116 protein-coding genes, 1 tRNA gene and 1 other RNA gene (2 of these 118 only partly in view) are annotated in these 110,770 nt (G+C 57.6%); 66 read left to right on the forward strand and 52 right to left on the reverse strand.

Features of this window, described 5'->3' with window-relative positions:
• Positions 1-500 carry the start of a M24 family metallopeptidase gene (locus tag ACR0DH_RS04335; protein WP_480547404.1) on the reverse strand. It extends 667 nt beyond the left edge of the window, so 500 of the gene's 1,167 nt are visible here — the first part of the coding sequence; it begins with the start codon at positions 498-500; the stop codon falls past the left edge of the window.
• On the reverse strand, positions 500-1,192 hold the full coding sequence (locus ACR0DH_RS04340; protein WP_480547406.1) for a metal-dependent hydrolase: 693 nt from the start codon (positions 1,190-1,192) through the stop codon (positions 500-502). Before ACR0DH_RS04340 ends, ACR0DH_RS04335 begins: the two co-directional genes overlap by 1 nt.
• A 59-nt stretch (positions 1,193-1,251) precedes the next feature.
• On the opposite strand from ACR0DH_RS04340, the gene ACR0DH_RS04345 reads away from it, so the two are divergent.
• The gene (locus ACR0DH_RS04345; protein WP_480547408.1) at positions 1,252-1,929 is read left to right on the forward strand and encodes a ceramidase domain-containing protein; all 678 of its coding nucleotides are present in this window, start codon (positions 1,252-1,254) and stop codon (positions 1,927-1,929) included.
• Here the strand turns inward: ACR0DH_RS04345 and ACR0DH_RS04350 are convergent.
• The 3 genes from ACR0DH_RS04350 to ACR0DH_RS04360 all read right to left on the reverse strand — a co-directional run bounded on the left by ACR0DH_RS04350 (position 1,910) and on the right by ACR0DH_RS04360 (position 3,592).
• Positions 1,910-2,599 carry an SGNH/GDSL hydrolase family protein gene (locus ACR0DH_RS04350; protein WP_480547410.1) on the reverse strand — a complete coding sequence of 230 codons (690 nt, stop codon included), beginning with the start codon at positions 2,597-2,599 and terminating at the stop codon, positions 1,910-1,912. The genes ACR0DH_RS04345 and ACR0DH_RS04350 overlap by 20 nt on opposite strands.
• A 118-nt stretch (positions 2,600-2,717) precedes the next feature.
• Positions 2,718-3,281, reverse strand: coding sequence for a DUF4202 domain-containing protein (locus ACR0DH_RS04355; protein ID WP_480547412.1), 564 nt, complete (start codon positions 3,279-3,281; stop codon positions 2,718-2,720).
• 152 nt (positions 3,282-3,433) lie between these two features.
• Positions 3,434-3,592, reverse strand: coding sequence for a hypothetical protein (locus tag ACR0DH_RS04360; RefSeq protein WP_170531829.1), 159 nt, complete (start codon positions 3,590-3,592; stop codon positions 3,434-3,436).
• A gap of 228 nt (positions 3,593-3,820) precedes the next feature.
• Between ACR0DH_RS04360 and gatC the strand changes: the two genes are divergently transcribed.
• From gatC to ACR0DH_RS04400, 8 genes are all read left to right on the forward strand, one after another.
• Complete coding sequence (gatC, locus tag ACR0DH_RS04365) at positions 3,821-4,108, forward strand: Asp-tRNA(Asn)/Glu-tRNA(Gln) amidotransferase subunit GatC (protein WP_039536649.1); 288 nt, start codon at positions 3,821-3,823, stop codon at positions 4,106-4,108.
• 3 nt (positions 4,109-4,111) lie between these two features.
• Positions 4,112-5,599: an Asp-tRNA(Asn)/Glu-tRNA(Gln) amidotransferase subunit GatA gene (gene gatA / locus ACR0DH_RS04370; protein ID WP_480547414.1), complete on the forward strand. Its 1,488-nt coding sequence runs from the start codon at positions 4,112-4,114 to the stop codon at positions 5,597-5,599.
• A 38-nt stretch (positions 5,600-5,637) separates the two neighbouring features.
• Positions 5,638-6,342, forward strand: a complete 705-nt coding sequence (locus ACR0DH_RS04375) for a hypothetical protein (RefSeq protein WP_480547416.1) — start codon at positions 5,638-5,640, stop codon at positions 6,340-6,342.
• Positions 6,326-7,051, forward strand: a complete 726-nt coding sequence (locus tag ACR0DH_RS04380) for an N-acetylmuramoyl-L-alanine amidase (RefSeq protein WP_480827780.1) — start codon at positions 6,326-6,328, stop codon at positions 7,049-7,051. Before ACR0DH_RS04375 ends, ACR0DH_RS04380 begins: the two co-directional genes overlap by 17 nt.
• A gap of 12 nt (positions 7,052-7,063) precedes the next feature.
• Positions 7,064-7,463: RNase P RNA component class A (gene rnpB, locus ACR0DH_RS04385), an RNA gene on the forward strand.
• Positions 7,464-7,581: 118 nt separating this feature from the next.
• Entirely contained in the window at positions 7,582-8,289 is a 708-nt protein-coding gene (locus ACR0DH_RS04390; RefSeq protein ID WP_480547420.1) for a DUF533 domain-containing protein, read from the forward strand.
• A 125-nt stretch (positions 8,290-8,414) separates the two neighbouring features.
• Entirely contained in the window at positions 8,415-8,582 is a 168-nt protein-coding gene (gene rpmG, locus ACR0DH_RS04395; RefSeq protein ID WP_005630270.1) for a 50S ribosomal protein L33, read from the forward strand.
• Between the two features lie 207 nt (positions 8,583-8,789).
• On the forward strand, positions 8,790-9,296 hold the full coding sequence (locus ACR0DH_RS04400) for a hypothetical protein (RefSeq protein WP_480547422.1): 507 nt from the start codon (positions 8,790-8,792) through the stop codon (positions 9,294-9,296).
• 130 nt (positions 9,297-9,426) lie between these two features.
• Here ACR0DH_RS04400 and ACR0DH_RS04405 read toward each other — a convergent pair whose 3' ends face one another.
• Together ACR0DH_RS04405 and ACR0DH_RS04410 are read right to left on the reverse strand one after the other, a co-directional pair.
• Entirely contained in the window at positions 9,427-10,206 is a 780-nt protein-coding gene (locus ACR0DH_RS04405) for a Bax inhibitor-1/YccA family protein (RefSeq protein WP_170531842.1), read from the reverse strand.
• A 183-nt stretch (positions 10,207-10,389) separates the two neighbouring features.
• Complete coding sequence (locus tag ACR0DH_RS04410) at positions 10,390-10,599, reverse strand: YjiS-like domain-containing protein (protein WP_480547424.1); 210 nt, start codon at positions 10,597-10,599, stop codon at positions 10,390-10,392.
• 127 nt (positions 10,600-10,726) lie between these two features.
• Here ACR0DH_RS04410 and ACR0DH_RS04415 point away from each other — a divergent pair, with 127 nt between their 5' ends.
• Positions 10,727-11,608 carry a LysR family transcriptional regulator gene (locus tag ACR0DH_RS04415; protein WP_480547426.1) on the forward strand — a complete coding sequence of 294 codons (882 nt, stop codon included), beginning with the start codon at positions 10,727-10,729 and terminating at the stop codon, positions 11,606-11,608.
• A 6-nt stretch (positions 11,609-11,614) separates the two neighbouring features.
• Here the strand turns inward: ACR0DH_RS04415 and ACR0DH_RS04420 are convergent, their stop codons facing one another.
• Positions 11,615-12,571, reverse strand: a complete 957-nt coding sequence (locus ACR0DH_RS04420; RefSeq protein WP_480547428.1) for an NADPH:quinone oxidoreductase family protein — start codon at positions 12,569-12,571, stop codon at positions 11,615-11,617.
• Positions 12,572-12,892: 321 nt separating this feature from the next.
• Between ACR0DH_RS04420 and ACR0DH_RS04425 the strand changes: the two genes are divergently transcribed.
• The 3 genes from ACR0DH_RS04425 to ACR0DH_RS04435 all read left to right on the forward strand — a co-directional run bounded on the left by ACR0DH_RS04425 (position 12,893) and on the right by ACR0DH_RS04435 (position 15,553).
• On the forward strand, positions 12,893-13,264 hold the full coding sequence (locus ACR0DH_RS04425; protein WP_480501238.1) for a helix-turn-helix domain-containing protein: 372 nt from the start codon (positions 12,893-12,895) through the stop codon (positions 13,262-13,264).
• Between the two features lie 50 nt (positions 13,265-13,314).
• Entirely contained in the window at positions 13,315-14,106 is a 792-nt protein-coding gene (gene hisN / locus ACR0DH_RS04430; RefSeq protein ID WP_480540414.1) for a histidinol-phosphatase, read from the forward strand.
• A gap of 112 nt (positions 14,107-14,218) precedes the next feature.
• A complete protein-coding gene (locus tag ACR0DH_RS04435) occupies positions 14,219-15,553 on the forward strand; it encodes an 8-oxoguanine deaminase (protein ID WP_480547430.1) in 1,335 nt (444 codons plus the stop codon).
• Here the strand turns inward: ACR0DH_RS04435 and guaD are convergent.
• Positions 15,550-16,836, reverse strand: coding sequence for a guanine deaminase (gene guaD, locus ACR0DH_RS04440; protein WP_480547432.1), 1,287 nt, complete (start codon positions 16,834-16,836; stop codon positions 15,550-15,552). The genes ACR0DH_RS04435 and guaD overlap by 4 nt on opposite strands.
• A 139-nt stretch (positions 16,837-16,975) precedes the next feature.
• Here guaD and mgtE point away from each other — a divergent pair, with 139 nt between their 5' ends.
• Positions 16,976-18,370: a magnesium transporter gene (gene mgtE / locus ACR0DH_RS04445; RefSeq protein WP_480540420.1), complete on the forward strand. Its 1,395-nt coding sequence runs from the start codon at positions 16,976-16,978 to the stop codon at positions 18,368-18,370.
• Positions 18,367-18,930: a 5-formyltetrahydrofolate cyclo-ligase gene (locus ACR0DH_RS04450; protein ID WP_480547434.1), complete on the forward strand. Its 564-nt coding sequence runs from the start codon at positions 18,367-18,369 to the stop codon at positions 18,928-18,930. The genes mgtE and ACR0DH_RS04450 overlap by 4 nt, the downstream gene beginning before the upstream one ends.
• Here the strand turns inward: ACR0DH_RS04450 and ACR0DH_RS04455 are convergent.
• Positions 18,927-19,154, reverse strand: a complete 228-nt coding sequence (locus ACR0DH_RS04455) for a putative hemolysin (RefSeq protein WP_480547436.1) — start codon at positions 19,152-19,154, stop codon at positions 18,927-18,929. The two genes, ACR0DH_RS04450 and ACR0DH_RS04455, sit on opposite strands and share 4 nt — an antisense overlap.
• Positions 19,155-19,242: 88 nt before the next feature.
• Here ACR0DH_RS04455 and ACR0DH_RS04460 point away from each other — a divergent pair, with 88 nt between their 5' ends.
• From ACR0DH_RS04460 to ACR0DH_RS04470, 3 genes are all read left to right on the forward strand, one after another.
• Entirely contained in the window at positions 19,243-20,055 is an 813-nt protein-coding gene (locus ACR0DH_RS04460) for a TIGR00282 family metallophosphoesterase (protein ID WP_480547437.1), read from the forward strand.
• A 76-nt stretch (positions 20,056-20,131) separates the two neighbouring features.
• Positions 20,132-21,910 carry an SLC13 family permease gene (locus ACR0DH_RS04465; RefSeq protein ID WP_480547439.1) on the forward strand — a complete coding sequence of 593 codons (1,779 nt, stop codon included), beginning with the start codon at positions 20,132-20,134 and terminating at the stop codon, positions 21,908-21,910.
• Between the two features lie 97 nt (positions 21,911-22,007).
• Complete coding sequence (locus ACR0DH_RS04470) at positions 22,008-22,739, forward strand: YbaY family lipoprotein (protein ID WP_480547441.1); 732 nt, start codon at positions 22,008-22,010, stop codon at positions 22,737-22,739.
• An 8-nt stretch (positions 22,740-22,747) separates the two neighbouring features.
• On the opposite strand, the gene ACR0DH_RS04475 is transcribed toward ACR0DH_RS04470, so the two are convergent.
• The 4 genes from ACR0DH_RS04475 to ACR0DH_RS04490 all read right to left on the reverse strand — a co-directional run bounded on the left by ACR0DH_RS04475 (position 22,748) and on the right by ACR0DH_RS04490 (position 27,875).
• Positions 22,748-24,409 (reverse strand): FAD-binding dehydrogenase, encoded by a 1,662-nt coding sequence (locus tag ACR0DH_RS04475; RefSeq protein ID WP_480547443.1) that lies wholly within the window; start codon positions 24,407-24,409, stop codon positions 22,748-22,750.
• An 11-nt stretch (positions 24,410-24,420) separates the two neighbouring features.
• Positions 24,421-25,278 carry a bile acid:sodium symporter family protein gene (locus ACR0DH_RS04480; RefSeq protein ID WP_480540434.1) on the reverse strand — a complete coding sequence of 286 codons (858 nt, stop codon included), beginning with the start codon at positions 25,276-25,278 and terminating at the stop codon, positions 24,421-24,423.
• 73 nt (positions 25,279-25,351) lie between these two features.
• Positions 25,352-26,086 (reverse strand): glutamine amidotransferase, encoded by a 735-nt coding sequence (locus ACR0DH_RS04485; protein WP_480547445.1) that lies wholly within the window; start codon positions 26,084-26,086, stop codon positions 25,352-25,354.
• Positions 26,087-26,102: 16 nt separating this feature from the next.
• On the reverse strand, positions 26,103-27,875 hold the full coding sequence (locus tag ACR0DH_RS04490; protein WP_480547447.1) for an SLC13 family permease: 1,773 nt from the start codon (positions 27,873-27,875) through the stop codon (positions 26,103-26,105).
• Positions 27,876-27,986: 111 nt separating this feature from the next.
• Between ACR0DH_RS04490 and ACR0DH_RS04495 the strand changes: the two genes are divergently transcribed.
• Together ACR0DH_RS04495 and ACR0DH_RS04500 are read left to right on the forward strand one after the other, a co-directional pair.
• Positions 27,987-28,727, forward strand: coding sequence for a YebC/PmpR family DNA-binding transcriptional regulator (locus tag ACR0DH_RS04495; protein ID WP_480540440.1), 741 nt, complete (start codon positions 27,987-27,989; stop codon positions 28,725-28,727).
• 149 nt (positions 28,728-28,876) lie between these two features.
• Complete coding sequence (locus tag ACR0DH_RS04500) at positions 28,877-30,178, forward strand: MFS transporter (RefSeq protein ID WP_480547449.1); 1,302 nt, start codon at positions 28,877-28,879, stop codon at positions 30,176-30,178.
• Here the strand turns inward: ACR0DH_RS04500 and ACR0DH_RS04505 are convergent.
• Complete coding sequence (locus ACR0DH_RS04505; RefSeq protein ID WP_480547451.1) at positions 30,164-30,853, reverse strand: nitroreductase family protein; 690 nt, start codon at positions 30,851-30,853, stop codon at positions 30,164-30,166. The two genes, ACR0DH_RS04500 and ACR0DH_RS04505, sit on opposite strands and share 15 nt — an antisense overlap.
• Positions 30,854-30,857: 4 nt before the next feature.
• Positions 30,858-31,775, reverse strand: a complete 918-nt coding sequence (locus ACR0DH_RS04510) for a LysR family transcriptional regulator ArgP (RefSeq protein WP_480547452.1) — start codon at positions 31,773-31,775, stop codon at positions 30,858-30,860.
• Between the two features lie 86 nt (positions 31,776-31,861).
• Here ACR0DH_RS04510 and ACR0DH_RS04515 point away from each other — a divergent pair, with 86 nt between their 5' ends.
• From ACR0DH_RS04515 to ACR0DH_RS04530, 4 genes are all read left to right on the forward strand, one after another.
• Entirely contained in the window at positions 31,862-32,461 is a 600-nt protein-coding gene (locus ACR0DH_RS04515) for a LysE/ArgO family amino acid transporter (RefSeq protein WP_353011449.1), read from the forward strand.
• A 40-nt stretch (positions 32,462-32,501) separates the two neighbouring features.
• Positions 32,502-33,410, forward strand: a complete 909-nt coding sequence (locus tag ACR0DH_RS04520; RefSeq protein ID WP_480547454.1) for a DMT family transporter — start codon at positions 32,502-32,504, stop codon at positions 33,408-33,410.
• A gap of 170 nt (positions 33,411-33,580) precedes the next feature.
• Positions 33,581-35,089 (forward strand): choline-sulfatase, encoded by a 1,509-nt coding sequence (gene betC / locus ACR0DH_RS04525; RefSeq protein WP_480540450.1) that lies wholly within the window; start codon positions 33,581-33,583, stop codon positions 35,087-35,089.
• A 113-nt stretch (positions 35,090-35,202) separates the two neighbouring features.
• Positions 35,203-35,442: an HP1242/YdcH family protein gene (locus ACR0DH_RS04530; RefSeq protein WP_170531892.1), complete on the forward strand. Its 240-nt coding sequence runs from the start codon at positions 35,203-35,205 to the stop codon at positions 35,440-35,442.
• Between the two features lie 73 nt (positions 35,443-35,515).
• Here the strand turns inward: ACR0DH_RS04530 and ACR0DH_RS04535 are convergent, their stop codons facing one another.
• Together ACR0DH_RS04535 and ACR0DH_RS04540 are read right to left on the reverse strand one after the other, a co-directional pair.
• A complete protein-coding gene (locus ACR0DH_RS04535; protein WP_480547456.1) occupies positions 35,516-36,916 on the reverse strand; it encodes a helix-turn-helix domain-containing protein in 1,401 nt (466 codons plus the stop codon).
• Between the two features lie 65 nt (positions 36,917-36,981).
• Complete coding sequence (locus ACR0DH_RS04540; protein ID WP_353011443.1) at positions 36,982-38,187, reverse strand: multidrug effflux MFS transporter; 1,206 nt, start codon at positions 38,185-38,187, stop codon at positions 36,982-36,984.
• Between the two features lie 182 nt (positions 38,188-38,369).
• On the opposite strand from ACR0DH_RS04540, the gene ACR0DH_RS04545 reads away from it, so the two are divergent.
• The 4 genes from ACR0DH_RS04545 (at position 38,370) to ACR0DH_RS04560 (ending at position 40,986) form a co-directional block, all read left to right on the forward strand.
• Positions 38,370-39,902 carry an acyl-CoA carboxylase subunit beta gene (locus ACR0DH_RS04545; protein WP_170531898.1) on the forward strand — a complete coding sequence of 511 codons (1,533 nt, stop codon included), beginning with the start codon at positions 38,370-38,372 and terminating at the stop codon, positions 39,900-39,902.
• Positions 39,903-40,013: 111 nt separating this feature from the next.
• Positions 40,014-40,499: a DUF6497 family protein gene (locus ACR0DH_RS04550; RefSeq protein WP_480852343.1), complete on the forward strand. Its 486-nt coding sequence runs from the start codon at positions 40,014-40,016 to the stop codon at positions 40,497-40,499.
• A 2-nt stretch (positions 40,500-40,501) separates the two neighbouring features.
• Positions 40,502-40,642 carry a hypothetical protein gene (locus tag ACR0DH_RS04555; RefSeq protein WP_480547460.1) on the forward strand — a complete coding sequence of 47 codons (141 nt, stop codon included), beginning with the start codon at positions 40,502-40,504 and terminating at the stop codon, positions 40,640-40,642.
• A complete protein-coding gene (locus tag ACR0DH_RS04560) occupies positions 40,636-40,986 on the forward strand; it encodes a hypothetical protein (protein ID WP_480540460.1) in 351 nt (116 codons plus the stop codon). The genes ACR0DH_RS04555 and ACR0DH_RS04560 overlap by 7 nt, the downstream gene beginning before the upstream one ends.
• Positions 40,987-41,057: 71 nt before the next feature.
• On the opposite strand, the gene ACR0DH_RS04565 is transcribed toward ACR0DH_RS04560, so the two are convergent.
• Positions 41,058-42,215 carry a DcaP family trimeric outer membrane transporter gene (locus ACR0DH_RS04565; protein ID WP_480547462.1) on the reverse strand — a complete coding sequence of 386 codons (1,158 nt, stop codon included), beginning with the start codon at positions 42,213-42,215 and terminating at the stop codon, positions 41,058-41,060.
• Between the two features lie 650 nt (positions 42,216-42,865).
• Here ACR0DH_RS04565 and ACR0DH_RS04570 point away from each other — a divergent pair.
• The 3 genes from ACR0DH_RS04570 to ACR0DH_RS04580 all read left to right on the forward strand — a co-directional run bounded on the left by ACR0DH_RS04570 (position 42,866) and on the right by ACR0DH_RS04580 (position 46,091).
• Positions 42,866-43,069, forward strand: coding sequence for a hypothetical protein (locus ACR0DH_RS04570; protein ID WP_170531909.1), 204 nt, complete (start codon positions 42,866-42,868; stop codon positions 43,067-43,069).
• A 116-nt stretch (positions 43,070-43,185) separates the two neighbouring features.
• A complete protein-coding gene (locus ACR0DH_RS04575; RefSeq protein WP_480547464.1) occupies positions 43,186-45,231 on the forward strand; it encodes an acetyl-CoA carboxylase biotin carboxylase subunit in 2,046 nt (681 codons plus the stop codon).
• Positions 45,231-46,091: a hypothetical protein gene (locus ACR0DH_RS04580; RefSeq protein WP_480547466.1), complete on the forward strand. Its 861-nt coding sequence runs from the start codon at positions 45,231-45,233 to the stop codon at positions 46,089-46,091. The genes ACR0DH_RS04575 and ACR0DH_RS04580 overlap by 1 nt, the downstream gene beginning before the upstream one ends.
• A gap of 151 nt (positions 46,092-46,242) precedes the next feature.
• Here the strand turns inward: ACR0DH_RS04580 and ACR0DH_RS04585 are convergent, their stop codons facing one another.
• The gene (locus ACR0DH_RS04585; RefSeq protein ID WP_480547468.1) at positions 46,243-46,695 is read right to left on the reverse strand and encodes a DUF4174 domain-containing protein; all 453 of its coding nucleotides are present in this window, start codon (positions 46,693-46,695) and stop codon (positions 46,243-46,245) included.
• 168 nt (positions 46,696-46,863) lie between these two features.
• Between ACR0DH_RS04585 and scpA the strand changes: the two genes are divergently transcribed.
• The 6 genes from scpA to ACR0DH_RS04615 all read left to right on the forward strand — a co-directional run bounded on the left by scpA (position 46,864) and on the right by ACR0DH_RS04615 (position 52,316).
• Entirely contained in the window at positions 46,864-48,990 is a 2,127-nt protein-coding gene (scpA, locus tag ACR0DH_RS04590) for a methylmalonyl-CoA mutase (RefSeq protein WP_480547470.1), read from the forward strand.
• Between the two features lie 103 nt (positions 48,991-49,093).
• Positions 49,094-49,696 carry a VOC family protein gene (locus tag ACR0DH_RS04595; protein WP_480540472.1) on the forward strand — a complete coding sequence of 201 codons (603 nt, stop codon included), beginning with the start codon at positions 49,094-49,096 and terminating at the stop codon, positions 49,694-49,696.
• Entirely contained in the window at positions 49,693-50,181 is a 489-nt protein-coding gene (locus tag ACR0DH_RS04600; RefSeq protein WP_480547472.1) for an N-acetyltransferase family protein, read from the forward strand. The genes ACR0DH_RS04595 and ACR0DH_RS04600 overlap by 4 nt, the downstream gene beginning before the upstream one ends.
• Positions 50,182-50,226: 45 nt before the next feature.
• Positions 50,227-50,907 carry a TerB family tellurite resistance protein gene (locus ACR0DH_RS04605; protein ID WP_480547474.1) on the forward strand — a complete coding sequence of 227 codons (681 nt, stop codon included), beginning with the start codon at positions 50,227-50,229 and terminating at the stop codon, positions 50,905-50,907.
• Positions 50,908-50,911: 4 nt separating this feature from the next.
• Positions 50,912-51,904 carry an endonuclease/exonuclease/phosphatase family protein gene (locus tag ACR0DH_RS04610; protein ID WP_480547476.1) on the forward strand — a complete coding sequence of 331 codons (993 nt, stop codon included), beginning with the start codon at positions 50,912-50,914 and terminating at the stop codon, positions 51,902-51,904.
• A 37-nt stretch (positions 51,905-51,941) separates the two neighbouring features.
• On the forward strand, positions 51,942-52,316 hold the full coding sequence (locus ACR0DH_RS04615; protein WP_480547478.1) for a hypothetical protein: 375 nt from the start codon (positions 51,942-51,944) through the stop codon (positions 52,314-52,316).
• 8 nt (positions 52,317-52,324) lie between these two features.
• On the opposite strand, the gene ACR0DH_RS04620 is transcribed toward ACR0DH_RS04615, so the two are convergent.
• From ACR0DH_RS04620 to ACR0DH_RS04635, 4 genes are all read right to left on the reverse strand, one after another.
• On the reverse strand, positions 52,325-53,869 hold the full coding sequence (locus ACR0DH_RS04620; protein ID WP_480540482.1) for a Ppx/GppA family phosphatase: 1,545 nt from the start codon (positions 53,867-53,869) through the stop codon (positions 52,325-52,327).
• Positions 53,870-53,918: 49 nt separating this feature from the next.
• A complete protein-coding gene (locus ACR0DH_RS04625; protein WP_480547479.1) occupies positions 53,919-54,608 on the reverse strand; it encodes an HdaA/DnaA family protein in 690 nt (229 codons plus the stop codon).
• Positions 54,609-55,685 (reverse strand): AI-2E family transporter, encoded by a 1,077-nt coding sequence (locus ACR0DH_RS04630; RefSeq protein WP_480547481.1) that lies wholly within the window; start codon positions 55,683-55,685, stop codon positions 54,609-54,611.
• Between the two features lie 94 nt (positions 55,686-55,779).
• The gene (locus ACR0DH_RS04635) at positions 55,780-57,144 is read right to left on the reverse strand and encodes an FAD-dependent oxidoreductase (RefSeq protein ID WP_480547483.1); all 1,365 of its coding nucleotides are present in this window, start codon (positions 57,142-57,144) and stop codon (positions 55,780-55,782) included.
• 168 nt (positions 57,145-57,312) lie between these two features.
• On the opposite strand from ACR0DH_RS04635, the gene proS reads away from it, so the two are divergent.
• Positions 57,313-58,653, forward strand: coding sequence for a proline--tRNA ligase (gene proS / locus ACR0DH_RS04640; RefSeq protein WP_480547485.1), 1,341 nt, complete (start codon positions 57,313-57,315; stop codon positions 58,651-58,653).
• A gap of 39 nt (positions 58,654-58,692) precedes the next feature.
• Here the strand turns inward: proS and ACR0DH_RS04645 are convergent, their stop codons facing one another.
• The gene (locus tag ACR0DH_RS04645) at positions 58,693-59,049 is read right to left on the reverse strand and encodes a hypothetical protein (RefSeq protein ID WP_170531935.1); all 357 of its coding nucleotides are present in this window, start codon (positions 59,047-59,049) and stop codon (positions 58,693-58,695) included.
• 363 nt (positions 59,050-59,412) lie between these two features.
• Here ACR0DH_RS04645 and ACR0DH_RS04650 point away from each other — a divergent pair, with 363 nt between their 5' ends.
• Together ACR0DH_RS04650 and ACR0DH_RS04655 are read left to right on the forward strand one after the other, a co-directional pair.
• On the forward strand, positions 59,413-60,708 hold the full coding sequence (locus tag ACR0DH_RS04650) for a lipoprotein-releasing ABC transporter permease subunit (protein ID WP_480547487.1): 1,296 nt from the start codon (positions 59,413-59,415) through the stop codon (positions 60,706-60,708).
• Positions 60,701-61,387 (forward strand): ABC transporter ATP-binding protein, encoded by a 687-nt coding sequence (locus ACR0DH_RS04655; RefSeq protein WP_480547489.1) that lies wholly within the window; start codon positions 60,701-60,703, stop codon positions 61,385-61,387. Before ACR0DH_RS04650 ends, ACR0DH_RS04655 begins: the two co-directional genes overlap by 8 nt.
• Here the strand turns inward: ACR0DH_RS04655 and ACR0DH_RS04660 are convergent.
• Positions 61,371-61,808, reverse strand: a complete 438-nt coding sequence (locus ACR0DH_RS04660) for a DMT family transporter (RefSeq protein ID WP_170531941.1) — start codon at positions 61,806-61,808, stop codon at positions 61,371-61,373. The two genes, ACR0DH_RS04655 and ACR0DH_RS04660, sit on opposite strands and share 17 nt — an antisense overlap.
• Positions 61,809-61,900: 92 nt before the next feature.
• On the opposite strand from ACR0DH_RS04660, the gene ACR0DH_RS04665 reads away from it, so the two are divergent.
• Positions 61,901-62,302: a c-type cytochrome gene (locus ACR0DH_RS04665; protein WP_480547491.1), complete on the forward strand. Its 402-nt coding sequence runs from the start codon at positions 61,901-61,903 to the stop codon at positions 62,300-62,302.
• A 3-nt stretch (positions 62,303-62,305) separates the two neighbouring features.
• Here the strand turns inward: ACR0DH_RS04665 and ACR0DH_RS04670 are convergent, their stop codons facing one another.
• Together ACR0DH_RS04670 and ACR0DH_RS04675 are read right to left on the reverse strand one after the other, a co-directional pair.
• Positions 62,306-62,992, reverse strand: a complete 687-nt coding sequence (locus ACR0DH_RS04670; protein WP_480547493.1) for a hypothetical protein — start codon at positions 62,990-62,992, stop codon at positions 62,306-62,308.
• 41 nt (positions 62,993-63,033) lie between these two features.
• Positions 63,034-63,696 (reverse strand): DNA-3-methyladenine glycosylase I, encoded by a 663-nt coding sequence (locus ACR0DH_RS04675; protein ID WP_480540500.1) that lies wholly within the window; start codon positions 63,694-63,696, stop codon positions 63,034-63,036.
• Between the two features lie 157 nt (positions 63,697-63,853).
• Between ACR0DH_RS04675 and ACR0DH_RS04680 the strand changes: the two genes are divergently transcribed.
• The 4 genes from ACR0DH_RS04680 to ACR0DH_RS04695 all read left to right on the forward strand — a co-directional run bounded on the left by ACR0DH_RS04680 (position 63,854) and on the right by ACR0DH_RS04695 (position 65,309).
• Positions 63,854-64,375 (forward strand): DUF2478 domain-containing protein, encoded by a 522-nt coding sequence (locus ACR0DH_RS04680; RefSeq protein ID WP_480547495.1) that lies wholly within the window; start codon positions 63,854-63,856, stop codon positions 64,373-64,375.
• A 105-nt stretch (positions 64,376-64,480) separates the two neighbouring features.
• Positions 64,481-64,566: transfer RNA gene (locus ACR0DH_RS04685), tRNA-Leu, on the forward strand.
• A 98-nt stretch (positions 64,567-64,664) separates the two neighbouring features.
• Entirely contained in the window at positions 64,665-65,042 is a 378-nt protein-coding gene (locus ACR0DH_RS04690) for a rhodanese-like domain-containing protein (RefSeq protein WP_480540504.1), read from the forward strand.
• 78 nt (positions 65,043-65,120) lie between these two features.
• Entirely contained in the window at positions 65,121-65,309 is a 189-nt protein-coding gene (locus ACR0DH_RS04695) for a hypothetical protein (RefSeq protein ID WP_480547497.1), read from the forward strand.
• Here ACR0DH_RS04695 and ACR0DH_RS04700 read toward each other — a convergent pair whose 3' ends face one another.
• Complete coding sequence (locus ACR0DH_RS04700; RefSeq protein ID WP_480547499.1) at positions 65,310-66,110, reverse strand: alpha/beta fold hydrolase; 801 nt, start codon at positions 66,108-66,110, stop codon at positions 65,310-65,312.
• Between the two features lie 47 nt (positions 66,111-66,157).
• Here ACR0DH_RS04700 and ACR0DH_RS04705 point away from each other — a divergent pair, with 47 nt between their 5' ends.
• The 4 genes from ACR0DH_RS04705 to ACR0DH_RS04720 all read left to right on the forward strand — a co-directional run bounded on the left by ACR0DH_RS04705 (position 66,158) and on the right by ACR0DH_RS04720 (position 68,277).
• Positions 66,158-66,532 carry a hypothetical protein gene (locus ACR0DH_RS04705; RefSeq protein WP_480547501.1) on the forward strand — a complete coding sequence of 125 codons (375 nt, stop codon included), beginning with the start codon at positions 66,158-66,160 and terminating at the stop codon, positions 66,530-66,532.
• A 52-nt stretch (positions 66,533-66,584) separates the two neighbouring features.
• A complete protein-coding gene (locus tag ACR0DH_RS04710; protein ID WP_480547503.1) occupies positions 66,585-67,175 on the forward strand; it encodes a TetR/AcrR family transcriptional regulator in 591 nt (196 codons plus the stop codon).
• A gap of 91 nt (positions 67,176-67,266) precedes the next feature.
• Positions 67,267-67,950: a PspA/IM30 family protein gene (locus ACR0DH_RS04715; RefSeq protein ID WP_480547505.1), complete on the forward strand. Its 684-nt coding sequence runs from the start codon at positions 67,267-67,269 to the stop codon at positions 67,948-67,950.
• A 42-nt stretch (positions 67,951-67,992) separates the two neighbouring features.
• Entirely contained in the window at positions 67,993-68,277 is a 285-nt protein-coding gene (locus tag ACR0DH_RS04720; RefSeq protein WP_170531961.1) for a hypothetical protein, read from the forward strand.
• A 125-nt stretch (positions 68,278-68,402) separates the two neighbouring features.
• On the opposite strand, the gene glyA is transcribed toward ACR0DH_RS04720, so the two are convergent.
• Positions 68,403-69,698, reverse strand: a complete 1,296-nt coding sequence (gene glyA, locus ACR0DH_RS04725) for a serine hydroxymethyltransferase (RefSeq protein ID WP_480547507.1) — start codon at positions 69,696-69,698, stop codon at positions 68,403-68,405.
• 168 nt (positions 69,699-69,866) lie between these two features.
• On the opposite strand from glyA, the gene ACR0DH_RS04730 reads away from it, so the two are divergent.
• Complete coding sequence (locus tag ACR0DH_RS04730) at positions 69,867-70,628, forward strand: NAD kinase (RefSeq protein WP_480547509.1); 762 nt, start codon at positions 69,867-69,869, stop codon at positions 70,626-70,628.
• A gap of 256 nt (positions 70,629-70,884) precedes the next feature.
• On the opposite strand, the gene ACR0DH_RS04735 is transcribed toward ACR0DH_RS04730, so the two are convergent.
• The 3 genes from ACR0DH_RS04735 to ACR0DH_RS04745 all read right to left on the reverse strand — a co-directional run bounded on the left by ACR0DH_RS04735 (position 70,885) and on the right by ACR0DH_RS04745 (position 76,815).
• Positions 70,885-72,324 carry an amidase family protein gene (locus tag ACR0DH_RS04735; protein WP_480547511.1) on the reverse strand — a complete coding sequence of 480 codons (1,440 nt, stop codon included), beginning with the start codon at positions 72,322-72,324 and terminating at the stop codon, positions 70,885-70,887.
• 76 nt (positions 72,325-72,400) lie between these two features.
• Positions 72,401-74,290 (reverse strand): propionate-CoA ligase PrpE, encoded by a 1,890-nt coding sequence (gene prpE / locus ACR0DH_RS04740; protein ID WP_480547513.1) that lies wholly within the window; start codon positions 74,288-74,290, stop codon positions 72,401-72,403.
• A 251-nt stretch (positions 74,291-74,541) separates the two neighbouring features.
• On the reverse strand, positions 74,542-76,815 hold the full coding sequence (locus ACR0DH_RS04745; RefSeq protein WP_480547515.1) for an NADP-dependent malic enzyme: 2,274 nt from the start codon (positions 76,813-76,815) through the stop codon (positions 74,542-74,544).
• Positions 76,816-77,000: 185 nt separating this feature from the next.
• Between ACR0DH_RS04745 and ACR0DH_RS04750 the strand changes: the two genes are divergently transcribed.
• The 7 genes from ACR0DH_RS04750 (at position 77,001) to upp (ending at position 83,387) form a co-directional block, all read left to right on the forward strand.
• Positions 77,001-77,705, forward strand: coding sequence for a hypothetical protein (locus ACR0DH_RS04750; RefSeq protein WP_480547517.1), 705 nt, complete (start codon positions 77,001-77,003; stop codon positions 77,703-77,705).
• Positions 77,668-78,771, forward strand: coding sequence for a cupin domain-containing protein (locus ACR0DH_RS04755; protein WP_480547519.1), 1,104 nt, complete (start codon positions 77,668-77,670; stop codon positions 78,769-78,771). The genes ACR0DH_RS04750 and ACR0DH_RS04755 overlap by 38 nt, the downstream gene beginning before the upstream one ends.
• Before the next feature lie 91 nt (positions 78,772-78,862).
• Positions 78,863-79,255: a cytidine deaminase gene (locus ACR0DH_RS04760; protein WP_480547521.1), complete on the forward strand. Its 393-nt coding sequence runs from the start codon at positions 78,863-78,865 to the stop codon at positions 79,253-79,255.
• 4 nt (positions 79,256-79,259) lie between these two features.
• A complete protein-coding gene (locus tag ACR0DH_RS04765; RefSeq protein WP_480547523.1) occupies positions 79,260-80,567 on the forward strand; it encodes a thymidine phosphorylase in 1,308 nt (435 codons plus the stop codon).
• Entirely contained in the window at positions 80,564-81,775 is a 1,212-nt protein-coding gene (locus tag ACR0DH_RS04770; RefSeq protein WP_480547525.1) for a phosphopentomutase, read from the forward strand. Before ACR0DH_RS04765 ends, ACR0DH_RS04770 begins: the two co-directional genes overlap by 4 nt.
• Entirely contained in the window at positions 81,772-82,758 is a 987-nt protein-coding gene (locus ACR0DH_RS04775) for an adenosine deaminase (RefSeq protein ID WP_480547527.1), read from the forward strand. The genes ACR0DH_RS04770 and ACR0DH_RS04775 overlap by 4 nt, the downstream gene beginning before the upstream one ends.
• Entirely contained in the window at positions 82,755-83,387 is a 633-nt protein-coding gene (gene upp / locus ACR0DH_RS04780; RefSeq protein WP_170531985.1) for a uracil phosphoribosyltransferase, read from the forward strand. Before ACR0DH_RS04775 ends, upp begins: the two co-directional genes overlap by 4 nt.
• Before the next feature lie 6 nt (positions 83,388-83,393).
• On the opposite strand, the gene ACR0DH_RS04785 is transcribed toward upp, so the two are convergent.
• Positions 83,394-84,407 carry a hypothetical protein gene (locus ACR0DH_RS04785; protein ID WP_480547529.1) on the reverse strand — a complete coding sequence of 338 codons (1,014 nt, stop codon included), beginning with the start codon at positions 84,405-84,407 and terminating at the stop codon, positions 83,394-83,396.
• Between the two features lie 128 nt (positions 84,408-84,535).
• Here ACR0DH_RS04785 and ACR0DH_RS04790 point away from each other — a divergent pair, with 128 nt between their 5' ends.
• From ACR0DH_RS04790 to ACR0DH_RS04800, 3 genes are all read left to right on the forward strand, one after another.
• Complete coding sequence (locus ACR0DH_RS04790) at positions 84,536-85,471, forward strand: DMT family transporter (RefSeq protein WP_480547531.1); 936 nt, start codon at positions 84,536-84,538, stop codon at positions 85,469-85,471.
• Positions 85,468-86,124, forward strand: coding sequence for a sulfotransferase family 2 domain-containing protein (locus ACR0DH_RS04795; protein WP_480547533.1), 657 nt, complete (start codon positions 85,468-85,470; stop codon positions 86,122-86,124). The genes ACR0DH_RS04790 and ACR0DH_RS04795 overlap by 4 nt, the downstream gene beginning before the upstream one ends.
• A 178-nt stretch (positions 86,125-86,302) precedes the next feature.
• A complete protein-coding gene (locus ACR0DH_RS04800; protein WP_480540539.1) occupies positions 86,303-87,076 on the forward strand; it encodes a Hint domain-containing protein in 774 nt (257 codons plus the stop codon).
• 53 nt (positions 87,077-87,129) lie between these two features.
• Here ACR0DH_RS04800 and ACR0DH_RS04805 read toward each other — a convergent pair whose 3' ends face one another.
• The 7 genes from ACR0DH_RS04805 to ACR0DH_RS04835 all read right to left on the reverse strand — a co-directional run bounded on the left by ACR0DH_RS04805 (position 87,130) and on the right by ACR0DH_RS04835 (position 94,649).
• On the reverse strand, positions 87,130-89,331 hold the full coding sequence (locus ACR0DH_RS04805) for a 3-hydroxyacyl-CoA dehydrogenase NAD-binding domain-containing protein (RefSeq protein WP_480547535.1): 2,202 nt from the start codon (positions 89,329-89,331) through the stop codon (positions 87,130-87,132).
• Complete coding sequence (locus ACR0DH_RS04810; protein WP_480547537.1) at positions 89,324-89,812, reverse strand: cupin domain-containing protein; 489 nt, start codon at positions 89,810-89,812, stop codon at positions 89,324-89,326. The genes ACR0DH_RS04805 and ACR0DH_RS04810 overlap by 8 nt, the downstream gene beginning before the upstream one ends.
• Positions 89,812-91,023 carry an acetyl-CoA C-acetyltransferase gene (locus ACR0DH_RS04815; protein WP_480547539.1) on the reverse strand — a complete coding sequence of 404 codons (1,212 nt, stop codon included), beginning with the start codon at positions 91,021-91,023 and terminating at the stop codon, positions 89,812-89,814. Before ACR0DH_RS04815 ends, ACR0DH_RS04810 begins: the two co-directional genes overlap by 1 nt.
• Positions 91,024-91,034: 11 nt before the next feature.
• Positions 91,035-91,673, reverse strand: a complete 639-nt coding sequence (locus ACR0DH_RS04820; RefSeq protein WP_480547541.1) for a glutathione S-transferase family protein — start codon at positions 91,671-91,673, stop codon at positions 91,035-91,037.
• A gap of 113 nt (positions 91,674-91,786) precedes the next feature.
• Positions 91,787-93,568 (reverse strand): acyl-CoA dehydrogenase C-terminal domain-containing protein, encoded by a 1,782-nt coding sequence (locus ACR0DH_RS04825; protein ID WP_480547543.1) that lies wholly within the window; start codon positions 93,566-93,568, stop codon positions 91,787-91,789.
• Between the two features lie 45 nt (positions 93,569-93,613).
• Entirely contained in the window at positions 93,614-94,015 is a 402-nt protein-coding gene (locus tag ACR0DH_RS04830) for a MerR family transcriptional regulator (protein WP_170532003.1), read from the reverse strand.
• Between the two features lie 265 nt (positions 94,016-94,280).
• Complete coding sequence (locus ACR0DH_RS04835; RefSeq protein ID WP_170532005.1) at positions 94,281-94,649, reverse strand: MerR family transcriptional regulator; 369 nt, start codon at positions 94,647-94,649, stop codon at positions 94,281-94,283.
• Between the two features lie 113 nt (positions 94,650-94,762).
• Between ACR0DH_RS04835 and ACR0DH_RS04840 the strand changes: the two genes are divergently transcribed.
• The 3 genes from ACR0DH_RS04840 to ACR0DH_RS04850 are packed head-to-tail and all read left to right on the forward strand — an operon-like array spanning position 94,763 to position 97,021.
• Complete coding sequence (locus ACR0DH_RS04840; RefSeq protein ID WP_480547545.1) at positions 94,763-95,182, forward strand: PaaI family thioesterase; 420 nt, start codon at positions 94,763-94,765, stop codon at positions 95,180-95,182.
• 1 nt (position 95,183) lies between these two features.
• The gene (locus ACR0DH_RS04845; protein ID WP_480547547.1) at positions 95,184-95,702 is read left to right on the forward strand and encodes a PaaI family thioesterase; all 519 of its coding nucleotides are present in this window, start codon (positions 95,184-95,186) and stop codon (positions 95,700-95,702) included.
• Between the two features lie 2 nt (positions 95,703-95,704).
• Positions 95,705-97,021 (forward strand): MATE family efflux transporter, encoded by a 1,317-nt coding sequence (locus ACR0DH_RS04850; RefSeq protein WP_480547549.1) that lies wholly within the window; start codon positions 95,705-95,707, stop codon positions 97,019-97,021.
• Here the strand turns inward: ACR0DH_RS04850 and arsC are convergent.
• Genes arsC through ACR0DH_RS04870 form a run of 4 tightly spaced genes read right to left on the reverse strand, consistent with a single transcriptional unit; the run spans position 97,018 to position 99,177 of the window.
• Positions 97,018-97,359, reverse strand: coding sequence for an arsenate reductase (glutaredoxin) (arsC, locus tag ACR0DH_RS04855; protein WP_480547551.1), 342 nt, complete (start codon positions 97,357-97,359; stop codon positions 97,018-97,020). The two genes, ACR0DH_RS04850 and arsC, sit on opposite strands and share 4 nt — an antisense overlap.
• Positions 97,356-98,414 carry a quinone-dependent dihydroorotate dehydrogenase gene (locus tag ACR0DH_RS04860; RefSeq protein WP_480547553.1) on the reverse strand — a complete coding sequence of 353 codons (1,059 nt, stop codon included), beginning with the start codon at positions 98,412-98,414 and terminating at the stop codon, positions 97,356-97,358. The genes arsC and ACR0DH_RS04860 overlap by 4 nt, the downstream gene beginning before the upstream one ends.
• The gene (locus ACR0DH_RS04865) at positions 98,411-98,842 is read right to left on the reverse strand and encodes a DUF1330 domain-containing protein (RefSeq protein WP_480547555.1); all 432 of its coding nucleotides are present in this window, start codon (positions 98,840-98,842) and stop codon (positions 98,411-98,413) included. The genes ACR0DH_RS04860 and ACR0DH_RS04865 overlap by 4 nt, the downstream gene beginning before the upstream one ends.
• Positions 98,839-99,177, reverse strand: coding sequence for a DUF952 domain-containing protein (locus tag ACR0DH_RS04870; protein WP_480547557.1), 339 nt, complete (start codon positions 99,175-99,177; stop codon positions 98,839-98,841). The genes ACR0DH_RS04865 and ACR0DH_RS04870 overlap by 4 nt, the downstream gene beginning before the upstream one ends.
• Before the next feature lie 109 nt (positions 99,178-99,286).
• On the opposite strand from ACR0DH_RS04870, the gene ACR0DH_RS04875 reads away from it, so the two are divergent.
• Together ACR0DH_RS04875 and mnmH are read left to right on the forward strand one after the other, a co-directional pair.
• The gene (locus ACR0DH_RS04875; protein ID WP_480547559.1) at positions 99,287-100,870 is read left to right on the forward strand and encodes a bifunctional metallophosphatase/5'-nucleotidase; all 1,584 of its coding nucleotides are present in this window, start codon (positions 99,287-99,289) and stop codon (positions 100,868-100,870) included.
• A gap of 144 nt (positions 100,871-101,014) precedes the next feature.
• Positions 101,015-102,067, forward strand: a complete 1,053-nt coding sequence (gene mnmH, locus ACR0DH_RS04880) for a tRNA 2-selenouridine(34) synthase MnmH (protein WP_480540565.1) — start codon at positions 101,015-101,017, stop codon at positions 102,065-102,067.
• On the opposite strand, the gene selD is transcribed toward mnmH, so the two are convergent.
• Genes selD through ACR0DH_RS04915 form a run of 7 tightly spaced genes read right to left on the reverse strand, consistent with a single transcriptional unit; the run spans position 102,058 to position 110,147 of the window.
• Positions 102,058-104,217: a selenide, water dikinase SelD gene (gene selD / locus ACR0DH_RS04885; protein ID WP_480547561.1), complete on the reverse strand. Its 2,160-nt coding sequence runs from the start codon at positions 104,215-104,217 to the stop codon at positions 102,058-102,060. The genes mnmH and selD overlap by 10 nt on opposite strands.
• 5 nt (positions 104,218-104,222) lie before the next feature.
• Positions 104,223-104,609, reverse strand: a complete 387-nt coding sequence (locus ACR0DH_RS04890) for a Na+/H+ antiporter subunit G (RefSeq protein WP_480498967.1) — start codon at positions 104,607-104,609, stop codon at positions 104,223-104,225.
• A 7-nt stretch (positions 104,610-104,616) separates the two neighbouring features.
• Positions 104,617-104,886 carry a K+/H+ antiporter subunit F gene (locus tag ACR0DH_RS04895; RefSeq protein WP_170532030.1) on the reverse strand — a complete coding sequence of 90 codons (270 nt, stop codon included), beginning with the start codon at positions 104,884-104,886 and terminating at the stop codon, positions 104,617-104,619.
• Positions 104,883-105,380, reverse strand: coding sequence for a Na+/H+ antiporter subunit E (locus tag ACR0DH_RS04900; protein WP_480547915.1), 498 nt, complete (start codon positions 105,378-105,380; stop codon positions 104,883-104,885). Before ACR0DH_RS04900 ends, ACR0DH_RS04895 begins: the two co-directional genes overlap by 4 nt.
• Entirely contained in the window at positions 105,380-106,921 is a 1,542-nt protein-coding gene (locus ACR0DH_RS04905) for a monovalent cation/H+ antiporter subunit D (protein ID WP_480547563.1), read from the reverse strand. Before ACR0DH_RS04905 ends, ACR0DH_RS04900 begins: the two co-directional genes overlap by 1 nt.
• Complete coding sequence (locus tag ACR0DH_RS04910; RefSeq protein WP_480547565.1) at positions 106,918-107,277, reverse strand: Na+/H+ antiporter subunit C; 360 nt, start codon at positions 107,275-107,277, stop codon at positions 106,918-106,920. The genes ACR0DH_RS04905 and ACR0DH_RS04910 overlap by 4 nt, the downstream gene beginning before the upstream one ends.
• Positions 107,277-110,147 (reverse strand): monovalent cation/H+ antiporter subunit A, encoded by a 2,871-nt coding sequence (locus ACR0DH_RS04915; RefSeq protein ID WP_480547567.1) that lies wholly within the window; start codon positions 110,145-110,147, stop codon positions 107,277-107,279. The genes ACR0DH_RS04910 and ACR0DH_RS04915 overlap by 1 nt, the downstream gene beginning before the upstream one ends.
• A gap of 221 nt (positions 110,148-110,368) precedes the next feature.
• On the opposite strand from ACR0DH_RS04915, the gene ACR0DH_RS04920 reads away from it, so the two are divergent.
• Positions 110,369-110,770 carry the 5' portion of a rhodanese-like domain-containing protein gene (locus ACR0DH_RS04920; protein WP_480547569.1) on the forward strand. It continues 69 nt past the right edge of the window, so the window shows 402 of its 471 coding nt (coding positions 1-402); its start codon is at positions 110,369-110,371; its stop codon lies off the right edge, out of view.

Consider the following 110,770-nt stretch of genomic DNA (forward strand, 5'->3'; position numbering starts at 1 on the left):
GCCTTGCGCATCATCGCGATCTCGGCCTCGCTTTTGACCGCACGCTGCCAGTTCACAAGGCCGGTGGCGTCGATCAATTCGCCAAAGGCGCGTTCAAGAACCTGGTGGCTGGCGGCCGAGTAGTAATAGTTGTCCATCTCGACACCCAGCCCAGTGTTCCAACCTCGATCGCGCAGCGTAGTGACCAGCGCGTCGACGGGGTGGTGATCAGGGTGCTGAACATGTTCTTCGGGCCAGTCCAACAGGTCTGACGGGTCCAGCCATGTGGTCTGGGCTGCGCCCGCTTTGTCCTGCGTGCGCCCCCACCAAAGGGGCGCGCCTTTCGCAGGCAGGATCACCATTTGGGGAACATAGAAGCTCCACCCGTCATAGCCCGTCAGCCAGGCCATGTTGGATGGATCCGTGATCAGCAAGGTCTCAACCCCGCACTGCGCCATAGCTGCGCGGGTCTTGGCCAAACGGTGCGCGTATTCCTGCGTGCTGAAATCCGAGGCCGGCATCAGAGGGAGATTGCTTTCATAACCTCGGGTTCTATCACATCAACCCCCGGCAACCCGTCGACAAGCGCCTGGGCGGATTGTTCTAGGATCGGGAAGGTCTTGTAGTGGCAGGGGATCACCGTCTTGAAGTTGAAATACCGCTTGGCGGCATAGGCTGTCGCCTTCATATCCATGGTGAAATGGCCACCTGCCGAAAGGATGCCGATATCGGGTTTGTAATAATCCCCCATCCAGTCCATGTCGGCCATGATGTCCGTATCGCCCGACACATAAAGCATGCGCCCCTCGGTGGCGATCATATAACCGACCTCGCTGCCGCCAGTCCGCAGCCCGTCAGGTGTGGAGAATGTCGAACTGTGCGAGGCGGGAATCATTGTGACCTTGACGCCGTTCAGGTTGACGGTTCCGCCTTTGTTGAAACCGATGGTTTCGATCTCTTCGGCCTCGGCCCAATAGCCCATCAGATCGTACTGACCCACAACCGGTACCTTCAGGTGCTTGGCCAAAGGCAGCACATCGACCACGTGGTCGAAATGCGTATGAGTCAGCAAGATATGCGTTGCCCCGTCCAATGCGGCGTCATGCTGGTCTTCAGGCAGAACCGGGTTACCCGTCAGCCAGGGATCAATCAACAGCACTTGACCGCCGGTCTCGATGCGGAAACTGCCATGTCCCAACCAAATGATGTTCATACTGAAATCCTCCGATGATGCCTCTTGGCACCAGCCTAGCATCCGCTATGTAAAATTCTATGGATTGGATGCAGGAAATCGACAGCTATTGTGAAAGACTGTCAGCCGCCTATTGGGCCGAGCCGATCAATGCGGTCACCAATGCCGCCTTTCTGATCTCGGCCTTTATCATGTGGCGGCGGGTGCGCGGGCAAGACATGCCTCTTGCGATAGCGCTGGTTCTGGTGCTTGGGATCATCGGTGTGGGCAGCTATTTGTTTCATACCCATGCACAGGTCTGGGCGGCCGTTGCCGATGTCACGCCGATCTTGCTGTTCATCTTGATCTACATCTTTGCCGTAAACAAAAATATCTGGCGTATGCCATGGGGATATGCGCTGGGCGGGACCATTCTGTTTGTTCCCTACGCAGCGGCGACGATCCCTTTGTTCCAGTGGGTGCCTGGCCTTGGCAGCTCGGCCGCTTATGCACCAGTGCCCTTGTTGATCCTGATCTACGCGTATCTGCTGCGCGACCGGCAACCGCAGTTTGCCAGGGATATGACGATTGGCGCGTTCATTCTGATCCTGTCAATCACGTTCCGTTCTTTGGATCAGCCGATCTGTTCGCAGTTTCCGACAGGCACGCATTTCATGTGGCATATCCTGAATGCCACGATGCTCGGTTGGATGATTGAGGCTTATCGCAGGGCTTTGATCCGCATGCGGGCGGGCGCCGTCAAGTATCCTGCGCTTTGATAACGGCTGCAACGCGCTGACCGATGATCCGGCTGGATTTACGCGATGGATGAATCAGGTCAAACGAGAAATATGAGGCATCGCCGGGCTTCGCCACGTCCTGAGATGAGACGAAGGTAATCCCCTCATCCTGCTGTGCCAGTTTGGCAATGCGGGCCTCAAACTCATCCCCTTCGGCTTTGCAATGTTCGATCGGCGTGATCAGATTGGGACTGCGCAAGTAACCGACATAAATCACGCGGGTGCCGGTTGCCCGAATCTGGCGCAGGAACTGCGGTATTTGACCATGCTGACCATCAGCCGAGATCATATTGTCCAGAACGGCATCGCAGCGTGTGCATCCGCAACCCAGCATCAGATCGTTACCGCCGCCGTTTACAATGGCCCAGGACCAGTCCCCTTTGATATATTGTGCTTGAACCCCAGATTCAGGTGCGCCATCCGGGTCAAATTTCGTTTGCAGCCAAGCTGCAGACACCGTGCGGTCAACGACCGGTGCACCAATCGTTTCTTCGATAACATCGGGGATTGATGAACCCGAGGGCGAGTTCCACGCCATCAGCGAATCGCCGATCGCAATGACTTTTGCATCCGGTTTGCTGGCAGGCATTTCCTGACATCCGACCAAGGCAAATAGAATGCCGACGACAAGACACAGATTTCTGGACATCTTTGACCCGGAAATTGGAGTTAAGAAGCGCCCATATGGGCTGAATATGGTTCATGCAAAGCTAACCTGGCGTTGGTTAACGCACGATTAATGAACCTGGTTCAGCGCATCCGCTGTGTCAGCCATGAAAGGCGGCAGCCAGGTGCTCCGGCAGGTCAAATTCAACTAAAACCCGTGCGCGCCCTTCGGGTGACATTTTGCGTGCGGTCTTTTCGACAATGCTCTGGATTTTTTCCGGGGAATGCTTGCCTGCGAATGGCTGGAAATACCATTTTAGAAAGACAAAGCAGATCACATCTTCCAGTGCCTGAACCTCGGCGTCGCGTTTGATGCCCTGCTTGCGCAACATGCGGCCTGCGGCGTCGATCTCCGGTTCGCTGTACCCACCTTCGGTCATCAAGGACATTACGGTATTTGCATGATGTACACCCTGCGCCTTGCGCCAAGCCAGATATCCGGCGCGACCCTCGGGATACTCGCTCCGCGCCAGTTTCCAGCGTTCGATATGCTGTCCGCGCGCTGCAATCTGAAGTGTATCCGAGGCATTGGGATACAGCCGGTCCATCTCTGCGCTCATGCGTTTGCCATACAGCAAAGCTTCAGGCTGTCCATCATCAACATTGGGATCATGTGCATTGGCCGCGTCAATGGCATCCAGGACTGCTTGTTTGCGCGCGCTCATGTTTTACTCCGTTGGCTTTTGCGGATCTTGGCAATCCGCACAATCTTGATAAGCCACCGTAGCGAGATGCCACAACATGTGCAGCACCCAATTCTGACATGGCCGGGTCAGATGAGGGGGAATCTGACCCGGCAGAGGGGCAGGTGATCTGCTTACTTGCCCGGTTTGACCTGATCTTGCGTGACGGGCTCGGTGATCGGGGTGGGGAAGGTCAGATCACGGGTCAGGTTCAGTGAACTGATGCCCATCGCCATGGCCGGTGCGGCCAGAAGAGAGGCGGACAACGTAACGGCAGTGATGAGGCTTTTCATGTTCTGTCTCCAGGTTTGTGTCGTTTCACAATAGATGAAATGAACAGTTCGGTTTAGTTTTTCAAGATTTGAAGTGAACTAATTGGTTTACTTTTGTGCATACCGGCTATTCACCAGCGAATGGGTGGTGAAATCCGGCACGATAACTTGTCCCTTGTCGGGGCCTACTGGCCTTGCGACTGCGGCAACAGACAGGTAAATGCCCCCTAACGCATATGAGGTTTTCCGATGTCGATTGACCAAAGCACCGCCGCCAAGGTGGCCAAACTGGCCCGTATCAAGGTCGAGGATGACGCGCTGCCGGCGCTGGCATCCGAGTTCAACACCATCCTTGGGTTCATCGAGCAACTGAACGAAGTGGATGTCGATGGGGTCGAGCCGATGGTCTCGGTCGAACCGATGCGCCTGAAGCGTCGTGAAGATGTGGTCACAGACGGAAACCAGCAGGACAAGGTTCTGGCCAATGCACCCGACGCGCGCGAAGGCTTTTTCGCAGTCCCCAAAGTGGTGGAGTAAGACATGAGCGATCTGAACAAACTGGGCCTGGCCGAGGCCCGCGATGCGCTGCGCAAGGGTGATGTGACCTCGGTTGAACTGACCGAGTCCTGCCTAAAGGCCATTGATGACGCGGACGCTCTGAACGCTTTTGTGCACAAAACGCCCGAAATCGCGCTGGAGCGTGCCATGGCAGCGGATGAGCGGATCAAGGGCGGCGATGCGCCCTCGATGTGCGGTCTGCCGATCGGCATCAAGGATCTGTTCTGCACCAAGGGCGTGCCCTCGCAAGCGGCCTCGAAAATTTTGGACGGGTTCAAGCCCGAATACGAATCCACCGTTTCTCAGCAACTGGCTGATGCCGGAGCCGTGATGCTGGGCAAGCTGAACATGGACGAATTCGCAATGGGCTCGTCCAACGAAACTTCTGTCTACGGCAATGCGGTCAGCCCGTGGCGTCGCGGCAATGACGACGCGCAGCTGACACCGGGCGGCTCGTCTGGTGGCTCGGCCTCGGCTGTGTCGGCTGATCTGTGTCTGGCGGCAACCGGCACCGATACCGGCGGCTCGATCCGCCAGCCTGCGGCCTTTACAGGCATCACCGGCATCAAGCCGACCTATGGCCGTTGCTCGCGCTGGGGCATCGTGGCCTTTGCCTCTTCGTTGGATCAGGCTGGTCCGATGACCAAGAACGTGCGCGACGCGGCGATCATGCTGGAAACCATGTGCGGCCATGACCCGAAGGATTCCACCAGCACCGAACTGGCCGTTCCGAATTTCGAAGCGATGCTGACCGGTGACATCAAGGGCAAGAAAATCGGTATCCCGAAAGAATACCGCATGGACGGTATGCCTGCCGAGATCGAAAAACTCTGGGCCGATGGTGCCGCCATGCTGAAAGACGCAGGGGCCGAGATCGTCGATATCTCGCTGCCGCACACGAAATACGCGCTGCCCGCTTACTACGTGATCGCGCCTGCCGAGGCATCCTCGAACCTCGCCCGCTATGACGGTGTCCGCTACGGGCGCCGCGCGGCGCTGGCGCAGGGCGATGGCATCACCGAGATGTACGAGAAAACCCGCGCCGAAGGCTTTGGCCACGAAGTTCAGCGCCGCGTGATGATCGGGACCTACGTGCTGTCGGCAGGCTTCTACGACGCGTATTACAACCGCGCCCGCAAAGTTCGCACATTGATCAAGAAAGACTTCGAGGATGTCTTCGCCGCAGGCATCGACGCGATCCTAACTCCGGCCACCCCGTCCGCCTCCTTCGGTTTGGGCGAAATGACAGAGGCCGATCCTGTTCAAATGTACTTGAACGACGTCTTTACTGTGACCGTGAACCTTGCCGGTCTGCCGGGCATCTCAGTACCCGCAGGCCTCGACAAACAAGGGCTTCCGCTGGGTCTGCAACTGATCGGACGGCCTTGGGATGAAGGCGACCTGCTCAACACCGCCTATGCGTTGGAAAACGCCGCCGGGTTTGTGGCAAAGCCAGCAAAATGGTGGTAAGTCTCAGGCTGCCTGATCACGAGTAACGGAGCGGTTGAATGCGTGTTTTTGCTTTGGTTCCTGTCATCGCCCTTGTCGCGGCCTGTGATACAGTCGCGCCGGTGCAGGGAACGGGATTTAATACGCCAAGCTATCAGGCCCAACGTGAGGCACAATTGGCCGGGCAAGGGACCGTCGACAACCCATTGCTGGCACCAGTCGATGTCTCGCAACAGCCCTTGGGCGCACCAGGTTCTGCCTTGCCGCAATCACTCGCCACTGGTGAGAATGCGGATATCGCCAACCAGGCTGCTGCTGCGCTGGCCAGCACCTCGGGCCAGACTGTTCAAACTGGTCCAGCGCCCAGCAATCCGGCGATTTCTGACGAACAGGATTTCGCGGCTGTCTCGGGCCGTCGCAGCATCGAATCTGACGCGGCACGGATTGAACAAAATCGCGAAACCTACGAGGTTGTCGCCCCAACCGCCGTCCCCGAACGTGGCGCAGATGGCCAACCCAATATCGTGCAATATGCGCTCAGCACCACAAACCCTGTTGGAACCCAGCTGTACAGCCGGGCTGGCTTTAACCTTCAAGCCAAGGCACAACGCAATTGCGCTCGGTTCCCATCGGCGGATCAGGCGCAGATCGAATTCCTGACCAGCGGTGGCCCTCAGCGCGACCGCAAGGGGCTGGACCCGGATGGGGATGGCTTTGCCTGTAACTGGGATCCCAGCCCGTTCCGCAGTGCTGTCAGCAACTGATCACCCCTCAGCCATCTGGCATCCGTCGCCCAATTTCGGCGCGCGACGGGATGGGCTTAGTCCTCAGCTAATTGTCCTGCACTATACCGCGATGGGTAGCGCAGAAGCGGCGCTGGATCGGCTTTGCGACCCACAGGCTGAGGTCTCGGCACACTACCTGATCGGCAATGATGGTACGCTTTGGCAAATGGTGCGCGAAGAAGACCGTGCCTGGCATGCCGGGGTAGGGGAGTGGCGCGGGCGACGTGACACCAATTCGCGATCTATCGGGATCGAATTGGACAATACGGGGCAGGTTCCGTTTTCGGAACTGCAAATGTCTGTTCTGGAAAACCTGCTGTTGGATGTTCAAGACCGTTTGGGGATCAAACCATGGAATGTAATCGGGCATTCGGACATGGCACCCCAGCGAAAATTTGATCCCGGACCCAAGTTTGATTGGGACCGCCTTGCGCGTGGCAGACTGGCTGTTGGGCCAACGCTTCTCAAGGGAATTTGTCTCGATGAAATGCCGCCAGATGAAAATCACTTTGCGTTCACTGCGATGAGAGCGGGATATCCAGAAGCCCCGACCGAAGATCTACTGAAAGCCTTCAGAAGTCGGTTTTTTCCGACGCGAAGCGGTCCGCTGTCCAAAAAGGACATGGGAGATATCGAAAGGTTGGCAGGGTTGATGGAACGACTTGACGGTATCCGAGCGGACGTTTAGTCGGGCTTTTGCGCGGAGGGCCGGATGGCTGCTGGGGTCGCAAGACCCGAGAGGAAAGTCCGGACTCCACAAGGCAACGGTGCCGGGTAACGCCCGGGCGGGGCAACCCGACGGAAAGCGCCACAGAAATCAGACCGCCTGCGGCTTTGGTCAAAGGTAAGGGTGAAACGGTGGGGTAAGAGCCCACCGCGCCCCTGGCAACAGGGGCGGCACGGCAAGCCCCACCGGGAGCAATGCCAAATAGGGTCCCCGCGCGGGCCGGTCGGCGCAAGCCGATACCGCCGCTAAGCACGTCTTGGCCCAGAGGGACCGGGTTGGCAGCTTGAGCCGCGCAGCAATGCGCGGCCTAGAGGAATGGTCATCGAAGGGGGCAACCCCGGAACAAGATCCGGCTTACAGGCCCTCCGCGCGTATCTCAAATCACCCGACCGCTAAGTGGCAATCCGCCCACGGCCACACAGCCAGTATTCTAAGAACCCGTCTGCTGTTACCCTGACGTACATGGATTTTGTGAACCGGGGAGGAGCGGTATGAGTTTCCTAAAAACACTGGCATCCGTTGCGGTTGGTTTTGCGGCGGCAAAGGGCATGGAAAAGTACAAGGAAATGGGCGGCATGGCCGGCTTGCAAAACATGATGCAAGGCACAGGCGGTGGTTTTGGCATGGACCAGCTTGGGAAAATGGCCGAGCAGTTTGGCATGCCGGGCGGCGCATCTGGATTGCAGGACATGATCGGCAAGATGGGGCTGGGCGGCGGGGCAGCCGGGGCTGCGGGTTTGGGCGGTTTGCTCAACGCGATGCAGGGTGCAGCTAAAACCAGCGGCCAGCAAACTGCCAATATGATGGAAACAGTGCTCAGCGGCACGCCAGCCGGGGCCGCGATGGAGGAGCAGGCCAAACTCATGCTGCGTGCCATGATCCAGGCCGCCAAGGCGGATGGAGAGCTGGACGAACAGGAAAAGCAGACAATCGTTGGCGAATTGGGTGACGACATAAGTGATGAGGAACGCGCCTTTGTCCTCGATCAGATGGAGGCGCCGATTGATGTCATGGGACTCGCTGCTGATGTGGGGGCTCCCCTCAAGGCACAGATCTACGCAACCTCTTTGGCCGCGATTCGATTGGATAACGAACGTGAGGCATCCTACCTGCTTCAACTGGCAACCGCTCTGGGCCTGTCAGATGCCGACCGGGATCAGATTCACACCTATATGGGCGCACCGACATTGCCTCGTTAGGTCAGCAACAAAACCTGCGCATTGTAGGTGTGATTGGCCTTGACATGGGCGGTGCACAGCGTAAAAGCGCACGCTCATAGGAATTCAACCGAAGGGCCCTGCCTTTTCGGACGCAGGAGATAACCATGGCGAAGCCGACGACAATCAAGATCCGTCTGAACTCGACCGCGGGCACGGGCCACTTCTACGTGACCAAGAAAAACGCGCGCACCATGACCGAGAAAATGACCGTTCGCAAATACGACCCGGTCGCTCGCAAGCATGTCGAGTACAAGGAAGGCAAGATTAAGTAATCTGCCCTTCTACTATGACTTTCGGGAAAGGCTCTGCTTTGGCAGAGCCTTTTTTCTTGCCCGGTGACAAGCAATACAGCGATCCGATCGGTCAACGGGCCGTTGCAGCGACGCATCACGCTTGGGGCCAATCGTTTTGCCTGCGGCTTGCTTTTTGCCAAAACCTGCAAGTACGGTTCAGCAAACCGCCACAAAATGTTGAGCGCCATGAAAAAAATCTTGTTATCCACAACCATCGTTCTGGCCGTTGCGGCCTGTGAAGATCCCTTTAACCGGCAAGGTGTTGGGTTCACTGGAATTGATGGAGAACCCCGCACCATCTCGGACGTTCCCGGCGCGGTCGCCTTTGTACCGCCAGCGACCAATGTTCCGGCAGAGCTGGCCGAACTGCCAACCATCGCTGTAATTAGTGATCAGGTTGACCCTATCAAAAAGGCGCGGGTGGCCATCGACAATGGTGGTGTGAGCCCGGACAACGCGGTGCAATTGTCTGGCAGCGCGACCGATCTGTTCCTTAGCACGGTCGATGTGAACGGCACGGTCTATGGTGTTCTGCGTACCCGCAACAGCGCGACACGCGTGGATAACTCGATCGGTGCAATCTTTGGAGACGAGACCGAACGCTTCACAGGCTGTCTGGCAGCTGGTGATGTTTTCGGAAAAGGATCGTCAAGCCGCAGCTCTGGTTTTGCCGTTCCACTGAACTGCAGCTAGTAAATCGAACAGTCTTTATTCGAACACCCCCGCTAAACAGGCGGGGGTTTTCTTTTGCAACATGACGTTGGACAAAAGAAAAGGGCCGGTCTTTCAACCGGCCCATATGCATTTGCAATGCTGTGAAGCTTTATTCCTGTTGCCCCATGAACATCAGCAGGAACTGGAACATGTTCAGGAACGAGATGTACAGGCTCAGCGCGCCGTCAAAGGCGGCTTTGTCCAGCCATTCCTGATCGCCATGTGCGGCATGTGCGACATATGTGTTCTTGATGTCCTGCGTGTAGTAGGCGGTCAGACCCGCAAAGATCAGGATACCGATGGCCGAGATGGCCAGCATCATTACACCCGACTGCAGGAACAGGTTGATCACCATCGCCACAAGCAGACCGATCACACCCATCATCAGGAAGGTGCCCATGCCGCTGAGGTTCCGCTTGGTGGTGTAGCCATAAAGGCTAAGACCACCAAACGCGATTGCGGTGACCAGGAAGGTCTGTGTGATCGAGTAGGGCGTAAATATCATGAAGATCGAACTCATCGACACGCCCATCACGGCCGCGAAGACGAAGAAGCCAAGCTGAACAGTCGCGGCGGAACCGCGACGCATCAGAGCACCCCAGCCGAACAGGATAAAGGCAAGCGGTGCAAACATGACAACCCACTTCAGCGGCGACAGGAACAGAGTTCCGCCCAGGCTGGTCAGGTAGCGGTCAGCGCCAATCTGCGCCACTGCATTTGACGGGTCGCTGGTGACCGCAAGCCCGGCAATCGCCCAAGCTGCCAATGCTGTGATCAGCATGCCGACGGACATTGTGCCGTAGACTTTATTCATATGGGCGCGCAGGCCCTGATCAATCTCGGCGGCGCGCGCGCCGGATACCGTCCGGACCGTGTCGAATTGTGCCATCAAAGGGTCTCCCTTTAGCTCGTGTTATTACGCCCCGGCAAAGCGGGGCGGTTTCCCGTTAAATATCGGCAACTAGGGGCTGTATTTCAAGAGTTTCCGTCGGAAAACCGACTAAAACACGCAACAAAAAAGGCGATAGGCAACCCAGCGTCACCTATCGCCTTAAAAACATGAGCATACGATTCATCTTTTCCAGTAGTTTGGGGCATCCCAAAGGTAACGGCGCGCTTCTTCCATCGCCTCTTCTCGGGTAATTCCCATGTCTTCCAAAGACGTATTTTCCAGTTGCATCAATCGGCGGCGCTGGCGCCTCACTGCAAACATGTGTTGGATCAACGACATCATAGGGCGCGTTGCGTTTTGACGGGTCTGTTTGAGCGCAATTTGGGTCATAAATATTGTCCTTTCTGCATTCTCTGATGGTTTCCCGAAAACCGATCAACTTCCTTGATGTATATGGCAAGGCATGTCATATTTTAAAAACGAATATTTTTGATGAGTCACATAAGGGATCGTGAAGATGCGAAATCTGGACATTACCACCTTACGCTCGTTCATGGCGGTTGCCGATCAGGGTGGGGTCACCCGTGCAGCTGGTTTTCTGCATCTGACACAGTCTGCAGTTTCGATGCAGCTTAAGCGTCTAGAGGAGTTGCTGGGCCTTGAACTGCTGGATCGCAGTGGACGCACGATCGCGCTTACCGCCTCGGGTGAGCAGTTATTGACCTATGCGCGTCGAATGATCGCGCTGAATGACGAGGTGATCTCGAAACTGACTGATCAGGCGTTCGAGGGCGAAGTCGTACTGGGCGTGCCGCATGACATTGTCTATCCGGCCATTCCACGTGTTCTGCAACGGTTCAACTCCGATTTTCCGCGTGTTCGCGTGCAACTGGTGTCATCCTATTCGTTACAGCTAAAAGATATGCTCAAGCGGGGCGAATGCGATGTGATCCTGACCACCGAGCCGACCCCCGTTGATGGGTCCGAAACCATCGCTGAGCTACCGCTACGCTGGATCGGTGCGCAGGGCGGTTCTGCCTGGCGAAAGCGTCCGTTGCCCTTGGCTTTGGGGCGCCGATGTCTGTTCCGCCCGCAGGTGATCGCGGCGTTGGACGCGGCTGGCATCCCTTGGGAATTGTCGGTGGAAACCGAGAATGACCGAACCATCGAGGCCACCGTCAGTGCCGATTTGGCCGTTCATGCCATGCTGGACGGAACCGAAGCCGCGCATCTGGAACAGATCGAATCAGGTGGTGCGCTTCCGGAATTGCCGGCCCATATGATCAACCTCTACGGCGGCAATGAAGGGCGGGACCCGATTGTCGATGCCCTGGCGCATCTGGTCAGGCAGAATTTCCGCCTGCTGGGGGGCAGCCCGCTGCGTGCGGTCGCGGGATAAAGGAGTTTAGATTGTGATAACGACCTTGCCGGTGGACTTGCGTTCTTTCAGCAGCTGCATTCCCTGTGCGACTTCGGACAAGGGCAAGATGTGGCTGATATGCGGCTTGATCTTGCCTTCACTGTGCCAGCGAAACAACGTGTTGAAACTGTCCCTTACGATTTCGGGTCGGAAGGTCAGATAACCGCCAATATAGAAGCCAATCACCGTCAGGTTTTTGACCAGTAGGTGATTGGCGGGGATTTGCGGAACCTCTCCACCGGCAAACCCGATGGGCAGCAGACGCCCTTCGGGGTTCGTGGCCCGAAAGGCCGCTTTGAACACGTCGCCACCGATTGCGTCATAGACGACATCTGCGCCACCCAACGCTTTGACCGCGTCTCTTAGGTCTTCTGAGGTGTCGATCAAGTGATCTGCGCCCGCAGCTTTGGCAACGGCCAGCTTGTCCGCCCCGCGTGCCTGCGCGATTACGGTTGCCCCCATCAACTTACCAATCTCGACCGCTGTCAGGCCAACCCCGCCCGCCGCGCCGGTAACCAGCAGTGTTTCACCCGGCTGCAACCTGGCACGGTGATCCAGTGCCAGGTGGCTGGTTCCATATGCGATCTGGATCGCCGCCGCCTCTTCGAAGCTGATCGTGTCGGGCAGTGATATCACCCGTGCGGCGTCAAAAACCCCAAATTCCGCCAGCCCACCCTGTCCTGAATAGACGGCCACGCGATCACCAATGCTGATGCCGCTTACATCGGCACCCACCGCATCTATGACACCCGCAACCTCCATCCCCAATGTGAACGGAGCGGCGGGCGTGTCCTGATATGTCCCTTTTTGCATCAGAAGGTCGGCAAAATTCAGTCCGCAGGCTTTGATCGCAACGCGCACCTGACCCAAGGAGGGATTAGGTGTGGTGATCTGGCAAAGCTTGGCCTGCTCACCTGCGGATTGAATGTGAAATGCCTGCATAATCTGATCATCTCCCTGCACCGGGCATAGGTGCGTTTTGCACGGGACTTGTCAATGATATTGGGCGGCCGAGCTTGACCCAAAAAGCAACACGGTGTTCGCGGCTTTGGCCAATCAGGGACACAACCATAAACCATCGTTCTGGCTGCATGACTCAACCATCTTGAAAAATGATCAAAAAAAAGTAATAAAGGCAGCTAGTGCTGTAATCGGGGGAGGCACGATCCGTATTAGGGAATGGTTAAATTCCATTCTCTAATGTTGCGATACCGGACGTCGCGCAATCCCGATCAGATGTTTGTGTACTAAAGGAGAATACCAATGACTCATCACGTCGATGTCCATGTGGGCAAGCGCGTTCGGCATCGCCGCTGGCTGATTGGGATGACCCAACAGCAATTGGCGCAGCAAGTTGGTATCAAGTTTCAACAGATCCAAAAATACGAAACCGGTGCCAACCGAATCAGTGCTTCTCGCCTTTGGGACATTGCTGAGGCATTGGAAGTTCCTGTCAGCTTTTTCTTTGAAGGGCTGGAAGAGGTTCAGAAAAGCGCGGATGAAAAGAAGTCTGTGCCTGCGGACCTGATGGGGGATAAGGAAGCGTTGGATCTGGTGCGCTCTTACTACGCAATCCCGGAAAATCAGCGCCGCCGTCTGTTCGAATTGGCACGGGTTCTGAGTGACGTAGCGTGATCTGATCGCGCGCGCTTGACTTTGACAGGCGTTGGCCGCACCAGTGGCCCATGCACCAGACCCATCTGACCGATATGGATGTTGCTGAAGAAATGGCCGACGCGGCGCGCGCGGCCATTCTTCCGCATTTTCGCCAACACGATCTTGAAACCGCTAACAAGCTGGAAGGCGGGTTTGATCCCGTCACTATCGCAGATCGCGCGGCTGAAAAAGCAATGCGCGAGGTGTTGCAACGTCTTCGCCCCGATGACGGCATCTTAGGTGAAGAGTATGGCCAGTCCGAAGGCCAAAGCGGTCGCGTTTGGGTTCTGGACCCAATCGACGGAACGCGCGGATTTGTCAGTGGCACACCGACGTGGGGCGTTTTGATCGCGCTCAGCACCTCAGCCGGCCCAGAACTGGGGGTGATCGATCAACCCTATATAGGCGAACGGTTCAGAGGGTCGTCCGAGATTGCGCAGCTGACCGGGCCCTTGGGCACATCACAGTTGGCGACGCGTGCAGTAAAGACGCTCGAACAAGCCACCCTGTTCACAACCTTCCCTGAAGTCGGCACCTCTGAAGATCGCGCAGGGTTCGAAGCTGTGTCAAAACAGGTACAACTGACGCGCTATGGCATGGATTGCTATGCCTACGCGCTGCTGGCTGCGGGACAGGCGGATCTGGTGATCGAGGCGGGGTTGAACGCCTATGATATTCAAGCTCCGATTGCGGTGATCGAGGCTGCTGGTGGCATCGTAACCGATTGGCAAGGCGGACCCGCGCATAATGGTGGACGTGCCCTTGCAGCTGCCAATGCCGAGATTCATGCGGCCGCGCTAGACATCCTGCGCACCTACTAAACCATTGCCCCAGTAACGCCCTGACGCTAAACTGGTATCAGCCGGTTCTTACGCCTGTTTTCCACCGGCCTCGCATTCCTTGCATGAGACAGGCAATTGCAGGAGTGCCGCTATGACTGAATTTCTTATCAAAAACGCAGATACCATCCTGACCATGGATGATGACCGTCGCGAGCTAAACGATGCAGATATCCTGATCCGCAACGGCCAGATCTCGCAACTTGGTCACGGGCTGACGACAACGGGCGAGGTGCATGATGCCAGGGGCTGCGTGGTCACGCCGGGTCTGGTGAACACGCATCATCACCTTTACCAGACCCTGACCCGCGCGGTTCCGGGCGGGCAGGACGCGTTGCTGTTTGGCTGGCTGCAAACGCTCTATCCCATCTGGGCGCGGTTCGGGCCGGAGCAGATGTTTACCTCAGCCCAGATCGGGCTGGCCGAGCTGGCACTATCCGGCTGCACCCTCAGTTCCGATCACCTGTACCTCTATCCCAATGGCGCACGGCTGGAGGATACGATTTCCGCCGCCTCGGACCTGGGCCTACGCTTTCATCCCACCCGCGGCGCGATGAGCATTGGCGAAAGTGACGGGGGCCTGCCGCCGGACAGTCTGGTTGAGGCTGAAAATGATATCCTGAAAGACATGATCCGCGTTGTGGATGCGTTCCATGATCCGAGCGAGGGATCGATGTGCCGGGTTGGCCTCGCGCCCTGTTCGCCCTTTTCAGTCAGCCGGGACCTGATGCGCGATGCCGCTCTGCTGGCGCGCGATAAGGGCGTCATGCTGCACACCCATTTGGCCGAGAATGACGAAGATATCGCTTATTCCCAGGCGCAATTTGGCTGCCGTCCGGGCCAATATGCCGAGGATCTAGGCTGGACCGGCCCCGATGTCTGGCACGCGCATTGCGTCAAGCTGGACGGGGCCGAGATCGATCTGTTCTCGAAATCCGGAACCGGGGTAGCCCATTGCCCTTGTTCGAACTGCCGTCTCGGATCGGGTATCGCACCGGTGCGAACCATGCGCGATCAGGGCGTGAATGTTGGGCTCGGCGCGGATGGGTCGGCCAGCAATGACAACGGCAATCTGATGCTTGAGGCGCGGCAGGCGATGCTCTTGCAACGTGTCGCAAACGGGGCCGACGCCATGTCAGCTCGCGAAGCGCTGGAGATTGCAACCCGAGGCGGCGCGGATGTACTTGGACGGCCCGATTGCGGCCGGCTGATACCGGGCAAGCGGGCCGATATCGCCGTGTGGGACACGTGCTGCATCGAAAGCGCGGGCAGTTGGGACCCCGCTGCTTTGCTGTTGGCCGGGCCTATGCAGGTCAAACACCTGTTCGTCGAGGGGCGTCAGATCGTACGGGACGGTCATATTGCAACGATTGACTTGCCGTTGGCCATTGAGCGGCAGAACGCATTGGCGCGGGCGTTGCGGGATTAACCCGCGCGCTGCCCGTTGATCCAGACGTCGGCAATGGCGCGGTCGTCGCCCATCATGATGGTCGGGAAGACTGCTTCCCACAGATCATCCGCATGGGCCTCGCGCTGGGCGATGGCTGGGGTCGAGGCAAGGTCGATGACAACCAGATCGGCCTCCATCCCCGGGGCGACGTTGCCGATGCAGTCGTCCATCCGCAGTGTCCGGGCTGATCCGACTGTACCCAGCCACAGCAATTGCGCCGGATGCAGAGGGCGCCCGCGCAGTTGGCCGATCTCATAAGCGGCGGCCATCGTGCGCAGCATCGAAAAGCTGGACCCGCCGCCGGTATCGGTCGCCAACCCGACCCGGTGGCCGTCATGGATCAACCCATTCATGTCAAACAGGCCCGAGCCGATGAAGGTGTTCGAAGTCGGGCAATGCACCAGCGCTGCATCAACTTCACGCAACCTGTCGCGTTCACGGTCTTCCAGATGGATAACGTGACCGTAAAGACCATTTCGACCTAGAAGACCGAATTTCTCATAGGTGTCCAGATAGTCCCGCGTATTCGGGAACAGCGACCTAACCCATTCGATCTCATCCGTCTGCTCGCTCAGATGGGTTTGCATCAGGCAATGTGGATGTTCTGCCCAAAGCGCCCCCAAAGCCTCAAGCTGTTCAGGCGTGGATGTGGGCGAAAACCGAGGTGTGATCGCGTAAGACAGACGATCCACGTGGTGCCATTTCTCCAGCAGCGCCGCGGACTGGTCATACGCTGTTTGCGCATTGTCCTGCAAACCCTCAGGCGCGTTGCGATCCATGCAGGTTTTGCCAGCTACAACCCGTTGCCCGCGTTGTTGCGCGACCGAGAAGAACGCATCGACGCTTTCGGGATGGATCGTGCAGAAGCTGCACATGGTGGTGGTGCCATGCGCCGTTGTCAGGTCGAGATAGCGGTTCGCGATCTCGGTCGCATAGTTGGTATCGCCGAACTTCATCTCTTCGGGGAAGGTATAGGTGTTCAGCCAGTCGATCAGCCGTTTGCCCCAGCTCGCGATCATGGCGGTTTGCGGGTAATGGACGTGAGGGTCCACAAAACCGGCCATGATCAGGTGGTTGCCATAGTCCCGAGTTTCGGCACCCGGATGAGCATCGGCCAGCGTGTCCAGTGAACCGACAGCTTGCACGCGCCCGTCTTCGATCACCAGCGCCTCGTCCAGACGGGTCGCGTCGGTAGGTACCCCGTCAAAGGGCGATCCGTCGAAACTCAGTATGCGCCCTTTCAAAAGCGTCTTTTGCACCATTCGCCCTGTTCCCTAGCTATTTGAGGCCACGGATCAGCATATGCGGGCGAAAGATGCGGGTAAATCGGCGTATTGTCATTGTTTTCCGGTAGCTGCTTCTTCTAATTAGGGATCAATGACCGACTAAACGGGGGCAGATATGACGACAGGCTTTGATGAACCCGTAAGTGACTCGACCTCTGACGAGGATGCCTATGCGCTGGATCGCCGGACTGTCGCGACCATTCTCTATGCCGTGGACGTGGATGATCGGGCCAAGCTGATCGAGCTGATGGAGCCGCTGCACGCAGCCGACATCGCCGACCTTTTGGAACAGATCAACCCTTATGACCGGGCCCGGCTGATCCGTCTGTATGACAAGGAATTTGACGGCGACATTCTCTCAGAACTGGATGAATCGGTCCGAGAAGAAGTCATCAGTGTCCTGAATCCCGATGTTCTGGCCGAAGCCGTTCGGGACATGGAAAGTGACGATGTCGTTGACCTGCTGGAAGACCTTGAAGAGCCGCAGCAGGAAACCATTTTGGACGCGCTGGAGGATTCCGAGCGCGTCGCGGCAGAGCAGGCGCTTGCCTATCCGGAAAACTCGGCCGGTCGCCTTATGCAGCGCGAGGTGGTCATGGCGCCCGAACACTGGACAGTGGGCCAGGCCATCGATTTCATGCGCGCCAATGACGACTTGCCTGAACAGTTCTATCACGTCGTTCTGGTCGATCCGCGCCTGAAACCCGTGGCACAAGTTACCTTGGGCAAGCTGATGGCAACCCGGCGCGAGGTTCCCCTGCATGATCTGACGGAAGAGGAATTTCATGTCATTCCCGTTGATCAGGACGAAGAGGATGTGGCCTACGCGTTCAACCAGTATCACCTAATCTCGGCCCCAGTTGTGGATGCTGATGGCCGACTGGTCGGCGTAATCACCATTGACGACGCGATGGTGGTTCTTGACGAGGAGCATGAGGAAGACATTCTGCGTCTCGCCGGTGTCAGCGACGAAAGCTCGCTGTCGGACAGCGTTGCCGCAACAAGTCGTCGGCGTTTGCCGTGGCTGGCGGTGAACCTGTGTACGGCCATCTGCGCCTCGCTGGTGATTTCACAATTCGAGGCGGCGATCGATCAGTTGGTGGCGCTGGCGATCCTGATGCCGATTGTGGCCTCGATGGGGGGGAATGCGGGGACCCAATCGCTGACTGTTGCGGTGCGGGCGCTGGCGACGCGCGATCTGACTGCCGCCAATGTCATGCGCGTGATCCGGCGAGAGCTGTTGGTCGGCATGCTGAACGGGCTGTGTTTTGCCATCGTGTTGGGGACGGTAGGAATGCTCTGGTTTGATTCTCCACTGCTGGGCGTCGTGATTGGATCAGCCTTGGTCGTGAACATGATCATCGCGGGTTTCGCGGGTACGGTAGTACCTGTGGTGCTGGACCGACTGGGTGTTGACCCCGCTCTGGCTTCGGGGACATTTGTGACGACCACAACGGATGTCATGGGGTTCTTTATCTTCTTGGGACTGGCCAGCGTGGTGCTTTTGTGACCGATCTGACTGAAATCAAGGCTGCAGCGCGCAAAGCGGCCTTCGCCCGTCGCAAAGCCGCGTTTGATGCGCGCCTGCCCGGAGCCGCAGGACGTCTGTCCGAGGTTTTGGCAGGCTATCGGGGCGTGCCCTTGTCAGGCTACATGCCGATCCGCACCGAAATCGACCCGCTGCCCGCGATGGCTGAGGCTTCGGCCTATGGCGCGGTTGGCGTTCCGGTGATCCAAGCCGCCGGTCAGGCATTGAAATTCTCGCGCTGGACGCCTGAAGGGGGGCTGAAAGATGGGCCTTTTGGCGCAAAGGTGCCTGAGGTTGACGACTATTTCGACCCCGAGATCCTGATCGTTCCGCTGGTGGCTTTCGATGCACTGGGCGGACGGCTGGGATATGGTGGCGGCTTCTATGACCGCACGCTGGAAGGGTTGCGCGCCAAGCGCCCGACGCTGGCCATCGGCTTTGCCTTTGACGCGCAAGAGGCCGAGGGGTTGCCTCTGGAGCCTACAGATCAGCCGCTGGACATGGTCATTACCGAGAGCCGGGTGCTTAGTTTCAATACTTAACCCATATTCTCGGCTCGGAAATACTCCCATGCATCCTGCCTTGAGCCATCTGGCATGGTACATGTCCCGGTTTGGCCATCCTCGCCATCGACGATCTGATACTGCCCACCTTTTTCGCTGCAGAAGGTCGCTGCCGGGTTGGCCAGCCCGGTCGTGGGCTCCGAAGGCTGATCGCAGGCGGCGAGGGGGGCAAGAAGGGTGGCGAAAATCAGGTGGCGGGTCATGAATGTCTCCGATCCAATGCAGTTTTGCGCTTTATGGCCTTAGTTTAACCGCTTGTGCTTGGCATTGACCACACTTAGGACGGTGCGCATGAGGATACTTTTTCTGGGTGACGTCATGGGCCGCGCGGGACGCACGGCCATCCAGCAGCATCTGCCGCGTCTGCGCGATGAGTGGCGGCTGGATTTCGTTGTGGTCAATGGCGAGAACGCCTCGAACGGGATGGGCCTGACCGGCGATCACTCCAAGCTGTTGCTGGATGCAGGTGCAGATTGTGTGACGTTGGGCGATCATGCCTTCGACCAGAAAGATATGCTGCAGTTCATCGAGAAAGAGCCGCGCATCGTGCGCCCGGTGAACTTTGCCAAAGGCGCACCGGGGCGCGGGCATCGCTTGTTCAACGCGCCTGGAGGCCGAAAGGTGCTGGTGGTTCAGGTGCTGGGGCAGGTCTTCATGAAACGGCCCTTTGACGACCCGTTCTCGGCCATTGAACCGATCCTGAAATCCCACCCGCGCGGCGGGCAGGCGAACGCGATCATCGTCGATATGCATTGCGAGGCGACGTCCGAAAAGATGGCGATGGGCCATTATTGCGACAAACGCGCCAGCCTCGTGGTGGGGACACACACACATGTGCCCACGGCAGACTCGCAGATCCTGCCCGGTGGCACGGCCTATCTGACGGATGCGGGGATGTGCGGTGACTACGAATCCGTCATTGGTATGGACAAGGTCGAGCCACTGCGCCGGTTCATTACCGGTATGCCAAAAGCGCGATTCACCCCCGCGAATGGCGAGGCAACGTTGAGCGGTGTATTCGTCGAGACCAACGATCAGGACGGCAGTACAAAAACCGTGCGCATGGTACGCGTCGGTGGGCGGCTAGAGCAGGCGGGTCCGTAAAGGCTTGCCCTGCCTCGCGCAATGCGGGAAACTACCCGTCAGGCGCTTGGGCCAGGGTTCGGACAGAATACCACGAATGCACTTCCTTTCACTGACAGACACCGGCAGCGCAATTCTGGCGCTTTTGATTGTTGCGGGCATGTTCGTCATGTTCCTGCGAGAAGCTTACCCGACCGAGGTGGTCGCCATCGGTGGTGTTGCTTTGATGCTTGTGACGGGAATACTGCCCTATCAAAGCGCGCTGGCCGTCCTGTCAAATCCCGCCCCTTGGACCATTGCGGCGATGTTCATCATCATGGGGGCGCTGGTGCGTACCGGGGCACTGGATGCCTTCACCTCGACCGCGCAGAAACAGGCGCAAGTGAACCCGAAGATCGCCATCGCCCTGCTTATGGCATTTGTGGTTCTGGCCTCGGCTGTGGTCTCTAACACGCCCGTTGTTGTTGTGATGATCCCGGTCTTTGTCCAAATCGCCCGCACGCTGAATGTGCCAGCCTCAAAACTGCTGATTCCGCTGAGTTATGCGGCCATTCTGGGTGGAACGCTGACCCTGATCGGAACCTCGACCAACCTGCTGGTGGATGGTGTTGCCCGCACGCAGGGCATGCAACCCTTCACAATTTTCGAGGTCACCCCGCTGGGGATCGCGCTTGTTATCTATGGCATGCTCTACCTGCGTTTTATTGCGCCCCGACTGCTGCCGGATCGGGATAGCATGGCATCGCTGCTCAGCGATCGGTCCAAGATGAAGTTCTTTACCGAGGCCGTCATCCCGCCCGACAGCAACCTGATCGGGCGCGAAGTAACCGGCGTGCAGTTGTTTAAACGTCCCGGCGTACGCCTTATCGACGTTGTACGTGGTGATGAATCGTTACGCCGCAATCTGCAAGGTGTGACGCTCAATGTGGGTGATCGGGTGGTTCTGCGCACCGAGATGACCGAACTTCTGAGCCTGCAACGCAACAAAGAGCTAAAGCGGGTTGATCAGGTGTCGGCGATTGAGACCAAAACGGTCGAGGTTCTGATCACTCCGGGCTGCCGTATGGTCGGACGCACGCTTGGGGCGCTCAGGCTGCGACGGCGTTATGGTGTCTATGTTCTGGCGGTTCACCGTCGGAACCAGAATATCGGCCGACAGTTGGATGATCTGGTCGTGCGCGTGGGCGATACACTGTTGTTGGAAGGCTCACCCGCCGACATTCAGAAACTGGCCGCAGATATGGACATGGTCGATGTGACCCAACCTTCGGCGCGTGCATTCCGTCGTAGCCATGCGCCTATTGCTATTGGTGCGTTGGTTGGGATTGTTGCTCTGGCAGCGTTTGGCATAGCACCTATCTTGTTGCTGTCGATTTTGGCGGTCGCAGTTGTTCTGGTCACGCGTTGCATCGACGCGGATGAGGCCTTTTCCTTTGTCGAGGGCCGCCTGCTGGCACTGATCTTCGCTATGCTTGCCATCGGAGCCGCTCTCGATGCTTCGGGTGCAGTGTCGCTGATCGTCGAGGCCATCGCGCCTTCGCTTGGGCTATTGCCACCCTTCCTGATCATATGGGCGGTATATCTGCTGACTTCGGTCTTAACCGAATTGGTGTCGAACAATGCGGTTGCAGTTGTGGTTACACCTATCGCTATAGGGTTGGCACAGGCGGTCGGGTTGGATCCACGCCCCTTGGTTGTCGCCGTCATGGTTGCGGCTTCGGCGTCTTTTGCAACGCCCATTGGATACCAGACCAATATGATGGTCTATGGTCCGGGCGGGTACAGGTTCACTGATTTCATGAAGGTGGGTATACCGCTCAACCTGACGGTTGGGCTGCTGGCGTCGCTGCTGATCCCGTTGATCTGGCCACTATAAAATCGGCGCAAGCTTGCCGCCGCGCTGCGGTTGCCCTTGTAAAATCACGCGAACATACAAAGCTTTGTGCATGTAATTGTGCAGAGGGAATTGGATCATGTCTGCGAGAGTAACCGCAATTTGTACTGCAGCAGCTTTGATGCTGGGAATGGGTCAGGCGGGTATCGCCGGAACCGTCGCAGGATCAGCCACCTATCGTGAACGGATTGCTGTGCCGCCAGATGCCACCTTGTTTGTCGAACTTCAGGATGTCTCTCTGGCGGACGCGCCTGCTGTGACCTTGGCCGCTCAACGCTATGCACTGACAGGTGTTCCTGCACAGTTTAAGCTGACCTATGACGATTCACTGATCCGGGATGGGCACAGCTACAGTGTTCGTGCGTCGATTTCGCAGGGTCAAAGGCTGCTGTTCACCACCGATACCAGTTATCCGGTTCTGACAAACGGTGCCGATGATGCGGTCGATCTGATCTTGATTCAGGTGCAGAGTGAACCTTCACTGGACAATACAGACTGGATTGTTGGAACGCTGAACGGCGCTCCGGTTGAGACTGAACGGCGGCCAGAACTGAACTTTGCACAGAACGGTGCATTCTCCGGTACTGGCGGGTGCAATCGGTTCACGGGTCAGGCCGAGATAACCGGCAACCAGATCGACTTTCCGGACAATATGGCCGCTACCCTGATGGCGTGCCCACCTCCGTTGGATGAGGTCGAACGTGAGTTTCTGAAAGCACTGCAAACCATCACGAGTTTTGCGCGGCACGGGGATGCGTTGGCGCTGTTAGATGGGGCGGGTGAGCCGGTCCTCCAACTGGTGCGCAAATAAAATCTAGATCAGGCCACCGCACGTGACCGGCCTGCATTGCGGCCCGAGAAGATACAGCCACCAAGGAACGTGCCCTCAAGCGCGTTGTAGCCATGATAGCCTCCGCCGCCAAAGCCCGCGACCTCTCCGGCGGCGAACAGGCCGGGCACCATTTGCCCGTCAGCACCGATCATCTGGCTGTCCAAATTGGTCTGCAGCCCGCCCAGGGTCTTGCGGGTCAGCACATGCAGTTTGACCGCAATCAGCGGGCCATTGGATGGATCAAGGAACTTGTGCGGCTTGGCGGTGCGGATCAGTTTGTCCCCGCGATAGTTGCGCGCTGCCAGGATCGCCATCATCTGCGCATCTTTCGAGAACGGATTGTCGACCTGAGAATCCCGCGCCTCAATCTGTGCCCGCAGATGTGCCTCGTCAATCAGACCGCCGCCCAACTGGTTCATGCCACTGACCAGTTCGGTCAAGGTATTGGCAACGACAAAATCCTCACCCTTTTCCTTGAAGGCCTCGACCGGTGCGGTGGCTTTCGAGCCCGATAAAATGCGCTGCCGGATGACCTCTTTCCAACTGCCCGAGGTGAAATCGGGGTTTTGTTCTGATCCGGACAAAGCGAATTCTTTTTTGATCACCTTCTGCGTCAGTACAAACCAGCTGTAATCGTATCCGGTTTTTAGGATCTCGCGCAGGGTCCCCAACGTGTCAAAGCCCGGCAGGCAAGGAGGTTCCATCCGGTTGCCAGTCGCGTCGAACCACATCGAGCTTGGTCCGGGTAGAATACGAATGCCATGGGAGGGCCAGATCGGATCCCAGTTTTTGACGCCTTCGGTATAGTGCCACATGCGATCGCCGTTGATCACATGCCCCCCTGCCTTTTCGCTGATCGCGATCATGCGGCCGTCGACGTGAAACGGAACGCCAGCGACCATGTCTTTGGGTGGCTTACCCAGACGATCTTGCGGCCAGTTCTTCCGGACCATTTCGAAATTGCCACCGATCCCGCCAGAGGTGACGATCACCGACGGTGCGTAGAACTCGAACTCTCCAACCTCTTCCCGGTTGGTCTTGCCGCCGCGCTGGGCGGTGTCGTCGGCCAGAACCTCACCCGACACGCCTTTGGCGGTACCGTTTTGCATGATAATGTGGCTGACCTGATGGCGGAACTTCAACTCGATCAAACCGGCGCTGACATGATCTTTGACGCGGCGAATGAAATGTTCCAGAACGCCGGGCCCTGTGCCCCAGGTGATATGAAACCGTGGGACCGAGTTGCCATGCCCATTGGCGAAAGACCCGCCGCGTTCGGCCCAGCCCACCACTGGGAACCAGCGCAGACCCATCTCATGCAGCCATGGCCGCATTTCTCCAGCCGCAAACTCTACATAGGCTTCGGCCCATTTGCGCGGCCAGGTATCTTCGTCACGGTCGAACTGAGCGCTGCCCATCCAGTCGCGCAGGGCCAATTCATTACTGTCCTTGATCCCCATACGGCGCTGTTCCGGCGTGTCGACCATGAACAGGCCACCCAGGCTCCAGAACGCCTGACCGCCCAGAAAGCTTTCGGGTTCCTGATCAACCATGATCACCTTTTTGCCGCGGTCGCCCAGTTCGGCCGCCGCGGCCAGACCGGCCAAACCGCTACCAACAATAACTGCATCTGCGGTGGTGTTGGTCATGAGCGGTCCTTTCAGCGTTTGCGGAACCAAATGAGAAATGGCAGCACGACCGCATACATCGTGATCCCGTAGACGGCAGATGGCAGGGCCAACGGGCTGAACCCGCTGTCGGTACTGGTGATCAGGGCCGCCAGCGTGATACCCAGCGTCGAGTTCTGGATGCCCGTATCAATCGAGATGCTTTTACACTCGGCCCATGACAGGTTTGCGGCACGCGCGATCCCCAGCCCGATCAGCAAAAGCGCGATATTCAAGGAAATCAAGCCCGTGCCCATAATGCCAAGGTTATCGACAAAAGTTTGCCAGTTTCCAGCCAGTGCTGCCACGACGATCAGAACGAAAAGAATGGAGGCAAGCGCGGACAAGCCACCTTCAACGCGGTTTGCAAACCCTGTGGCAAACTTACGAATACTGACGCCGATCGCGACTGGAAGGGTTGTGATCAGGAACATGGCAATGGCCAAACCGGTGATCGAAACCTCGGGCGCGTTTTCTCCCATAAAATGCGTGATAGACCACGCCGCCAGAACCGGAACTGTCAGGATCGACAGAATGCTGATTACCGCGGTCAGGCTGACCGATAAAGCCACATCGCCCTTTGCAAGTTTGGTCAGGATGTTGCTGGTTACACCGCCGGGGCAGAAGCTGAGCAACATAAAACCAACCGCGATCTCAGGGGGAAAGCCAAACAAGGTAACAGTTGCAAACGCGGCGATGGGCAGCAGCACCACCTGACACACCGCACCGATGGCAAAGGGGATTTTGCGGCTTAGCACACGTCGGAAATCTGCAATCTCAAGCCCAATACCCAGCGACAGCATGATAATGGCCAGCGAGATCGGCAGGCCGACATTAATAAGCAAATCCAAGAACAACTCCTCCCCAGGGTGTTTGGGATCAGCCTACGCGAGCTTGAAAGCCGCAGGCAATACCGCCGTTAGGTCACTTGTAGCGCTGGACAAACCGGCGCAGGATTTCACCGGGCTGGGTGACATCTGCGGCGTTGCAGATATCGATCAGGATTTGCGCGTCTTCAGGTGGGAAATAGCCGTGGTGCTTGTAGATATTGATGCGCTGCTCAAAGTCCTTTGCGTCCGCCTCCGGGTGAAATTGCGTGGCATAGACGTTCTGGCCCCAGCGGATCATCTGAAACGGGCAGGGGTCAGACGCGACAAGATGTACGCAGCCGTCAGGCAAGGCTTGCACGGCTTCCTTGTGGCCGACAAAGGCGTCGAATTCCCGGGTCAGCCCGGCTGTCAAAGGGTCTGTTGCGCCGTCGTCGGTTAGTCGGCAGGATGATGGGCCCACCGGCTCGCCGAACCGGGCTTTGCTGACATCCCCGCCCAGATGAGCCACCAGAACACCCAAGCCATAGCAGCAACCCATGAAGGGATGATCCTGCGCCGTAATCTGCGGCATAAGCCCCATGACCGCACCTTCGATCTTTGCGTCAAGCGAGGATTTCGTGTTGGGATCGTCACTGACGCAGCCGGGGCCTCCGCCGACGATGACACCCGCGTAATCTGTGACATTCAGCCCCTCGGGCAGGTCCTCGCAATCCAGCCGAATGCGGTGCGTCTGCGCAGGCGATAGGCCGGTTTTGTCCAAAACCGAGGCATATTCGGCGTCCGAGGCATCTGTCTCGGGGCGGAGTTGCAGGATCAGAAAGCGTTTCATAGGCGGCCTTTACCTGTCACAGCGGCCAGAAGACAAGGATCGAGGGGATCGAGACCGCGATGATCAGGATCTCCAGTGGCAATCCCATGCGCCAGTAGTCGCCGAACCTGTAGCCACCGGGGCCCAGAACAAGTGTGTTATTCTTGTGCCCGATGGGGGTGAGGAATGCAGCCGAGGCCGCCACCGCAACCGTCATCAGGAATGGATCGGGTGAAACTTCCAAAGTACGGGCCATCTGGATACCAACAGGGGCGGCGACAATGGCCGTGGCAGTGTTGTTCAGCACATCCGACAGGGTCATGGTCACGACCATCAGCACTGTCAGAATAGCCCAGGCGGGCAAGCCATTGGTCAGTTGTATCAAGGCGTTCGCGATGAGTTCAGTCCCGCCGGAAGTCTCCAACGCACTGCCTAAAGGGATCATTGACCCTAACAGTACGACGACGGGCCATTCGATGTGATTGTAGATGTCGCTGATCGGCATGATCTTGGTCAACACATAGGCAATGACCACAAGCCCCAACGCAATGGGCAGATAGATCAGGCCGACGCTAGCCGCCAGAACGGCCGCCGCAAACAGGCCAATGGCGAGCCAGGCTTTTTCATTTGCGGTTACGTTCAACCCGCGTTGTGCCAGCGGCAAACAGCCCAGCCATTCGGTCACATCAGCACCTCTGTCGCGGGGGCAGAGCAGCAGAAGGATATCACCTGCTTCCACCTCGGTCTTGCGGACCTGTTCGGTAATCTGGCGACCCTGACGGGAAATACCCATCAAAACGGTGCTCTGTCGCCATGCTAGCCCCAATCCCTGAGCGGTGCGACCTGCAATGCGCGCGCTTTCGGTGGCGACGACCTCGATCACTTCAAGCCCTTCGCCCTCGGCGGTCAGCACCTCTTGCCTCCGGGTGTCCGAGAAATTGAGTTTCAAGGCTGCGCGAAATTCGTCCAGCGCTTCGGGGCGGGCCTCCAGCACCAGCGCGTCGCCTTCTTTCAGTGTCGCGTGGGAGGATCGGCCATAGCGCCGCTTGCCATCTCGGATCAGCCCAATGATGGCGACATCGGATTTCTCGGCATCTTCATAAAGTTCGCTGACACGCTTGCCGATATGAGGGGAGTCAGGAGGCAAGGTCAGTTCCGCGATGTATTCAGCCAGTGATTCAGAGGCTTCCTGTTGCTGACCCCGGTTCGGGATTAACCGCCAGCCAATGAGGGACACAAAGGCCAGCCCGGCAATGGCGGCAATACCGCCAACCGGAGCAAAATCGAACATCTTGAAGGGCTCGCCCAACGTTTCTTCGCGGATTGAGGCGATGATGATATTCGGCGGTGTGCCGATCAATGTGGCCATGCCACCCAGAATGGTCGCAAAACTCAGCGGCATCAGGGACAGCCCCACCGATCGCCCGGCCTTGCGCGCGGTCTGAATGTCCACCGGCATCAGCAGGGCCAGCGCGGCGACGTTGTTCATGAAGGCTGACAGAACCGCGCCGATCCCGCCCATCAGCGCGATATGGGCGCCCAAACCGCGTGAGGCATCAACCAGCGTGCGGGTGATCAGGAACACCGCCCCGGACCGGACCAGCCCGGCAGAGACAACCAGAACCAATGCAACGATGATCGTTGCAGGATGACCAAACCCTGCGAAGGCATTGTCCACCGGTACAACACCCAGCACGACACCGATCATCAGGGCGGCGAAAGCCACGAGGTCATAGCGGAACCGGCCCCATAGCAGCATTGCAAAAACAGCAGCAAAAAGCGTGAAAAGAATGATTTGGTCTGTCGTCATGCCGCCACCATACCTGCACGGGGGCGTCTCGCAAGCCGATCCCTTGATCCTGCCCCCCGCAAACGTCTATATGAGCGCCGAACACGCAATTACGAATGACGAGGACGCACCATGGCAGGCCATTCCAAATGGGCCAATATCCAGCACCGCAAGGGACGTCAGGACGCCGCGCGGTCCAAACTGTTTTCCAAACTGTCGAAAGAGATCACCGTGGCTGCCAAGATGGGCGACCCCGATCCCGACAAGAACCCGCGCCTGCGTCTGGCGGTGAAAGAGGCCAAGTCGAACTCGGTTCCCAAGGACGTGATCGACCGCGCGATCAAGAAATCGGTTGCGGGTGAAGGCGACGAATACGAAGAAATCCGGTACGAGGGCTACGGCCCCAACGGTGTGGCCGTGATCGTTGAGACCATGACCGACAACCGCAACCGGACGGCTTCGACCGTTCGTTCCACGTTCTCGAAGAACGGCGGTAATCTGGGCGAGACCGGCTCGGTCGGGTTCATGTTCGATCGCAAAGGTGAGGTCATTTACCCGGCAGATGCGGGTGATGCGGACACGATTTTCGAAGCCGCGATTGAAGCAGGTGCCGAAGATGTCGAAAGTTCGGAAGACGGGCATATCATCTGGTGCGCGGATACCGATCTTAACGATGTCTCAAACGCTCTGGAAGGGGCGCTGGGCGAGTCGGAATCGACCAAGCTGATCTGGAAGCCCACCACCACAACCGAGTTGGGCCTAGAGGATATGCAAAAGCTGATGAAACTGGTTGATGCGCTTGAAGACGACGACGACGTTCAGCGCGTTACAACCAACTTCGAAGCCACTGACGAGGTCATGGCGCAGCTGTAACGTTAGCGCGTGTTGTTTTCAGAGCCCGGTCATATTGGCCGGGCTTTTTTGATGCCACAGAGGTGCTTGGCCGTAACTCTGTAGCAGAATAGGCTAAACTGAGTTAGTCAGCACAGGTGCTGGTTTGGTCGTGATTGATGGCAGAATGTATGACACAAGACGCAAGTGAGTTGGCAAAGCGCAACGTCCCGGTTTTGATTGGGCAGAGCATATTGTCTCAGGTCGCGTGGACCTTGGGCAGCCCATCCGTTGTCTTGCCCTTTCTGGCTGTGTCTTTCGAGTTGCCGATGTTTGTTGCGGGTGCACTGGTTTCGGTCCGTATGGTCGGCTCGATGATCGCAGATTTCTTTCTGGCTCAACCCATTGCGGCCCAACCCAGAAAGAAGCGCGCCATCGCAATGACCGAGTTTGTGATCGGAATTTGCCTGCTGATCGCGATGGCCGTTGCCGCGTCAGGTGTCGTGCCCCTGATCGCTGTAGCGTTTGTTATGGTCTTTTTTGTGATTGGTCTGGTCGATGAAATGCAGAACCTTATGTATACCGACCTGCTTGGGGATCATGTCCAATCCAAATCACGTATTTCAATGCGGTATTTGCAGTTTGGGGCCGGAGGTCTGGCGGCGATAGGTTTGGCCCTGCTGATCCATGAGATCACAAAGGACAACCCTCCGTTTTCACGACACTCTGCTGTGATTGCAGTATCATTCACGTTCTTCGTTCTGTCAGGGATCTGCATCATGGCGGTGGCCGAGATCGGTAAAACTACAGGCGCATCGACCGACGGGAAACCTGCAGTCAAATTGTCATTCAAAGCAAATGTAAAAGCCATTGTTGAGATGTTCGATCACGCATGGTTCAGGCGCTACATGACAATGCGCATGCCTTTGGTTGTTGTATCCTTATCGGTTCCATTCTTCGCCCTAATCGCGGCCGAGGCGCATCATGCCTCGGCCAAGGGGTTGACCGCGATGATCATCTCGTCAGCTTCGGGGTACCTGGTGGCGGCGCCGCTTTGGCAAGTTGTCAATATGAAGTCGCATCGCGCCGTGATGGTTACGGGCACTCTGATGGTCGCGGCGACTGGAGTGGTGTTGTTGACGTTTCACTATCTCAAGCTGGATCATGATGTGCATCTGCATGCCGTTGCCCTGTTCATCGTAACGGTTGCCTCCACAGGTATCAGCAGCGCGCGCAAACTGTATTTTCTGGATGTCGCGCCAAAGGATCAACGCGTTCAGGCTTCGGCTGCGGTCAAGAGCATTGCCCGAATTGCAGCGGTTGTCTTGTCCGCTGGACTGGCCGCGATTGCACATATGCATGAGGTCGCCTTGGCCGTTGCATTTATCGTGGGGTGCAGTTTGATCTCGGCCTTAACATGCTACAGGATCGCTTTGCCGAAGGCTCAGGCGAAGGTCAATGAAACCAGCGGAAAAGCGTCAGAAGAAGGATGAGATTTCGTCTAAAGGCTTCTTCAGCTTGGCCACCGATGGAACCGTTGCAGTCTCTGAAGGGTGTCCAACCGCGATGATCATCGTGGGTTTTTCCGAGGCTGGCCGTTTCAGGGCCCCGTTAAGAAACTTCATCGGATTGGGGGTGTGGGTCAGCGTCGACAAACCGGCGTGATGCAGCGCCGCCAGCAGGAACCCGGTGGCGATATTCACGCTTTCGGGGACATAGTAGTTCTTGTAGCGCGTGCCGTCCTCAAACTCGCCCCAGCGCTGGGCGAACACAACGATCAGCCAGGGGGCGATGGTCAGGTGCTCTTTCACCGCGTTGGTGCCAATTGGTTCCAGTGCCTTGATCCATTCATCGCCTGCGCCACCGGCATAGAACCGGCGTTCCTCTTCCTCGGCTTCTTCGCGGATCTGCTGTTTCAGTGCGGCATCTGAGATGGCCGCAAAGTGCCAGGGCTGATGATTGGCGCCCGAGGGGGCCGTTCCAGCCGTGCGCAGGCATGTTTCGATCACCGCTTTCTCGACCGGGCGGGCCGAGAAATCGCGCACCGTATGGCGCTGCCGCATCTTGTCGTGAAAGGCCAGTGCGGCCTGCTGCATCTGATCGTCGCTGATCTCGCACCGGTCGGGCAGGGGGATCGGATCATAGCTGAGGGCGTCGCGTGAAAACATAAAGTTACTCCGAAGGTTTGCCTCTTATCCGTTTGCGAGCGCCCGGGATCAAGGCTTTGGCTGCAGCCGCTTTGACCGCCTTGGTTAGCGGGGCCAGAGCTGGGGACAGGACGCGACCGACTTGCCAGGTCAACGCAACATCCAGGTGTGCGTCTGGAATGAGGGGCTGCAACTTCCCTTCGGTTATGGGCTTGCGCACTAACGGTTCGGGGTTCATCCCCCAGCCGACGCCTGCAATCGCGGCATCAACGAAGCCGTGAGAGGATGGCAAAAAATGGGTTGGTGGCGTAATGCGACCACCCGCCTGAGCCTCAAACCATGCCTTTTGCAGGCCATCTTTGCGGTTGAAAACAAGGCAGGGGGCGGCGCTGAGGGTGGATGTGTTTACACCTTTCGAAAACCAACGCTGCATGAAATCCGGGCTGGCCGTTGGCAAATATCTTAGCGCTCCAAGCTCGGTGGCATCACAACCCGTCACCGGCTGGCCGTCCACGGTGATCGCTGCGCTGACTTCGCCCCGGCGTAGCCATTTGGCCGAATGGTCCTGATCATCGATGACCAAATCGAACAGCAGACCAGGCGTATTGGCCATGACGTCAATAAACAGGGTCGCCAGTATATCCGCCGGAATGGCCACGCGCACGCGGGCGGTTTCAGTGGTTTGATCAAGCGATAGCTCACGCGAGAGCTGCGCTTCGAGCAAACCGATATCTTCTGCATATTGCGCGATCCGCAAACCGGCTGGCGTTCCGGTACAGGGGCTTCCGCGATTGATCAGGGTCGCGCCGACGCGATCCTCCAGTGCTTTGATCCTCTGAGAGATTGCGGAAGGGGTAACAGCCAAAGCACTCGCGGCAGCATCAAAGCTGCCATGGCGCAAAATCGCGGACAGCGCTGACAGGTGATGAGGGTCGAGTAACATTAGTCAAACTTAACTCAGTTTACTATCATTAATTTGATAGATCACGTGGATGACGTTAGTCAACGCCTCGAGCAGTAGGAGGCATCATGTTCACAACCTTCATCGCCGGTTTTGCGCTTAGTTTCAGCCTGATCCTTGCGATCGGGGCCCAAAACGCCTTTATCCTACGACAAGGGTTGCGCCGCGAACATGTCTTTGTGCTGTGTCTGACCTGTGGGCTGTCTGACGCGATCCTGATTGCCGCCGGGGTTGCGGGATTTGGAACATTGGCGCAGGCCTTGCCGTGGTTTGAAACTGTGATGCGGTATGGTGGTGCCGCTTTCCTGATCTGGTACGCTGTTCGCAGCTTCTTATCAGCTTGGAAGGGTGGTGCGGCTCTCAAGGCCGGGAATGGCCAGGCAACCAGCCTGCGAACGGCCATGCTGACCGTTATGGCGTTCACTTGGTTGAACCCGCATGTTTATTTGGACACGGTTGTCCTGATCGGCTCAATCTCGGCGCAGTATGATGATCGGTTGAGCTTTGCAATTGGTGCGATGCTGGCGAGTTTCGTATTCTTCTTTACCCTTGGCTACGGGGCCAGGATCTTGTCGCCGTTCTTTGCGCGACCAAGGGCCTGGCAGGTGCTGGACGTGATCATTGGCATCGTCATGCTGGGTATTGCTTTGAAACTTGTTATCATGTGAAGGGTTGCCCGTGCCGACGTTTCGGTGTTCAACCTAGCGCATGAGTTCCCAAGCTGTTTCCTCGCGCCCGATCGCAGGCATGTTCTGGATGTTTGCCGCCGGGTTGAGCTTTGTTGTCATGACGGCTTTGGTCAAGTCTTTGGGCTCGACGATGGACCCGATACAGGCAGCGTTTCTGCGTTATGTTCTGGGTCTTGTATTCCTGCTACCTGCGTTGCGACTAATTCTAACGACCCATCTCAGCAAACGTGATCTTGCATTGTTTGGGCTGCGTGGCGTGATCCATGGCGGAGCGGTCATGCTTTGGTTCTGCGCGATGACGCAGATCCCGTTGGCCGAGGTGACGGCGATGAACTACATGACCCCGGTTTATGTCACGTTAGGTGCGGCGCTGTTTCTGGGTGAGAAGCTGGCCTTTCGCCGGATCGCAGCCATTCTGGTTGCCCTTATCGGGGTTCTGATCATCTTGCGACCGGGATTCCGAGAGGTCTCGCCCGGCCATGTTGCCATGCTTGGCACCGCGCTGACCCTCGGTGGGTCTTATCTGCTCGCCAAGTTGCTGGTGCGCGATATCCCACCTTCAGTTGTTGTGGCACATCTATCGATCTGGGTCACAATTGTATTGATCCCGTTCGCCATCGCAGTCTGGAACCCACCCAGCCTGCGCGATATCGGTGTCCTTTTTCTGGTGGCCAGCTTCGCCACGGCAGGGCACTATTTCATGACGCTGGCTTTGCAGGCCGCACCAGTAGCGGTTACGCAGCCGGTCACATTCCTGCAACTGATATGGGCTACCGTGTTGGGTGCTTTGGTTTTCAACGAGCCCATTGATATCTGGGTGGTTGCTGGCGGCACATTGATCTTGGCGGCGGTCAGCTTCATTTCCTGGCGTGAGGCCGTGCTGAACCGACGGGAACTGACACCACCCACCATCGCAACAAAGTTGTGATTTTATATCACGGAATGTTTGTTGATTGACGAGTCAACGTCTGCGCCCTAGCGTTTGCAGGCTGCGCCAGAGCGGGGTGGGGGTCTTTCCCGTGCGATGAGATCATCGGCTATCGTGCGAGGTCCTGAAACCCAGTTCTTTGGCCGTCACTTTCTGATTGGGGCCCGACAATGACCAAGCCGAATATTCTGATCCTGATGGTGGATCAGCTGAATGGAACGCTCTTTCCCGATGGCCCAGCTGATTGGCTGCATGCGCCCAATCTGAAGAAACTGGCAGCGCGCTCGACCCGCTTCGCCAATGCCTATACCGCCTCGCCCCTATGCGCGCCGGGCCGGGCAAGTTTCATGTCTGGGCAATTGCCCTCGCGCACTGGGGTTTACGACAACGCGGCCGAGTTCCGCAGCGACATCCCGACCTATGCGCATCATCTGCGCCGTGCGGGGTACTACACCTGTCTGTCCGGCAAAATGCATTTTGTCGGGCCGGATCAATTGCACGGGTTCGAAGACCGGCTGACAACCGATATTTACCCCGCCGATTTCGGCTGGACCCCGGACTATCGCAAGCCCGGAGAGCGGATTGACTGGTGGTATCACAATATGGGTTCGGTCACCGGCGCCGGGGTCGCCGAGATTTCCAACCAGATGGAATATGATGACGAAGTCGCATACCATGCGAAAGCCAAAATCTACGATTTGGCCCGGGGGCAGGATGACCGCCCGTGGTGCCTGACCGTCAGCTTTACGCATCCTCACGACCCTTACGTTGCGCGCCGCAAGTACTGGGACCTGTATGAGGATTGCGAGCATCTGCTGCCTGATGTCGCGGACTTTGGCTATGACAATCAGGATCCGCATTCCAAGCGGATTTTCGATGCCAATGACTGGCGCAGCTTTGATATCTCCGAAGACGACATTCGCAAATCCCGCCGAGCCTATTTCGCGAATATCTCGTATCTGGACGAAAAGATTGGTGAGATCCTGGAAGTGCTTGAAACCACCCGACAGGAGGCGATCATCCTGTTTGTCTCGGATCACGGCGACATGTTGGGCGAGCGGGGATTGTGGTTCAAAATGACCTTCTTTGAAGGCTCGGCCCGCGTTCCGCTAATGATCTCGGCCCCTGATCTGCCACCGGGTCGGATCGACACGCCGGTTTCAACCATCGATGTAACGCCCACGTTGGGCGCGTTGTCCGGCGTCGATATGGCTGAGATTGCCCCATGGACGGATGGTGAAGACCTATGCCCATTGGCAAAAGGGGCTGAACGGACGGTGCCCGTGGCGATGGAATATGCGGCTGAAGCGTCCTATGCACCGCTCGTTTCCCTGCGATATGGAAAATGGAAGTACAACCGCTGTGCCCTTGATCCGGATCAGCTGTTTGACCTTGAAAAGGACCCGCATGAACTGACCAATCTGGCCGACAATCCAGACCATGCGGGCACGCTGGAAAGCCTGCGTGCGAAGTCGCAAGCGCGATGGGATCTGGATCAGTTCGACGCGGATGTGCGAGCCAGTCAGGCGCGTCGCTGGGTGGTCTATGAGGCGTTGCGGCAGGGCGGTTACTACCCTTGGGATTATCAGCCACTGCAAAAAGCGTCGGAACGCTATATGCGAAATCACATGGATCTGAATGATGTCGAAGAAAAACAACGTTTCCCACGCGGCGAATAGTCGTACGCTTGGGTTTGGTGGGATGGATCCCTTCGGTTTGATCCGCGTCAAAGTATCGGCTGTTGTGGGTTGCTAGATAGATCCCACACAATCATGTTTTAGGAGCGAACAGCATGTCTCACACCCCGCACGAACTGGCCGAAGAGTTTCCGGACAAGGTCGAACTGATGAGCCAACTCAAGCAATCGGACGCACATTTTGCGCGTCTGGCCGATGAGTATCACGAGATCAACAGGCAGGTGCACCGGGCCGAGACAAATATCGAACCCGTGGAAGAACTGGCCGAAGGTGAGATGCGCAAGAAACGCGCGGCGCTGAAAGACGAAATTTGGGCAATGTTGACTAAAGCCTGAGGGCTTGGGCGGGGGCTCTGCCCCCGTCGCGGCGGGCTGCGGTTCCCCTAAGGTATATTCAGCCAGGTGAAGATCAGGTCACCTTGTAGGGCAGGGTGCCGCGCGTATGGGTGTCGATGCTTAAGCGACGCTCCAAAGGCGGGACTGAACGCTGATGGCAGGTTTGCCGTTCGCAAATCCGGCAGGAAATGCCGATAGGCTCGTAGGCACTGGCGTTGTTGATGTCGAGATTGTCGGCGTAGACAAGGGCCTGAGCGTGGCGCACCTCGCATCCCAGGGCGATGGCATAGCGGCGGACGGGCGCGCCGTAGGAACCGCCTGATTTCGAGATATCGCGCGCCAGCGAGATGTATTTGACCCCGTCCGGTGTTTCCGCAAGCTGCAGCAGAAAGTGCCCGGGCGTTTCGAACGCGCGATGCACATTCCATAGCGGGCAGGCGCCGCCAAAGCGGGCGAATTGCAACCGCGTTGCGGAATGGCGTTTGGTGATGGTTCCGGCCTGATCAACGCGGACAAAGAAGAACGGGATGCCCTTGGCCCCAGGCCGTTGCAGCGTTGAGAGGCGGTGCGCGATCTGTTCGATTGATGCGCCGAAACGGGTACTGAGCAATTCCAGATCATGGCGGGTTTCCTGTGCAGCAGCCAAAAAACTGGCATAGGGCATCAGCGACGCACCGGCAAAGTAGTTGGCCAATCCTATCTTGGCGATGGATCGTGCCTCGTCGCTTTGGAACTTGGCAAAGTCCAGCGTGGCTTCGAGCAGTTTATCCTGACTGATCAGAGCGACCTGCAGCAGCAACTGGAAGACCTGTGTTTGTGGCGCGGCGCGGGATGACAGGCGCAAGGTCTTGCTTTCAGAATCATAGGCGCGCAAGGTTTCGATGTCTGAGAACACGACCTGAATTCCGCGTTCGGCCAGGCTGTTCAGTGCGGCCTCTCGGATCCCCCCCGGTGTCTCGGCCCGATTGGCGAACAGTTCAGCGGCACGGTCGACAGCATCGATGTAGTTGTCGCAATAGTGAAAGAAGTCTCGCACCTCTTCCCATGGGCTGGCTTGCGTGCGTGAATCTTCGCGCCCCAATGCCTCGTCCAGTGAGGCGAGCCGTTCATGGGTTTGCCGATAGGTGCGATGAAGTTCGATAAAGGCGCGCGCCAGAGCTGGGGCGTTCGAAGCAGTCAATCGAAGATCGGCCAAAGGTGGAATGGCATCGGCAAAAACCGGATCGGCGAGCGCTTCGCGCATATCAGAGACCAGACGTTCGCTATCACCTGTGCTGAGCTCGGTGACATCCATTCCGAACTCTTGCGCCAATGCCAGCACGACTGTGGTCGAGATCGGACGGTTGTTGTTCTCCATCTGATTGAGATACGGGAGTGACACGCCAAGCTTTGCAGCAAATTCTTTCTGCGTGAGGGACAAACGGGTGCGCATCTCGCGCAGCTTAGCGCCTGCGTAGAGTTTTTGGGTGGGCATGGCGTGCCTTTGCAAGTTTACCTGTATGGGAGGCTAACTTTGCAAACTCTCGAAGGCAAGCGGGCTTACAGTCCCAATTGTCGTTCGCGCCGGATCACCGAATAGATGGAGCAGATGGCCAGAACCGCCGTCGTCAGCATCAACCATAATAGCGGCATGGCGCCTGTCTCGACTGTTAATAAAGCTCCGGCAAGCGCGCTGAGCCCTGCGCCGCCACCCAGCATGATAGCCCCGCTTAGGCCCGCTGCGGTTGCTGCCAGATGCGGGCGAACTGAGAGTGCGCCGGACGTCGCGTTGGGTATGGTCATCCCGTTGCCGAGGCCTACAAACGTCATGAAACTAAAAAAGCTAAGCGCGCTGCCGGCGCCGATCAGGAACAGCACGGCTGAAATTGCCACACCAGCGGCGTTTAGGATGCTGCCCCAAAGAACCATTCGGTTAACGCCAAAGCGCACAGAGTAGCGCCCGCTTAGGAAGTTTCCGAGAAAGTACCCAACCGCAGGCGCGCCAAAATAGAACCCAACTTCGGCCGCGCTAAGTCCGAACAGTTCGGTTCCAATGAATGGTGCGCCACCTAGATAGGCAAAGAACGCGCCAGACGAGAACGCAGACGAAAGTGAATAGCCCCAAAAGCGTGGGGATTTCAGAAGCTCGGGATATTCCCTGAATTGTTGGATCAGGGTTTTGCCGCTTTTGGCAGAGGTTTCGCCAAAGTCCCAGTAGGTTAAGGCCAGGATCAGTGCGCCCAACGCGAATGGTAGCCAGAAATTGGCTTTCCAGCCAAAGCTTTCTTCAAGGATACCACCGATCGCGGGGCCAATCATCGGAACCACTGCCATGCCCATGGTGACATAGCCAATCATGGATGCCGCTTGATCCTGATCATACATGTCCCGCACCGCCGCGCGGCTGAGAACCATCCCGACAACGATCACCGCCTGGCACATTCGAAAGAACAGAAAAACCTCGGCAGTGGGGGCGTAGATGCATCCGAGCGTCGCCAGCAAAAACAACGAAAGTCCCCACAGCAGCACCGGCCTGCGCCCGGCTTTGTCCGCGATGGGGCCGATCAGGATTTGCAGCACCGCATTGACCAGCAGATACAGCGCAATCGACAATTGCATGACCTTGTAATCAGTCGCAAAATACAGCGCCATGTTTGGTAGGCTGGGCAAGAACAAATTCATGCTCAGCGCCGCTAGGCCTGACAGTAATACAAGTGTGCCGATTGTGGGTGGCGTGCGGCGAACCGCAGTCGATCTGAACTGCATTGTTCACATGTATAGTGGCGGTTTTTGGGAATGCCAGATCAGTATCGGACGAACCGGATATATTAGCAATTTTACAATTTATCAGGATGTGGTTTTCAAATATTTGCAAATTTGCTGGAAAGAACTTTAGCCAAGGCTGCTCAGCGGGTAGTGTTCGCCAAATTTAACAGGGGATATGCGCCATGAAAGACATCCTTTCCGAGCTTGAAAACCGTCGTGACGCGGCGCGTTTGGGCGGTGGGCAAAAGCGAATTGATGCCCAACACGGTCGCGGCAAGTTGACTGCGCGCGAGCGGATCGAACTGTTGCTGGACGAAGGCAGTTTCGAAGAGTTTGACATGTTTGTCAGCCACCGCTGCACCGATTTCGGCATGGAAAAACAGCAGCCTGCAGGGGATGGTGTGGTAACCGGATGGGGCACGATCAATGGACGGATGGTCTATGTGTTCAGCCAGGATTTCACGGTCTTTGGCGGCTCGCTTTCGGAAACGCATGCTCAAAAGATCTGCAAGGTCATGGATATGGCGGTTCAGAACGGAGCGCCCATCATTGGCATCAACGACTCGGGTGGTGCGCGTATTCAGGAAGGTGTGGCGTCACTTGCGGGCTATGCCGAGGTGTTTCAGCGCAACATCACGGCCTCGGGCGTGGTGCCGCAGATCAGTGTGATCATGGGTCCCTGTGCCGGCGGTGCGGTGTACAGCCCGGCGATGACGGACTTTATCTTCATGGTCAAGGACTCGTCCTATATGTTCGTGACCGGCCCCGACGTGGTCAAAACCGTTACAAACGAAGTGGTTACGGCTGAAGAGCTTGGTGGCGCATCAACCCACACCAAAAAGTCATCCGTCGCGGATGGCGCGTTTGAAAACGATGTTGAAGCACTGGCCGAGGTGCGCCGCCTTGTCGATTTCCTGCCGCTGAATAACCGCGAAAAGCCCCCTGTCCGTCCGTTCTTTGATGATCCGGATCGCGTGGAGAAATCCCTAGATACTCTGGTGCCAGACAATCCGAATACGCCTTATGATATGAAGGAACTGATAACGAAGATCGCGGATGAGGGCGACTTCTACGAAATTCAGGAAGATTTCGCCAAGAACATCATCACCGGTTTTATCCGGCTCGAAGGGCAGACTGTTGGCGTTGTTGCGAACCAGCCGATGGTTCTGGCAGGGTGTCTGGACATCGACAGCTCGCGTAAAGCGGCGCGGTTCGTTCGCTTCTGTGACTGTTTCGAGATCCCGATCCTAACCCTGGTTGACGTGCCGGGCTTCCTGCCGGGAACGCAGCAGGAATACAGCGGTGTGATCAAGCACGGTGCCAAACTGCTTTATGCCTATGGCGAAGCAACCGTGCCGAAGGTTACAGTTATTACCCGTAAGGCTTATGGCGGCGCCTATGTGGTTATGGCGTCTAAGCATCTGCGTGGCGATTTCAACTATGCCTGGCCCACGGCCGAGATCGCGGTGATGGGTGCGAAAGGCGCGACCGAGATCATCCACCGTGCCGATCTGAAAGATGCCGAGAAAACTGCGCAACACGTGGCCGATTATGAAGATCGCTTTGCGAATCCATTTGTGGCGGCTGAACGTGGCTTTGTGGATGAGGTGATCATGCCCCATTCGACCCGCCGCCGTGTTTCACGTGCTTTTGCCAGCTTGCGGGGCAAGCAGCTGAAGAACCCCTGGAAAAAACACGACAATATCCCGTTATAAGGTACTCAGGGCGGAGAACCCGCCCTGCGCCTTGGACCACGCTGAACATAAGGATGGTTTAGAATCTGCCGCCAAATAAGGCAGGTTTGACAAAATCTGCTAAATAGTTGAATGATCCTCCCCAGCAATCATAGAACTGCGCAGGCCACAAGCACTGCGCGCGCGACCCCGGAAGGAGGAGCTTGCCATTGGCGGGTCCGGGGCCGCGCCAAAGTTTTGCTGGCCAGCCTGTTTGCGACCCCGGCTTTCCCACAATCGGACATTCCCCTGCCTGTTCCATCTGGCCAGCCCGTGCATCTGAACAATGTTCTGTTGGACAATAATCCGGGTGAGCTTTGGGTTCGGTTTCGGTTCATTGCCCCAAAGATCGGAGCAACCGTGGGTCGGATCGGCTATGATGTGGCCTCAAAAGACATGACGCATTTGTGCCAGACCCTGGCCATTGCTTATGTCGCCCAGCATGAATTGGACCCGGCGCTTGTGATCATCTCGCTGGCGGACCGGCCTATCGAATTCGGCGACAGTGCGCCGGATGCCACACAGTTCTTTGAAGCCTATCGGTTGGAACCGTCCGGGTGTATCTGGGAGGGGCTTTGACCATGATCACCGAATTTCATGCGCTCACAGCGTCTCAGACCAATGATGCGGCTTTGGAGGTGCGCACTATGACCTCATCCCGAAACGGATGTGAATTTCCCGGTTTCAAACACGACGTCATGTCAGAGGTGCCGACATGCTGAAACATCGCGGATTTCCCGGGCGTCTGGCTGGCACCGATTTTCAATTCACCATTCGCCGCGCCAACCCTAAGGGCGTAACCCCGATCACCCGCCGCGAACGGTTTCGGGATCGCAAACCAGCTGACCGCAGGGCCGATGCGGGGTTTATGGAAGCGCTATGGCAGGCTTTTGGCGATCAGCCGTTTGAACGCGGTAACCTTGATGCGGGCCGGCTGAGTTGGCTGTTCGGGCGCGAAGTCATCCCAGCTGAAGATCCGTTCGATCCGGAAAGCTATGATGCGTTGCTGGTAATTGATCTGGACGCCGCGCGTGCGTCGTTCCCTGATTTGTTCGGCACAGGTTGATCATGTTGAACCTGACACAGCCCATAGCAAGAGAGACCCCGCCCGATGTCGGGCAGGGTCGGATGGGCGCGTCAGAAGTTCAACTGGGCGGCGACCTGTATCCGATTGCCATCGAAGTCTTGCCCCGAGTTCACGTCGTTCCGCTCGCCATAGATGTATTCGGCGCTAAGGGTCAGGTTGTCGGTCGCCTTGTAGAAGGCGTTGACATGGATGGTCTCCAACTCGGTGAACTCCAGTGTTCCGGTCGATGTGGCCAGATCATAGTCCTCGCGTCCGTAGGCGATGCCAACGTTCCATTTGTCACTCAAGTCCTGGCGGAACTCGACCGTGTAGCCATCGACATCGTTGGCTTCACCCTCGACAATCGCATCGCCCAGGCCAATCAGGTATGGGCCAAGTGCCTGACCGTGGACATAGTTGACCTGAAACAGGCCGCCCGCCCAAGGCCGGATCGAGCCAGACAGAGTAACGCCCCACTGATCGACCTCGGTCGCACCGTCGCTTGTTTGGGCGTTGCCATAGAGCGCCGAAGCACGCGCAATATATGTACCGTTGTTATACTCGGCCGCAGCGGTAAGAACCGGGTCGTCCGAGTTCGACCCACTGACATTTTCTTCGATCGAGGTGCTGAACACGGTATTCGAACCCAGATTGGCCGTGTAGCGGACCTGCGGTACTCGGGCGAATGCGATACCGACCGGACCGTTGAATTCAACCGAGGTCGGATAAGTGTCCAACGGCTGGAAATTGGTCCAGTACTGCCCGATCAGCCAACTGTCACCAACGGTAATATTGGCATGACGCAACCGCAGCTCTGCTGTGCCGTTAGACGCAAACAGATCCAACTCCAACTGTCCGCCGATCTCACCGATGCCGCTTGGAGTGCTTGTGCGCAACCCGATCCGCGATTGGCGGATCGTCGCGCCAAAGGTTCCATCAGTTGCAGCCGATGGCTCACCGATGACGTTCACAAAAGCGGTATCCCCCTGATCAAATTCGAAATCATAGAAGAAATCGGCTTTGACGTAGCCGTAGACGTCGAGGGTGGTGTTCCCGATTCTGAAATCACCATTCGCAGGGCCCGCGCGGTCGGCCTCAAGCGCTTCGACTCTGGCGCGCAGCGCATCCAGTTCGGCCTGTGTCTGGGCGTCCTCAGCCACAGCATTCGTGCCGGTCAAACAGAGTGCAGAGGCCACAAGCAGGGTCGCCTTTTTTCCTATCGTAGTCATGTGGGTGTTTCCTTGTGTGCGAGTAAGCACTTGCACCGTTCCACGCGCTTTGTGGCTTCGGAAATCACGAGATCGGGACAGAAAAGCCTAGATTTCTCAAGGGAATGTGCGTTTTCGGACGCGTCGGGTCACGATGGAGTGAGACGTTCTGCCAAGCGTATGAATGTGAACATGTTTCCATCCAGACCGATTTCTTCAATATGTGATGCTGCGCCTGCGAAACGGCTGGCACGGAAGCTGAAATGTAACAAAACTGTGACGCCGGGCCTCGGGCGCAGGCCTGAATCGCCGCAAAAGGCGATCGGCGCAATTTTGCGCGGAAACTTGCCGCATGGGCAGATTCCAGCCGGAATCTTCTCGGGAAACAATACTTTGTTTGCCGCTTGGATTGTGGCGTGCAACCTGAGCGGGCCGTGCGGCTCTACTTTGCCTGCGCCGCACATGCACCTACTATTCCGTACCCCTTCCTTCCGCGGGCAGGCTTGTGTTCCCCACAATGTCCTGTCCGCGTTTTTCTTTGAGCATCCTGCAGCTATCAAGCGGCATAAATCTGCGCAAAATGTGGATTTGCTGTGTTTGATATTGAATAACAGAGCGCAAACCCCGCATCTGACCTCAAAGATATCAAATCGAGCAAGAGGGCAGACTAAATGCAAATCTCACGTATTATTCTGGTTGCAGCAACTTGCGCGGGCCTGTCGGCCTGCGGTGACACGACCGGCGAACAGGCTTTGCTGGGTGGCGGCGCCGGCGCGGTCGGGGCTGCGGTCCTCAGCGCGGACCCGCTGTTTGGGGCAGCCGTTGGTGCCGCGGGTAACGTCCTTTACTGCAAAACCCAGAACAACTGTAACTAACGCAAATTCCTTGGGGCGTGTGTCGCCCCATCCGTCATCGCGTATCACGCCGTTGCGGGGATCTCTCCCTGCGGCGGCGTTTTGCGTTTCCAGAACACCAAACCAAAGGACATCGCATGTTCAATAAGATCCTGATCGCCAACCGAGGCGAAATTGCCTGCCGGGTCATCAAGACCGCCCGCAAGATGGGTATCGGCACCGTTGCCATTTATTCGGACGCGGACAGGAATGCGCTGCATGTCTCGATGGCGGATGAGGCGGTGCATATCGGTCCGCCGCCAGCGAACCAGTCCTACATCGTGATCGACAAGGTCATGGACGCCATCCGTCAAAGCGGCGCACAAGCGGTTCATCCCGGCTATGGCTTCCTGTCTGAAAACGCGAAGTTTGCCGAGGCGCTTGAAGCCGAGGGCGTCGCCTTTGTCGGCCCGCCGAAAGGCGCGATTGAGGCGATGGGGGACAAGATCACCTCGAAAAAGATCGCGCAGGAGGCGGGCGTTTCGACTGTGCCCGGCTACATGGGCCTGATCGAAGACGCGGAAGAGGCGGTCAAGATTTCGAACGAGATCGGCTATCCGGTAATGATCAAAGCCAGCGCCGGGGGCGGCGGCAAGGGTATGCGGATCGCGTGGAATGACGAGGAGGCGCGCGAAGGCTTCCAATCATCCAAGAATGAGGCTGCGAACTCGTTTGGTGATGACCGGATTTTCATCGAGAAATTCGTGACCCAGCCGCGCCACATCGAAATTCAGGTTCTGTGCGATAGCCACGGCAACGGCATTTATCTGGGCGAGCGTGAATGTTCGATCCAGCGCCGGAACCAGAAAGTGGTGGAGGAAGCGCCGTCGCCCTTCCTGGATGAAGCGACCCGTAAGGCAATGGGCGAACAGGCCGTCGCCTTGGCCAAGGCCGTAGGGTATTCCAGTGCGGGTACGGTAGAGTTTATCGTTGACGGTCAGAAGAACTTCTACTTCCTCGAAATGAACACCCGCCTGCAAGTGGAACACCCGGTGACCGAGTTGATCACCGGCGTCGATCTGGTTGAACAGATGATCCGCGTGGCCAATGGTGAGCCCCTGTCGATTACGCAGGACGACGTGACGCTGACCGGATGGGCCATTGAAAACCGTCTGTATGCGGAAGACCCATATCGCAACTTCCTGCCCTCAATCGGGCGTCTGACCCGCTATCGCCCGCCGCAGGAAATTGCCGCCGGCCCGATGCTGGTCAACGGTAAATGGCAGGGCGATGCGCCGGAAGGTGAGGCCGCTGTGCGCAACGACACCGGCGTCTATGAAGGCGGCGAGATCAGTATGTATTACGATCCGATGATCGCCAAGCTGTGTACCTGGGCCCCGACCCGCGAGGCGGCGATTGAGGCGATGCGCGTTGCGCTGGACAGTTTCGAGGTTGAGGGCATTGGGCACAATCTGCCATTCCTGTCGGCAGTGATGGATCACCCCAAATTCGTCAGCGGTGAAATGACGACCGCCTTCATCGCCGAAGAATATCCGGATGGGTTCGAAGGTGTCACCTTGCCCGAAGGTGATCTGCGCCGGATTGCGGCCTCTTGTGCTGCGATGCACCGCGTCGCCGAGATCAGGCGCACGCGCGTGTCGGGCCGGATGGACAATCACGAACGCAAGGTTGGTAAGCGCTGGGTTGTGGCTGTGGAGGGGCATGAGCTTCCGGTTCAGGTCAATGCCGACAAAGAAGGCGCGACGGTGAAATTCGAGGATGGATCAAGCCTCCGCGTTTCCTCGGATTGGACGCCGGGTGATCAACTGGCCGTACTGGATGTTGATGGCAGTCCACTTGTTCTGAAGGTGGGTAAGGTTTCAGGCGGGTTCAGGGTGCGCAACCGTGGCGCGGACCTGAAAGTTCTGGTGCGCCGTCCGCGTCAGGCCGAACTGGCCAAGCTGATGCCCGAGAAACTGCCACCCGACACCTCGAAAATGCTGCTTTGCCCGATGCCTGGTCTGGTCGTGAAAGTTGATGTCGAAGTGGGGCAGGAGGTGCAGGAAGGTCAGGCGCTGTGCACGATTGAGGCGATGAAGATGGAAAACATCCTGCGCGCCGAGAAGAAAGGCACCGTTTCCAAGATCAACGCGGGTGCCGGTGACAGTTTGGCTGTGGATGATGTGATCATGGAATTCGAGTGATGTTCAGCGGGCATCGCGAAATAGACTTTTGCGTGCTCGCTTTTCTGACCTCTGCAATGCTTGGCGGTGTGGTTTTGGCCTATCTGAGACATGAAATCGGAGATTTGACCCTGATCCTGATCGGGTCTGCTTTGGTGCTCGGGTTTTACAGCTGGGCCATTCCGCCGCTTCTGCGCCGCAGTTTCCTTCGGATTCTCGTGGTTTTGCCCCCGTTTCTTCTGCTGGGTGTGATTGGGGGAATAGTCGTCTGGGAATACGTACCGGACGCCGCAAGGGACAAGGTTTACCCGGCTTTGGTGACGGGTTCGGTTATCGTTCTGGGGTGGTTCGTCACATTTCTATTCTCATCCTATGCCGAAGCGCAGAAATTCCATCTTCAGCGTAGGGATACGCTGATTGCTTTGCGAAATGAGATTTTTGCGTTGGTGGATAAACTTGACAACCAGCCCATCGCGGCACATGCGGAAAAGGTCCAGAAACGCATTCTGAGTGGTGACGGCACGGATGCGAACGGTAATCCGATCGAGTATTTTCCGTTTTCAACCATGGAAAGCGAACCCATCGTGTTCGAGGCGATTTCGTCGTCTATACCAGCGCTTGGCGAAGATACTGTTGCAAGTGTTGTCCGCTTTTACGCCGAATACACCGATTTGCGTCGCATGGTAGAGGATTCCCGGAATGAACAGACGCAGAAACTGTCTCGTGAACGCCGGGTAGCGTTTCATCAACAACTGACGAACCGCAGAACAAGCACGCTACGCTGGGGGCTGAGCGCGTTGGTTGCAATAAATATTGAGATGGGGCACGAAAATCCCGAGGGAATCAATCGCTCTGGCGAGAATGAGGATGTAAACCCTTGACCCTATTGTGTAAAATAGGGGCTAGCAGCCGATCAGATATCGCCGCTGATCGGCTTTTCCGGAGATTTTTCTGGTTGGTCACTGCTATAAAGCATGATCTTTTCCTCACCTTCTATGCCATCAACATAATATCTATTGGTGAATATTTCAATTACGGTTTCGCCGCATCACGTCGCTCGCGGATTTCGCGTTCACGTAGCGGGGTTTTGTCGATGGATCGGCCAATCTCGCGAACGCTCCACGGGCTGGGTTTACGCAGTTTCACCACGCCGTCCTTATCAACGAATACCATCTGGAACCCGCGCGGGCGTAGCTTTGACCGGATCGGAGATCGCGCCGACGGATCAGTATCTGTCAGCACAATTACATCCCGATCCCGCATCGCGTCCTCACCATCCAGCAACATGTCGATCTGTTGCTGGAACCGGGGGTCGGCGGGTGTGTCCGCGAAGACGATGACGGGCCGGTTGACCCACAGAAATTCGCTGAGATCGCTGTCGCCGACCGGGCGAACGAACTCCTCATCGGCGGGTGCCGATCCGTCGGCCGCCAAAGCCGCCAGCGGGAATAGCGCCGAAAAAACAAAGGCAAGCGTTCGTGTCATGGGGCCTCCTGCTGGAATGAATATAGCCCCTGTCCGCGTGAATGCGACCGGTGATTTGTACAAGGGGTTCAAATTCTTTTGTTTTACAGCTCGCAAATCGACCCCTTCAGAGGCAACAGCGCGCAGGCCAAGGCCGGGCGCGTCCCGAATCGAGAAAAGGATATTGCCATGACCGATAAGAAAGACTGGCAGGCGCTGGCCGAAAAAGAACTGCGTGGTCGCCCGCTGGATGACCTGACCAAAGAGACGCTGGAAGGCATCGACGTCAAACCGCTCTATACGCAAGAAGACACCGCCAACCTGCCGCATATGGGCTCGCTACCCGGTTTTGGCCCGTTCACGCGCGGCGTGAAGGCGACCATGTATGCGGGGCGGCCGTGGACGATCCGCCAGTATGCCGGGTTTTCCACGGCTGAGGAATCGAACGCTTTCTATCGCCGCAATCTGGCCGCCGGTCAGCAGGGGGTTTCTGTGGCTTTCGATCTGGCGACGCACCGGGGTTATGACAGTGACCATCCGCGTGTCGTGGGCGATGTGGGCAAGGCTGGTGTCGCCATCGACTCGGTCGAGGATATGAAGATCCTGTTTGACGGCATTCCGCTCGACAAGGTCTCGGTCTCGATGACGATGAACGGGGCGGTGATCCCGATCCTGGCCAGCTTTATTGTTGCTGGCGAAGAGCAGGGGCATGACAAATCCGTCTTGTCCGGCACCATTCAGAATGACATTCTGAAGGAATTCATGGTGCGGAACACCTATATCTACCCGCCTGAGCCGTCGATGAAGATCATCTCGGACATCATCGAATATACCTCAAACGAGATGCCCAAGTTCAACTCTATCTCGATCTCGGGCTATCACATGCAAGAGGCGGGGGCGAACCTGGTACAGGAACTGGCCTATACGCTGGCGGATGGGCGTGAATATGTCCGGGCCGCGACCGAGGCCGGAATGGATGTGGATAAGTTCGCGGGGCGTTTGTCCTTCTTCTTTGCCATCGGCATGAACTTCTTCATGGAGATCGCCAAGTTGCGTGCGGCCCGTACATTGTGGCACCGGGTGATGACCGATTTCGGCGCGAAGTCTGAGCGCTCCAAGATGCTGCGGACCCATTGCCAGACTTCGGGCGTGTCGCTGCAGGAACAGGACCCCTATAACAACGTGATCCGCACCGCCTATGAGGCGATGAGCGCGGTTCTGGGCGGCACCCAGTCCCTGCATACCAATGCCTTGGATGAGGCGATTGCCCTGCCCACCGATTTCTCGGCCCGCATTGCCCGGAACACCCAGCTGGTGCTGCAGGAGGAAACTGGTGTGACCGATGTGGTCGATCCGCTGGCCGGCTCCTACTATGTTGAAAGCCTGACCAACGAGCTGGTCGAAAAGGCCTGGGCTCTGATGGAAGAGGTCGAAGAGATGGGCGGCATGACCAAGGCCGTCGCCAGCGGCATGCCCAAGCTGCGGATCGAGGAAAGCGCAGCGCGCCGTCAGGCCATGATCGACCGGGGTGAAGAAGTCATCGTCGGTGTCAACAAATACCGCAAGGAACAGGAAGACCCGATCGACATTCTGGACGTCGACAACGTGGCGGTGCGCGAAGCACAGGTCGCCCGTCTGGAACGCATCCGCGCCACTCGAGACGAGGCCGCCTGCCAAGCGGCGCTGGGCGCCCTGACCAACACCGCCAAAGAAGGCGGCAACCTGCTGGCCGCCGCCGTCGAGGCCGCCCGCGCCCGCGCATCCGTAGGAGAGATCAGCATGGCAATGGAAAAGGAATTCGGCCGTCACCGCGCCGAGGTTAAGACATTGGCCGGGGTCTATGGCGCAGCCTATGAAGGCGACGAAGGCTTTGCTGCGATCCAGAAATCCATCGAGGAATTCGCCGAGGCCGAAGGCCGTCGCCCTCGGTTGCTGGTGGTCAAGATGGGGCAGGATGGACATGATCGTGGTGCCAAAGTGATCGCGACGGCTTTTGCCGACATCGGGTTTGATGTGGACGTTGGCCCATTGTTCCAGACACCGGCCGAAGCCGCGCAAGATGCGGTGGACAATGACGTCCACGTGGTTGGAATTTCCTCGCAGGCAGCGGGTCACAAGACGCTTGCCCCTCAATTGGTCGAGGAACTCAAGAAAGCTGGGGCCGAGGACATCATCGTGATTTGCGGCGGGGTGATTCCGCAACAGGACTATCAGTTCCTCTATGATCACGGCGTCAAGGCGATCTTTGGGCCCGGAACAAATATACCTGAGGCTGCGCAGGATATCCTGCGACTGATCAAAGAAGCGCGCAGCTAGTTTCAAGCACAGGATTTTCGACGAAAAATCTTGTGCACGGTAACGCTTGGGTGAAACATGCGACCAGATCTATGGATCTGGTCGTTTTCTTAGGGAGGTGCGGATGTTACTCGATCACTTGGCGGTTGCGGGCGAAACGCTGGAGGCGGCATCGGCCCATATCGAACAGGCGTTGGGTATCTCGCTTCAACCCGGTGGAAAGCACGAAAAATTTGGCACTTATAATCGTCTTCTAGGCCTCAGGGATGGTCTGTATCTGGAAGCGATTGCTATTGATCCTGACGCAGCTGTACCTCAGCGGACCCGTTGGTTTGATCTGGATCGGTTTTCAGGAGAACCGCGTCTGACCAATTGGATTTGCAGCGTTCCAGATATTGAAGCCGCACTTGCAACGTTTCCTGATGGCACTGGCACCCCAATTGATCTGACCCGGGGGGCTTTGACCTGGCGCATGGCGGTGCCGCCCAACGGACGCTTGCCCTTCGACAATCTGTTTCCCGCGTTGATCCAATGGCAGGGCGATTTGCACCCTGCGCAGATGTTGCAGGACAGCGGGTGCAGTTTGCGGCGGCTGATCGTGTATCACCCGGAGGCACTGGAACTGGCCCAGCATTTGGGAGAACTTGATCTGGTTGTGTTCGACACCGGTCCGGCCTCGATGCGGGCAGAGTTCGAAACGCCAAATGGGGTGCGCGTGCTGGAATGACGGTTCGGCAGGCCCGCCCGGATGATGCTGCTCTGATCGCCGCGATTACGAATTCCATCATTCGGGATACGTTGGTGACGTTCACCACCGAGGAACGCAGCACAGAAGCGATTGCCAAAGATATTCGCGTCCGTGGTCCCTCATATCTGGTAGCAGAAGATCAGGGTATGGTGCTTGGTTTTGCGACATATGGGATGTTTCGCAGCGGACCGGGATACGCCAACACGCGGGAACACTCAATCCAGTTGGCTGAAGGGGCGCGGGGCAAGGGTACTGGTCGGGCCTTGATGACCGAACTGGAAGCTGTGGCACGCGCAGACGGGGTTCATGTTCTTGTGGCTGGCATATCCTCTGCCAACCCCCCGGCTATCGCGTTTCACGATGCGATCGGGTTCCAAAGGGTCGGCCTTATGCCGGAAGTCGGGTTCAAATGGGGCCAATGGCTCGATCTTGTGCTGATGCAGAAAATTCTTCGTGCAGAGTGACCTGTTCCACCTGACAGTCCCGAATTGGGACGCTAGGGTACGCCCATGTCGATCTGGACCCGCATATCCGATGCGCTAAGCGCCCTTGCCCAAGGCGAAAGCCTTACGGCGGTTTTTGAGCAGCTGCGTTCGCCACCCGAACGTTCGGTGGCCTTCACCATTGCCGTAATCGCGTTGGGGGCCAAAATGGCTAAGGCCGACGGCCAGGTGACGCGCGATGAGGTCACGGCCTTTCGGGATGTGTTCCAGATCGCACGTGCGGATGAAGAAGGCGCGGCGCGGGTCTTCAACATGGCGCGGACGGATGTTGCTGGCTATCAGGACTATGCCCGCAAGATCGCGCGCATGTTTTCCGAAGACAGCACCACGCTTTGTGACCTGATGGAGGGTTTGTTCCACATCGCCATGGCCGATGGGTTCTATCACCCCAACGAGAATGAATTCCTTGAGGACGTCAGTCGCATCTTCGGACAGACAGATGCTCAATTCCTGGCCTTGCGCGCGCGCTTCGTGCCGGATGCGCCCAATGATCCTTATGTGGTTCTGGGCGTTTCGCGCAACATGCCGGTGTCTGAGATTCGCAAAGTGTGGCGTCAACTGGTGCGCGATACCCATCCCGACGCAATGATGGCACGCGGTGTCCCGGAAGAGGCAATCCGCCTTGCCGAAAAGAAGATGATCGACATCAACCAAGCCTGGGATGACATCAACGGCGCGCGGGCCTGAGTGGATGCGTTTGGCGACCTACAACATCGAATGGTTCGCCAACTTGTTTGATAAAAACGATGCGCTGATCATGGATGACAGCTGGTCGGGCCGTCATGAGGTGACAAAGGCCCAGCAGGTTGAGGCGATTGCCAAGGTTCTGACCGCGCTGGATGCGGACGCCATCCTGATCGTCGAAGCGCCCAATACCGGTAAGCGCCAGAACACAGTGCGGGCATTGCAAGGCTTTGCCGAGGCATTTGATCTGCGAACGCAGCGCGCGGTTATGGGTTTTGCCAACGACACGCATCAGGAACTCGCCCTGCTCTATGATCCCGAAGTGTTAACGGCCCAACATGCGCCGCGCGACGATGCGAATGCGCCGCGGTTCGATCGTTCCTTTCAGATCGATTTGGATGTGGATGCGACTGAAGATGTGGTGCGCTTCTCGAAACCCCCGCTGGAGTTGCTGGTTCAGTCAAACTCCGGTTTTGAGTTCCGCATGATCGGCGCTCATCTCAAATCCAAAGCCCCGCATGGTGCAGAATCCCGCGATGAGGCGATCCGGATTTCAATCGCCAACCGGCGCAAGCAACTTGCGCAGGCAATCTGGCTGTCACGGCGGGTGGCCGACCATGTCGAGGCACAAGAACCTGTTGTGCTTCTGGGCGATCTCAATGATGGTCCGGGTTTGGATGAGTTCGAGCATCTGTTCGGGCATTCATCGGTTGAAATCTTGCTGCAGGCCGGATTGTTTGACCCCCATGCCGTTACGGCGCATGGACCCCGACCGGGGTCTGTCCCTTCCACGGCCCGGTTCGCCCGCCCAAAAGAGGGCAAGTTTCTTGAGGCTTTGCTGGACTATGTCATGATCAGCGAAGACCTGCGTGATCGCCAACCCGCCTGGCGCATCTGGCACCCGTTTCGAGATGCGACCTGCTGGACATCTGTTGAACTACGCGAGGCGCTGCTGACAGCCTCGGATCACTTCCCGGTCACGCTGGATATCGAGTTGTGATCTTCCCTGAGACCCTTTGAGGGCCTATATTCCCAATATGAAACGCCTTCTGATCATCGCGGCCTTGTCTGCCAACCTCAGCACTCCTGCCTTTGCGCAGGAAGATGACAGCAAATCCCTGATGGAGCAGGGGGCCGAACTGTTCTTTGAAGGACTGCGTCGAGAGATGGAGCCCGCGCTGGATGAGCTTTTGGGTATGGCAGACGCGCTTGGCCCGGCAATGCAATCTTTCCTTCAGGAAATGGGCCCTGCATTGGCCGAACTTGCAGCCGAGATTAAGGATTGGAGTGCTTATGAAGCACCCGAAATCCTTCCAAATGGCGATATCATCATTCGCAAAAAACCTGTGCCTGATGATGAGGCCGCCCCCAAGCCTGAAGATCAGGCACCAGACAAAGGCACCGATATCTGATCGGCGGCCTAACCTTTGATGATCACGCGCACTTCGGATTTCAGGGCGTTTGACAGCGAGTTTAGGCGCGCCTCGGCCACCTCGTTGAACAAGGGCTCAGCCGCTTTGGGCAGGAACAGTTCAAGCTGGCGCTTCTTAGGATAGAATCTAAGTCTGCCGATGTTGGCTTCGTTGTGCATCCAAAGCATCGCACCGAACCGCATTGCCTTGCCCAGGATCTCGGCCTGTTTCTGCCCAGTCTCATCCAGCAACTCGTACAATGGTGCAAATCGATTGCCCTCACGTTTGTTGCGATAGCGGTGTTGCAGTGCCAGCCCGATAAAGACGCGTTCGGAGTGCTTCAGGCCACCCAGATTAGCGCGGGTGACGTAGTCGAAACAGGCCTCGGCCCGATAATCGGGATGCGCGCGCCAACTCACGTCATGCAGCAGGCAGGCGGCCTTGACTAACCTAACCCGCGCGGGCGGCGCTGATTTGAACAATGGCATCACAAAACTGTAAAGGTTCCGCCCAAAACCAGGCAGGCGGGCATCTTTGGATTCGGAAAACCGGCTGGCCTCGATCAAAGGGTCTCGATCCCGGATCTCTTGCGACATTTGCTCGTACAACAAACCTTCGCGGATGCCGTAGCTTGAGATCGCGATGTCCTTGGGTTTGAAGGTGCGAATCAATCGCCCCAGAACATCCATCGCATAGGGGATCAACGCCATTCGAGAGTTGGACACACCTGCTTGGCTGCGCAGTTTGTCGTGATCATTGGCTTCTATGAACTTGATCGTGTCACGCACCTGCGTGGTGGTCATGCGGTACTCATGCAGAACATTCAGCGGGTAGCCACGGCGCAACATATCGATCCGAGCGAATGCGCGCCAGCTGCCGCCGACAAGAAACAAGCGGTCCCGCTGCTGACCAAGCTGAGCGCGCAACTCCTCCATCGTGTCCTTGATATGCGCTTTTCGCGCGCGCCGCCCACCTTTGATGTCACGCAGTTTCAGCGGCCCAAGGGCTGAGGTCACCCGTCGCCCAACCTGACCATCCCCGATTTCGGCCAGTTCCATTGACGATCCGCCGATATCGCAGATCAGGCCATAAGCACCGGGCCAGCCCAGTAGTACGCCCTGTGCGGACAGGCGCGCCTCTTCCTGACCGTCGATCACAGCGACATGCAGCCCGGTTTGGGCCTGAACCTCGGCACAGAAATCCGGCCCGTCTTTGGCTTCGCGCACGGCGGCGGTTGCAACCACATGCAGGCCCGGCAGGTCCAAGTCTTGCGCCAGTTGCTGGAACCGCCTCAACGCGGCCAGAGCCCTTTCGCGCCCGCGCGGGTTCAGCTTTCCGGTTTCAGACAACCCGGCGCCAAGCTCGCACATGACTTTTTCATTGTAGAAATAGGCCGGCGATCGTGCCGCGCCGTCAAAAATCACCATCCGGACCGAATTCGAGCCCACATCGACAACGCCCACCCGCGACAGCGCCCGCGCGCCAGGGTCATCGAACAGAGGTTTGCCGAATGGGCCCCAGTCCGGGATGTCGGTTTCGACGGTCTGATCCATGTGTCTTCCAGATATTCCGGGGTTAGAATGCGAAATCACCGATAGTGGGTCAATCACTTGCATTCATCTGATCCGTTTTTTCGTTTATAATCCGCACGGCCAAGGCCCGCGTGATCTCGCGTTTTTCAGCAAGGGCCATTTGATCCAATTGTTGGACAACGTCTGCGGCTGTCTCAAAGCGGCGATCCATATGTTTCACCAGATAGGCAATAACTTCGGGGCCGGGGTTAAGCTGACGGTCAAGGAACAGCTTGGCCAGAACAGCCCCCAGCAACGCGTCATCGGGTGGATCAAGGGCAACGTGATGTGCGCCCTCAACCCGGCTTTGCAGGTCGGCGAGTGGTAGCTGCCAAAGCTTGGGCGCAAGCCGTCCGGTCATCAGCAGGGCATGCCCTTCGGCCAGAACCAGATTGTGCAGATGAAACAGCACCTTTTGCTGTTCGATATCATCGGCGATAGCTGGAACATCCTCGACCGCGATGGGCGTGCGGGCCAGTTCCGGCACTGCGTCATAATCCAGCTCGTTTGCCTGAATGATGCGTCCGCCAGTTTCGGCTGCCCAGACATGCGCAAGATGGGTTTTGCCAGACCCAGCTGGGCCGCTCAGCACCAGTTTGTTTCCGGGCCATGAGGTCGCAGATATCATGGCCACGGCCAGTGCATTGGCCGGAGAGACAAAGAAATCATCACGCTCCAGCGCGGTTTTGGCCGGCAGATCAAAGCTCAGTTGTCGGGCCATTTAGTCGTCTTCCCGACCCTGTTGCCCTTCGAGGCCGGTATACAGCCTGCTGTCGAGGTAGAGCGATGTGCCAAACCGGGCCACTACACCCAGGGCGGCGGCGACCGGAACGGCAATCAACATCCCGACAAAGCCAAAGAGCGCGCCAAAGACAGACAGCGCCAACAGCAGCCAGACCGGGTGCAACCCAACCGAACTGCCAACTAGTTTCGGGGTCAAAAAGTTGCCTTCGGTTACCTGACCCAGGGCAAAGATGCCCGCGATCAGGCCGATATGCGCCCAGTCGCCCCAGAACTGGAACAGGGCCAGCCCGATGGCCAGTGTGCCACCGATCAGTGCGCCTAGATAAGGAATAAAGGTCACCAGCCCGGCGATGAAGCCCACGACCAGACCAAATTGCAGACCCGCAATCATTAAGGCGACCGCGTAATAGGTACCTAGGATCAGGCAGACCGTACCCATACCGCGTACGAACGAGGCCAGTACAGCGTCAATCTCACCCGCCAGGCGCTTGATCGTCGGGGCATGGTCGCGGGGCAGCAGCTCTCCGATCCGGGCGATCATACGGTCCCAGTCCAGCAGCAGGTAAACGGCAACCACCGGGACAATGACCAACAGGACCACGATGTTGATCGCCGATCCAAGAGAGGACAGTAACGTTTCCAGCACATCACCCGTCTTGGACTTCAGGGTCTCCCCGAATGAGACCAGCATCTGATGAGTACTGGATTCCTGGTCGAGCAGGGACGGGAACTGTTTCTCAACAAAGCCGCGCAACTCTTTGAAGAGGCTTGGCAGAATATCGATCAAATCAAGCAGCTGCGCAATAAGAGCAGGAACAACCATCAAGATCGCCAGGATGAACCCAAGCACACCTACGACTGTGATAATGCCTGTGGCTGCCACCCGCGAAAGGCCCAGCTTCTCTAGCCGGTCGGCGATTGGATCAAGGAAATAGGCAATCGCGCCGCCTATCACAAAAGGCAGAAGAACATCGCCCAATGCCCAAAGAACCAATACGAAAACCGCTGCGGCGACGCCCCAGTATCTGAGTTGATCCTTAACCGGCAAAGCCATGATTGTCCTCGTGTTCTGGCCAACGAGGACGTTCTTGGCCTAAGGGGCTGATCGATGCAAGGACTTCATGGGTCAGAGCTAGCTGAGGAGCTGGTCAGAAGACCCGAACTCCTTGTCTATCAAGCTCTTTATGAACCGGTGACAAGTCCAGCGTATCCAGCTCTCGATTGCTTTTGAGCGCATGTGCGGCGGCTATTCCGGCCCCTTGGCCCATAACGGCGCAGCATGCCATATTGCGGGTGGCTGCGTGAGCGACCCTGTCGGCCCCATGAGATCGACCGGCGACCAGCAGGCCCTTGAACCCTTTGGGCAGCATTGAGCGATAGGGGATTTGCATGTACCGCCCCGTCGTGGGCAGGATCAGAATACCGTAGCCGTCGATGAATTCGGGGTAGATACCGATGGAATCTTCGAATCTGCCTTGGTGGCGCGCATCATCTTCGGTCATGTTGTAGACCGCGTCGATCTTGCGGGTGTCCCGAATGCCAATGGTCATCCCAAAGTTTCGCAACCTTGCATTTTCACAACCCGGCATGAAGCGGCGTAGCGCTTCGATGGCCAGCATCGACTGACGGCGGCCCTCGATCTCGCCCCGCGTCAGGCTGTCTGGGTCGGTGCCGTCGACCTCGGCCAGATGGATCAGGTTCATATAGGTTAGCTCACCCGTGTCATGCATTGCGCCCCAGGTGCCCGCAATGGTATTCAGGTGCGGCGGGATCAGCCCCTGATCGATGGCCTGCTGAAAGGGTTTGTGCACGAAGGGCGAGAACATGTCGTCCTCTTTCCCGCTGGTCTCGATATTCCATTCGCCACCGCCGCCCCAATCCTTGTAGGTCTGCGGATCGGCCTTCACGCCTTCCATAAAGGCGCGTTTATCGACGCCCGCCAGATGGAACATGACCGAGGCGGCCATCATATCCTCGCGCGGGGTCTTGTGCGTCGGCGCACCCGCGCGATGAGCAACATCCGCGTCGCCCGTGGCATCAATCACCACGTTGGCCAGGATCGCTTCGCGTCCGGCTTTCGATTCAGTGATAATCCCGGTGATCCGGTCGCCATCCATGATCGGAGCGACGAATTGACGGTGCAGCATCGGATGCACGCCCGCTTCTTCGACCAACTTGTCGGCCACCAGCTTGAACCCTTCGCTGTCCAGCTCATAGCTGAGGGACTGGCTTTCAGGCACTGCCGCGCCCATCTCTTTGGCGCGGGTTTCGAATTCCATACCGATACCGCCGGCTTCGACCGTTTGTTCGTGTCGATACCAGGCAAACCCTTCGACTCCCACGGCGGTGATGTTGCCACCCATACAGCCGAACCGGTCAACCAGCGACACCTCGGCCCCTGCGCGTGCTGCCGCCAGCGCCGCAGCCAGCCCGGCAGGGCCGGAGCCCACGACCAACACATCGGTTTGGTGAACCACTGGAATCTGACGGGCGGGTTCCTGAATCGTCTGCATCGGCGCCTCTTGGTGTTTACGATTCCGTTACATTTGGAAAAACTTAATTGGCCGGTCAATCAGAAAACAAACTGAGGCTAAGCTTTAATTTCACCAATGTACGATTGCCCCCGGCGGGGCTTTGGCATAATCACCTTTTTGTTGAAATATCACCCAAAAGGTTACGTCATGCGCCTCAGCCGTTACTTTCTGCCCGTTCTCAAGGAAAACCCTGCTGAGGCTCAGATCGTCAGTCACCGGCTGATGCTGCGCGCCGGAATGATCAAACAGGCTGCCGCCGGGATTTATTCGTGGTTGCCGTTGGGCTTCAAAGTGTTGCGCAAGCTGGAAAACATTGTGCATGAGGAACAGGCGCGGGCAGGGCATATCGCCATTCAGATGCCCATCCTGCAATCGGCGGACCTGTGGCGCGAATCCGGGCGGTATGATGATTACGGTCAGGAAATGCTGCGTATGAAGGACCGGCATGACCGCGACATGCTGTACACACCCACGGCCGAGGAACTGGTGACCGATATCTTCCGCGGCCATGTCAGCAGCTACAAGGACCTGCCGCTGACTCTCTACCAGATTCAGTGGAAGTTCCGCGACGAGCGTCGCCCGCGTTACGGCGTGATGCGGGGGCGCGAGTTCTATATGAAAGACGGCTACAACTTTGACCTGACCAAAGAAGACGCGCTGCACGCTTACAACCGGCATCTGGTCAGCTACCTGCGCACCTATGAGCGGATGGGCTTGCAGGCCATCCCAATGCGCGCCGATTCCGGCCCCATTGGTGGCGACGATACACATGAGTTTCTGGTCCTGGCTGACACAGGCGAATCCGAGGTCTTTTATGACAGCGCCGTCACTGAACTGACCTTTGGCGACCGAGACATTGATTATGATGACCGTGCGCAATGTCAGGCGATTTTGGAGGAGTTCACCTCGAAATATGCGCGCACCGACGAAACGCATGATGAGGCGCTGTTCAATCAGATCCCTGAAGAGCGCCGCCGCGTGGCGCGCGGGATCGAAGTAGGGCAGATCTTCTATTTCGGTACAAAGTACTCGGAAGCCATGGGCGCGACCGTTCAAGGCCCGGATGGCAAGCCGGTTCCGGTTCATATGGGCAGCCACGGTATCGGTGTCAGCCGTCTGATTGGTGCAATCATCGAAGCCAGCCATGACGATAAAGGCATTATCTGGCCCGAGGGCGTGACCCCGTTCCATTGCGGTATCGTAAACCTGAAGCAGGGTGACGACGAAGCGGATGCGGCATGCGACAAGCTCTATGGTGCTCTGACCGCTTTGGGGCTTGAGCCGCTCTATGATGACCGTAACGAGCGGGCAGGGGGCAAGTTCGCCACTATGGACCTGATAGGCTTGCCATGGTGCATCAGGGTCGGACCGCGTGGTCTGAAAAACGGCGTGGTTGATTTGACCTGCCGTCGCACAGGTGAAAGCGAAGAATTAAGCCCCGAAGCAGCCGTGACCAAGATCGCGGAAATCTATCAAGGTATCGCCTGACCCGGGCGATACACGCAGGCCAAGGTCAGCGCGGCGTTCTTACTGCGCTGAGACCGGGCGGGCGACCAACAGCTCTCCGTCGGCCTGATTGCCACGTGCGACGACGATCGGGCGACCCAGCCGGTTGACCAGTTCCTTCAGCTCAAAGCCCAGGAACCGTATCCCGCAAACGCGCTGACCGGTTGCGCGGTCAGTTATGCAAAGGCGACCCTTGAGGAAGGCGAGGCGATAGCCCTTATCCCTCAACCGGTCTGCCAAACTGTTCCAACTGACAGCTTTTGCAAAAATGGGACGGATCGCAGCCCGCAGTAATGCGGCTGTTTCACAATCCAGTTCTGTTGCTGTTGCACGAACCAAAATACGGTCCGCCCCTTCTGGTGTATTTTGAATATTCATTGAGCGACCCCCGCTCTGAAATGTGTTCCCCCAAATCAGGGTGACAAAGTTTCTAAAAATAAGCAAAAAGCGAAATAATATTGCTTAATATATGTGGCATTTTGAGTTCAGTCACTCACGCAATGCCCGTATTGACTTCATAGCTGAAACAATATGGCGATGTCTGTGAAGGGCGTCACAACCGACAGGGTAGTTGTTGAATCCAACAACACTTTTTATCTGAGCGCCCAAGGCAGATGCCGGTGTTGATTCGCTCATTTGAGACGATCGCTTTGCATGCTGTCGGTGAAGCGTTCACAAGGCGCTTGACCATTGTGGCAAATGCCGAGAGGGTCGCCGCCAAACAACAAGACCGGAGCAGGCATGGCCAAGACACCCCCGCCTTTTGCCCCTTTTGAATGGAAGATCGCCTGGCGATACCTGCGGGCCCGTCGGGCCGAGGGGGGCGTCAGCGTTATGACTTGGATCTCGCTGATCGGGATCACTCTGGCCGTGTTCGCCTTGATCGCGACACTCGCGGTGCGTTCTGGGTTCCGGGCTGAATTCATCGGCACGATCCTTGGGGCGAATGCACATGTCACTGTCTATTCCTCGGGTGAGATTGATGCGCAGGGGCGCGTGATACGCACGATGGAGGATTACGAAGAACGCGCGGCGCGGATCGCACAGGTTCCGGGTGTGGAACGGGCGGCACCTTTGGTCAAAGGTCAGGTTCTGATCACAAATCGCGACCGCAGCAGCGGGGTTGAGGTGTTTGGCATCCGGCCCGACGACCTGTTGGACCTGCCGGGCATCGCACAGGCCGAACAATCGGCAGGGGATTTGTCTCTGTTTCAGACGGGTGAGGATGTGATCGCCATCGGCTCTGGCGTGGCGCGTACTATTGGGGCCACTGTGGGGGATACGGTTAAGCTGACCTCACCCAACGGTGTCAGAACCGCCTTTGGAACCTCGCCGCGCGTGAATGCCTATCGTGTGGTCTATGTGTTTTCCGCGGGACGATATGACATCGACCGCACGCGCGTTTACATGCCGTTTTCGCAAGCCCAGAGCTTTTTCAACCGCGAGGGCGTGGCGGATGAAATCGAGGTGATGGTCACGCAACCCGAAGCGATGAACCCGATCCTGATCCCAATCCTCGAAGCCTCAGGTGGGCGTAGCCAGATCTGGACATGGCAGGATGCCTCGGGTGGATTTCTACGTGCGCTCGAGGTTGAGGACAACGTGATGTTCATCATCCTGTCGATCCTCGTGCTGATTGCTGCGATGAACATTGTCTCGGGCCTTATCATGTTGGTGAAGAACAAGGGGCGCGACATTGGTATTCTGCGCACAATTGGCCTGAGCGAAGGATCGGTCCTACGGGTGTTTTTCATCTGCGGTGCGTTCACAGGCATCATCGGAACCGTGATGGGCGTGATCTTAGGCTGCCTGTTCGCCATCTATATTGATCCCATCTTTTCCTTCGTGAACTATGTGATGGGCGGTGGAGTCTGGGATCCGTCCATTCGTGGCATCTATGCCCTACCAGCCGAGTTGCATCTAAGCGATGTACTCAAGGCCGTGGCCCTTTCACTGGGTTTGTCTTTTGTTGTCACATATTTCCCCGCCCGCCGCGCGGCGCGGCTGAACCCGGTTGAGGCGCTGCGTTATGAGTGATGCGACATTGCGATTGAAGGGCCTGACCAAGACCTATCTGAAAGGTACTCCGGGCGAAGTGCAGGTTCTGCGGGGCGTTGATTTGGAATTGAACGCAGGCGAGGCGGTGGCGATGGTCGCACCCTCGGGGGCAGGCAAATCCACTTTGCTGCATATCGCGGGTCTTTTGGACATGCCGGATGACGGTCAGGTCGAAATTGGCGGGCAGGATGTCAGTGGAAAGGGCGACCGAACCAGAACCGCCTTGCGTCGGCAGGACATCGGATTTGTCTACCAATTCCACCATTTGCTGCCGGAATTTACCGCCTTGGAAAACATTACCCTGCCGCAACTGGCCAATGGGATCGCTGAGAAAGCAGCGCAAGACCGAGCGATGTCATTACTGGACCGTGTCGGCGTGGCCGCCCGAGCCAGCCATCGCCCGGCGGCTTTGTCGGGTGGCGAACAACAGCGTGTGGCGTTTTGCCGGGCGCTGGCGAACACTCCCAAAGTGTTGCTGGCTGATGAGCCAACCGGGAACCTTGATCCGGAAACATCCGATCAGGTGTTTGATGCGTTGATGACGCTTGTCCGGGATGAGGGCCTCTCGGCTCTGATTGCAACCCACAACATGGACCTTGCGGCGCGGATGGATCGGATGGTGCGGCTGGAAGGCGGTATTCTCAAGCCAGTTGAGTGATCGCAACGCCCAAAGCCATCACCGCGATCCCGCCCGCACGTATCCACGTCAGCGGCGTGACTTGGGCCCCAAACAGCCCAAAATGGTCAATTGCGGCGGTGCTGACCAATTGACCCAGAAGCACGAAGAATACTGCATTTCCAACACCGAAATGCGGGGCGACATGTGTGATCGTCAAGACGTAGAACGCGATCAGAACACCCGCGAGCAGCAGGTGTTTGGGGGCCTGTGCAACCTTTGTGATTGCCTCGAACCCAGGAAACACAACCATCACAAGGGCCGATGATCCAAAGGCGATGGCGAACAAGATCACTGCAGCTGTCGTGGGTGAATCGATCAGTTTACCCAGGGCTGCATTAAGCGCTGCGAGGATAGGAACTCCGATTCCAGCGGCCAGCATGATGGCTGCGTATTGCGTCATGAACCTTACCCTCTTGCTTCGTTGATCTGGATCATTGCGCCAAGCGGCGCATCGGACAAGCCTGTAAATGCCATTGCGGATAGGAGGATGCGATGAAGTGGTCAAAGCTGGGAACTGTGTCTGCCGTGCTTGTCATGTCGGTACAATGCGCGGCGGCACAAGATGTGCAAACGGGTGCTGAGCTGTATCAGCACTATTGTGCGACCTGCCACGGAATTGACGCCATGGGGCAAGGCCCAATGGCGGGCGTTCTTATTATTCAGCCGACCGATTTGACGGAACTGACAAAAGACGGGCGTTTCCCAACAGCGCGGGTTGTTGCCCGGATCGATGGGCGTGACCCTTTGGTGAGCCATGGAAGCCCGATGCCGGTGTACGGCCCATATTTTGAAGGGCAAGACACATCCATGAAAACGGAAGAGGGGCAGCCTATTCTGACCAGTCAGCCTATTGTTGATCTGGTGGCCTATCTCAAAACCCTGCAAGGCAACTGAAATCTAGCTGCAAATTCCTTCGATCTTGGCATCGCTCCACGGGATCGCGATGTCACGCTCTCGGCCTTCCTGGGGCAGGGGGGACAGGTCGAAATGCGCACCCAGCATCTTGTGTAGGCGCTTGGTGCGCTGTGCCTGTGGGTCCAACGACCGGCAACAGACATATTCCTCGACAATCGCGCCCTGCTGTTCATAGCCGTAAGATAGAAAGTCAGGCGAGGTATCCAGATCAAACAAATACGGGTCCTCGCGCCCGCCATGCTCTGCCGCCGCACGCAGCGGGTGATAGCCGGTGGTCTTGCGGTTCTGCCACTGCCAGACATGGGTCAGTTCATGCGCCAGCAGCATGGCCGCGATCAGATTCATCTGCTCGGGATAGTCTGACATGTAGTCTTCGAGGTACCAGTCACGCGCGAAATAAACCTTGTCGAATAAAGCAATTGCCGCAGGTTTCCCCGTTACCGGTCCGGGTTCGATCGGTGGAAGGATACGTTCGCGACAAGCCAAACGTGGGCGTGCTTCTCGGACATATGTGATTGGCAAAACGGGCGCACCTTCAACCAAGCGCACGCGATCCAGATTGAGTGTGTCGCCTTGTATCTCGTCAGCAAAATCGCGCTCTTGCTGTGTCAGCGGGCGTCCGCAGGTCGCAAGAGCCAGAAACACTAAAATCAATACACGCACACTCATGGGCAAAGCCTAGCCTGCCGCTTCGGTTGCGCAAGCCGTTTTCAAAGGCTCATCGCAAGAACGCGGCTGATTTCTGTTAGGGACCGGCCCGATTGATCCATCCAGGTGTTAAAGGCCTGTTGCACGGCGGCCATGGCTTTCTTGGATGTGGGGGCTTTTTCCACCACACTTTCGGCGATCAACCGTGCTGTCACGTCCTGTGACAGGATAAAGCTGTCGCGGCCTGCAAACCGCATTGCATATTGGGCGGACGCGCCGCCCAACCGGGATCCGCGTTGGCCCAACATGGCCAGAAGGCCGATATAGTCGGTCGAGGGCCATCCACCCAGAACCTCACCTGCGCCGCCCTGGTCGCGCAGTTCGAGCAAGAATGCCGCGTTGTCCCGGACAGTGGCGATCTTGGTTCCGTTGCGCACGATCCGAGTGTCCTGCAGCAGCGCGTCGAATTTCTCATCGTCCATAAAGGCGCAGCGACCCACATCGAACCCGTCAAAAGCGGTTTCGAATCCGTCCCATTTCGCCTCGATGACCTTCCAGTTGAACCCGGCCTGAAAGATGCATTTGGTCAGGATCGAGAGCCAGCGATCCTCGGGCATTGCCGCAAGTTCTTGCGGCGTTTTGGGCTTGCTGAGTTTGGCATTCAACGCCGCAGCCCCGCCATGGCGACCTGCCGATATCTCAAATATCTCATCAAATGAACGCATTGCTTTACCCTCCGCAGCGCCTGCTCGTGCCTTGATGCCAGATCGCTCGCTCAGTTGCCAAGCGCGATAGATGCGTGGCTTCTACTTTGGAAGGAGTGGTCGGAGCCCACAGAGCGTGCTATTTGAAGCGTTCTACCAGATTTGCGAGGGTCCCACTATGTTTCTGGCCTATGTAACCACCACAGATCGCGGCGCAACCGACCGGTTGCTCAGCGCGGTCGCGGAACACTTGTTGTCCTCGCGTGCGAAACTGGCAGGCGTTGTGCAAACCAACACCGAATGTACCGATAGCAGCCGGTGCGATATGGATGTCCGCGTTCTTCCCGCAGGCGACACGATCCGCATCTCGCAGTCTTTGGGTACGCAATCGCGCGGCTGCCGGCTGGACCCGGCGGCGCTTGAGCAGGCGGTTGGCTATGTCACTGCGTCGTTGGCGGACGCACCGCAGCTGTTGATTATCAACAAGTTCGGCAAACATGAGGCCGATGGCCGTGGCTTCCGCCCGGTGATTGCCGAAGCTCTGGCACAGGACATTCCTGTTCTGGTCGGCGTAAACGGATTGAATCGCGAAAAGTTTCTGGAATTCACAGGCGGTGAAGCCAAGCAACTCGCGCCCGATTTGACGGCTATTTCGGCATGGTTTGACCGCGTTGTGGCCGCGAGGGCGGATGCGGCTTAGCGGCAGCACATGCTAATCCTGTTGGTTGGGCAGCAAAACACGTTGTCTTCATGGTCTTGTCGCCGTAATGGTGGCTCCGGGCCCCGACCGGGCCTGACGCATCTTGCCCGCGTGGTGGAATGGTAGACACAAGAGACTTAAAATCTCTGGGCCGGAAGGCCGTGCCGGTTCGAGTCCGGCCGCGGGTACCAAGATACGTTTTGCAATCCGGAAAGCCGGTTGCAGATGGCTACACCTTCCAAAGTTCGCATGTTAGCTTTGCCCTGAAAAGTCAGGCAAAGGGGTGAATATGTCAGTCACTGTGAAAGAGATGATGGAGGCAGCCAATGCCGTCGTGCCGCGTGTGGATGCGGCGCAGGCCCAAGCATTGATCGAGCAGGGAGCGCTGCTGCTGGATATTCGCGGCGCGGAAGAGGTACAGAAAACAGGCCGCGCAGCCGGGGCACATCATATTCCACGCGGTATGCTGGAATTCCGCGCCGATGAAGCGCTGCAATCCCTTGATCCGCAGATGCGCAAGGATCGCGCAATTGTGATCTACTGTGCGTCCGGTGGTCGTGCAGCATTGGCAGGAAAACTGCTGCTCGATATGGGGTATGAACAGGTGTTCAATCTGGGTGGGCTGAGCGATTGGGTCAATGGCGGCGGAGAGGTCGTGGACGGCTGACAACCTGATCCAGATCAACGCCAAAGTTTGCGCGTTGATCTAACTTGGCATGACGTTCAACCAAATGGATCACATGTCATGTTTCGTCTTGCTGCGCTGCTTTATTCCATGATTGCCACCGCCCTCGCAGGGTCTGCGGTGATTGGTGTTTTATCGTTGGGCATGGTCTCGGTCATGGCGATTCTGTCAGCCGCCGCTGCGGGTGCGCTTGTCGCGCTTCCGGCGGCTTGGCTGATCGCCCGACGCTTGTACCAGGAGGCGGGCTAGTCAGGCGTTCAGGAATGTTCTGACCGCAGCCTCGAATTCTCGTGGTTTTTCAGCATGCAGCCAGTGGCCTGCGCCTGGGATTTTGGCAAAGCGTGCACCGGGAAACAGGCTGCGAATGTGGTCGCGGTGTTCAGGCAGAACATAGTCGGATGCTGCACCAGACAGAAACAGGGCGGACCCGCCCCAGGCGCCGCCTATTTCGGGAAATCCCATGATGTTTGGCATCTGATCGGCCAACACATCCAAATTCAGCAACCAGCGTTTTCCCGCAACATCCAGTGACTGCGTGAAAAAGCTTTGCAAAGCGCGTTCAACCCCCAACTCCGCCAGTTGCTGTTCGGCATCCGATCGGCGGTTGACCTGCGACATATCAACGGCGCGCATGGCTTCGATGAACTGAATCTGGCTGTGCCCATATGCGACCGGTGCGATATCGGCCACCACGAGTTTGCGCACCAGATCCCCATGCTGCAGCGTCAGGGCCATCGCGGCTTTACCCCCCATCGAGTGCCCCAGCACATCCACGGATCCGCCGATCTGCTTGATGACCTGAGCGATATCCCCTGCTAAAGCCGGATAGTCGTGTTGTGGGTCCCAAAGGCTGTGCGCATGGTTTCGCATATCCACCGCGATCACCTGCCGTTCATCCGATAGGCGACGTGCGATCACGCCCCAATTCCTGGCCGATCCATAAAGGCCATGAGCAATAACAAGAGGCGGTAGCGCAGTCGGATCGCCATGTACAATCGTGTTCAGCATATCCGCGTGATACAGGTGACCATTTGAAACAACCAGCCCCATTGTGGCGTGCCTTAACAGGAGCTAGTGTCGCGCGTCAGGAGAACGCGATGTCACAAGACGCTAAAATTCAGGATCGAATTGCTGAAACCGTTGCATTGCTGCGGGCCAAGCTGGGCGTGCGTGACAAAACGCTTCAGGCGTCGATTCGCCGGGCCAAACGCCACCTACCGCGCCGGGTGTTCAAACAGGCGATGGTTCTGGCCCGGGCCGAACAAATGTCAGCCCACCCTAAGCTGCGTTTGGTTCTGGATACGCCTGCTCTGACCAAAGCCGCTGATGAGGTTCAGACCCATCTTAGCGCCATCAATCTGGCCGACCGGCGATGGGGCTGGTTTCTGGGTATGCTGGGTGGACTGGCGTTTAACATGCTGGCCTTTGGGGCACTGCTTCTGGCGTTTCTGATGTGGCGTGGCTTGATCTGATCCACTCTTCTATCTTATGCGCTGTGAACGAGGTTCAAACCCCGAGGGCAGCATGACCACAAAATCTCAGCTCAGACGCGAACAGTTGCGCGAGAAACTGATCGAAGCGGCCGAGTTTCGCATTGACCGGGATGGGCTCAAGGACCTCAGGGCGCGGGACTTGTCCAAGGATGCAGGATGCGCGCTGGGTGCCATCTACAATGTGTTCGAGGATTTGAACGCCATTATCATGGCCGTCAACGGGCGCACTTTTCGACGGTTGGGGCAGGCGGTCGGATCCTCCTTTGATGGCAGCGAGCCGCCTGTTCAGCGCCTTGTTGTCATGAGCGTCGCGTATCTGAATTTTGCAGATCAGAACACAAACCTGTGGCGTGCGCTTTTTGATCTTCAAATGGCCGATGATGGCCCGGTGCCCGATTGGTATCGGGATGCGCTTCGCGGGCTTTTTGCGTACATCGCCGAACCTGTTGGCCAGCTTTTTCCTGATCTGGACAGGGTCGAGGCTGATCTGATGACACGCGCCTTATTTTCATCGGTGCATGGCATTGTAACCTTGGGGCTGGAAAACCGCATCTCGGGTGTCCCGCCCGAACAGATCGAACGGATGATCACGCAGGTTCTTTCACGAATTGGAAACAAATAGTTTCCTGAACGACGTTCATGAAATACTTGAACATCGTTCATTCGATTTCTATATCCGATTTGTGAACGATGTTCATATATCGGAGGAGCACATGTTCAGTACGTTGAAGACATTGATTAACGGGGCAAACGCCCGGGCCGAAGACCGCCTGCGCGACACCTATTCAATCGAATTGATCGATCAGAAAATCCGCGAGGCCGAGCAGAACCTGAAGGCCGCTAAACTGACCCTGGCCAGCATGATCCAGAAGCAGCGCAATGAGACGCGGCAGATCGACGGGCTAAAGACGCGGATTGACGACCTTATGAACCGGGCGCGTCAGGCATTGGCAGATGAGCGTCAGGATCTGGTGGAAAGTGCCGCTCAGGCGGTGGCTGATCTGGAAAATGAGCTGACGGTGCGGTCGCAAACCGTGGACCGGTTAGAGGCGCGCATTCTTCAGCTGCGCCATTCCGTACAGGCAGCCAGCCGTCGGATTTTGGATTTGAAACAAGGTGCAATATCCGCCCGCTCCGTTAAGCGAGAGCAGGGGCTGCAGAGGCGATTGAACCGGCATCTGGGCGGGGATAGCCCAATTGACGAAGCCGAAAGCCTGATCGAGCGTGTAATGCAGCAAGAAGATCCGTTTGAGCAATCCGAAATTCTAAGAGATATCGATGCGAGCCTGGATCACAGCACCATATCTACGCGGATGGAAGAGGCCGGCTATGGTCCGAGAACCCGTGCCACCGCCGACGATGTGCTGAACCGGCTTCGCACGCAGCAAGACAGCTAAACCCAATCTCAACTGAACAAGAATTTCTCACGGAGACTCACAATGAATACACGTAACGAAAATGGTTTGATCCTGATGCTGAACGGTGCAGGCGTTGTGGTGGCTTATGCTTTGCTTGCGATCTCGCTGTATCTGTCCACCGATGTACCGCTGGCCACAAAAGGGTATTGGGGCATGGGGATCGTTCTTCTGACGCTTAGCCTGATCAATGTGGTCAAATACCGCTTTGATGCTCGCACTGCGGAAGATCGGATCAATCGCATCGAAGAGGCGCGGAATGACAAGCTGCTGGAAGATGCGCTCAAGGATACCGACTCGGATATCTGACTCTAACCGCGCCTGGCCCACTACTTTCAGCGCAGACGATGCGCACAAAAGGGGCAGGAGAGCCCCGTGTCCGACAAAAAGCGGCGCCCGGATCATCGGGCGCCGTTTCTTAGATCAGAACCTGACTACAGATTTGGATAGATCGGGAATTTGGCGCAAAGATCCGCGACTTCGGCTTTGACTTTGGCCTCGACAGCTGCGTTGCCGTCTTCCCCATTGGCGGCCAAACCATCGACAACCTCGATGATCCAATCCGCGATCTGGCGGAATTCGACCTCGCCAAAGCCGCGCGTGGTGCCGGCGGGGGACCCCAGACGGATACCGCTGGTGATGGTTGGTTTCTCAGGGTCAAACGGTACGCCGTTCTTGTTGCAGGTGATATGCGCGCGGCCCAGGGCCTTTTCGGTCGCGTTGCCTTTGACGCCTTTGGGGCGCAGGTCGACCAGCACCACATGGGTGTCGGTGCCGTGGGTCACCGTGTCCAGGCCACCCTTGATCAGCTGATCCGACAGCGCCTGCGCGTTGGTCACGACCTGCTGGATGTAGCTTTTGAACTCGGGGCGCAGAGCCTCTCCGAACGCAACAGCCTTGCCCGCGATCACATGCATCAGCGGGCCGCCCTGAATTCCGGGGAAGATCGCCGAATTCACTTTCTTAGCGATATCTTCATCATTGGTCAGGATCATACCCCCACGCGGCCCACGCAGGGTCTTGTGGGTTGTCGTGGTCGCCACATGGGCGTGCGGGAACGGGCTGGGATGTTCACCTGCGGCCACCAGGCCGGCGAAATGCGCCATGTCCACGTGCAAGTAGGCCCCGACCATGTCGGCGATCTCGCGCATGCGGGCAAAGTCGATCTGACGCGGGATGGCCGAACCGCCTGCGATGATCAGCTTGGGGTTATGCTCCTTCGCCAGCGCCTCGACCTGATCGTAGTCCAGCATGTTGTCTTGCTGGCGCACGCCGTATTGTACAGCGTTGAACCACTTGCCCGACTGGTTCGGACGCGCACCGTGTGTCAGGTGACCCCCAGCATCGAGGCTCATGCCCAGAATGGTGTCGCCGGGCTGGATCAGGGCCTGAAACACGCCCTGGTTGGCCTGAGAGCCCGAGTTCGGCTGGACGTTAGCAAAGCCGCAACCAAACAGCTCTTTCGCGCGGTCGATGGCCAGGTTTTCGGCGATATCGACGAACTGGCAACCGCCATAGTAGCGACGGCCCGGATAGCCTTCGGCGTATTTGTTGGTCATCACCGAACCCTGCGCTTCCATCACGGCGGCAGAGACGATGTTCTCGGATGCGATCAACTCGATCTCGTCGCGCTGACGGCCCAACTCGGATGTGATCGAGCCGTACAGTTCGGGGTCACGGTCGGACAAGGACTGGGTGAAAAAACCCGTATCACGAATGTTGGCGTTCATTTGCGCTCCATAGAACAGGGGTGAATAGTTGCGGATTTCCTATAGGAAACCATTCTGATGCAAAAGCTATAAAGCGACGATTTGGCCCGCTGTGGCGTCAAGTCTGGCCTATTGAGGAAAGGTATGTTTGTTTCGGAACCAAATGTGCAGCACTGGAAACCGGACGTTATGAAAAAGAGAATCGCTTTTCTTGCCAGCGATGCCCAGATGGCGCAGGACGCCCGTGACCGCCTGATCAAGACTTATGGAAACGCCGCACCGCGCGATGCAGATGTCGTCGTCGCTCTGGGCGGGGATGGCTTTATGCTACGGACGGTGAAGAACCTGCAACATCTCGATACACCCGTTTACGGGATGAATCGCGGCACCATCGGCTTCTTGATGAATACCTATCACGAAGACGATCTGCTGGCCCGTCTTGCCGACGCGCAGGAAGAGGTCATCAATCCGTTGGCCATGCGCGCGATGGACCAATCGGGAAAGCTGCATCAGGCGCTGGCGATCAACGAGGTTTCATTGCTGCGGGCAGGGCCTCAGGCCGCGCGATTGAAGATCAGCGTCGATGGGCGTGAACGCATGGCAGAGCTTATGTGCGACGGGGCGCTTTTATCCACGCCTGCCGGATCAACGGCCTACAACTACTCGGCCCATGGGCCGATCCTGCCGATCGGGGCGGACGTTCTGGCTCTGACGCCCATCGCCGCCTTTCGCCCCCGCCGCTGGCGCGGGGCGCTGTTGCCCAAGATTGCGAAGGTGCGCTTTGACGTGCTGGATGCAGATAAACGCCCTGTGATGGCAGATGCGGATTCCGTCTCGTTTCCTGATATCGATTGGGTCGAGATCAGTTCCGAGCCCGCCATCAGACATCGTATTCTGTTTGATCCCGGCCATGGTCTTGAAGAGCGCCTGATCTCGGAGCAATTCACATAAATCGCGAATTTTTGAGATTTTTTTGACTTTGTGTGAAGCAGTTCACACGGGATTTCTTAACGGTTGGCTAATCTAAACGGGCTCGGAGATCACGCTATGGTGGGAGTGAGTGGCCACCAAACGGCGTTTTCGAATGATTGCGCAAATTTCGCGCTGGCGAGGGTGGGTGGTGCTACGCTCGTCATCAGATATCCGGGCACATTTAAGCAGCTGGGCCCCGGGCAAAATACCCCGGGGTCTATTTCTTTTCAAAGGCTTAAGTGCCGCCTGCCATCTTGTCCCAAAGTGGCAAACACATCTGCCCAACCCGCGCCTCAATCGCTGCGGCGGCATCTACGGCCAGGTCTTCGCGCCAACGACGTGCTGCGATTTGCACGTTGATGGGTTGTGGACCATTGGGCAGATCGGCGAGACGGGCAGGGACGCAGGCGGCGGGCAGGCCCAAAAAGTTCATCGCATAGGAATACACGGCGCAGCCTAGAACCTCATGCACACCTTCGGCCCCTTCGGTGTCACGATCAGGCTTGAAAAATGGTTGCGGCAGGAAGGGTGACAGGACCAAAGGATATTCCTGCAAGAACAGGGACCATTCGCGCGCATAGTGACTGCGTTTGGCCAACATCTTCAGCAACTCGGTTTCGACGATGGGCGGGAATTCCTGAAAATAGACATTAAAGATGTCCCGGATGGTCTGCGATCCGGCTGCCTCAACGTCGGATTTCATCAGAGTCAGCACCTCTCCCATCAGGGCGCGATACCCGATGCGCCCGCATTCAAACACATCGGGCGGATCGATCTCAACCACCTGGTAGCCTGCATCTAGCAAAGCATCTTTGGCCGTATCCAGCGCCTTTTCGACCTCTGCGTGCAGGGCATAGCCAAAGGTGTTTTTGGTAAACGCCACTTTGATTGGACCTTCCAAGGCTTCGCCGCGCCAGGGCATCGGCACGTGGAAGGGGTCCCGTGGGTCCGCGGCAATCAGACTTGGCATCGATAGATGCAGATCCGCCGCAGACCGGCTGAGCAGCCCCTGCACCGACATAGATTGCGCCAGCAATCCGCGCTCGGCCGTTTGGCTGGGGTTCCAAGCCGGCACACGGCCCAGGCCGGGTTTGACTGTGACAGCCCCGTTTGCAGCGGCCGGAAACCGCAGGCTGCCGCCAATATCGTTGCCATGGGCCAGCGCCCCGATGCCTGCCATCACCGCAGCACCTGCACCACCCGAGGACCCCCCGGCTGAGATATGGCGACCCCAAGGGTTATGCGTGCGGCCGTAAAGCGGGTTGTCGGTGTCGGCGCGAAACGAGAATTCAGGCGTGTTCGTGCGACCGATCACAATGGCTCCGGCCTTTTGCAGGTTCGACACAACCGGCGCGTCATCTGGCGCAATCACGTCTTTCAAGGCAACGACGCCGTTGGTTGTGGCGTGCCCTTTCTGATCGACATTCACTTTGATCGTGACGGGAACGCCGAACAGCGGGCCGGTATCTTCGCCGTTTGCGCGGGCCCGATCCAGGTCTTGGGCACGGTCCAGCGCCTCGGCGCTCAGGTCCTCGACCACCGCATTGAGGCTGGGATTGACCGCGTGCATCCGATCAATCGCGGCTTGTGTGGCGGACTCGGCACTCAAGTCGCCGCTGCGGGTCAGCTGTGTCAACTCGGCGGCGCTGAGACGCCAGATATCGGTGTGTGTCATGGGCCCTCACTGTCTGATCGTGACAGTAAGGGGCCTGTATCGGGTTGCAAGGGGGGCCGTGCAGGCCGCCCCGATCCTATTGAGCGTAACCGATGGTTTGCAGCGCCGTCTTGATCTCGTCCAGAATCGCCGGGTCGTCGATGGTTGCAGGCATCTTGTAGTCCTGCCCATCGGCAATCGAGACCATGGTACCGCGCAAGATCTTGCCCGAGCGTGTCTTGGGCAAACGATCCACTACAACCGCCAGCTTGAAGGCCGCCACGGGCCCGATCTTGTCGCGGACCATCTTGACGACTTCCTGAACCACATCGCCATGATCGCGCGTTGCGCCCGCATTTAAACACAGGAAACCCACCGGCATCTGGCCTTTCAACTGATCCGAAACACCGATCACCGCACATTCTGCGACGTCGGGATGGGCGGCCAGAACTTCCTCCATGCCGCCTGTCGACAGGCGATGACCGGCCACGTTGATCACATCATCGGTGCGCGCCATGATGTAAAGGTACCCATCCTCGTCGATCATGCCTGCGTCGCCGGTTTCATAGTAGCCGGGGAAATGCTCAAGATAGGATTTCTTGAACCGCGCCTCGGCGTTCCACAGCGTCGGCAGCGTACCAGGGGGCAGGGGCAGCTTTACTGCAATTGCCCCCAACTCACCCGGTTTCATCGGGTGGCCGCCTTCGTCAAGGATTTGGACATCATAACCGGGCATCGGCTTGGCCGGTGAGCCCAGCTTGATTGGAAGTTCCTCGATCCCTAGCGGATTGCCTGCGATGGTCCAGCCGGTTTCCGTCTGCCACCAATGATCGATCACTGGAACCTTAAGCGCGTCCTGCGCCCAAATGATTGTATCGGGATCGGCGCGCTCACCCGCCAAATAGAGGGCCCTCAAGCAGGACAGATCGTATGTCGAAAGCAGCTCACCCTTTGGGTCTTCGCGTTTGACAGCGCGGATCGCAGTCGGCGCAGTAAAAAAGCTGCGCACGTTGTGTTCCGAGATCACGCGCCAGAAGGTGCCCGCATCTGGTGTGCCGACGGGCTTACCCTCGAACACAATCGTAGTGTTCCCGTGGATCAGCGGGGCGTAGCAGATATAGGAATGCCCAACGACCCAGCCCACATCAGAGGCCGCCCAGAACACATCGCCGGGATCGACATTATAGATGTTCTTCATCGACCAGTTGAGCGCCACCAGATGCCCGGCTGTTGGGCGCACAACGCCTTTCGGTGCGCCTGTGGTACCCGAAGTGTAAAGGATATAGGCTGGATCATTGCCTGCCACAGGCACGCATTCAGCGGGTTCAACGCCATATTGGAAGCCGTGCCAGTTGAAATCGCGCCCTTCGATCAGTTGCGCAACCTCTTGCTCACGCTGAAGAATCACACAGAATTCAGGCTTGTGCTCGGCCAGTTCTATGGCCCCATCCAACAGCGGTTTGTAGTGTACAACACGGCCCGGTTCCAACCCGCAAGATGCGGCAATAATCGCCTTGGGTTTCGCGTCATCGATCCGCACCGCCAGTTCGTTGCTGGCAAATCCGCCGAAGACAACCGAGTGAACAGCGCCGAGCCGCGCGCAGGCCAGCATTGCTTCGAGCGCCTCTGGGATCATGGGCATGTAGATGATGACCCGGTCACCTTTCTCGACGCCTTTGGCGCGCAGAGCTCCGGCCAATGTGGCAACACGGTTGCGAAGTTCAACATATGAGATTTCGCGCTTGGTATGTGTGATCGGGCTGTCATAGATAATCGCAGCCTGTTCGCCGCGCCCGTTTTCGACATGGCGGTCAACAGCGTTCCAGCAAGTGTTGACCTGCGCATCGCTGAACCATTCGTAAAGAGGGGCGTTGTCGTCAAACAGCGCTTTGGTCGGAGGTTGGACCCAGTCGATCCCTTTTGCAGCGTCCATCCAGAACGCCTCGGGGTTGTTTTTCCAGCTGTCGTAAACGTCCTGATATGCCAATTCATCGTCCTCCCAAAGCAATGCGCTTGTTGTTAGGGACCGTCTGCATTTCAGACAAGCTGCGCAAGTGACGGCGCGTCAGTTTATCGCAAAATCTTTGCAGGAACGTTCAGAATTAGCTGCAAATTTTTGCAAACTCTCTAAAAAATTATGGCTCAGGTTTAGGAAAGTTCAGAATTGCAAATTTGCTAACTAGAAGCTGCAAAGGGCCGACTCGTTCTTTAGCTGTGCCGGCCCAGTTTGCGCCCAATTCACCCATATTGTGCGACCGGAGTACCGGCGATGGCGGCCATGTTAAGCAATCCGCGCGCAGTGATAGCCGGGGTAACGATATGTGCTTTGTTGCCCATGCCCATAAGTATTGGTCCGACCTCGATGCCGTTTGCCTTCATTTTCAGAACATTCCGAACCCCACTTGCAGCATCCGCATGTGCAAAAATCAGCACATTGGCGACACCATCCAGGCGCGAGTCGGGGAATATGCGGGACCGCAAATCCGGGTCCAGCGCGGTATCCAAGTTCATCTCACCCTCATAGATGAAATCCCTTGGTTTCTGGTCCAGTATCTCGATGGCCGCGCGCAGGCGCTTGCCGGACCCTTCCGCCTGATTGCCGAACTGCGATTGTGAGCAAAAGGCGATCTTGGGTTCAATACCAAAGCGGCGCACATGCCGGGCTGCCCCGATAGTTGCTTCGGCCAGTTCCTCAGGCGAGGGCAACTGACGCACATGAGTATCCGCGATGAATAGCGGGCCATCTTCAAGGATCATCAGAGACAATGCACCGTGAGGGTGTAGAGCAGCTGTGTTCAAAACCTGCTCGACGTAGTTCAGGTGCCAGCGGTATTCACCAAACGTGCCGCAAATCATACTGTCAGCTTCGCCTCTGTGCACCATGATCGCGCCGATGGCAGTGGTGTTGGTGCGCATGATGGCCTTGGCCAGATCGGGCGTCACCCCTTGGCGTTGCATGATTTTATGGTAGGAATTCCAATAGTCGTAATACCGCGGATCATTTTCAGGGTTTACGATCTGGCAGTCTTTGCCGGGTCGGATCGTAAGGCCCAGCCGCTCACAGCGTGCCTCAATCACTTCAGGGCGACCGATCAGGATCGGCGTTTCAGTGGTTTCTTCCAAAATAGCCTGAGCGGCGCGCAAGACACGCTCATCCTCGCCCTCGGCAAACACGATCCGACGTGAGGCAGCAGCGGCGGCCTCGAACACCGGTCGCATCAGCAAGGCGGATTTGAAGACGGTCTGGTTCAGCTTTTCCTTATAGGCATCCAGATCCTCGATCGGGCGCTTTGCCACCCCGCTGTCCATCGCAGCCTTGGCAACGGCGGACGACACAACGCCCACCAAGCGCGGGTCAAAGGGTTTGGGGATCAGGTAGTCGGGACCAAATGTTAGCTGTTCGCCCTTATAGGCTGCTGCGGCTTCGGCGCTTGTGGTGGCGCGGGCCATTTCGGCGATCCCGTCCACACAGGCGATCTGCATCTCATCATTGATTTCGGTCGCACCGACGTCCAACGCGCCGCGGAAGATAAATGGGAAACACAGGACATTATTGACCTGATTGGGAAAATCACTGCGACCCGTTGCGATGATCGCGTCAGGGGCCACCTCGCGCGCCGCTTGCGGCAGGATTTCAGGCGTCGGGTTGGCCAGAGCAAAGATGATCGGTTGTTTGGCCATTCTGTTGACCATCTCGGGCTTCAAAACATTGGGACCGCTGAGGCCAAGGAACAGGTCGGCACCGTCGATCACGTCATCCAGCGTGCGCAGTTCGGTCTTTTGTGCGAACTGGTCCTTGTGCGGATTCATATCCTCTTCGCGGCCCTCATAGACCAGACCGTGAATGTCGCAGAGCCAAATATTTTCCCGCTTAACACCGAGTTTGACCAGCATGCTGAGGCAGGCGATCCCGGCCGCCCCGCCACCTGTCGAGACGATCTTGATATCCTCAAAAGATTTGCCCGCCACATGCAGCGCGTTTTTGGCCGCTGCGCCAACAACAATGGCTGTTCCGTGCTGGTCGTCGTGAAACACGGGGATATTCATACGCTCGCGGCACAGTTTTTCGACAACAAAACAATCCGGGGCTTTGATGTCTTCCAGGTTGATGGCCCCAAAGGTGGGTTCCAGTGCGCAGACAATATCGGCCAGCTTTTCCGGGTCGGGTTGGTCCAGTTCGATATCGAAACAGTCAATGCCGGCGAACTTCTTAAACAGAACCGCTTTGCCCTCCATCACCGGCTTGGAGGCCAATGCGCCGATATTGCCAAGCCCCAGAACAGCCGTGCCATTTGACACAACGGCAACCAGATTGCCGCGCGCCGTATAGCGCTCGGCATTTGAGGCATCGGCTTTGATCTCAAGGCTGGCCTCTGCCACCCCCGGAGAATAGGCGCGCGCCAGATCGCGGCCATTGGCCATGGGTTTCGTTGCCCTGATCTCAAGCTTTCCGGGTTTCGGATAGGCATGATAGTCGAGTGCGGCTTGTCTTTGGCTGCTTGAGTCGGACATCAGCGATACGGCTCCGTTCTAGGATTTGGTTTAGTGTTAAACTATTCTTTTTGACTTGGCTATGCTGTGCCTACTGGGGCGCACAATTCGATATTCTGCATCGCGCGGTTGAAAGCTGTCATAATTTTTTTACATTACCCTTCACTCACACACCCAAGTCTACCGAACGAGCAGAACAAACGGGCATGACTTTCAAATCCGAGACACCGACCGGGGACTATGTGCCGGTAGCTTCGGTTGGCGTTCTACCAACCACGCTTCTGCTTGCTGCAGTCGGCCTATGCTGTGTAGCGCTACTTGCCGCCATTACGATATGGCCGATTGAGGCGTCAGCATTCAATCAAGAAGGTGGTGTGATCGAGACCGTCTCTGCTGCGGGCCTGTTTGTTGCAGGTATTGCGGCCTTCTATCGCTTTCCCGGTGTTCGGCGCCTTTATATCGGGCTTGTCTGTTTGTTGCTGGCTGAGCGCGAACTGGAGGCAAGTATCTATACTACAGGCAGCGTGCCGTTCGTGATCCTGGATGGTTTGGATATCATCTTGGATGTCATGTTGGTTCGGATTTTGCTCGCGGTTCTGGTGCTCGGCGGGATTGTGACGCACGGGATACCTTGCGGTTGGCGGGCACTGAAGCTACGGGCACCATTCCTGCTTGTCTTTGTTCTGGCAGGTACAGCCGCCGTTGTTGCACAGCTTCTGGAAGAAATTGCCGGGTTCTATGGTGCGAGCCTGTCGCTTACCATGGCCACACGCCTGTTCGTGTTGGAAGAAACGCTCGAGATGTTCTTTTCGATTGGCCTTTTGGCTTCGGTTCTGATCGGATGGCCGAAACTGCTGACCGAAGAGACCAAAGATGAGCCAAACCGCAACCCCATCGCCGATCCGCGCTGAAATCCGCCTGCCCACGCAGGAGTTGCGAGAGGATATCCCGTTCTACACCAAAGTGTTGGGGATGAAGATGGATATGATCTATCCAGCCGATGATCCTCGGGTCGGGGTGTTTTCCGGGCATGGGTTGCGGCTGCGGATTGAAAAGGATGCGCCGGAACCAGCGGGAACCCTGCGTATTCTAACGGACGACCCCGATGGCTTTGCCGAAGGCAAGCGCGCGCTGGTCGCGCCAAACGGCACACGCATTGAAATCGAAGAACTTGATCCGCCACTTGTGATGCCAGAAACGGTGCATTCCTTTGTGGTTCGAAGACTTAAGGATCAGGCTCCGTGGATCATTGGTCGGGCTGGCATGCACTACCGCGATCTGGTACCGGATCGCTTGGGCGGGTCCATCATCGCCAGTCATATCCGCATTCCCGACGGTGGTCCGGTGCCGGATATGGTGCATTTCCACAAGGTTGGGTTTCAGTTGATCTTCTGTATCCATGGCTGGGTCGATGTTGTTTATGAGGATCAGGGCGACAAGATGCGCCTGACTGCCGGGGATTGCTTTATCCAGCCGCCGGAAATCCGTCACCGCGTGCTGGAAGCCTCGGACAACGTGCAGGTGATCGAAATTGGCGTCCCAGCCGAGCACGTGACCGAGATTGATCATGAAATGACACTGCCGACCCCGCATTTGCGCCCGGACCGGGAATGGCAGGGTCAACGCTTTGTGTATAACAAGGCGCAGGACGCTGAATGGGTACCTTTCCGCCTGCCGGGTTATATCTGCCGCGACACGACGATTGCCGAGAACACCAAAGGTGTGGCCGGGGTGCAGGTCGTGCGCCGTGGGCAGGGTCAGCCCCTCTGGGCGAGCCACGACACCGATATCCACTTTACCTTCGTGATGGATGGAGAGGTCACATTGGAAGGGGAAGGGCGCGAGCCTTACCGGCTGGAGCAAGGTGATGCTTTCGTAATACCGCCGGGAATGCGGACCCGATTGTCTGATCCGTCCGACAATATCGAATTGCTTGAGGTCACCTTGCCGGGAACGTTCAATACGACACTGGATTAGTCAAAAAACAAACGCTCAGGGGTTCAACTTCCCCGGAGTTTTTCAGTAAGGTACGTTTTTCTGACCGGTTGATCAAAAATAGGGAATCGCCATGTCGCTCAAAGATGCCGCCCTGAAAGTCCGCGAAAACGCCCATGCGCCATATTCGAATTTTAAGGTGGGCGCGGCGGTCCTGTCTGGCTCGGGCGCGCTCTATGTCGGCTGCAATGTTGAGAATGTAGCCTATCCCGAAGGCACCTGTGCTGAGGCTGGGGCAATTGCCGCGATGGTTGCCGCAGGTGAGACCGAACTGGCCGAGGTCTATGTGGTCGCCCAAAGCCCGCAGCCGGTGCCGCCCTGCGGCGGGTGCCGCCAAAAGCTGGCCGAGTTTGGGGCCCGTGATATCAAAGTGACCCTGGCAACCACGGATGGTGTCGAGCTAGAGACAACTATCGGCGATCTTCTGCCCGGCGCGTTCGACGCTTCTCATATGCAGGACGTCTGACCAGATGGATGCCCGCTCGATCATCGCCAAGCTGCGTCGGACCGAGGTTCCATCGGCTCAGGAGCTGAACTGGTTCGCGCAAGGCCTCGCCGATGGTGCTGTTAGCGATGCGCAGGCGGGTGCCTTTGCGATGGCCGTCTGCATGGGCGGTCTGGGTGCCCGGGGTCGCGCTGATCTGACCGTAGCAATGCGCGATAGCGGCGATGTGCTAAGCTGGGATGTCGATGGTCCGGTGATCGACAAACACTCAACCGGTGGTGTGGGCGATTGCGTCAGTCTGGTGCTTGCACCGGCATTGGCGGAGTGCGGGGCCTATGTCCCGATGATTTCGGGGCGCGGTTTGGGCCATACGGGGGGCACGCTGGACAAGTTGGAAGCGATACCTGGCGTCACCACACAGATCGGGCAGGACCGACTGACTCAGATTTTGCAAGACACAGGTGCCGCAATTGTCGGTGCGACGGGGCACATCGCGCCCGCAGATAAACGACTTTATGCCGTCCGTGATGTGACTGCGACGGTAGAAAGCCTTGATCTGATCACCGCTTCGATTCTGTCCAAGAAATTGGCGGCCAGCCCGGTTGCCTTGGTGTTGGACGTCAAGGTTGGCAGCGGCGCGTTTATGAAAACGATTGAAGAGGCGCGCAAGCTGGCCACCGCCCTGACCGAAACTGCCAATGCCGCAGGGTGCCGGACCTCCGCCGTGATTACGGACATGAACCAGCCTTTGGCCCCGTCATTGGGCAATGCGCTTGAAGTGGCTGAAGTGATGAAAGTTCTGACCGGCGATGCCGCTTCGCCTTTGGCCGAGATTTCTGCGGAACTGGGCGGTGTATTGTTGGCGGATGCAGGGATGTGCGAAACCGCCGAGCAAGGTCGCGAAAAGATCGCCGATATCATCCGCGATGGCCGCGCGGCTGAGCGGTTTTGTCGTATGATGGCAGCAGTAGGAGGCCCGGTGCGGTTCGTCGACACATGGTCGCGTTTCCTACCCGAGGCCAGCGTCATCCGCGAAGTTCCGGCACCGAAGGACGGATACATCTCGGCTATTGATGGAGAGGCTTTGGGCCTTGCAGTTGTCGCTCTGGGCGGTGGCCGTCAGGTCGAAAGCGATGTGATCGACCCTGCCGTTGGCCTGTCAAACATCATGCGTTTGGGCGACAAAGTGACGAAAGGCACCCCGCTTGTCGCCATTCATGCAGCCCGAGAGGATGCAGCCCGGCAAGCTACCGAGCGTGTTCTGGCGGCTATTCAGATCGAAGACGCACCAACCGCCCCACCCGATCTTGTGCACGAAAGGATCACGGCATGAGCCGGGCGTTTCTGGTCGTTATGGATTCGGTTGGCATCGGTGGCGCACCCGATGCCGAGAAATTCTTCAATGGCGACGTGCCAGATACCGGTGCAAATACGGTGGCGCATATCGCCCAGGCTTGTGCGCAAGGTCTGGCTGAAGATGGGCGCAGCGGGCCATTGAACGTGCCAAATCTGGATGCGCTGGGATTGGGTGCTGCGGTACATCTGGCTTCGGGCGATGCAACACCGGGTTTGGACGCGCACCCGATCGGCCTGTGGGGTTGCGCGCGAGAGCTTTCACCGGGCAAGGACACACCCTCAGGCCATTGGGAACTCGCCGGCCTGCCGGTCCCTTGGGATTGGCATTTCTTCCCGGATACGCAACCGGCCTTTCCGCCTGATCTCAGCCGCGCCGCCGCCGAGGCCGCAGGGACCGAGGGTATTCTGGGCGATTGCCATGCCTCAGGAACCGCGATCATTGCGGATTTGGGGGCCGAGCATATGCGGAGCGGTTGGCCGATCTGCTACACCTCGGCCGACAGCGTGTTCCAGATCGCCGCGCATGAAGTAAGCTTTGGCCTGGATCGTCTGTTGGACATGTGTAAGGCGCTTGCGCCGCGCCTGCATGAAATGAAAGTGGGGCGGGTTATCGCGCGACCATTTGTCGGTTCCCCCGAAGATGGATTCACACGCACCACAAATCGTAAGGATTTCGCGATCCTGCCGCCTGCGCCAGTGCTGACCAATTGGGTGCAGGATGCGGGTCGCCGTGTGCACGCGGTTGGCAAAATCGGTGACATCTTTTCGATGCAGGGGATCGATACGCTGTGCAAAGGGTCGGATGCGGACCTGATGGGGCATTTGTCGGATCTGGTGGACGAAGCCGAAGAGGCTAGTCTGACCTTCGCCAATTTTGTCGAGTTCGACAGCCTGTATGGTCACCGCCGAGACATCAGCGGCTATGCACGGGCGCTGGAATGGTTCGACCGCGAGATTGGCACAATCCTGCAAAAGCTGCGCCCGGGTGATCTACTGCTGCTGACTGCGGATCACGGCAATGATCCAAGTTGGATCGGCACAGACCACACTCGGGAACAGGTTCCGGTGCTTGTTGCCGGGGCAGGTGCGGGTCAGATCGGCCAAATCAGTTTCGCTGATGTCGCCGCCAGCATCGCCCATCATCTGAACGTACCGCCGCAAGGGCCGGGAAAGAGCTTTCTATGACTGTCGCTGACCTGCCAAAGATCGAGTTACACCTGCATCACGAAGGTGCCGCCCCGCCTGCTTTTATCCGGCAGCTGGCGCATGAAAAACGCATCGACCTGAGCGGTATTTTCAAACCCGATGGCAGCTATGATTTTCGGGACTTCGCCCATTTCCTGAGTGTTTATGAAGCGGCCTGTGAGGTCCTGAAAACGCCCGAGGACTTTCGCCGCCTGACGCTGGCGATCCTCGAAGAAAGCGCGGCAAATGGGGTGGTTTATTCAGAAACTTTCCTCAGTCCCGATTTCTGTGGGGGTGGTGATCTTCACGCTTGGCGCGACTATCTGACAGCCATTCAGGACGCATCAGATGAGGCCGAGCGCAAGTTTGGCATCACCCTGCGCGGGGTGGTCACCTGTGTGCGCCATTTCGGACCCGACAAGGCCAAGCGCAGCGCGTATTGCGCGGCGGAAACCGCTGGCGATTGGATCACCGGCTTTGGAATGGGTGGCAACGAATCCGTAGGCACTCAGGGTGATTTCAAATGGGCCTTCGATTGTGCGGGTGAGGCGGGTCTACGCTTGACCACGCATGCGGGCGAATTCGGCGGGCCCCAGAGCGTCCGCGATGCGGTGCGGGACCTTGGTGTCGAGCGCATTGGCCATGGCGTGCGTGCTATCGAAGACCCTGATCTGGTTCACGAATTGGTGGATCGGGGTATCACGCTTGAGGTCTGCCCCGGATCGAATGTGGTGCTGGGTCTGTTCCCGGACTTCGCTGCACACCCGATTGCGCGCTTGCGCAATGCAGGTGTGAACGTCACCGTGTCTACAGACGACCCGCCGTTTTTTCACACGACCATGCGGCGCGAATATGAGATGCTGAACGCAGCGTTTGGTTGGGGCGCCGATGATTTCGCCGCCTTGAACGAAACCGCCCTGAACGCCGCGTTTTGCGATGAAGACACCCGCGCGCGGGTCAAGAAAAGACTGGAGACCACATGAGCGATCACCTGACCATCGTCGACCACCCACTGGTGCAACACAAACTGACGCTCATGCGGGACAAGGGCACCTCGACCGCGGTGTTCCGGCAGTTGCTGCGCGAAATCACCTTGTTGTTGGCCTATGAGGTCACGCGAGAGCTTAAGCTGACCACCCGCCATATCGAAACACCGATGGAGGAGATGGACGCCCCCATTCTGGCTGGAAAGAAGCTGGCGCTGGTTTCGATCTTGCGCGCGGGCAATGGGATGCTGGATGGGGTCCTGGAGCTGATCCCGTCGGCCCGCGTCGGGTTTGTGGGTCTTTACCGGGATGAAGAGACGTTGAAGCCCGTGCAATACTACTTCAAAGCACCTGAAGGCCTGAAGGATCGTCTGGTCATCGCGGTGGACCCGATGTTGGCCACAGGCAATAGCTCTGCCGCTGCGATTGATCTACTGAAAGAGGCCGGTGCCACGGATATCCGTTTCCTTTGCCTGCTGGCTGCACCGGAAGGCGTTGCGCGTATGAAAGAAGCACATCCCGACGTGCATATCGTAACCGCCGCGCTGGATCGTGAGCTGAATTCCAAAGGCTATATCATGCCCGGACTTGGGGACGCCGGGGACCGGATGTTCGGAACCAAATAGTCGCGCTTATCCGCCGCAGATGTTTTGAAGCTGGACCCAATCGCGGTCCGGCAACACCTGTTCCAATGTTCGTCCAGCCATCGGGTCTGCCTCGATCAGCCCCAACACCGTTTCGCCGGTAATGTCGCGCGCATAAGCGTAGGGGGTCGAGGGCAGGGCGGCTTGTGCGAACATCGCCAACAAATCCTCGTCCCTCACCGAAGGGCGCGGTTCAGACAGAACCTGTTCGGTATAAGTATCGACGATCTGCGGTGTCAGACCTCCGGTCGTCAGAAGACGAAAGGCCGAGGTTGCACCGGTGCGGTCCAGCAAATCATCCAGCGGGTCCTGCTGCGCTGAACGGGAACGCTCGGCGATGATGTATCCGGCGGCCACGGCAGGATCCTCATGATCTTCGACCAGGGATCGGTTCAGCAGAACGGTGCCGCCTGGCAGGCTCAGGCTGTCCTGAACACCGGCGGGCAGAATGATGATTTGGCGCACTCCGGTCCGTTTGGCCAGACGATCCAGCGAGGCCTGCGCATCGCGTGAGGCACAAGCGCGGCCCGAGACGCGCTCGATCCGTTTCAGGATTGTCTCTCCGATCTCCTGACGTTTAACCTCGGGCACGACCGAGACAACATGGCTTTGCAACGCGCCTGGCAACCAAAGCAACATTACCGCAAGAACGGCCGCAACAACCCCACCAACGCTCAGCCAACGCAACCGCCCAGGATGCGGGCGGGCCCGGTCGATGGCGCGTTGCAGCCGGTCGATGGCTTCAAGCATCGTTTTTTCGCTCTCGGCCAGTTCCAGCGTTTCATCCGGGTCGCCATCAGGGTTGAATATCGCCGGATATGTCCCAGGGTTCTGCCGCTCCAATGCCGCCAATGACCAATGGGTCAAGGCGCGATCATTGAAATCCGAGATCGTCAGCGTCGCCTCTCCGATCGACACGACAACTTCGCGCCGCTGCTCATCGGGCGAAGGGCGCCACAGACCGGTGGCTTCGATCCGCTGGTACTGTTTCAGGGCCGTCATCTGGGTTGGGTCTGCTCGAAATTTGTTTTGCCACAGCATAACACGCGGCGAAGGCACGGCGCAAACGTGTTGCGCCTGCACGTTCAATTGTGCTGGATGGCGGGGCATGGAACGGGATCGTCAAAAATATGCAGGCAGGGAAAAGAAACGCACCGGTACTGGCCGCTGCCCTCATGCTGGGGGCGATGGCGATCATCGGGGTCATCGACAATGTGGTGATCCTGTTGGCCGACACAATCGGCCTGTGGCAGTTTCACCTAAGCCGCGCTCTTTTGATGCTGCCGCTGATTGCGGGCTTGTCCCTGATCGGGTTTGGCACGCTTAGGCCCAAGCGCTGGGGGCCTGTCATATTGCGCAGCGTCCTGATCACATTTGCCATGTTGTTTTATTTTGGTTCTCTGGCATTGATGCCAATCGCCCAAGCCCTGGCCGGGCTTTTCAGCGCCCCGATATTTGTGCTGCTGATAACGGCGCTGGGATTGAAGCAACCCATCGGACCTTGGCGCATCGGGGCTGTGTCGATCGGTTTTGTCGGTATCCTGTGTGTGCTCCAGCCCAGCCCGACGGATTTTGACGTAAGGACCCTGCTGCCCATTCTGGGTGGGTTGCTTTATGCGCTCAGCTCGATCACCACGCGGCAATTGTGCTCCGAAGAAAGCACCTTGGCATTGCTGGCCAATATGGTGATCACGCTGGGGCTGGCGGGCGCCATCGGCATGGCGTTCTTGACGGCCTTTCCGGTTGCCACACCTGAAGGTGCCGAAGGGTTCGTCACCCGCGGCGCTGTCAGAGAGTTCCAGCCTGCCATCCCATGGTTGTTGGTGCAGGCTATAGGGTCGACTGTTGCCGTGTTCATGCTGATCAAAGCCTATCAGGTGGGTGAGCCGTCTTTTGTGGCGGTGTTTGAATACTCGGTGATGGTGTTCGGTCCGCTGTTTGCCTGGGTCGCATTGGGGCAATCGATTGGCGCAATGCAGGTCGTCGGGATCGGGTTGATTGCCTCAGCAGGGGTTCTGTTGGGGTGGCGATCCAGCCGCATGCAGGCCGAGCAGGAGATCGCATGATCATCTCGACCGGGCGCCGATATGTGTTTGTGCATATGCCCAAGACCGGGGGAACCTCTCTTGCGCTGGCACTGGAGCAGCGGGCGATGAAGGACGATATCCTGCTTGGAGATACACCAAAGGCCATCAAACGCAGACGTCGGGCAAAGTCGCTAAACGCGCGGGGGCGGCTATGGAAGCACTCTACCTTGGCCGATATCGACGGGGTTTTGTCGACGCAGGCTATCGAGGACATGTTTGTCTTCACCTTGGTCCGCAATCCGTGGGATCGGATTGTCAGCTACTACCATTGGCTGCGGACACAGAGTTTTGATCACCCGGACGTCGCCCGCGCGCAAGAGCTGGATTTTGAGGGTTTCGTGTTGCACCCTGCCACGCTCAGAACCTTTCACCACAACCCGGCCCGCTCATATGTCACCATGTCCAATGGGATCGAGAAATGTGACGCCTTCATCCGCCTTGAGTATTTCCGAGATGATGCGCAGTGCTTGGTCGATCATCTTGGGTTTGAACTGACTTTGCCGCATCTCAACAAGTCTGAGCGGGACCGCGATTACCGCCAGTATTATGTGGCGAAGACGCGCGAAGCGGTGGCACGGGCCTGTGCAGAAGATATTCAGAGATTCGGATATCAGTTCGATGGCTTTGTATAGCGGGCGTTTCCAAACCTGAACCAAAGGCGATGTCAGAGCCGATTTTGTGTAAGAAATCCGCGCGGAATCCGCCTTAAATGGCCCAAATTGGGCGCAAATATGTCAGAAATAAGTCGCTCTGACATTTTCCGTGCTACCCATAATGCAGTGTTGGTTTGTGCCAAAGGGGGTAGGGCACGTGTTAGAAGTAGTGAGTTTTTCTGAGTTCTCGGATCAGCCTGTTGAGGCTGATCACAACAACCTTGATCAGGCCGTAAACGCCCGCCGTGGGGGCCTGTTGCATGGTACCAAGGTTGCGACCACAAGCGGTTGGAAACTGATCGAACGCATCGCTGTAGGCGATTTGGTCCGAACGCTGGACAACGGGTTTCGCGAAGTGCGTCGGGTTTCGACCTGTTGCGTCGTCATTCCTGCCGATGAGACCCGCGCCGATTATGTGCCTATCTTTGTTCCCGCGCGTGCAGCCTATAACGGTCGGCCTGTCTGGTTGATGCCTGAACAGGGTATGGCCATTGATCTTGCCAAGCTTGATCCGGAGGCGGATGGCGTATCAGTTATTCCCGCACGACTGTTGAATGGCTCCTGCCGGATGTCGTCACAGGTACCGGGGTCATCGTTTCAGGTGACCACGCTGTTCTTTGACACGGATGAGGTGATCTTTATCGAAGGCGGCTTGCAGGCCTATTGCCCGGCAGGGCGTTTCGGCATGGGCGCGGCACGAGAGCAAGCGCCCTATCAGGTCGCTGAAGATGCAGCGGCTGCGGCGCTGATCGCTTCGATTGCCGTCAGAGGAGACGTTTCGGTTCTGGCGAACCCGTTGGGTGCTTTGCCTGCGCCAATCCCGCAGGACCCGATTTTCCCGATCCGCCCGCCTGCAGGGCTGCGGCGCCCGGGTCGCCCGGGTAGACCGAATTCACCGGTTCTGTTCTTGCGGTCCGAATGGCGGATTTAATCCAGCGCTAAGACAGATACAGGCGCGGAATTCCGCGCCTGTATCTTTATTGGTTAAGCTGCTTTTGCTTCGGGGTTGAAGCGGGCGTAGAAGGTCTGACCTTTTTCCGCCATTTCACGCAGCAAAGGCGGGCAGGCAAAGCGTTCGCCATAGGCTTTGGTCAACTGGTCGCAGCGCTCGGCCGCGTAAGGCGTGCCGATGATGTCCAACCAGCTGAGCGGGCCGCCCGACCATGGCGCAAAGCCCCAGGCCAGGATGGCGCCAACATCGCCTTCGCGGATGTCTTCCAGAACACCTTCTTCCAGCGCGCGGACCGCTTCGAGAACCTGGGCGAACATCAGACGCTCTTGCACTTCGATCAGGTCGGGCTGATCTTCGGAATGCGGGTATTTCTCGGCCAGACCTTTCCAGTATTCTACGCGTTTTCCTTTTTCGTCATAGTCGAAGAAGCCTGCGTTCGCCTTACGGCCCAAGCGACCCTCTTCTTCCATCCAAAAGATTAGATCGTCGCCCGGGTTTTCAGGGTAGGCATCGCCCATCGCTGCCTTGGTGGCACGCGCGATCTTGGCCCCCAGATCAATCGAGGTTTCATCATTCAGCTGGATCGGCCCGACGGGGAAGCCCAACTGACGTGCCGCATTGTCGATCAGAACGGGGCTGACGCCCTCGGTGATCATCCGCAGACCTTCGTTGATATAGGGAATGATGCAGCGGTTGGCGTAGAAAAAGCGCGCATCGTTGACCACGATGGGCGTCTTGCGGATCTGGCGCACGTAGTCCAGCGCCTTGGCAACCGCGCGATCGCCAGTTTCCTTGCCTTTGATGATTTCAACCAGGAACATCTTCTCCACCGGTGAGAAGAAGTGGATGCCAATGAACTGCTCGGGCCGGACGGAGGCTTTCGCCAGATCGGTGATCGGTAGGGTCGAGGTGTTCGAGGCAAAAATGCAATCCTCGGGGATGATTGCCTCGACCTTCTTGGTCATCTCAGCCTTGACGCCGGGGTCTTCGAACACGGCCTCGATGATCAGATCACAGCCTTTGAGGTGATCCAGATCAGGGGTCGCGGTGATGCGCGCCAGCATGGCTTCTTTTTTCTCAGCCGTGACCTTGCCGCGCTTCATGCCCTTGTCGAGATAGCTCTCAGTGTAAGCCTTGCCCTTGTCCGCAGCTTCCTGGTCGCGGTCGACCAGCACCACTTCCATACCGGCCTGAGCCGACACCAGCGCGATGCCTGCACCCATCATGCCTGCACCCAGAACGCCGATTTTCTTGACGCACTGATCTGGCACATCCTTCGGACGTACTGCACCTTTCTCCAGCGCTTCCTTGTTCAGGAACAGCGACCGGATCATGGCCGAGGACGAGGGGTTCATCAGCACATTGGTGAACCAGCGCGCTTCGATCTTCAGGGCGGTATCGAAGTCAACCAACGCACCTTCGTAGATCGAGCTCAGCAGCGCCTTGGCCGCCGGAAATGCGCCTTGAGTTTTGCCATGCACCATGGCGTTTGCGCCGACAAAGGTCATGAAGCCAGCCGGGTGATAAGGCGCGCCTCCAGGCATTTTGTAGCCCTTCGCGTCCCAAGGTTTCACCAGGTCGGCATCCTTGGCGTTCAGAACCCATTCTTTCGCTGCCGCGACTGGGTCGTCCGATACGGCATCGACCAGCTGCGCACCTTTGGCTTTGGCCGGATCCATCATCTTGCCTTCCAGCAGGACAGGGGCCGCCGCCATCGCACCAACCATACGGCTGTAGCGCATGGTGCCGCCGCCGCCGGGGAAGATGCCCAGCAGAATTTCTGGCAGGCCGATCTTGGATTTGGGGTTGGTGGTCATGACGCGGTGGTGACAGGCCAGCGCGATCTCAGTCCCGATCCCGGCACAGGTGCCATTGATGGCACAGGCCACGGGCTTACCGCCTTTTTTGGTTTTGAAGTCCATGCCTGCCAGTTCCAGCTTGCGCAGGATGTGGTGGCCGCCCATGACGAAATCAAACAGGGCCTGTGCCGGTTCGTCCCCGGCTTCCTGACGGATAGTCGCCAGTGTGCTTAGGTCCATGCCACCGGCAAAGGATCCTTCCTTACCGCTGGTGATCACGATGCCTTTGACTTCGTCATCTTCCAGAGCTTGATCAACCAGAGCGCTGACCAGCTGGAACGCCTCACGTGTCATGACGTTCATGGATTTGCCCTGAGCGTCCCAGGTGATGAATGCGACGCCGTCTGCGTCTTTGGTCAGAGTGAAATCAGTCATTGTCATCTCCAATCTGGTCTGCCGTCAGCGGGCTGCCATCTTTGCGGGTAAAGCGAAAGCCGTCGGCATCAAACTTCACCATCATGTCTATGTCGCTGTAATAGCCGGTCTCGGTCGGGGTCCGTGTGCCCACCACCAGAAAGGTCGCGGGCGCATCGGTTTTGTTCACAAGGTGATGGCCGTTGGCCTCACCTGCAGGCCAGGCGGCGCAGTCACCGGGCAGCATCTGGTGTTCGCCATCATCATCGATCAGCACGCATTCGCCGCTGAGCATGATGGCAAACTCGTCCTGCTCCATATGGTAATGGCGCAATGAAGACAGGCCCTCCGGCTCCAACCGCACGATGTTGACGCCATATTGGGACAGTCCTCCGGCATCTCCGACAGGCTGGACAAAGCGTCCATCGCCAGCCTTTGCCAGCTTGCCGGGATAACCCGAACCACCCCGAAACGGGATTTGAGAAAGGTCCAGCTTGGGCATCAGACCCGCTCGATAATGGTTGCCGCACCCATGCCGGACGCGATGCAGAGCGTGGCCAGACCGGTTTCTTTGTCCTGACGCTCCAACTCATCCAGCAGCGTACCGATAATCATCGCGCCGGTTGCACCCAGCGGATGACCCATCGCGATCGAACCGCCATTGACGTTTACCAGCGCCGGGTCGACATCGAACGCCTGCTGGAAGCGCAGCACGACCGAGGCGAAGGCTTCGTTCACTTCGAACAGGTCCAGATCGCCGATCTTCATGCCGTTGTCGGCCAGGATCTTCTCGGTCACCGGAACTGGGCCCGTCAGCATGATGGTCGGGTCGGTGCCGATCTTCGCGGTCGCCTTGATACGGGCGCGCGGCTTGAGACCGTATTTCTCACCGAATTCCTTGTTGCCGATCAGAACAGCAGCCGAACCGTCCACGATGCCCGAGCTGTTGCCCGCGTGGTGGATGTGGTTGATCCGCTCCAGATGCGGGTATTTCAACATCGCGACTTTGTCGAAGCCGGGCATCTGCTCGCCCATCATCTGGAAGGACGGGTTTAACGCGCCGAGGCTTTGCATGTCGGTACCGGGGCGCATGTATTCGTCACGATCCAGAATGGTCATGCCGTTCTGGTCTTTGATGGTGATGACCGACTTCTCGAACCGGTTGTCTTCCCAAGCCTCAGCCGCGCGTTTCTGAGACTCAACGGCCAGCGCATCGGCATCGTCGCGGGTGAACCCATACTCGGTTGCGATGATGTCGGCCGAGATGCCCTGCGGTACGAAATAGGTGTCCATTGCCAGCGTCGGGTCTACGGCAATCGCAGCACCGTCACTGCCCATGGCCACGCGGCCCATCATCTCAACACCACCAGCGATATAGGCTTCGCCCGCGCCGCCTTTGACCTGGTTCGCGGCCAGGTTCACGGCTTCCATGCCCGAGGCGCAGAAGCGGTTGATCGCCAGACCGGGGATCGACTGATCGAGGTCAGAGGCCAGAACTGCTGAGCGCGCCAGACAGCCGCCTTGCTCCATCACTTGCGTAACGTTGCCCCAGATCACATCCTCAACGGCGTGGCCTTCGAGGTTGTTGCGTTCCTTGATCGCGTTCAGGGTCAGGGCGGACAGGCGCACCGAGGTTACCTCGTGCAGGCTGCCATCCTTGCGACCCTTGCCGCGCGGTGTGCGCAGGGCGTCATAAATGTAAGCTTCGGTCATGGGTCTTCTCCTTAAGCTCGATCCGACGGGTTGCCGGGCATCAGGTCATAGGGGTGTTTCCAGCCGGGCTGCTCGGACAGGCGAGTTAGCCAGGCATCGATATTGGGCCAGTCGGCACGGTCAAAGCCGAATGGTTCGGGATAGTAGAGGTAGCCGCAGCAGCTGAGATCGGCGTTGGTCACGCCGTCCCCAACAATCCAGTCGCGGCCCTCGAGGTGGGTGTTCAGAACATCGTAGGCCGCCTTCAGACGACCTTGGTTGAAGGCAATCACATCGGCATTGCGGTGTTCTTCGGGGAGGAAGTTGATCAGAAAGCGGGTCATCCCCGCCATTGAGCTGAGCTTGTGATTGTCCCACAGCACCCAACGCAGAATGTCGTAGTTCTCTTCCCGCGTCTTCCCGCCGAACTTGCCGGATTTCTCGGTGACATAAGCCTGAATTGCGCCAGACTGTGAGGTTTTGAAATCACCGTCGATCAGGAAGGGCGCTTCGCCCATTACATTGACGTCCGAGCGGAACTCGGGGCTGCGGGTGACGCCTTTGAAGAAATCGACAAAGACCGGCTCCCACTCAAGGCCAGACATTTCCAGCGCCAAAGCAGCTTTGTACGAATTGCCGCTTTCACCGAAGCAGTGCAGTTTTATGGTCATGCGAGCGCCCCTCCCAAGGCATGTTGCACGTTATTCTGATCCGTTCCCCGAGCAATCCGACGGAGCTTGGGGTCATCTGGTCCTCGGGTCAGAGCCCAAGGACCAGATTGAGATCAGAAGTTCACCGCGTCCAGTGCCATTACAGTGTCGGCGCCGGTCTGGATGCGGGCCAGATGCATGGCGGTCGCGGGCAGGCGGCGGGCCATGTAGAAACGACCGGTGTTGATCTTGGTCTCGTAGAACTCTTTGTCCGAGGCCCCACCGTCCAGCGCATCTTGAGCAGCCTTCGCCATCTGCGCCCACATCAGGCCCAGGCAAACATGACCGAACATGTGCATGAAGTCATAAGACCCAGACAGCGCGTTGTTCGGATTTTTCATGCCCTCCTGCATGAAGTACATGCCAGCGGCCTGCAGATCCTTGGACGCGGCTTTCAGCGGTTCGATGAAGGCTTTGTCATAGGCTTCGTTCTGGCCTGCGTTTTCCTTGCAGAAGGATTTGACCATATCGAAGAACGCCATGACGTGTTTACCGCCATCCTGCGCCAGTTTCCGGCCCACAAGATCCAGCGCTTGAACGCCGTTTGCGCCTTCGTAGATCATCGCGATACGGGCATCGCGGGTATATTGCGACATGCCCCATTCTTCGATGTAGCCATGGCCGCCATAGACCTGCTGCGCCTGAACGGTCATGTCGTAACCTTCGTCCGTCAGGAAGCCCTTGATGACCGGGGTCAGCAGCGAGATCAGCCCGTCCGCATCTTTGTCACCTGAACGGTGCGCCTTGTCGATCATGGTCGCGCCCCACAAGATGAACGCACGCGCGCCCTCAGTGAAGCTTTTCTGATCCATCAGGTTGCGGCGGATGTCGGGGTGAACGATCAGCGGATCGGCGGGGCCGTCCGGGTTCTTCACACCGGTTACGTCGCGGCCCTGAAGGCGGTCTTTGGCGTATTCCACAGCGTTCTGATACGCAGCTTCGGCCTGCGACAAGCCTTGCATGCCCACACCCAGACGCGCTTCGTTCATCATGGTGAACATGGCGCGCATGCCTTTGTGCTCCTCGCCCAGCAGCCAGCCGGTGGCTTCGTCATAGTTCATGACGCAGGTCGAGTTGCCGTGGATGCCCATCTTTTCTTCGATCTTGCCGACCGAAACACCGTTGCGCTCACCCGGAGTGCCGTCTTCGTTCACTATGAATTTCGGCACGATGAACAGCGATACGCCCTTGATCCCCTCGGGGCCACCGGGGATTTTGGCCAAGACCAGATGGATGACGTTATCGGCCATGTCGTGATCGCCCGCCGAGATAAAGATCTTCTGGCCGGAAATCTTGTAGCTGCCGTCGCCCTTAGCTTCCGCCTTGGTGCGCATCAGGCCCAGATCGGTGCCGCAATGCGGTTCGGTCAGGTTCATGGTGCCGGTCCATTCGCAGCTTACCATGTTGGGCAGATAGGTGTTTTTCTGCTCTTCCGACCCATGGGCCAAAATAGCCGAGGCCGCGCCATGGGTCAGGCCTTGATACATCACAAACGCCTGGTTTGCGCCCGAGAACATCTCACCTACTGCGGTGCCGATGACATAAGGCATGTTCTGGCCGCCATACTCTTCCGGCATGTCGAGGCCAGTCCAGCCACCTTCCTTTACTTGCTCGAAGGCGTCTTTGAACCCGGTGGGCGTGTACACAATCCCGTTTTCCAACCGGCATCCTTCGGTGTCACCCACCACGTTCAACGGATGCAAAACATTGGTGGCAACCTTGCCGGCTTCTTCCAGAACGGCGCCGGTAAACTCGGCTTCCAGTTCGTCATAGCCGGGGATATCCGACTGCGAGACTTTCAGAACGTCGTGCAGGATGAACTGCGTGTCTTTGGTTGGCGCGTTGTAAACGGGCATGTGAAGCTCCCTTAATTCAGATGTCCGGGTGATAGGCGGTCGATGTTACTCGGCCGCCTTCTTGTCTTGTTTCATTGAAGAGATGACTTTCTCTCCCCAACGCAATTGTTCTTTCAGATCGTCAATCGCCTGCGTTAGCTCTTCGCGGCGTGATTCCATGTCGGCGAGACGTTCACACGCAATCTCGTAGGTGCGCGACATCTGGGTCAGCTGTTGATCACCCACATGGTACAAATCCAGAAGTTGCCGAATTTCTTCCAGGCTAAAGCCGAACCGCTTCCCACGCAGGATCAGTTTCAGCCGCGCGCGGTCGCGTTTGGTGAACAAGCGTTTCTGACCCTCGCGGATCGGGAACAGCAGTTCTTTGGCTTCGTAGAACCGCAAAGTACGCGGCGTGACATCATAGGTCCCGCACATCTCGCGGATGGTCATAAGATCTTCGGTCATTCGTCATACTCTCGTCACTGGTGTCATGAGACACGAGTTGCGTAGTCGTCGTCTGCTTTACAACATGAGAATGACGTTTACGTAATCCCGACGCTGCGTCACTTCAAAGTTGACGTAACATCCAAACACGTAAAGGCGCTGGATCGCAATTTTATTTCCGTAGCGTCAGGCCGGAATCGGACCGATGGGGCCGACAAACCGAATGTGATCCTGACATGCGGACCACGTCTTTAGGCGCAACAGATCGATTCAAGGGCGGCGAAATTCAGGAAATGGAATTCGCAGTTTGATCCCTTAACTGTTTGAGCGCATCCATCGCTTCATCCAGTTGTTTGCGTTGTTGACGCAGCTCATCCATCTGTCGGTCGGCCATTTCAACAAAGGCCGCCATCTGTGCCTGATTGCCCTGATCTTCATAGATCAGCAGCCACTGGCGAATTTCTTCCAAAGGGAAACCAAACTTCCGACCGCGCATGATCAGCGTCATCCGGGCGCATTCGCGAGGGCCGTAAAATCGGGACCGCCCTTCACGGTCTGGCTGCAACAGCTCGATATACTCGTAGTAACGCAGGGTGCGCGGTGTCACGTCGAATTCCGCACACATCTCTTTGAATGACAAACGGTTGTCGGACATTCCTGGTCTCCTCCACGGCAACCTACGTCCTTGCCACGTCAAGCGCAACAGGTGGGCTTGCCCTTTGCAATTTCTACGGATCATAAAGGGGCGTCACGATAGGAAGTTAGCAAATGGTCGACAAGACAGTTCTAGCCCGCCAGTTTATCGAAGCGATCCCCCATGCGCGGGCCATCGGATTGGAGTTGACCCAGATTGGTGCGGGTGAGGCCGAAATTACCATGCCTTACAATACAGACCTGATTGGCGACCCCAGAACAGGAGTGATTCACGGGGGGGCAATTTCGACCATTTTGGACACTTGTTGCGGTGCCGCGGTCATGAGCCATCCGTCCTCGCCCGGTGGGACAGCAACGATCAACCTGAGGATCGACTACATGCGCGCAGCGACTCCGGGCCAGACGATCACCGCGCGGGCCAGCTGCTATCACATCACTCGCAATGTGGCGTTTGTGCGTACAACGGCCATGGATGATGATCACGACCGACCTGTAGCAACCGCTTCGGGCTCGTTCACGGTTGAGGGCAAATAACATGGCCAGAACCCGCCCTGAGCCGATGCAGGTGGTCAAGCAACGCCGCGATGGCGCCTTGCGCGCGTTGATCGACGGCGTGCCTTACATCCGCTTCTTGAACATAAGTTTTGATCGCAGGGGCGATGAGCTGACCGGCGTTCTGAACTTCGATGAGAAACTGATTGGAAACCCGTTCCTTCCTGCTATTCACGGCGGTGTAACGGCCGCGTTTCTCGAGGTCACAGCCGTGATCACGCTGAGTTGGGAGTACATGTTTTCCGAAATCGAAAGCGGTGAAATCGATGCTGAGGCCATCGTGACCGACGAAAACATCCGCTTTCCGAAGACTATCGATTTCACCGTCGACTATCTGCGGTCAGGCCTGCCACGGGATGCCTATGCGCGCGCCTTCGTCAATCGGGCCGGTCGACGCTATGCCTCGGTCCGGGTCGAGGCCTGGCAAGACAACCATGCCAAACTGTTTGCGCAAGCGACCGGGCATTTCTTGATGCCGCAGCCAGCCCAGGATAAGGGCTGATCATGACAGATGCCTCGGCGCCCATAACGCATGGGCGGGTGCTGAAAATTGCCATTCCCATTGTGCTGTCCAATGCAACTGTGCCTATTCTGGGTGCGGTAGATACCGGCGTGGTGGGTCAGATGGGCGCTGCCGCTCCGATCGGAGCCGTCGGTATCGGTGCGGTGATCCTGTCTGCGATTTACTGGATTTTCGGGTTCCTGCGGATGGGCACGACCGGCCTTGCCGCACAGGCGCGCGGGGCAGGGGACAGTGAGGAGATGCGCGCGCTGCTGATCCGCGGGCTGATGCTGGGCGGGGCTGCGGGGTTTGTTTTCATATTGGGGCAGGTCGCAATTTTCAGCGGTGCGTTTCTGCTGTCACCAGCCAGTCCCGAGGTCGAAACCCTTGCTCGCACCTATCTTGAGATCCGAATCTGGGGCGCTCCCGCGACGATAGCTCTTTATGCAGTCACAGGCTGGCTGATCGCGGTTGAGCGTACGCGGGGCGTGTTTATTCTGCAAATCTGGATGAACGGGCTCAATATCGTTCTGGATCTGTGGTTCGTCCTGGGGCTGGGCTGGGGTGTCGAAGGTGTGGCGATTGCCACTCTGATCGCGGAATGGACAGGGTTGGCGCTGGGCCTGTGGCTCTGCCGCGATGGATTTCGAGACCGCATCTGGCGGGATTGGCCCCGCATCTTTGATGCCGTGCGTTTGCGCCGGATGTTGCAAGTGAACAGCGATATCATGATCCGATCCATCCTGTTGACCGGGTCTTTTACCACCTTTCTGTTTGTTGGCTCGGATTTGGGGGACGTCAATCTAGCAGCCAATCAAGTGCTTTTGCAATTTCTGGAGATCACCGCCTTTGCATTGGATGGCTTTGCCTTTTCGGCCGAGGCGCTGGTCGGCAGTGCCGTGGGCGCGCGGGATCGGTATCAGGTGCGGCGAGCCTCGGTCATGGCGTCGCAATGGGGCGTTGGGGGCGCTGTTCTGCTGGGTGCGGTATTCTTTCTGGCTGGCCCTGCCCTGATCGACCTGATGTCCACATCACCCGAGGTGCGGCAAGCGGGGCGCGAGTTCCTGTTCTGGGCTGCCGTTGCGCCGGTGATCGGTGTCGCCAGTTGGATGTTCGATGGCATCTATATTGGTGCGACTTGGACACGGGCGATGCGTAACGCGATGCTGCAATCTGTGGCGATCTATGTTGTTGCCCTGTTCATTCTGGTTCCGGCGTTCGGCAATCATGGGCTTTGGGCCGCGCTGATGGTGTTGAACCTTGCACGCGGCGCGACCATGGGCTGGCGCTACCCCCGGCTTGAGGCGCAGGTTGCCTAGAGCAAATCCAGCAGGTTCTCGGGCGGACGACCAAGTGCGGCTTTGCCTTCGGCAATAGCCAGCGGGCGTTCGATCAGGATCGGATGATCTGCCATGGCCTGAATCAAATCCGCATCTGGTGCATCTTTCGACAGGCCCAGTTCCCTGAACAGCCGCTCTCCCGTGCGCATCATCTGAATAGCGGGCACGCCCAGCAATGCCTGCGCCTTGAGCAGCGTGTCTACTGAGGGCGCATCCTCCAGGTATTTCCGAACCTGAACCTCTGCGCCGCGCTCTTCCAACAAGGCCAGACCCATGCGGGATTTCGAACAGCGCGGGTTATGCCAATATTCAATCACAACCAATCCCCTCGTTTGCTGCCCACAGCTTGCGCCACGGTGTCAAACCCGTCTTGAGCCAATAACGTATCCAGACCCTGTGCGATCTCGGCCGCCAAAGACAGGCCGCCATAGACCATGGCTGTGTAAAGCTGCACGGCGGATGCCCCGGCGCAAATCTTGGCATAGGCCTGTTCTGCCGTGCTGACCCCGCCTACGCCAATCAGGGGCAGATTGCCCTCGGTCAGTTGGCTTAGCTTTGCTAGTACACGCGTTGATTTCTCGAATAACGGCGCGCCTGACAGGCCGCCTTGTTCAGACTTATGCGCGCTACGTAACCCTTCACGGGACAGCGTGGTATTGGTGGCGATAACCGCATCCACGCCCGTCTCGACAGCCACGTCTGCAATGTCTTGCAACTCGGATTCCGTCAGATCTGGTGCGATCTTCAGGAAGATAGGCAGCGGCTGGGGCAGCGCGTCGCGCGTTTCGATCACGCCGCCCAGCAACGCGCCAAGCGCTGCTTTCCCTTGCAGGTCCCGCAGCTTTTCAGTGTTGGGGGAGGATACATTTACGGTGGCAAAATCCAGATGTGCGGCACAATGGGCGAGTACTTTGGCAAAGTCACCGGGCCGGTCGTCGCTGTCTTTGTTTGCCCCCAGATTCAGGCCAATCACCGCATCCGCGGGGCGGGCGGCGAGCCGCTGGGCCATAACCTCCATGCCTTCATTGTTGAAGCCAAAGCGATTGATGGCGGCACTATCCTCGGTTAGCCGAAAGAGACGTGGCTTAGGGTTCCCAGGTTGCGGGCGTGGGGTCACTGCGCCCACTTCGATAAATCCAAACCCGGCGCGCGACAGCGGGGTCAGGACCTCTCCGTTCTTGTCAAACCCAGCGGCCAGACCAACGGGGTTGGGCAGGCGCAAGCCGGCGATTTCCGTCTCCAGCCGCGCAGACGTCACCGGCCCCGGCATCGGGGCCAGCCCGGCCTTTAGCGCTTTGATCGACAGGCTATGCGCCGTTTCGGGATCAAATCGATGCAGCGCGGCAAGGCCCAGTTTTTCGGTCAGTTTCATCCGAACGCAGCCCCACCTTTGGCCGCACCACATCGGATCAGGCGCGAGGTTTCAAAGGCGGCCTGGCGATGCACCACGGCCTTTTGATAGATCGGGTCGGTCACCATTTCCAGAAACGCATGGGCCGAGGGGTAGCGGGCGATGAACACTTCATCCCATGCCTCGTCCTGAGGTCCGATCAAGGTGGCCTGAAACGCCCCACGCCACAGGATTGACGCACCCAGTCTGGCGATAATCGGGGCCGTCTCAGCCCCGTAGTTGCGATAGGCTTGCGCCACGGTCAGACCAGCAGCGGCCAGTTCATGATCCGCTGGGTAAGCAGCGGTGGGGCGAAACTTGACAAGGTTCAACATCTCAATCGGCTCATTCCGATCCAGCGCTTTGAAAGCGTCGAACTGTTCGCGCTGGGGATCGATGTAGGCGGTCATGCCATCTCCTCAGGGAATAGATGGGTTTGGCCATCAAAGGGCAGGGGCCGCGACCAGAGCACATCACTCATCCTGATCTGGCGGTAGAGGTGCGGAAACAGCGCCCCACCGCGCGAGACCTCCCACTTCAGGTCATCCCCCATCGCATCCCCGTCGCACGCCAGCAAGGTAAGACCGTCGATAGCGGCAAAATGCTTGGCCGCTGTTTCGGCAGCCTGCTCTGCCGTCGAGAAATGCACAAATCCATCCGCCACATCGATTGGTGCACCGTCCGAGGCGCCCTCGGCCTGTAACTGAGCCCATTCATCGGCCCGAAATATTTTGTAAATCAGCATGCCTCGGGTGATGCCCCGCTCGGAACGGGGAATCAAGTCAGATTTGCCCCTTTGACTCTTCGTCGCCATCAGCGCACGATCTGGTCAAACAACGATAGGGAGTATTCGTATGTTGACCCGTTTCATGGCCTCCGTTGCCGTACTGGGGCTGACCGCTGGGATTGCGGCTGCCGACTATAAACTGACGATTTTACACACAAACGATATCCACAGCCGTATTGAGTCGATCAACAAATACGATTCGACCTGTGACGCGGAAGGTGAAGCCGAAGGCAAGTGTTTTGGCGGCGTTGCACGACTGAAGACTATTCTGGATGCAAAGCGCGCAGACATGGCGGATGAGAATGTTTTGGTTCTGGACGCAGGCGATCCGTTCCAAGGCTCGCTGTTCTACACCACCTATAAAGGTGCGGCAGAGGCCGAGTTCATGGAGGCGATCGGTTATGACGTGATGGCCGTCGGCAACCACGAGTTTGACGACGGTCCCGAAGGCCTTGCTGCGTTCATTGATGCGGTCAGCTTCCCTGTGATTTCGGGTAACCTGGATTTGTCGACATCGGCTGAACTCAAGGACAAGGTGGAAAACCATGTGGTTCTTGAGGTTGGCGGCCAGAAGATCGGTATCATTTCCGCGCTGGCAACCGACACGGTCGACACCTCGAGCCCCGGCAAGGATGTGGTATTCCAGGATGAGATCGAAAGCCTAAAGGCCGATGTTGCCGCGCTGCAGGATGAGGGTGTCAACATCATCATCGCGCTGAACCACGTGGGTCTGGCCAAAGACCTAGAGATTGCCGCGCAGGTGCCGGGCCTGGATCTGGTGGTTGGCGGTCACTCGCACACATTGTTGTCCAACACGAACGAAGACGCGGCTGGCCCCTACCCGATGATGGTGGGCGATGTCCCGGTCGTACAAGCCTATGCCTATTCGAAATATCTGGGTGAGGTCACGCTGACTTTTGACGATGACGGCAACCTAATCTCGGCAGAGGGTGAACCCATCCTGCTGGACGCATCTGTTACGCCGGATGCAGACATTGCCGCGCGCGTCGCCGAAATGGGTGCCCCGATCGAAGAGATGAAGCAACGCGTGGTTGCTGAAACCGGCGCAGCCGTTGAAGGTTCGCGCGATATCTGCCGCATACAGGAATGTGAGATGGGCAATCTGGTTGCCGACGCAATGCTGGCCCGTGTCGCTGATCAAGGCGCTCAGATCGCCATCGCAAACTCGGGCGGCCTGCGCGCTTCGATTGACGAAGGTGAGGTCACCATGGGTGAGGTTCTGACGGTTCTACCGTTCCAGAACACCCTTTCGACCTTTGAAATCAGCGGTCAGGGCGTGATTGATGCGTTGGAAAACGGTGTGAGCCAAGTGGAAGAAGTCAAAGGCCGCTTCCCTCAGGTTGCCGGACTGAGCTTCACCTGGGACGCATCGGTTGCCCCGAACGAAGGCCGCATCACCGAAGTGATGGTGGCAGAGGGTGACGGGTTCGTGCCGATTGATCCCGCAGCGACTTATCTGGTCGTGACCAACAACTACGTGCGTAACGGTGGTGACGGGTACAAGATGTTCGAAGGTGACGACAAGAACGCCTATGATTTTGGCCCTGATCTGGCGGATGTGACGGCCGAATACCTGGCTGAAAACGCGCCCTACCAACCGTATGTAGACGGGCGTATCAAGCAGAAATAACGCCCTGCAAAAGATTAAGAAGCCGCATCATAGTGATGCGGCTTTTTTAGTTTTTTGTCTCGAACTGCCTCTCATGATTCAATATACTCAAGCAAGCGACTAGACAGGCTTCTTTTCCAAAGTTCGGGCAAGTAAACCACTGGCATGGCTTTAAAATTTTCCGACTTACCGCAGCTGTATGCCCATGGTTTCGACACCGTGATCGATGTCCGTAGCCCGGCTGAGTTTGCAGAGGATCACCTGCCCGGCGCGATCAACCTGCCGGTGCTGGACAATGCCGAACGCGCCCGGGTCGGAACAATCTACAAACAGCAAAGCCCGTTTCTGGCCCGCAAGCTTGGGGCGGCTTTGGTGTTTCGAAATGCGGCCAATCACATTGAACACAGCCTCAGCCATCATGAAGGGAATTGGCGACCGCTGGTCTATTGCTGGCGTGGGGGACAGCGATCCGGGTCGTTTGCGTGGACACTGCAGCAGATCGGCTGGCGGGCCGAGGTCATTGAGGGCGGGTATCGAACCTATCGGCGTTTGGTGAACGCCTATTTATATGAGCAACCATTGCCCTTTCGACTGTTTGCGCTGGATGGCTATACCGGAACGGCCAAAACCGAGTTGCTGCACCATTTGCAACGGCGTGGCGTACAGGTCGTTGATCTGGAGAGATTGGCCAATCACCGGGGTTCGCTGCTGGGTGAGATGCCTGGGGGACAGCCCAGCCAGAAAGCGTTCGAGTCAGCGCTTTCCGCAGCTTTCTGCGCGTTTGATCCGGCACGTCCGGTTATGGTTGAGGCGGAATCCTCGAAAATCGGTGAGCGGATCCTGCCACCCAGCCTATGGACGGCGATGTGTGCGGCCCCGCGCATTCAGATCGTTGCTCCGGTCGCGGCACGGGCGGCGTATTTGATGCAGGCTTATGATGATATTCTTTCCGACAGCGCGCGTTTGCGCGATCGCTTGGCCCCGTTGCGGGTTCACCGTGGGCATGAGGTCGTGGATGCGTGGCTGGCATTGATCGATGCGGGCGACAAGCGCGCGTTGACCCGAGCGTTGATCGAACAGCACTATGACCCGGCCTATGCCAAGTCGCGCCGTGCTCACCCTGTAGACCCCGTTTCCAGGGTCGAGGTGCAAAAGCTGGACAGCAGCGGCCTGAGTCACGCGGCGGCAGAGATAGAAACCACGCTGGATCAGCTTTGAAGGCGCAGCCCCGGTGTGTCGGTCAGATGGCCGATCCTAGCCGCCGGATAGCCCGCTGTACTCAGTGCGTTCAACATGGCGTCTGCGTCGTCCGCAGCGACCGCAGCCAATAATCCGCCTGCAGTTTGAGGATCAAACAGCAGGGCGGCTTTGCCATCCGAGGGAAGCTCGGGTGCGATAGATCGGTTGTCAGAAAACAGTGTGGAGTGAACGCCGAAATTGCTCAGTTCAAGGGCTCCAAGCATAACCGGAACCGTGTCCAAATCCAAAATCGCGCCACAGTTTGAGGCGTCGCATATGCCTTTCAAATGCCCGGCAAGCCCGAACCCTGTGACATCCGTCATCGCCTGTGCCCGCGACAAAATCTTAGCCGCCTGACCTTGTGGCTGGGTCATCAGCTTGTAAGCTTTTGCGACATCCGCTCCATTCGCCTGCCCCGCCATTTCAGCCGCCATTAAAACGCCGCTGCCGATGGGTTTGGTCAGGATCAACACATCGCCGGGCCGCCCGTCGGCCAATGTGATCGGCAGTTCGGGGCACAAACCGGTGATGGTAAAGCCAAGGGTCATCTCATCACCCATCGAGCTATGTCCGCCCACGATCTCGGCTCCGGCGTCCTGCATGATCTCATTGGCTGTGGTCATAATCTCGGACAGGGTGCGTTCCTGCAACATGGCGGACATGCGCGGCAAAATGATGGTCGCGGTCGCGGCCTGGGGTTGGGCCCCCATGGCCCAGATATCACCAAGCGCATGTATGGCGGTGATGCGCGTCATCATAACGGGATCAGAAGTCAGGCTGCGCAGATGATCTGTGGTCATGACCTGTTGCGCGTTGCCCGTCATCAAAAGGGCGGCATCGTCGCCCGGCAAGGATGTCACATCGGGCCGGATGGGTTTTGGCAGCGCGTGCAATGCACGTTGCAAAGCGCCCCTGCCAACCTTGGCCCCACAGCCACCGCACATGGGTTTATCGCCTAATACCTCGGATAGTCCCGCCGCATGATCGCGCGGCAGGGCCGGAGTTTGCATCGTGGGAAGGTCGCGGAACTTATTCATAAATGTCTGGTCGATGTGGTTTTTCCATCGCCACATCAATGTACCGCTGAACGAAGTGCCCAGCCGTTCCCCCAGCGCGGATTTTCCGCCCAGCGAGATCAGTTTCAAGTAATCCTTCTGCGGCACATAGCGCCTCACTTTCCCGGCCCCTAGAGCTGCCCTCAGGTTGTTGAACAGAACCGGAGCTTCACGCACCGCGTAAACGCCCGCCTTGGGACGCGGGTTTTTCGTCAGATGGGCACAGTCTCCGGCGGCAAAAACAGCCGGATCGCTGGATTGAAGATGAGCATTCACCCGGATGAACCCGTCCTGCAAATCTAGCCCGGTGCGGGTGATCCAGTCATAGGGGCGGGCCCCTGCGGCACCTGTGACAAAGCCAGCCTCGATCTGGCGGCCATCCTGCAAAGTCACATGATCCGCAGTGATTTCTTTGATCGCGATCTGTTCGAGTACCTCGACACCAAGATCATCCATCGCCTTGCGGATCGTAGCAGCGGCTTTTGGTCCGATCGCAGACAGGGCCATCGCATTGTCGATCAGCGTAACCCGCGCCGGTCGTTGCCGGGCTTTCAACACGTGGGCCATTGCCATGGCCAGTTCAACCCCCGCGACGCCACCACCGATCACAGCCACGGCTGCGGGGCCTGACTTGTCCAGATACGCGGCCCATCGGCTGGCGAAAGGACCAAGGGGTTTGGCGGGTACGGCGTGTTCGGCAAAGCCGGGTATGCCGGGCATATCCGACGTGATCCCAACATTGACCGAGGCGACATCAAACGCAACCGGTAACCGACCGGGCATATGGATCAGTCGCTGATCGGTGTCGATTGCGTCGACGGAACCCAGAACAATCCGCGCATTCGCAAAACGCGCCAGTTTCACCAGATCAATATCCAGTTCAGACCGCTCGTAGTGCCCGGCAACATAGCCCGGTAACATTCCGGAATAGGGCGCTGTCGGGCCGGGGTTGATCACCGTCACGCGCGCACCGGGCAGTGGGTTCATCCCCCATTTGCGCAGCAGCAGCGCATGTGTGTGCCCACCGCCAATGAGAACCAGATCACGGGTCAGGGGTAGCGGAGGATTTTGCATAAGGCTCAGTTCGTGCTGTGGTCCGGGACGTCTTCGACCTGCTCGACCGCGTGGGTGGCCCAAAGCTCATCCTCGCCCGCATCCGGCAGATCGCTCGGCTTTTCATGGCGGTGAACATGCCATTTTGCAATGAACAGAGCCGTGATCGGGGCCGTGAGGAACAAAAACAACGTGATCAACAACTCGTGCAGCGACAGCTTGCCTTCCAGCAGAACCGAATGGCAGATCGAAGCCAGAAGCACGCCGCCAACCCCCAAGGTTGTCGCTTTGGTGGGGGCATGCAGACGCGACATCGGGTCTTTCAGCTTGATCATTCCGAAGGATCCGACAAAGCCAAAGATGCCCGATACGATCAGAAAGACGGTGATCAAAAGTTCGAAGAAAAACGTCATCCCGCCCTCACTCGATAATATTGCCGCGCAGCATGAATCGCGCGTAGGCCACGGTTGAGACAAAGCCCAGCATGGCGATGATCATGGCGGCCTCGAAGAAGATTTCGGTGCCCTGATCAAGCCCATAGAGGATCATCAGCGCGATGGTGTTAATGACCATCGTGTCCAGTGCCAGAACACGGGTGCCGACCCCGTCTGCAGTGATGATCCGCCACAGGCACATCAGGATTGCCGCTCCGAAACAGGTGAATGCGAAGTAGATGGCGTATTCGATCATTCGAAAATCTCCTTCAGGCGGCGTTCATAGCGTTGTTTGATCTGGTCCCGAACAGCCTCGGGGTCAGGAGCGTCCAAGCAGTGGACCAGCAGATTGTGCCCTTGTGCCGACAGATCGCAACTGACCGTGCCAGGGGTCATAGTGATGGTGCCCGCTAGGACAGTGATCGCTTCGGGTGTGCGCAATTCTAACGGGACGCAGATCCAGTTCGGTTGGCGATCTGCATCGCGTTTGAACAGGATGATCCGGGCGACGGTGATATTGGCCATCACGATGTCCCACAGAACGATCAGCAGATACTCCACGATCATCGGCCAATTGCGCAGTCTCGGCTGATCTGGCCAATAAGGCTGTGTAATAAAGGGGATGATGATCCCGAGGATGAGACCGAACACCAGCGAGTTCAAAGACCCGTTGTTGGCCAGCAGAACCCATACAACTGTCAGCAAAAAGGTCAGATGCGGGTGCGGGAATACGCGGCGCAGCAGCTTGATCATTCTTCCTCTCCCAACACGGCCGAGATGTAGTGCTCGGGCGTAAACAACTGTTCAGCGGTTTGGCTTGTGTAGTCCAGTGCCGGTCCGGCAAAGATGGTCAGCAGGATCAGCCCGGCAACCAATCCAAAGACCGACGTAAAGGCCAGACCCGGTTGCGGTTCGGGTGCGGGCAAGGGTATGGCCTCCTCATCCGCAGTGTCCTCGGAGCCGATATGCTCGGCATCGTGGCTTTTCCAGAAGATCAAAGACCCGGCTCGCGCCAGTCCTACAATTGTCACGAACGACCCGATCAGAACAACCGCCCATACCGAGCTGGAACCCGGCGCATCGCGTGCAGCATCCAGCACCAACAGCTTGCCAATGAAGCCCGACAGGGGTGGCATACCAGCCATGGCGATGGCCCCCACGAAAAACAGCCCCGAGATCAGCCCGGTCTGCGCCATGGGTGTCATCGGGGTGATGGCCCCGCCACGCCGCTCCATGACCAGATCAGCAACCAGGAACATGAGTGCCGTCGCCAGCGTGGAATGGAACACATAATACAGCGCCGCTGCGCTGGCCTGAGGCGTAAACAGCGAGATCGCAATCAGCAGCGTCCCCATTGAGGCGATCGCGCAGAATGCAACCATCCGCGCAATGTGTTGTGAGCCCAGAATACCTATGGCTCCGACTGCAAGGGTGACCAGAGCCGCCGGTTGCAACCAGTCGCCCGCCAGCCCTTGGGTCGCTTCGACTTCGGGCCCAAAGGCAAGCGTGTACATCCGAATGATCGAATAAGCACCGACCTTGGTCATGATCGCAAACAGCGCGGCCACCGGCAGTGGCGCATTGGCATAGCTGGCCGGTAGCCAGAAATGTAGTGGCAGAACGGCGGCCTTGATACAGAAGACCAGCAGCAGCAGCACCGCGCCCACCCGCAACAGGGCGGTATCTTCAGCTGGCATCTCAGCCACGCGAAGGGCAATGTCGGCCATGTTCAGCGTGCCTGTCACACCATAAAGCGTGCCCAAGGCAAACAGGAACAGGGTCGAGCCCAAAAGGTTATAGGCAACATACTGCACGCCCGCTTTCAGGCGAACAGAACCACCCCCGTGCGTCATCAGACCGTAGGAGGCGATCAGAAGAACTTCGAAGAACACAAACAGGTTAAAGGCGTCACCGGTCAGGAAGGCCCCGCACACGCCCATAAGCTGGAAATGGAACAGCGCGTGGAAGTGTTTCCCCCGGTCATCCCAGCCCGAGGCGATGGCATAGAGCACAATGGGCAGGGCCAGCAGTGCTGTCAGCAGCACCATCATGGCCGATAGCCTGTCCAACACCATGACAATGCCAAAAGGGGCCGGCCAATCGCCCAGCTCATAGACCTGAATATCCCCACCCGACGCCTGCGCGGTGATGGTCAGTGCGATACCCAGCAAGGCAACAACACCCGCGACCGAGAAAATACGCTGCAGGTCAAGATGATATCGCAGGACCATGATGATAAACGGAGCCAGGATCGCAGGAAGGACGATCGGCGCAACGATCCAGTGGTTCATGCGTCTTCTCCCGGCGCGTCTACGCTGTCCTGTGGGCTCATGTCGATATGGTCATCCTTCGAGGACAGATAAGCCGACAGCGCGATCATCACGATCACGGCTGTCATCCCGAATGAGATCACGATGGCTGTCAGAACCAGCGCCTGCGGCAGCGGATCGGTATAGGGGACGTCTTTGTATTTGTTCAGAACGGCAGGCGCGTTCAACGCCAGACGTCCGGTGGCAAACAGGAACACGTTCACCGCATAGGTGATCAGCGACAGGCCAAGAATGACCGGGAATGTCCGGCGACGCAGGATCAGGAAGATCCCGGCGGCGGTCAGAATGCCTACGGCAGAGGCAACCAGCGCTTCCATCAGGCCTGCTCCTTCTCTTCGTCTTGTTCTGGGGGATCATCCCGCAGCGGGTTGATATCCATCGGGAATTCCTGCGCCATACCGGGCCGCCACGCAAAGCGCGACAGGCTATCGAGCGCCAGCATCACCGCGCCCAGAACCGCCAGGAACACACCCGTGTCAAACAACATGGCAGTGGCCCATTCGAACTCTTCCAGTGGCGGCCAGTTGATGTATCCGAAATCGCTGGTCAGGAAGGGGCGTTCGTTGAACCAGGCCCCTAGACCAGTGGCCGCAGCGATCAATACACCCCAACCGATGGTGCCGTGATAATAGAACCTTTGTCGTTCGATGGCCCATGTGTAGCCGCTGGCCATGTATTGCATGAGGAACGCAATCGCGACGATCAGACCCGCGATGAAACCACCCCCGGGCTGGTTGTGGCCGCGGAAGAAAATGTAGGCGCCTACCATCAAGGCAATCGGCATCATCACGCGGGTTGCGACCACCATCATCAGCGGATGCGAGTCCCCCGATTGTGGCCAATGCGGTTTGCGGTTTAGCAGGTAACCGCGCACATTTGTACCCAGAACCGCCTCGGTCAGGGCAAAGATGATCAGCGCAGCAATGCCCAGCACGATGATCTCACCAAAGGTATCAAAGCCTCGGAAGTCGACCAGAATGACGTTCACCACATTGGTGCCACCGCCGCCTTTGTATGAGTTCGCCAGATGGAAGTCTGAAATTGTCGGGAAGGCAAAGTCGCGCAGCATGATAGCGTAGATGAGGGCTCCACTCCCAATACCAGCGACCACGGAAATTGCCGCGTCGCGCCATCGTCGAGCGGCGCTGCTATCCCATGGTGTTTCCGTGGGCAGAAAGTTCAGCGACAACAGCAGCAGGATCATCGTCACCACTTCGACCGAGATCTGGGTCAGCGCCAGATCCGGTGCCGACAGATAGTTGAAGGCAACCGAAACGATCAGGCCAACGACGCCGATCAGCACCAGCGAGAGCAGGCGGTTGCGGTGAAACCACATGATTCCCAGCGTCGCGCCGACCAGGCAAATCCAGCCGATGATTGGGATGAATTGCGCAGGCAGCGGTATGCGGGTCTCAACACCAATCGTGCCGGTCGTGTAGGCGTAGTAGCCCAGCCCAACCGTGAAAGCGACAAAGATGATGGCATAGCGGCTGAGCACACCGTTATGAAGCTCATCCGTGATCCAGCGACTTAGCTGTGTGAAGCGGTTGATCAGCGCTTCGAAGATCACCTTGGCCTCGGGGCGGGGCAGAGTGTTCCAGAACCGTTCGCAATGCTTGTGCAGCCCCAGCAGGAACAGGCCCCCTAGCGTCGCGACGACAGACATGAAGAGGGCAGGTGTGAACCCATGCCAGAGTTTGAGTGAGTAATAGGGCAGTTTCTCGCCACCGATAACTGCGCTTGAAACTACGGCCACCAAAGGGCCGACAATAGCTGCTGAGTTCAATCCGATCAGGATCACAAGAACCACAAGGAAAGCTGGCGCAATCCACAATCCAACCGGCGGGTCATGGGGATGGGCTGGGTAGTCGTTGCGCTCAGGTCCGAGAAACACGTGACCGACAAATCGGAAGGAATAGGCCGCCGAAAACAGCGCTGCCACAAGGGCCAGACCCGGCACAAGGTAATGCAAGTGCAACCATGTGGTGTGCACGGTTTCTTCCAACATCATCTCTTTCGATAGGAAGCCGTTCAGCGGTGGTAGGCCAGCCATTGAAAGCGCTGCAATCGTGCCGATTGTAAAGGTGACTGGCATCAGGTGGCGCAGCCCGCCCAGCCGTTTGATATCACGTGTACCGGTCTCATGATCGACGATCCCGGCGGTCATGAACAGGGCGGCTTTGAACGTCGCGTGGTTGATGATGTGGAAAACGGCTGCGACTGCGGCGAACTTGGTGCCAAACCCCAGCAGCATTGTAATCAGTCCCAGATGTGAGACTGTCGAAAACGCAAGCAGGGCCTTCAGATCATCCTTGAACAACGCAATCACCGCACCCAGCAGCATGGTCACCAGTCCTGTCGTGGCCACGATGTAGAACCAGGCATCGGTGCCTGACAGAACGGGCCACATCCGCGCCATCAAAAACAGACCGGCCTTCACCATCGTGGCCGAGTGCAGGTAGGCCGAGACCGGCGTTGGCGCGGCCATTGCGTGCGGCAGCCAGAAATGGAACGGGAACTGCGCCGATTTAGTGAAGCAGCCCAGCAGGATCAGGATCAGGGCGGGCAGATAGTAGGGTGAGGCCTGTATCAGCTCTTTGTTCTGCAGAATGATGCTTAGGTCGTAGGACCCCACGATATTGCCCAAGATCAGCATCCCGGCGATCATCGCCAGCCCGCCGCCACCCGTGACCGCCAGCGCCATCCGCGCACCCTGTCGACCTTCAGGCAGGTGTTTCCAATACCCGATCAGCAGGAAAGAGCTGAGCGACGTAAGTTCCCAAAAAATCAGCAAAAGCAGGATATTATCGGACAGAACAATTCCGACCATCGCACCCTGAAACAGCAAAAGATAGGTGTAGAACTGCCCCATCGGATCCTCTCGCGACAGGTAGAAGCGCGCGTAAAGGATGATCAGCAGGCCGATACCCAAAATCAGCAGGGCAAACAGAAAGCCCAGCCCATCCAGCATGAAGTTCGCGTTCAGGCCCAGACCCGGGATCCAGTCGAACCGCGCCTTCACGACCTCGCCACGCATCACGGCCGGGATGTGGATCAGCAACCCCATGAGGGCAAGAAACGTGGTCAACCCAGCGGCAGATGCGGCTGCGTTTCGTCCTGCCCGGATCAAAAGGGCTGGAAAAACAGCTCCGAGAAAGGGAAGGGCCGCGATAAGGAATAGGGACAAGTGCGATACTCCGGTGTGGGCGGTCGATATGACTGAATTTGTAAGGATAATTTATTGGCTGCAGAGAAATTGCAAGGTTTCGACAAGGACTAAAGGGTGTATTTCGGGCAGAACCCTGCTGCGTGATAATGACGCGAACTTGATCGCGGTGGCCATTCTTGACCAAAGCGTCTTTATCTTTGATGTGCTACAACAAGGCGGTCAATGCAAAAGGGTGCCGCATGGCAGAGAAGACAAACCTCGCCCGAAGATGGGTTTTGCTGGGGGGCGGGGCGGCCCTTGTCGCTGGCTTTGCAATCCGCGAATACCGTTTGATTCCACAGGATTATTCGGGCGATCAGCTTGATGTCGCGCAGGCGCATCAAAGTGCGGTTTCCGGTGACATCCTGCTGGTGGATATTCGCACCCCGCGCGAATGGAGGGCGACCGGCATTGGGCAGGGCGCGCAGCTGCTGGATATGCGCCGGGATGATTTTGTGGCGGCTTTGTTGCAGTTGACCGACGGAGATCAATCTGGCCCGATTGCCCTGATCTGCGCACGGGGCGTGCGGTCTGCGCGGTTGAGCAATCAACTGACCGAGGCGGGATTTACCAATATTATCGACGTGCCAGAAGGTATGCTG

The sequence above is a fragment of the Ruegeria sp. I1 genome, assembly GCF_056532675.1.

Bases quoted from the DNA above. Each gene is read 5' to 3' on its own strand.
- ACR0DH_RS04890 (WP_480498967.1), bottom strand. From the start codon at position 104,609: ATGACGTTTTTCTTCGAACTTTTGATCACCGTCTTTCTGATCGTATCG.
- ACR0DH_RS04570 (WP_170531909.1), top strand. From the start codon at position 42,866: ATGCAAATCTCACGTATTATTCTGGTTGCAGCAACTTGCGCGGGCCTG.
- selD (WP_480547561.1), bottom strand. From the start codon at position 104,217: ATGCAAAATCCTCCGCTACCCCTGACCCGTGATCTGGTTCTCATTGGC.
- ACR0DH_RS04580 (WP_480547466.1), top strand. From the start codon at position 45,231: ATGTTCAGCGGGCATCGCGAAATAGACTTTTGCGTGCTCGCTTTTCTG.
- ACR0DH_RS04435 (WP_480547430.1), top strand. From the start codon at position 14,219: ATGACTGAATTTCTTATCAAAAACGCAGATACCATCCTGACCATGGAT.
- ACR0DH_RS04560 (WP_480540460.1), top strand. From the start codon at position 40,636: ATGCTGAAACATCGCGGATTTCCCGGGCGTCTGGCTGGCACCGATTTT.
- ACR0DH_RS04575 (WP_480547464.1), top strand. From the start codon at position 43,186: ATGTTCAATAAGATCCTGATCGCCAACCGAGGCGAAATTGCCTGCCGG.
- ACR0DH_RS04540 (WP_353011443.1), bottom strand. From the start codon at position 38,187: ATGCAGTTCAGATCGACTGCGGTTCGCCGCACGCCACCCACAATCGGC.
- ACR0DH_RS04650 (WP_480547487.1), top strand. From the start codon at position 59,413: ATGGCCAAGACACCCCCGCCTTTTGCCCCTTTTGAATGGAAGATCGCC.
- ACR0DH_RS04865 (WP_480547555.1), bottom strand. From the start codon at position 98,842: ATGACCGCCTACATCGATCCCCAGCGCGAACAGTTCGACGCTTTCAAA.
- ACR0DH_RS04635 (WP_480547483.1), bottom strand. From the start codon at position 57,144: ATGCAGACGATTCAGGAACCCGCCCGTCAGATTCCAGTGGTTCACCAA.
- ACR0DH_RS04705 (WP_480547501.1), top strand. From the start codon at position 66,158: ATGTCACAAGACGCTAAAATTCAGGATCGAATTGCTGAAACCGTTGCA.
- ACR0DH_RS04845 (WP_480547547.1), top strand. From the start codon at position 95,184: ATGGCCAGAACCCGCCCTGAGCCGATGCAGGTGGTCAAGCAACGCCGC.
- ACR0DH_RS04475 (WP_480547443.1), bottom strand. From the start codon at position 24,409: ATGACCAACACCACCGCAGATGCAGTTATTGTTGGTAGCGGTTTGGCC.
- ACR0DH_RS04485 (WP_480547445.1), bottom strand. From the start codon at position 26,086: ATGAAACGCTTTCTGATCCTGCAACTCCGCCCCGAGACAGATGCCTCG.
- ACR0DH_RS04760 (WP_480547521.1), top strand. From the start codon at position 78,863: ATGTCGCTCAAAGATGCCGCCCTGAAAGTCCGCGAAAACGCCCATGCG.
- ACR0DH_RS04500 (WP_480547449.1), top strand. From the start codon at position 28,877: ATGACACAAGACGCAAGTGAGTTGGCAAAGCGCAACGTCCCGGTTTTG.
- ACR0DH_RS04495 (WP_480540440.1), top strand. From the start codon at position 27,987: ATGGCAGGCCATTCCAAATGGGCCAATATCCAGCACCGCAAGGGACGT.
- ACR0DH_RS04730 (WP_480547509.1), top strand. From the start codon at position 69,867: ATGAAAAAGAGAATCGCTTTTCTTGCCAGCGATGCCCAGATGGCGCAG.
- ACR0DH_RS04815 (WP_480547539.1), bottom strand. From the start codon at position 91,023: ATGACCGAAGCTTACATTTATGACGCCCTGCGCACACCGCGCGGCAAG.
- ACR0DH_RS04645 (WP_170531935.1), bottom strand. From the start codon at position 59,049: ATGAATATTCAAAATACACCAGAAGGGGCGGACCGTATTTTGGTTCGT.
- ACR0DH_RS04765 (WP_480547523.1), top strand. From the start codon at position 79,260: ATGGATGCCCGCTCGATCATCGCCAAGCTGCGTCGGACCGAGGTTCCA.
- betC (WP_480540450.1), top strand. From the start codon at position 33,581: ATGACCAAGCCGAATATTCTGATCCTGATGGTGGATCAGCTGAATGGA.
- upp (WP_170531985.1), top strand. From the start codon at position 82,755: ATGAGCGATCACCTGACCATCGTCGACCACCCACTGGTGCAACACAAA.
- ACR0DH_RS04465 (WP_480547439.1), top strand. From the start codon at position 20,132: ATGCACTTCCTTTCACTGACAGACACCGGCAGCGCAATTCTGGCGCTT.
- scpA (WP_480547470.1), top strand. From the start codon at position 46,864: ATGACCGATAAGAAAGACTGGCAGGCGCTGGCCGAAAAAGAACTGCGT.
- ACR0DH_RS04825 (WP_480547543.1), bottom strand. From the start codon at position 93,568: ATGCCCGTTTACAACGCGCCAACCAAAGACACGCAGTTCATCCTGCAC.
- ACR0DH_RS04460 (WP_480547437.1), top strand. From the start codon at position 19,243: ATGAGGATACTTTTTCTGGGTGACGTCATGGGCCGCGCGGGACGCACG.
- ACR0DH_RS04835 (WP_170532005.1), bottom strand. From the start codon at position 94,649: ATGTCCGACAACCGTTTGTCATTCAAAGAGATGTGTGCGGAATTCGAC.
- ACR0DH_RS04670 (WP_480547493.1), bottom strand. From the start codon at position 62,992: ATGAGTGTGCGTGTATTGATTTTAGTGTTTCTGGCTCTTGCGACCTGC.
- ACR0DH_RS04665 (WP_480547491.1), top strand. From the start codon at position 61,901: ATGAAGTGGTCAAAGCTGGGAACTGTGTCTGCCGTGCTTGTCATGTCG.
- ACR0DH_RS04620 (WP_480540482.1), bottom strand. From the start codon at position 53,869: ATGGATCAGACCGTCGAAACCGACATCCCGGACTGGGGCCCATTCGGC.
- ACR0DH_RS04735 (WP_480547511.1), bottom strand. From the start codon at position 72,324: ATGACACACACCGATATCTGGCGTCTCAGCGCCGCCGAGTTGACACAG.
- ACR0DH_RS04535 (WP_480547456.1), bottom strand. From the start codon at position 36,916: ATGCCCACCCAAAAACTCTACGCAGGCGCTAAGCTGCGCGAGATGCGC.
- ACR0DH_RS04715 (WP_480547505.1), top strand. From the start codon at position 67,267: ATGTTCAGTACGTTGAAGACATTGATTAACGGGGCAAACGCCCGGGCC.
- ACR0DH_RS04505 (WP_480547451.1), bottom strand. From the start codon at position 30,853: ATGTTTTCACGCGACGCCCTCAGCTATGATCCGATCCCCCTGCCCGAC.
- ACR0DH_RS04810 (WP_480547537.1), bottom strand. From the start codon at position 89,812: ATGCCCAAGCTGGACCTTTCTCAAATCCCGTTTCGGGGTGGTTCGGGT.
- ACR0DH_RS04745 (WP_480547515.1), bottom strand. From the start codon at position 76,815: ATGTCCGACTCAAGCAGCCAAAGACAAGCCGCACTCGACTATCATGCC.
- ACR0DH_RS04675 (WP_480540500.1), bottom strand. From the start codon at position 63,696: ATGCGTTCATTTGATGAGATATTTGAGATATCGGCAGGTCGCCATGGC.
- ACR0DH_RS04425 (WP_480501238.1), top strand. From the start codon at position 12,893: ATGACTCATCACGTCGATGTCCATGTGGGCAAGCGCGTTCGGCATCGC.
- ACR0DH_RS04405 (WP_170531842.1), bottom strand. From the start codon at position 10,206: ATGGCACAATTCGACACGGTCCGGACGGTATCCGGCGCGCGCGCCGCC.
- ACR0DH_RS04870 (WP_480547557.1), bottom strand. From the start codon at position 99,177: ATGCTGATTTACAAAATATTTCGGGCCGATGAATGGGCTCAGTTACAG.
- ACR0DH_RS04615 (WP_480547478.1), top strand. From the start codon at position 51,942: ATGAAACGCCTTCTGATCATCGCGGCCTTGTCTGCCAACCTCAGCACT.
- ACR0DH_RS04875 (WP_480547559.1), top strand. From the start codon at position 99,287: ATGTTGACCCGTTTCATGGCCTCCGTTGCCGTACTGGGGCTGACCGCT.
- ACR0DH_RS04700 (WP_480547499.1), bottom strand. From the start codon at position 66,110: ATGGGGCTGGTTGTTTCAAATGGTCACCTGTATCACGCGGATATGCTG.
- ACR0DH_RS04830 (WP_170532003.1), bottom strand. From the start codon at position 94,015: ATGACCGAAGATCTTATGACCATCCGCGAGATGTGCGGGACCTATGAT.
- ACR0DH_RS04340 (WP_480547406.1), bottom strand. From the start codon at position 1,192: ATGAACATCATTTGGTTGGGACATGGCAGTTTCCGCATCGAGACCGGC.
- ACR0DH_RS04805 (WP_480547535.1), bottom strand. From the start codon at position 89,331: ATGACTGATTTCACTCTGACCAAAGACGCAGACGGCGTCGCATTCATC.
- ACR0DH_RS04565 (WP_480547462.1), bottom strand. From the start codon at position 42,215: ATGACTACGATAGGAAAAAAGGCGACCCTGCTTGTGGCCTCTGCACTC.
- ACR0DH_RS04895 (WP_170532030.1), bottom strand. From the start codon at position 104,886: ATGATCGAATACGCCATCTACTTCGCATTCACCTGTTTCGGAGCGGCA.
- ACR0DH_RS04375 (WP_480547416.1), top strand. From the start codon at position 5,638: ATGCGTGTTTTTGCTTTGGTTCCTGTCATCGCCCTTGTCGCGGCCTGT.
- guaD (WP_480547432.1), bottom strand. From the start codon at position 16,836: ATGGTGCAAAAGACGCTTTTGAAAGGGCGCATACTGAGTTTCGACGGA.
- ACR0DH_RS04390 (WP_480547420.1), top strand. From the start codon at position 7,582: ATGAGTTTCCTAAAAACACTGGCATCCGTTGCGGTTGGTTTTGCGGCG.
- ACR0DH_RS04655 (WP_480547489.1), top strand. From the start codon at position 60,701: ATGAGTGATGCGACATTGCGATTGAAGGGCCTGACCAAGACCTATCTG.
- glyA (WP_480547507.1), bottom strand. From the start codon at position 69,698: ATGAACGCCAACATTCGTGATACGGGTTTTTTCACCCAGTCCTTGTCC.
- ACR0DH_RS04795 (WP_480547533.1), top strand. From the start codon at position 85,468: ATGATCATCTCGACCGGGCGCCGATATGTGTTTGTGCATATGCCCAAG.
- ACR0DH_RS04600 (WP_480547472.1), top strand. From the start codon at position 49,693: ATGACGGTTCGGCAGGCCCGCCCGGATGATGCTGCTCTGATCGCCGCG.
- ACR0DH_RS04490 (WP_480547447.1), bottom strand. From the start codon at position 27,875: ATGACGACAGACCAAATCATTCTTTTCACGCTTTTTGCTGCTGTTTTT.
- ACR0DH_RS04415 (WP_480547426.1), top strand. From the start codon at position 10,727: ATGCGAAATCTGGACATTACCACCTTACGCTCGTTCATGGCGGTTGCC.
- ACR0DH_RS04750 (WP_480547517.1), top strand. From the start codon at position 77,001: ATGACTTTCAAATCCGAGACACCGACCGGGGACTATGTGCCGGTAGCT.
- ACR0DH_RS04775 (WP_480547527.1), top strand. From the start codon at position 81,772: ATGACTGTCGCTGACCTGCCAAAGATCGAGTTACACCTGCATCACGAA.
- ACR0DH_RS04660 (WP_170531941.1), bottom strand. From the start codon at position 61,808: ATGACGCAATACGCAGCCATCATGCTGGCCGCTGGAATCGGAGTTCCT.
- rpmG (WP_005630270.1), top strand. From the start codon at position 8,415: ATGGCGAAGCCGACGACAATCAAGATCCGTCTGAACTCGACCGCGGGC.
- ACR0DH_RS04610 (WP_480547476.1), top strand. From the start codon at position 50,912: ATGCGTTTGGCGACCTACAACATCGAATGGTTCGCCAACTTGTTTGAT.
- ACR0DH_RS04345 (WP_480547408.1), top strand. From the start codon at position 1,252: ATGGATTGGATGCAGGAAATCGACAGCTATTGTGAAAGACTGTCAGCC.
- ACR0DH_RS04840 (WP_480547545.1), top strand. From the start codon at position 94,763: ATGGTCGACAAGACAGTTCTAGCCCGCCAGTTTATCGAAGCGATCCCC.
- gatC (WP_039536649.1), top strand. From the start codon at position 3,821: ATGTCGATTGACCAAAGCACCGCCGCCAAGGTGGCCAAACTGGCCCGT.
- ACR0DH_RS04530 (WP_170531892.1), top strand. From the start codon at position 35,203: ATGTCTCACACCCCGCACGAACTGGCCGAAGAGTTTCCGGACAAGGTC.
- ACR0DH_RS04410 (WP_480547424.1), bottom strand. From the start codon at position 10,599: ATGACCCAAATTGCGCTCAAACAGACCCGTCAAAACGCAACGCGCCCT.
- ACR0DH_RS04585 (WP_480547468.1), bottom strand. From the start codon at position 46,695: ATGACACGAACGCTTGCCTTTGTTTTTTCGGCGCTATTCCCGCTGGCG.
- ACR0DH_RS04910 (WP_480547565.1), bottom strand. From the start codon at position 107,277: ATGGAAGCGCTGGTTGCCTCTGCCGTAGGCATTCTGACCGCCGCCGGG.
- ACR0DH_RS04625 (WP_480547479.1), bottom strand. From the start codon at position 54,608: ATGGCCCGACAACTGAGCTTTGATCTGCCGGCCAAAACCGCGCTGGAG.
- ACR0DH_RS04905 (WP_480547563.1), bottom strand. From the start codon at position 106,921: ATGAACCACTGGATCGTTGCGCCGATCGTCCTTCCTGCGATCCTGGCT.
- ACR0DH_RS04820 (WP_480547541.1), bottom strand. From the start codon at position 91,673: ATGACCATAAAACTGCACTGCTTCGGTGAAAGCGGCAATTCGTACAAA.
- ACR0DH_RS04360 (WP_170531829.1), bottom strand. From the start codon at position 3,592: ATGAAAAGCCTCATCACTGCCGTTACGTTGTCCGCCTCTCTTCTGGCC.
- gatA (WP_480547414.1), top strand. From the start codon at position 4,112: ATGAGCGATCTGAACAAACTGGGCCTGGCCGAGGCCCGCGATGCGCTG.
- ACR0DH_RS04520 (WP_480547454.1), top strand. From the start codon at position 32,502: ATGAGTTCCCAAGCTGTTTCCTCGCGCCCGATCGCAGGCATGTTCTGG.
- ACR0DH_RS04785 (WP_480547529.1), bottom strand. From the start codon at position 84,407: ATGACGGCCCTGAAACAGTACCAGCGGATCGAAGCCACCGGTCTGTGG.
- ACR0DH_RS04695 (WP_480547497.1), top strand. From the start codon at position 65,121: ATGTTTCGTCTTGCTGCGCTGCTTTATTCCATGATTGCCACCGCCCTC.
- ACR0DH_RS04470 (WP_480547441.1), top strand. From the start codon at position 22,008: ATGTCTGCGAGAGTAACCGCAATTTGTACTGCAGCAGCTTTGATGCTG.
- ACR0DH_RS04515 (WP_353011449.1), top strand. From the start codon at position 31,862: ATGTTCACAACCTTCATCGCCGGTTTTGCGCTTAGTTTCAGCCTGATC.
- ACR0DH_RS04605 (WP_480547474.1), top strand. From the start codon at position 50,227: ATGTCGATCTGGACCCGCATATCCGATGCGCTAAGCGCCCTTGCCCAA.
- ACR0DH_RS04755 (WP_480547519.1), top strand. From the start codon at position 77,668: ATGAGCCAAACCGCAACCCCATCGCCGATCCGCGCTGAAATCCGCCTG.
- mnmH (WP_480540565.1), top strand. From the start codon at position 101,015: ATGGCTTTAAAATTTTCCGACTTACCGCAGCTGTATGCCCATGGTTTC.
- ACR0DH_RS04850 (WP_480547549.1), top strand. From the start codon at position 95,705: ATGACAGATGCCTCGGCGCCCATAACGCATGGGCGGGTGCTGAAAATT.
- ACR0DH_RS04545 (WP_170531898.1), top strand. From the start codon at position 38,370: ATGAAAGACATCCTTTCCGAGCTTGAAAACCGTCGTGACGCGGCGCGT.
- mgtE (WP_480540420.1), top strand. From the start codon at position 16,976: ATGACGACAGGCTTTGATGAACCCGTAAGTGACTCGACCTCTGACGAG.
- ACR0DH_RS04680 (WP_480547495.1), top strand. From the start codon at position 63,854: ATGTTTCTGGCCTATGTAACCACCACAGATCGCGGCGCAACCGACCGG.
- hisN (WP_480540414.1), top strand. From the start codon at position 13,315: ATGCACCAGACCCATCTGACCGATATGGATGTTGCTGAAGAAATGGCC.
- ACR0DH_RS04400 (WP_480547422.1), top strand. From the start codon at position 8,790: ATGAAAAAAATCTTGTTATCCACAACCATCGTTCTGGCCGTTGCGGCC.
- ACR0DH_RS04420 (WP_480547428.1), bottom strand. From the start codon at position 12,571: ATGCAGGCATTTCACATTCAATCCGCAGGTGAGCAGGCCAAGCTTTGC.
- ACR0DH_RS04710 (WP_480547503.1), top strand. From the start codon at position 66,585: ATGACCACAAAATCTCAGCTCAGACGCGAACAGTTGCGCGAGAAACTG.
- ACR0DH_RS04550 (WP_480852343.1), top strand. From the start codon at position 40,014: ATGATCCTCCCCAGCAATCATAGAACTGCGCAGGCCACAAGCACTGCG.
- proS (WP_480547485.1), top strand. From the start codon at position 57,313: ATGCGCCTCAGCCGTTACTTTCTGCCCGTTCTCAAGGAAAACCCTGCT.
- ACR0DH_RS04455 (WP_480547436.1), bottom strand. From the start codon at position 19,154: ATGACCCGCCACCTGATTTTCGCCACCCTTCTTGCCCCCCTCGCCGCC.
- ACR0DH_RS04350 (WP_480547410.1), bottom strand. From the start codon at position 2,599: ATGTCCAGAAATCTGTGTCTTGTCGTCGGCATTCTATTTGCCTTGGTC.
- ACR0DH_RS04595 (WP_480540472.1), top strand. From the start codon at position 49,094: ATGTTACTCGATCACTTGGCGGTTGCGGGCGAAACGCTGGAGGCGGCA.
- ACR0DH_RS04690 (WP_480540504.1), top strand. From the start codon at position 64,665: ATGTCAGTCACTGTGAAAGAGATGATGGAGGCAGCCAATGCCGTCGTG.
- ACR0DH_RS04555 (WP_480547460.1), top strand. From the start codon at position 40,502: ATGATCACCGAATTTCATGCGCTCACAGCGTCTCAGACCAATGATGCG.
- ACR0DH_RS04630 (WP_480547481.1), bottom strand. From the start codon at position 55,685: ATGGCTTTGCCGGTTAAGGATCAACTCAGATACTGGGGCGTCGCCGCA.
- ACR0DH_RS04720 (WP_170531961.1), top strand. From the start codon at position 67,993: ATGAATACACGTAACGAAAATGGTTTGATCCTGATGCTGAACGGTGCA.
- ACR0DH_RS04355 (WP_480547412.1), bottom strand. From the start codon at position 3,281: ATGAGCGCGCGCAAACAAGCAGTCCTGGATGCCATTGACGCGGCCAAT.
- ACR0DH_RS04770 (WP_480547525.1), top strand. From the start codon at position 80,564: ATGAGCCGGGCGTTTCTGGTCGTTATGGATTCGGTTGGCATCGGTGGC.
- ACR0DH_RS04790 (WP_480547531.1), top strand. From the start codon at position 84,536: ATGCAGGCAGGGAAAAGAAACGCACCGGTACTGGCCGCTGCCCTCATG.
- ACR0DH_RS04510 (WP_480547452.1), bottom strand. From the start codon at position 31,775: ATGTTACTCGACCCTCATCACCTGTCAGCGCTGTCCGCGATTTTGCGC.
- ACR0DH_RS04860 (WP_480547553.1), bottom strand. From the start codon at position 98,414: ATGAAACTGACCGAAAAACTGGGCCTTGCCGCGCTGCATCGATTTGAT.